Genomic DNA, 110,747 nt, shown 5'->3' with positions numbered 1-110,747 from the left:
TCGCCACGGCGCTGGTCGCCATGCTCTGGCGCGCCACGCAGGGAGTGGTCGACGGGCGCCTGACGCTGGGCGACCTGGTTATGGTCAACGCCTTCATGATCCAGCTCTACATCCCGCTCAACTTCCTGGGCGTGATCTACCGCGAGATCAAGCAGAGCCTGACCGACCTGGACCGCATGTTCACCCTGATGGACCGCGAGCGCGAGGTGGCCGACGCGCCCGGCGCCCAACCCCTGGCGCTGGACGGGCAGCCTGCGGTGCGCTTCGAGGACGTGCATTTCGCCTACGAGCCCAGCCGCCCCATCCTGCACGGCGTGAGCTTCGAGATCCCGGCGGGCAAGACCGTGGCCGTGGTCGGCCCTTCGGGCGCGGGCAAGAGCACCCTCTCGCGCCTGCTGTTCCGCTTCTACGACATCCAGCAGGGCCGCATCACTATCGCGGGACAGGACATCCGCGCCGTCACCCAGGCCAGCGTGCGCCAGGCGATCGGCATCGTGCCGCAGGACACGGTGCTGTTCAACGACACGGTGGAATACAACATCGCCTACGGCCGCCCCGGCGCCAGCCGTGCGGAGGTGGAGGCCGCCGCCCGCGGGGCGCACATCCACGGCTTCATCGCCGCCACGCCCAAGGGCTACGACACCATGGTGGGTGAGCGCGGCCTGAAGCTCTCGGGCGGCGAGAAGCAGCGCGTGGCCATCGCCCGCACGCTGCTCAAGAACCCGCCCATCCTGATCTTCGACGAAGCGACCAGCGCCCTGGATTCGGCCAACGAGCGCGCCATCCAGGCCGAGCTGCGCAGCGCCGCGCAGAACAAGACCGCGCTGGTGATCGCGCACCGCCTGTCCACGGTGGTGGATGCGCACGAGATCCTGGTGATGGACGCGGGCCGCATCGTGGAGCGCGGTACGCACGCGGCGCTGCTGGCCCAGGGCGGACGGTATGCCCGCATGTGGGCCATGCAGCAGACCAGTGGCGAAAATGGCCGCTAGCGTTTGGTGGTAAAGCGCCAGCAGCTATCAATAAGAGAGCTTCCGCCCCTTACTTCCCCTGCAGCCGCCGCGCGGCCTGCACGATCTGCGCCTCGCCGATGCGCGATTCGGCCTCCAGCGTCTGCGCGTAGCCCACGGGGATGCGCGGCGCGCCCAGGCGGGCGACGCGGGCGCCGGTGTGCTCGGCCACGGTGGCGGCCACCTCTGCGCCGAAGCCCGCGGCCTGCACGGCTTCGTGCACCACCAGCAGGCGGCCGGTGCGGGCGCTGCTGGCCAGCACCGCCTCGCGGTCCCAGGGCCAGATGGTGCGCAGGTCGAGCACCTCGGCGTGGATGCCCTGCGCGGCCAGCTGGCGCGCGGCGTCCACGCAGGCGTGCACCTGGCGCGACCAGGAGACGATGGTGAGGTCGCCCGCCGCGGCGCTCTGGTGGGCGACGCGGCATTGGCCGAGTTCCACCGGCGCGCCGTCCACCTCGCCCTGCAGGCCCCACAGCTCCTTGTGCTCCATGTAGACCACGGGGTCGCCGCAGGCGAGAGCGGCCTTGAGCAGCCCGTAGTTGTCGGCGGGCGTGGAGGGCGCGACGACGACCAGGCCCGGCACGTGGGCGAACCACGATTCGAACGACTGCGAGTGCTGCGCGGCCGATGCCGTCCAGATGCCGATGGGCAGACGCGCGACCAGCGGCACGCGGCCCTGGCCGCCGAACATGTAGCGGTTCTTGGCGGCCTGGTTGACCAGCTCGTCGATGGCGCACAGCGCGAAGTCGGCCACGCGCATCTCGACCACGGGCTGCAGGCCCGCGAGCGCCATGCCGACGCCGGCGCCCATGATGGTGGCTTCGGAGATGGGCGTGTCGATCACGCGGTCGGTGCCGAACACGTCGGCCAGGGTGCGGCCTTCGGGCGTGCGGTACTGGCCGAAGACGCCGCCGCGCCCCAGGTCTTCGCCCATGGCGATCACGTGGGGGCTGGCCTGCATGGCTTCCTGCAGGGCGAGAGCTGCGGCCTGCGCGTAGGTGAGGGTGCGTGGTTGCATGGCGGTGGCGGTCATTTCCAGGCCCCTTCGCCGATGGTCACCACGTCGGTGTAGGCGTCGGCGGCTTGCGGCACGGGGGCGGCGGCGGCGGCGGCCAGGGCGGCCTCGATCTCCTGGCGGGCCTCGGCCTCGATGCGCTCGGCCTGCTCGGTCAGGCCGCGCGCGTGCAGGCATTCGCGGGCGCGGGCGATGGGGTCGTCCTTGAGCGCCTCGGCCACCTCCTGCGGGTCGCGGTAGGTGGCGGGGTCGACGGAGACGTGGCCCTTCTGGCGGTAGGTGAGGGCGTGCAGCAGGCGCGGGCCGCCGCCGGCGCGGATCTCCGCGATGAGGCGGCGCGCGGCGCTGCTCACGGCCTCCACGTCGTTGCCGTCCACGCGCGTGGCGGGGATGCCCAGGCTCTCTGCGCGCGCGCTCGCGGCCTGCGTGCCGGCGGTCATGGGCGCGGAGCGGGTGGTGGCGGAGATGCGGTTGTCCTCGCAGACGAAGAGCACGGGCAGGTGGTAGACCTGGGCCCAGTTCAGCGCTTCGAGGAAGGGGCCGCGGTTGATGGCGCCGTCGCCAAAGAAGCTGACGGCGATGGCCTCCTGGTCCTGGAGCTTGAGCGCATGGGCCGCGCCCACGGCGATGGGCAGCCCGGCGGTGACGACGCCGTTGGCGCCCAGCATGCCCACGGAGAAGTCGGCGATGTGCATGGAGCCGCCCTTGCCGCCGTTGTAGCCGCTGGCGCGGCCGAACAGCTCGCACATCATGCGCGTGGCGTCCGCGCCCTTGGCCAGCGTGTGGCCGTGGCCGCGGTGGGTGGAGGTGAGCAGGTCGCGCGGCCCCAGGTGCTGGCACACGCCCGCGGCGACGGCCTCCTGACCGGTGGACAGGTGCAGCGGGCCCTTGACGCGCACCTCCGACGCCTTGCCCGTGGCCGCGCCGCCCCAGGTCACGCCGCCCTGGCTGGCGGCCTCCGCGGCGTCTTCGAACGCGCGGATGCGCACCATGGTGCGGTAGAGATCCAGCAGTTCAGTCATGAAAGAAGAAAGGGAGCTATGAAAAAGGAGCTGCCGGCGCTTGATGCCAGCCGATTTCAAAGTCTTTTGCCTTGAAACCGGCCCGCAGCAAGCGCGGGCAGCTATCGTTTTGGTAGTTGCGTTTTATTGCTTGCGCGCGGCGATGGCCTTTTCCGCCATGTCCACGAGGTTGGTGCCGATGGTGGGCTTCCACTTGTCGTAGACGGGGCGGGTGGCCTTCACGAAGACTTCGCGCTGCGCGGGCGTGAGCTGCGTGACGGTTACGCCCATGCCGGCGATGTCCTTGAGCAGGGGCTTGCCGGCTTCCACCAGGCCCTTGCGCGCCAGCACGATCTCCTGCTTGCCCGCGTCCACGGCGGCCTGGCGAACGATGTCGCGGTCGGCCGGCGTCCAGCTGTTCCAGATGTCCTTGTTGACCACGAACACCAGCGGGTCGGCCATGTAGCCCCAGGTGGTCACGAACTTCTGGCCGACGGTGTGCATCTTCAGCACGGTGAAGAGGAACAGCGGGTTCTCCTGCCCGTCCACCGCGCCGCTGGACAGGGCCGGCTGCGCGTCGGCCCAGCTCATCTGCGTGGGGTTGGCGCCCAGGGCGGTGAACATGTCGGCGAAGATGGGCGAGCCCACCACGCGGATCTTCATGCCCTTCAAGTCCTCGGGCTTCTCGATGGCGCGCTTGGAGTTGGTGATCTCGCGGTAGCCGTTCTCGCCCCAGGCCAGCGGCACGACGCCGGCCTTGTCCAGCGTCTTGAAGATCTCCTTGCCCACCTCGCCCTGCGTGAGCGCGTCCACGGCGGCGTAGTCGGGCATCAGGAAGGGCAGCGAGAACAGGTTGAGCTGCTTGACCTGCGGCGACCAGTTGATGGTCGAGCCCACGGCCATGTCGATCACGCCCTGGCGCAGCGCGGAGAACTCGCGCGTCTGGTCGCCCTGGATCAGCGACACGCCGGGGTAGAGCTTGATGTTGATGCGGCCCTGCGTGCGCTCCTTGACCAGGTCGGCCCAGATCTGGCCGGCCATGCCCCAGGGCGTGGGCGGGCCCAGCACCAGCGACAGGCGGTATTCGCTCTTGTAGTTGCTTTGCGCTATCGCCGGTGCGGCGACGGTGAGGGCAGCGGCCGCAGCCACGGCGGATGCGAGGAAAGTACGCAGTTTCATGGGTTGGTCTCCTTGGAAAATTTTCAATAGCCCAGGTAATGGGGCAGCCACAGGGCCAGTTGCGGGAAAGCGATCACGGCCACCATCACCAGGAACATGGCCAGCAGCATGGGGCCGACCCAGCGCACGGTGGATTCCATGCGCACGCCGGCGATGCGGCACGACACCATCAGGTTCACGGCCAGCGGCGGAGTGAACTGGCCCAGCGCCACCTTCAGCGTGAGGATCACGCCGAACCACACCGGGTCCCAGCCGTAGTGGTTCATGATGGGCAGCAGCAGCGGCACGAAGATCAGGAAGATGGAGATGCCGTCCAGGAACATGCCCACGGTGATGAGCAGCAGGATCAGCAGCGACAGCACGCCGTATTCGCCCAGGCCCGAGTTCACGATGGCCTTGGCCACCGGGTCGATCACGCCCAGCGTGGACAGCGAGAACGCGAAAATGCCCGCCAGCGACACCACCAGCAGGATCACGGCCGACAGCTCGCCGGCCTCGCGCAGGATCACGTACAGGTCGCGCACCCCGATGGTGCGGTAGACCACCATGCCCACGAACAGGCCGTAGAACACGGCCACCACGGCCGCCTCGGTGGGCGTGAACCAGCCCGCGCGCATGCCGCCCAGGATCAGCACCGGCGCAGCCAGGCCCCAGGAGGCTTCCTTGAGGCTCTTCCAGAACGGCGGGCGCGGCATGGACGATTCGAGCGCGCCCATCTTGTGCTTGCGGGCCATCCACACGGCCGGGGCGATCAGTGCCACGCCCGCCAGCACGCCCGGCACCATGCCGGCCGCGAACAGCGCCGGCACCGACGCCGTGGGCACCAGCACCGAGTAGATGATGAAGGCCACCGAGGGCGGGATCAGGATGTCCGTGGCCGCAGCCGCGCCCACCACGCTGGCCGAGAAGCTGCCGGGGTAGCCCGCGCGGCTCATGGCCGCGATCATCACGCCGCCCACGGCCGCCGCGTTGGCCGGCCCCGAGCCCGAGATGCCGCCCAGGAACATGGCCACGGCGATCGCCACCAGCGGCAGCATGCCGGGGCCGCGCCCCACGATGGCCACGGCGAAGTTGACCAGGCGCAGCGCCACGCCCGAGCGGTCGAAGATCGAGCCCACGAGCACGAACATGGGGATGGCCAGCAGCGGGTACTTGCCCAGCCCGGCGTAGAAGTTCTGCGGCACGGCCAGCAGGCCGAACCACTGCGCGTCGGCATTGGCCAGCGCGATGCAGGCCGCGCCCGCCAGGCCCAGCGCCGCGCCGATGGGCACGCCCACGAACATCAGCACCAGGAAGGCGACGAAGAGCAGCGTGGCGATCATGGCTGGCGCTCCTGGCTGTCATCGCCCAGGAACTCGACGTCGCTCTGGCGCGAGCGGCGGATGAACAGGCCCACGGCACGCCAGGTGATGAGCAGCGACAGCACGGGCAGCCACACCGAGTACCACCATTGCGGCACGCCGATGCCGGGCGAGGTCTCCTCGTAGCGGAAATCGTCCCACACCACGCGCACCGACAGCGCCGCGATCAGCGCGAAGAGCAGCGCCACCATCAGCGCGCCCAGCTGCGCCAGGAAGCGCCGGCGTGCGGCGGAGCCGCTTTCGCAGAAGAACTCGATGCGGATGTGGCGGTCGCGCGCCACGGCGGCCGAGCCGGCCACCAAGGCCAGCACGATCATCAGGAAGATGGAGATCTCCTCCGTCCAGGCGAAGGAGGAACTGGTGAAGTAGCGCACGAGCACGTTGGCGAACGTGATGAGCGCCAGCAGCGCCATGACGATGACGGTGAGCCAGTCCTCGATGCGCAGGGAGCGGGGTTCGTCGCTAGAGGAGGGGGACGTGGGCGCGCCATCCGGGGCTGCGGCATCGTCGGCCGGCCCGGGAGAGGGGTGGGAGGACATGGGGGCAGGAAGCAGAAAAGTCGAACATGGAAGACAAACCACTGCAGCCCGCCAGCGTTGTGCACCGGGAGCCTTGACGGGGGAGCCGTGCTTGGGGCGCGGCAGCACTCCATTTTGCATGCAGATCCCGGCGGCTCCGGGCAAGGGTGTTCCCTGAGTCTTCCCTCTGTGCAGGGGGCCGGGGCGGCATTCCCGGCACGATAATGCGGCTCCATGGAAACCAAATGGCTTGAGGATTTCGTCAGCCTGGCCGAGACGCGCAGCTTCAGCCGCTCCGCGCAACTGCGCCACGTGACGCAGCCGGCGTTTTCGCGCCGCATCCAGGCGCTGGAAGCCTGGGCCGGCACCGATCTGGTGGACCGCAGTTCCTACCCCACGCGGCTCACCGCCGCTGGCAACACGCTGTACGACCAGGCACTGGAAGTGCTGCAGGCCCTGCAGAACACCCGCGCCATGCTGCGCGCGCACACCAGCGCGGGCACCGACATGGTGGAGTTCGCGGTGCCGCACACGCTGGCGTTCACCTTCTTCCCGGCCTGGGTGTCCAGCCTGCGCGAGGACTTCGGCCCGCTCAAGAGCCGGCTCATCGCGCTGAACGTGCACGACGCGGTGATGCGCCTCGTCGAAGGCGGCTGCGACCTGCTCATCGCCTACCACCACCCGTCGCAGCCGTTCCAGCTCGATTCGGAGCGCTACGAGATGGTCAGCCTGGGCCAGGAGTCGCTGGCGCCCTATGCCAAGGCCGATGCCGACGGGCAGCCGATCCACTGCCTGCCCGGGCGCCCTGGCCAGCCGCTGCCGTACCTGGGCTATGCGCCTGGCGCCTATCTGGGCCGGGTGACGGAGCTGATTCTCAAGCAGGCGGGCACGGCCATCCACCTGGAGCGCGTGTACGAGACCGACATGGCCGAGGGGCTGAAGGCCATGGCGCTCGAAGGCCACGGCGTGGCCTTCCTGCCGCACAGCGCGGTGAAGAAGGAACTGCGCTCGCGCAAGCTGGTGAGTGCCGTGCCGCCCGGCGTGGACAGCCTGCAAATGGTGATGGATGTGCGCGTCTACCGGGAAAAACCCTCGCGCAAGGAGCCGGCCAAGGGTTTGGCGCAGTCGCTGTGGGCGTATCTGCAGGCGCGCGACAGCGGGCACAAGCCCATCTGACAGTACATGCGGGATGCGCATATGAAGTCCCATCATCGGCATTGGATGGCGGCGGAGCGCGCCATTACAGTCGCACCCCATTCCAAACGATTCAAAGGCGAGTTGCCCGCATGGGCGCATCGTCCTGGCCTCGGAGACATTTCCCCATGAGATTCGGGTACCTGCTGGCCCTGCTGGCCGCCTCGGCGTGCAGCACCCTCGCGCAAGCCGAGGGCGTGCTGGACCGCGTGCGTGGGGGCGGGCCGCTGGTCATCGCGCACCGCGAGTCGTCGGTGCCGTTCTCCTATGTCCACGAAGGCCGGGCCGTCGGCTATGCGGTGGACCTGTGCCTGCGCATCGCCGAGGTGGTGCGCCAGAAGACGGGCCGCAAGGACATGCCCGTGCAGATGCTGCAGGTGACGCCCTCCAACCGCATCGAGGCGGTGAAGTCCGGCAAGGCCGACATGGAATGCGGCTCCACCACCAACAACGCCGAGCGCCGCAAGGACGTGGCGTTCACCATCCCGCACTTCATCACCGGCGCGCGGCTGCTGGTGCCGGCAGCGAGCAAGGTGGAGCGTATGGAGGACCTGGAAGGCAGGAAGCTCGTGTCCACCCAGGGCACGACGCCCCTGAAGGCCGCCGAGCAGGCCAACCGCGAGCGGCTCATGCGCATCCAGATGGTGGAGGCGCCCGACCACGAGGCCGCGGTACGCATGGTCGAGAAGGGCGAGGCCGACGCGTTCGTGATGGACGACGTGCTGCTCTACGGCCTGGCCTCCAACCGCGCCGATCCCCAGGCGCTGAAGGTGGTGGGGCGCTTCGTGACCACGGAGCCGCTGGCCATCATGCTGCCCAAGGGCGACGACGAATTCAAGAAGCTGGTGGACGCCGAGATGCGGCGCCTGATCTCCAGCCGCGAGATCTATGCGATCTACGACCGGTGGTTCATGCGCCCCATCCCGCCCACGCAGCGTGCGCTGAACCTGCCCGTGAGCTATTTGCTGCGGGACTTCTGGAAATACCCTAGCGACGAGGTCCCCTTCTAAGGCCCGGAACACGCACAATAGGAACCGCTTCGACCCGCTGGCTTGGGCTTGCCGTCCAGGCCCGGGTGCCCGATTCACTACACTTCGTCACCCGCTTCACCCACAAGGAGATTTCACATGAAGAAGCATTTGCTGGCCGCCGCCATTACCGTCCTGGCTGCAGGCAGCGCGTTCGCGCAGGCCAACGACACGCTGGCCAAGATCAAGTCCAGCGGCGCCGTCACGCTGGGCGTGCGCGAGTCCTCCGGCCTGGGCTACACCCTGGGCAACGGCAAGTACGTGGGCTTCCACACCGAAATGGGCGAGCGCATCCTGGACGACATCCAGAAGCAGCTCGGCCTGTCCAAGATGGAAGTCAAGTACCAGCCCGTGACCTCGCAGAACCGCATCCCGCTGGTGACCAACGGCACGGTGGACATGGAGTGCGGCTCCACCACCAACAGCGCGGCCCGCCAGAAGGAAGTGGCCTTCGCCGTGACCACCTACGTGGAGGAAGTGCGCATCGCCGTGAACGCCAAGTCCGGCATCACCGGCATCAAGGACCTGAACGGCAAGACCATCGTGACCACCACCGGCACGACCTCGGTGCAGACCCTGCGCAAGAACAAGCGCGCCGACGGCCTGACTTTCAAGGAAGTCATGGGCAAGGACCACGCCGACAGCTTCCTGATGCTGGAGACCGGCCGCGCCGACGCCTTCATCATGGACGGCTCCATCCTGGCCGCCAACATCTCCAAGTCCAAGAGCCCTGCCGACTACAAGATCGTCGGCGAAGTGCTGTCGGTCGAGCCCATCGCCTGCATGATCCGCAAGGACGACCCCGCCTTCAAGAAGGCCGTGGACGACTCCATCAAGCGCCAGATCGCCGACGGCTCACTGGCCAAGCTGTACGACAAGTGGTTCATGCAGCCCATCCCGCCGGCCAACGTGAAGATCGGCCTGCCGCTGTCCGAAGCCACCAAGGACGCCTGGGCCCATCCGAACGACAAGCCCATGGAGTCCTACGAAGTCAAGTAAGAGGCTTTCCGCCCGGATCGCCCCTTCTGCCAAACGGCCGGAAGGGGCGTTTTTTGTTGCCGCCGCAGCCAGCGCATGCCTGCGGCGGCGGCATGGTCAGATGAATTGAAAGGGTGCTCCTATGAACTGGGAATGGCAGGTGTTCTGCCAAGACACCATTACCCAAGAGGTCGGACAGAGCTGCTTCGGCAAGGGCGGCGACGTGACCTACCTCGACTGGATGCTGTCGGCCTGGGGCTGGACGGTGTCCGTCTCCTTGCTGTCGCTGGTCATCGCGCTGGTGGTCGGCTCGCTCGTCGGCACGCTGCGCACGCTCGAGGGCCGGCCCTGGGTCGTACGCCTGGGCAATGCCTGGGTCGAGCTGTTCCGCAACATCCCGCTGCTGGTGCACATCTTCGTGTGGTACCACGTGGTGCCTGCCATGTTTCCCGCGATGAAGTCGTTGCCGGGCTTCGTGCTGGTGGTGTTCGCGCTGGGTTTCTTCACCTCGGCGCGTATCGCCGAGCAGGTGCGCTCGGGCATCCAGGCGCTGCCGCGCGGCCAGCGCTATGCGGGCATGGCGCTGGGCTTCACCACGTTCCAGTATTACCGCTATGTGCTGCTGCCCATGGCCTTCCGCATCATCATCCCGCCGCTCACCAGCGAGACCATGAACGTGTTCAAGAACTCGTCCGTGGCGTTCGCCGTCTCGGTGGCCGAACTGACTATGTTCGCCATGCAGGCACAGGAAGAGACAGCGCGCGGCGTGGAGATCTACCTGGCCGTCACGGCGCTGTATGTGATCTCGGCCTTCGCCATCAACCGCATCATGGCCTTCATCGAGAAGCGCACGCGCGTGCCGGGGCTGATTGCCGCAGGCGGGGGAGGACACTGACATGAACCTCAACATCGACTGGTCCTTCTTCACCTGGGAGCTGTTCTCCAGCTTCGTGCTCAAGGGCCTTTACTTCAGCGTCACCCTCACCGTGATCGCCACGCTGGGCGGCATCGCGCTGGGCACGGTGCTGGCGCTCATGCGCCTGTCGGGCAAGAAATGGCTGGACGTGCCCGCGACCATCTACGTCAACGGCATGCGTTCCATTCCGCTGGTCATGGTGATCCTGTGGTTCTTCCTGCTCGTGCCCATGATCATCGGCCGGCCCATCGGCGCGGAGATCTCGGCCGTCATCACCTTCATCGCGTTCGAGGCCGCCTACTTCAGCGAGATCATGCGCGCCGGCATCCAGTCCATCCCACGCGGCCAGGTCTTCGCGGGCCAGGCACTGGGCATGACCTACGGGCAGAACATGAAGCTCGTCGTGCTGCCGCAGGCGTTCCGCAACATGCTGCCCGTGCTGCTCACGCAGACCATCATCCTGTTCCAGGACACCTCGCTGGTCTACGCCATCGGCGCCTACGACATGCTCAAGGGCTTCGAGATCGCGGGCAAGAACTTCGGCCGGCCCATCGAGGCCTACCTCGCCGCCGCCGTGGTCTATTTCGTCATCTGCTACGCGCTGTCCTGGACCGTGAAGCGCCTGCACAAGAAGATCGCCATCATCCGCTGATGCGGACTGGAGAGAAACATGAGCCAAATGATCGAGTTGAAGAACGTCTCCAAGTGGTACGGCACCTTCCAGGTGCTCAACGACTGCTCCACCAGCATCGGCAAGGGCGAGGTGGTCGTGGTCTGTGGGCCCTCGGGCTCGGGCAAGTCCACGCTCATCAAGACCATCAACGCGCTGGAGCCCGTCCAGAAGGGCGAGATCTGGGTGGATGGCACGGCCATCCACGACCCCAAGACCAACCTGCCCAAGCTGCGCAGCCGCGTGGGCATGGTGTTCCAGCATTTCGAGCTGTTCCCGCACCTGTCGGTCACCGAGAACCTCACCATCGCCCAGGTCAAGGTGCTTGGCCGCAGCCAGGACGACGCGAAGAAGCGCGGCCTGAAGATGCTCGACCGCGTGGGGCTGTCGGCGCACAAGGACAAGTTCCCCGGCCAGCTCTCGGGTGGCCAGCAGCAGCGCGTGGCCATCGCGCGTGCGTTGTCGATGGACCCCATCGTGATGCTGTTCGATGAACCCACCTCGGCGCTCGACCCTGAGATGGTCGGCGAAGTGCTCGACGTGATGGTGGGCCTTGCTAACGAAGGCATGACCATGATGTGCGTGACCCACGAAATGGGCTTTGCCAAGAAGGTCAGCAACCGCGTGATCTTCATGGACGTGGGCGGCAAGATCCTCGAGGATTGCTCCAGGGACGAATTCTTCGGCCACCCCGAGAACCGCCAGCCGCGCACCAAGGACTTCCTCAACAAGATCCTGCAGCATTGACTGCCGATCCCCTTAAAGCAAAGGCGCCCGCGGGCGCCTTTTCTTTTTTGATAGCTACCTGCGCTTGATTGGTGGGCGCTAGAGCCTGTTTTGATTCAAAATCGCGCGGGCCAACTCTGTGAACCCTGCGCCGCGCTCGCCCTGCGTCACGTAGCGTGGCAGGTGTGCAAGCTGCGGCACGAAACGCGCGATGTTTGCCACGCCCACGCTGTACGGAAAGTGCTCGAACATGCGCTGGTCGTTGGTCGAATCGCCGATGTAGACCCAGCGGCCCAGCTCCTCATCGAGGTCGCGCCCAAGCAGTTGCCGCACGATCCAGCGTGCGCCCTCCAGCTTGTCGTGTGCGCCATACCAGCCGTTGATGTGGATGCTGCTCACTGTCGCGTTCATGCCCGCCGCGCGCATGATCGCCACGCACTGGTCGATAGCCTCTTGCGGCAGGTGTGTGAACTCGCTGTGATCGATGGCGATGTCGCACTCGCGCCCCTTTGAATCAGTGGCGCGTCGCGCGCCGGGCACGGTGGCCTCGATCTCGGCCAGCACCTGCTGCATGCGGGAGAAGTTGGCGGTGCGGGTGGGGGCGTCCTGTTGATACAGTTTTGATAGCTGCTCGCGCTTGCCAGGCAATCGCTGGAGCGCTACAGCACCATTTTCCGCGACGATGGCATCCACGGGCCACGCGGCGGCGAACGGCTCGCTCCAGCCCACGGGGCGGCCGGTGATAGGGATGACGTGCAGGCCCGCCGCCTTCAGGTCGGCCAGCGCCTGCAGCGCATCGGGCGTGATGGCGCCCTCGGTGGTCAGCGTGTCGTCGATGTCGGTCAGCACGCCCGCCAGGAGTGGCGGCTGCGGCAATTGCCCAGAGGCCAGGGGCTGCATCAGCTCGCGCTCAGCGCCAGCCCGGCATGCTCGCGCAGCGGGTGGAAGTGGATCTTGGGGAAGCGCTCCTGCGCCAGCCGCACGTCGTAGGGGCTGGTGCAGAGGTAGGCCAGCGTGTACGCCGCATCGCGCGCCATGCGCAGCGGGTAGGCGTTCTCGAACTCGCGCAGCTCGGCGGGCGTGTCGGCTGTGATCCAGCGCGCGCCGGTGTACTGGCAGCCTTCCAGCCGCACATCGCAGTCGTACTCGGTATTCAGGCGGTGCTGCACCACTTCGAACTGCAGCTGGCCTACGGCGCCCAGCAGCATGTTGCCGCCGGCCTCGGGCTTGAAGACCTGGATGGCGCCTTCCTCGCCCAGTTGCATCAGCCCCTGCTGCAGCTGCTTGGTGCGCAGCGGGTTCTTCAGCACCACGGTCATGAACATCTCGGGCGCGAAGAAGGGCAGGCCGGTGAACTGCAGGCTGGGCCCGTCGGTGATGGTGTCGCCGAGCTGCACGCCGCCGTGGATGGTGAAGCCGATGATGTCCCCTGCGTAGGCTTCATCGACCGCTTCGCGGCGCTGGCTCATGAAGGTGACGACGCTGGTGGGGCGCAGCTCCTTGGCCGTGCGCTGCACCTTCATCTTCATGCCCGGCGTGTACTTGCCCGAGGCCACGCGCACGAAGGCGATGCGGTCGCGGTGGTTGGCGTCCATGTTGGCCTGCACCTTGAAGACCACGCCGGAGAAGCCCTCGTCCTCGGGTTGGATGACTTTCTCGACGGGCTGCTTGTTGACGACGAGCGTGCTCTTGCGCGGGCCGGGCGGGGGGGACATGTCCACCACCGCGTCCAGCACTTCCATCACGCCGAAGTTGTTGACGCCGGAGCCGAAGAACACGGGTGTGAGCTTGCCCGCCAGGAAAGCTTCATGATCCCATTCGGCGGATGCGCCCACGGCCAGCTCCATGCTCTCCATCGCGTCGTCGAAGGCCTGGCCGAAGCGCGCGCGCAGCGTGGCGGCGTCGGAGAGCGGGATCACCTCGAAATCCTGCGGGCGCTTTTCGCTGCCGGGCGAGAACACGGTCATGCTCTGCGTGCGCAGGTTGATGATGCCGCCAAAGGTCTTGCCCTGGCCCACGGGCCAGGTGATGGGGCAGCAGGGCATGCCCAGCTCGCGCTCCACCTCGTCCAGGATGTCCAGCGGGTCGCGCACCTCGCGGTCCATCTTGTTGACGAAGGTGATGATGGGCGTGTCGCGCTGGCGGCAGACCTCGATCAGGCGGCGGGTCTGCGATTCCACGCCGTTGGCCGCGTCGATCACCATCAGCGCCGAATCGACGGCGGTGAGCACGCGGTAGGTGTCTTCCGAAAAGTCCTTGTGGCCGGGCGTGTCGAGCAGGTTCACCACGTGGTCGCGGTAGCTCATCTGCATCACGCTGGATGCGACCGAGATGCCGCGCTGCTTCTCGATCTCCATCCAGTCCGACGTGGCGTGGCGGCTGGCCTTGCGGCCCTTGACGGCCCCGGCGATCTGGATCGCGCCCGAGAACAGCAGCAGCTTCTCCGTCAGCGTGGTCTTGCCCGCGTCGGGGTGGGAGATGATGGCGAAGGTGCGGCGGCGGCGGGTTTCAGGGGCGAAGGACACGGCTGGAGCGGGCTGGGGCAAAGGGCGTGATTTTACCGGCGGCTCTATAATCGCAGGCTTTTCCGAGGAGCGTTGCAGCGTCCCCAGCACGGCGGGGCGTGAGGCTCGGAACGATTCACTTGCAACGACGCTCACCCACGCTTGGCCTGTGCGGTGAGTTCCATCCCCCGAGAGCGTGGTTTTTTCACCATTGGAGAAACCCATGAACGCTGCAGCCCGCGAATCCGCGATCGCCGACATCACCCTGGCCGATTGGGGCCGCAAGGAAATCCGCATCGCCGAGACGGAGATGCCCGGCCTGATGGCCATCCGCGACGAATACGCCAAGAGCCAGCCGCTCAAGGGCGCACGCATCACCGGCTCGCTGCACATGACGATCCAGACCGCCGTGCTGATCGAGACGCTGCAGGCGCTGGGCGCCGAGGTGCGCTGGGCCTCGTGCAACATCTTCTCGACGCAGGACCACGCGGCCGCGGCCATCGCGGCGGGTGGCACGCCGGTGTTCGCCATCAAGGGTGAGTCGCTGGAGGACTACTGGGACTACACGCACCGCATCTTCGAGTTCGCAGGCAAGGGCCCGAACATGATCCTGGACGACGGCGGCGATGCCACGCTGCTGATGCACCTGGGCCAGCGCGCCGAGAAGGACGCATCGCTGGTCGCCGGCAACGGCAGCAGCGAGGAAGAGCGCATCCTGTTCGCCGCCATCCGCAAGAAGCTGGCCGAAGACGCCACGTGGTACTCGCGCATGAGCGCCGAGATCATCGGCGTGACCGAGGAGACGACCACGGGCGTGCACCGCCTGAATGAAATGTCCGCCAAGGGCACGCTGCTGTTCCGCGCGATCAACGTGAACGACTCGGTCACCAAGAGCAAGTTCGACAACCTCTACGGCTGCCGCGAGTCGCTGGTGGACGGCATCAAGCGCGCCACCGACGTGATGATCGCCGGCAAGGTGGCCGTGGTGGCGGGCTACGGCGACGTGGGCAAGGGCTCGGCGCAGGCGCTGCGCGCATTGAGCGCCCAGGTGTGGGTGACCGAGATCGACCCGATCAACGCGCTGCAGGCCTCGATGGAAGGCTATCGCGTGGTGACGATGGAATATGCCGCCGACAAGGCCGACATCTTCGTGACCACCACAGGCAACAAGGACGTGATCCGCCACGAGCATATGGTCGCGATGAAGGACCAGGCCATCGTCTGCAACATCGGCCATTTCGACAACGAGATCGAAGTCGCCTCGCTGGAAAAATACCAGTGGGAGGAGATCAAGCCGCAGGTGGACCACATCATCTTCCCCGACGGCAAGCGCATCATCCTGCTGGCCAAGGGCCGCCTGGTGAACCTGGGCTGTGCCACGGGCCACCCGAGCTACGTGATGTCGTCCTCGTTCGCCAACCAGACCATCGCCCAGATCGAGCTGTTCACCAAGCCCGACGCCTACCAGGCCGGCAAGGTCTACGTGCTGCCCAAGATCCTGGACGAGAAGGTGGCGCGGCTGCAGCTGTCCAAGCTCGGCGCGCAGCTCACGGTGCTGACCGACGAGCAGGCCGCCTACATCGGCGTGGACAAGAACGGCCCCTACAAGCCCGACACCTATCGCTACTGATTTGGTAGCTTTCAGCGCTTTTCCAGTAAGCGCTGGAGACCTATTTGACTCATAAAGGATGAGCGCGATGCGCGCAGACGTATTCCTGGTCGAAGGCGGCCATGCAGCCACCCGCTCGCAGGCCCAGCGGCTGATCGCCGCGGGCGTGCAGTGGCGGCTGGCAGCCACGCTGCCCTGGCAGAAGGTGGCCAAGAACGGCGACGACATTCCGGCCGGTGCCGAGGTGCAGCTGCTCGACGCGGCCGAGGCCAAGTTCATCTCGCGTGGCGGCCTCAAGCTCGAGGGCGCGCTTGCGGCCGCGGGACTGGCCGTCTCCGGCCTGCGTTGCCTCGACGTGGGTCAGAGCACGGGCGGCTTCACCGACTGCCTGCTGCGCGCGGGCGCGGCGCAGGTCATCGGCGTGGACGTGGGCCACGACCAGCTCCACGAGCGGCTCAGGGACGACCCGCGCGTGGTCTGCGTCGAGGGCGTGAATGCCCGCGCGCTCACGCCCGAAGGACTGCGCGAAGCGTGCGACGAGGCGCTGTCCGAGCACATCGAGGAGGCCGAGGACAACGACACCCAGCCCCAGTCGCCCTATGCGTGGATGCGCAACGGCGGCATGGTCGACGACGCGTACGACGACAGCGACGACGCCAAGGAGCACGACATCGAAGCCTTCAAGGCCGAGCGCGCCTCCAAGGCCCGCGCGCGCGCCGAAGGCACCGTGCCCACCCGGCGGCGCCGCAGGGCGGGGCGCGAGGACGTGGACATCACGCCCGCGTTCGGCCTGGTGACGGGCGATCTGTCGTTCATCTCGCTCACGCTGGTGCTGCCCGCGCTCGTGCCGCTGCTCCAGGACGGAGGCCACCTGCTCATGCTGGTCAAGCCGCAGTTCGAGCTGCAGCCGGGACAGGTGGGCAAGGGCGGCATCGTGCGCGACGCGGCGCTGTACGCGCAGGTCGAACAGCGTATCCGCGACTGCTGCGCGGCCCTGCCGCTGCGGGAGCTGCGCTGGTTCGACAGCCCCATCGAAGGCGGCGACGGCAACCGCGAATTCTTCATCCATGCAAGGAGAGGGGCATGAGCCTCCCGGTCAGTTTCGAATTCTTCCCGCCCAAGACGCCCGAGGGTGCGGCCAAGCTGCGCACCGTGCGCCAGCAGCTCTATGCGCGCGCGCCGCAGTTCTGCTCCGTCACCTATGGCGCGGGCGGCTCCACGCACGAAGGCACTTTTTCTACCGTGCGCGAAATCCTCGCCGAGGGCGTGGATGCGGCATCGCATTTCTCGTGCATCGGCGCCACGCGGGACAGCGTGCGTGCGCAGCTCGCAGAGCTGCAGGGCATGGGCGTCAAGCGCCTCGTCGCGCTGCGCGGCGACTTGCCCAGCGGCTACGGCATCGGCGGTGAATTTCAGTACGCGAGCGACCTCGTGGCCTTCATCCGAGCTGAGACGGGCAGCGCCTTTCACATCGAGGTGGCGGCCTATCCCGAGGTGCATCCGCAGGCACGCTCGGCCGACGCCGACCTGCAGGCCTTCGCCGCCAAGGTGCGCGCGGGCGCGGACTCGGCCATCACGCAGTATTTTTTCAATGCCGATGCGTACCTGCGCTTCGTGGACGATGCGCGACGCCTGGGTCTCGATGTGCCGGTAGTGCCCGGCATCATGCCCATCATGGGCGCCACCCAGCTCATGCGCTTCTCCGACGCCTGCGGCGCCGAGATTCCGCGCTGGATTCGCCTGCGCCTGCAGGGCTTCGGCGACGACGCGGCCAGCATCCGCGCCTTCGGCCTGGATGTGGTGGCCCAGTTGTGCGAGCAGCTGCGCCGCGCGGGTGCGCCGGGGCTGCACTTCTACACGATGAACCAGAGTGCGGCCACGTTGGAAATCTGCCAACGCCTCGGGCTGTAGCGGCGAGGCTGCCGGTAACATTTACAGGTCTTTACTTTTTGGCCTCCCACCGTGGTGCCTGGCATGAAAGCCCTTCCTTCCTCCCTGCTGTTCGTCGCGATGTCCTTCCTCGGGGCTGAGCCAGTCTTGGCCCAGACACGCTACACCTGCCGCGACGAGGGCGGCGCCGTCTACACGCTGTCCCGTCCCTGCCCGAAAGGCATGGTCACCACGGCCGTATCGGCGGGGCCGGTGGAGCAGCGCAGCTACCGGCAGGAGTCCTCCACGCCCCAGCGCAGCCGGGTGATGCGCGACGAGCCCGATTACATGGACTACATGAGCGGCCGCTGCCGCACGCTGCGCAGCAGCATCCGTGCGGCCTCGGCCAATGGGTCGAAGTACGAGGTGATCGCCGGCATGCAGCGCGAATACCGCCGCGACTGCAGCGACGAGGAGACGGAGGCCTCCTCGCGCTACTACAAGGAGCAGCGCGAAAGCCGCCGCCAGCGGCGCGACGACGAGCGCCAGCAGCAGGAGGCGCTGCAGGCCGGGCAGGAGCAGGATGCCCGGCGGGCTCAGCAATGCGCGGAGTCGCGGCGTATCCTTGCGGCCAAGAAAGCCCGTACCGACCTGACCCCCGGCGAACGCAATGACCTGCGCCGTTTCGAAGACAACATCACTGCGCGCTGCGCCAAATCCTGACCGATCGCTGGTTCGCGGCAGGCGGGGCGTCTGCGCGGCCTTGCTCGCCCTGCTGACGGGCTGCGCGGCCGTGCCGCCCGCCGATCAGCCGCAGGTGCCGCCCTCTGCCGAAGCGCCGGCCGTGCGGGCACCGCAGGTGCGCCCTCCGCGTGCCCCGGCTCCTCCTTCCAAACCCGGACCGGCGCCTGCGCCCGCCGAGGCGGAGATGCCGCCCGCGCTGGCGGAGCCGGCGGACAGCGAACCCGGTGTGCTGCTCGGGCGCGGCCTGGCGTCGTGGTATGGCGGGCGCTTCCATGGGCGGCGCACGGCCAGCGGCGAGCGTTTCGACCGCGAGGACTTCACCGCCGCCCACCCCACCTTGCCCTTTGGTGCGCGCCTGTGTGTGCGCAGCATGGTCAATGGCAAGGCGGTGGTGGTGCGCGTCAACGACCGCGGGCCCTTCACGCCGGGCCGCGTGATCGACCTGAGCCAGGCCGCCGCCGAGGAACTGGGCATGACGGGCCTGGGACTCAAGCAGGTGGAGCTGTGGCACATCGGGGAGGACGCGGCCGACTGCCCCGAGGACTTGCCCGGCGTGGGCGATGCCGTGGTGCCGCCGAAGCCGCCGCGTGCCACGGCCCCGGCCGCCCGCACCAAAAGCAAGAGCCGGCCTCGCCGGCGTTGAGCAGGGTTAGCCGCCGGTTTCCAGCGTGTGGGCGGCGTTCCGGTCCTGCCCCAGCAATTCCACCATCTGCGGCAGGCAGGCCTTCAGCGCAGCCTGCAGCGGATAGGGCGGGTTGACCAGGAACATGCCGCTCGCGGGCAGCCCCGGCCGCCGGCCCTCGCTGGCGGCGGAAGGGATCTTGCTCGACTTGACGGTCAGCGTGGCGTGCAGCCATGGCTTGCCCGCCTTGTGGGCCAGCGCCTTGAGGCGGCGAGGCAGGTCGTGGGCTTCGGGCCGGGGGATGATGGGGTACCAGATCGCGTAGACCCCCGTGGCGAAGCGCCGCAGGCCCTCGTCCAGCAGGTCTTGCACACGCCCATAATCGCTCTTGATTTCATAGCTGGGATCGCAGAGCAGGAGCGCGCGCCGGGCCGGTGGGGGCAAGAATTTCCTGGTGCCTTCGAAACCGTCCTCGTGCAGCACGGCCACTTGGCGGCCTGCGTCGAGCTGGGCCACGTTCGCCGCGAGGGAGCGCGTGTCGGTGGGGTGCAGCTCGAACAGCTTGAGCTTGTCGTGCTCCCGCAGCAGCCGCTGCACGATGAACGGGGAGCCGGGATAGACCCGCAGGCTGTTTCCCTGGTTGAAGGCGCGCACCATGTCCAGGTAGTCCTGCAAGGCCGGTGCGAGCGTGGCGGCGGCGGCCGCCAGACGCAGGACGCCGTCCGTGGATTCGGCGCTGGTGGTGGCGTAGTCGCCGTCGAGGCGGTACAGGCCGGCGCCGGCATGGGTGTCCACCACGGTCAGGGCTGCGTCTTTTTGCAGCAAGTGTTGCAAGGCCGCGATGAGCACGGTGTGCTTGAGCACGTCCGCGTGGTTGCCTGCATGGAAGGCGTGGCGATAACTGAACATCCGCCGATGGTAACCAGTGGGGACGCCTTCGGCGCCCGCGGCGCAATGCGGCACCTGCGCGGCCGCGAAGTGATGTTTTTGGCAGACAGGATGCGCTTTGTTGCCAGCCGGGGCAGCGCATGGCGCATCATGGCGGCCGTTCACGCCTCAGGGCCCCAAGCCGCCGTACGATCCCGCCACCATGTCCACGCCATCCCTCCGCACCACGCCAGCGAGCATCGCGCATCACGTCGATGCCCTGCCGCCGGGCACACGGCTGGGGGAGTTCGAGGTGGTGACGTTGCTGGGCGTGGGCGGCTTCGGAATGGTGTACCAGGCATTCGACCATTCCCTGCTGCGCTTCGTGGCCATCAAGGAATACATGCCCGCCGCGCTGGCCGGGCGGGCGGATGGGCAGTCGCTGTGGGTGCGCTCCTCCTCGGACGAGCAGTCTTTCCAGGCGGGCTTGGCTTCATTTGTGGAGGAGGCGCGCCTGCTGGCGCAGTTCGACCATCCTTCGCTGGTCAAGGTGTTCCGCTTCTGGGAGGCGAACCAGACGGCCTACATGGTCATGCCGCTCTACAGCGGCATGACGCTCAAGCAGGCACGCGCCCACATGCGCACGCCGCCGCCCGAGGCATGGCTGCGCAAGGTGCTGTGGTCCGTGACCAGCGCGCTGCGCGTGCTGCACGAGGGCTATACGCTGCACCGGGACATCTCGCCCGACAACATCTTCCTGCAGGACAACGGTCCCCCGGTGCTGCTGGACCTGGGCGCGGCGCGCCATGCGATCAGCGACCGCGAGCGCAGGCACACGGCCGTGCTCAAGGTCAACTACGCTCCCATAGAGCAGTACACGGACGCGGCCAGCCATCTGCGGCAGGGGCCATGGAGCGACCTGTATGCGCTGGGCGCCGTGGTGCACGGATGCCTGTGCAACGACACGCCGCTGCCCGCGACCCTGCGGGCCATACGCGACCGCATGGTGTCCTTCTCCCGCGTGGCGCGCACCGTGCGCAAGCAGTTCGGTGTGGAGTATTCGCGCCCGTTCATCGAAGCCATCTCGCAGGCGCTGGCGCTGCAGCCCGAAGACCGGCCGCAGTCCATCGACGCGTTCCTGCAGCGCATGGAAATGACATCCGCTCCCGCGGGGCTGGAGCATTTCGATTTCCGGGCGGACCTGGGCGATATCTGGGTCGAGCCGTCGGACAAGGATGACCAGGGCGTGGCGACCGCGGTGATCGACATCACGGCGCTGTCGCAGCCCCTGGTCTCGCAGCCCCTGGCCGATGTATTGGCCCAGCGCGCGGCCGTACGGACGGTGCAGCAGGCGGACCGCAGCACGGCGGCGCGGGACGAGGAGCCACCGCCGGCTTTCCAGGAAACCGTGGCGCAGGACCCTGCCGCCTTCGCGGACACCCGGGATGCGTCGTGGGCGCCGACACAACAGCCGCAAGAGCAGCCTGTGCGCCGGCGCCATGCCCGCAAGGACACCCGCGGGCCGCATGAACCCACAGGGCCGCACTCCGGCAAGCCGCCGCGCGCCCGTGGGCGTTCGCTGGCCTTGTGGTCCTTGGCGGGCCTGCTGGCCATGACCGCCGCAGGGGCTGGCCTGTGGTGGGAGGCAGGTTCGGCGCCGCGCCCCCGGTACACGCCGGACAGCGAAATCATCACCGAGTGGGCCGAGCCGGCGCCCGCGTCTGCGGCCGCAGGGGAACTGATCCCTGTGGTGCATGACACGACACTGCTGGAGGCGCCTATGGCGCAGGCATCTGCCGTGCAAGAGCGATCCATGGCGTCCCAACGGGGCCGGCCGCAGCGCAAGGCGGATCCCGAGCCCGTCGCTGCGGCGCCGGCCCAGGAGGTGCGCACAGCGGTGCCGGAACCTGCGGTGCCCGCGCCTCCGCCGCCCCGGCCGGCGCCCGCGCGGCAGCCGGGGCCTGACGAGGTTTGCGCTTCCGCAGGCTTTTTCGCCCGGCCCATGTGCATCCACCAGGAGTGCCAGAAGGCCGGCATGGCCGGCCATCCCGTGTGCGTGGAGAACCGCCGCAAGCAGGAGGAAGAGGCCCGCCGGCGGCAGGACTACGCGCAGTAGCGGCCGGAGGTGGTCTGGCGCGGGCTTTTTTGTATAATGCGCGGCTTCGCAGCGATTTACTGGTCCCGCGGCGAAGACTTCATCTGCCACCTAAGAGGCCTCCAGAAGAGAGGCACCGACCGTGGAAAAGGACCGCCAAACCCCCTCTTGCAAAGAGAAACTCATGTCCACATTCAGCGCAAAGCCCGCTGAGGTCGTGCACGAGTGGTTTGTGATTGACGCCACCGACAAGGTGCTCGGCCGGGTAGCCAGCGAAGTTGCCCTCCGTCTGCGCGGCAAACACAAAGCCATTTACACGCCTCACGTCGATACTGGCGATTACATCGTCATCATCAACGCCTCCAAGCTCAAGGTCACCGGCACCAAGTCCCTGGACAAGGTGTACTACCGCCATTCCGGCTATCCCGGCGGCATCACGGCCACCAACTTCCGCGACCTGCAGGCCAAGCACCCCGGCCGCGCGCTGGAGAAGGCTGTCAAGGGCATGCTGCCCAAGGGCCCCCTGGGCTACGCCATGATCAAGAAGCTCAAGGTCTACGGCGGCGCGGAGCATCCGCACACCGCCCAGCAGCCCAAGGCTCTGGAAATCTAAGGAGCTGAAATGATTGGTGAATGGAACAATGGCACCGGCCGTCGCAAGTCCAGCGTCGCCCGCGTGTTTCTGAAGAAGGGTTCCGGCAAGATCACTGTGAATGGCAAGGACATTCAGCAGTATTTCGGCCGCGAAACCTCCATCATGATCGCCAAGCAGCCGCTGGTGCTCACCAACCATGTCGAGACCTTCGACATCCAGGTGAACGTGCACGGCGGCGGTGAGTCCGGCCAGGCCGGCGCCACCCGCCACGGCATCACCCGCGCTCTGATCGACTACGACGCGACGCTCAAGCCCCAGCTCAGCGCTGCCGGCTTCGTGACCCGCGATGCCCGTGAGGTCGAGCGTAAGAAGGTCGGCCTGCACTCCGCACGCCGCGCCAAGCAGTTCTCGAAGCGCTAAGTTTCGAGCCCTGTCGAAAAAACCGCCTGCGTGGCGGTTTTTTCTTTTTCGCCACGCTCTGGAGGCTCCCCCATGCGCTTTCGCCTGTTGCGCCGCCGCCTGACCATCAGCGCCCCGCGGGTCGCTATCCGCAGCGCCATGCCCTGGCCGCTGCGCTGGCTGAGCGCCGCCGTGGTGCTCGGGCTGTGTGGTGCCGTGGCGCTGTGGGCGTTCGAGTTCGGCAAGAGCATTGCGGGCCTGGATTCAGGCGCGCGAGAGGAATTGCAGCGCCTGCGTGCCGAGGTGGCGCAGCTGCGCGAGGAAAACCACCGGTTCCAGGACCAGGGCATTGCTGCCAAGAGCCTGCGCACGGCCGAGGGTGTGGCGATGGATCGGTTGTCCGAGCAGGTCCGGCAACTGGAGGCCGACAACCGCAGCCTGCGCGACGACCTGGGCTTCTTCGAGAAGCTCATTCCCGCCACCAAGGTCGGCAAGGCGTTGAGCATCCGCGGCCTGCATGCGGAGGTGCTGGGCGATGGAGCGCAGCTGCGCTGGCAGGTGCTGGCCATCCAGCCCATGCGCAATGCGCCCGAATTCAAGGGGCGGCTGGAACTGGTGCTGGCCGGCTCGCTGGACGGCGCGCCCTGGGCATCGCAGTCGCCAGCGGTCGACCAGCCCGTGCAGTTCCAGCAATACCGCCGGATGCAGGGCGTGGTGAACCTGCCTGCGCGGGCCATGGTAAAAACCGTGACGGCACGCTTGCTGGAGGGCTCCTCCGTGCGTGCCATCCAGACCTTCACCCTCGAATGAGCCTGCACGGGCCCGGCTGCGGACCCGCTGGCACCCCTTCCCCAGGAGATCCTGCATGTTTTCTCGCAAGAAGCAGCCGCCCATCAAAAGCCTGATCGCCCAGGGGACGCACGTGCAGGGCGATCTGTCGTTCACCGACGGGTTGCGGATCGACGGCGAGGTCGTGGGGGATGTGCGTTCCACCGTGGAGCCCAGCATCCTCGTGGTGTCCGAATTGGGGCGGGTCCAGGGAGCGCTGCATGCCTCGCACGTCATCGTCAACGGCACGGTCGAGGGGCCGGTGCACGCGGCCGAGCTGCTGGAAGTGCAGCCCAAGGCGCGCATCATGGGCAATGTGCATTACAAGGCCCTTGAAATGCACCAGGGTGCCGTGATCTCTGGGCAGATGTGCCCCGCAAGCACGCTGTTGCTGGAGGAAAAGCCCACACTGAAGCTGGCGTCAAACGCCACTTGAGCGCACGCCATGCGGCATTGCCTTACCATCGTGCACAAGATTGCCCCAAGGAGCCTCATATGAGCGCCGTTGCCGAAAATACCCCCACCGACATGCCCGCCCCCATCGTCTTCACCGACAGCGCTGCCGCCAAGGTGGCCGATCTGATTGCTGAGGAGGGCAACCCCGACCTGAAGCTGCGCGTCTTCGTGCAAGGCGGCGGCTGCTCGGGCTTCCAATACGGCTTCACCTTCGATGAGATCACCAACGAAGATGACACCACCATGACCAAGAACGGTGTGTCGCTGCTGATCGATGCGATGAGCTACCAGTACCTGGTGGGCGCGGAAATCGACTACAAGGAAGATCTGCAGGGTGCGCAGTTCGTCATCAAGAACCCGAACGCCCAGACCACCTGCGGCTGCGGGTCCAGCTTCTCCGCCTGAAAGCTGAAGCTTCTCGCACCCACGAAAGCCGCCTCCGGGCGGCTTTTTCATGCGCGGTAGAGCGCGCCCAGGATGCGGGGGCCGCGCGCGCCCGTGACGCCGGGGCTGCTGGCGGGCTGGCCTTCCAGGCACTGGCGCGCCAGCCAGGCGAAAGCGGCGGCCTCGACCTGCTGGGGCGGCAGCCCATGGCGGCTGGAGGGTTCGATGGATATGCGGGGCAGCAGGGCCTGCAGGCGTTCCATCAGGTAACGGTTCAGCGCACCGCCACCGCAGACGATGAGCAAATCACTGCCGGGGGCATGCCGCGCAAAGTCCTGCGCGCAGGCGCGGGCGGTGAATTCGGTCAGCGTGGCCTGGACATCCTGGGGGCGGTGTGCCTGCGTGGCGGATACATGCCGTTCGAGCCACGGCGTATTGAAGAGGTCGCGCCCCGTGCTCTTCGGAGGAGCGAGCGCGAGGAAGGGCTCGGACAGCATGGCTTCCAGCAGGGCGGGGAGGACCTGCCCACTGCGGCCCCAGGCGCCGGCGTCGTCGAAAAGCTGGCCCGTGTGCTGCTGGCACCACTGGTCCATGAGCGCATTACCGGGCCCGCAGTCGAACCCGAACGTGGCGCCATCTGCGCGCAAGACGCTCAGGTTGGAAATGCCTCCGACGTTCAGCACGCCCACGGTGCGCCCCACCTGGCCGAAGACGCTCCGGTGGAAGGCGGGGACGAGGGGCGCGCCTTGGCCGCCTGCCGCCACATCGCGGCTGCGGAAGTCGGCCGCGACGGTGATGCCGCAGCATTCGGCCAGCAGGGCGGGGTTGTTGATCTGCAGCGTGTACCCGGTGCCATCGAAGGCCTGGGGACGGTGGCGCACCGTCTGGCCGTGGGCGCCAACAGCCAGCACCTGGTGCGGCTGCATTCCCGCCCGGTCCAGCAATTGGCGAACGACGTCGGCATAGGCGCGGGCCAGCGCATTGGCGGCCAGCGCTGCACGGTGCAGCTCGTCGGGGCCGCTGGTGTTCAGGGCGAGCAGCTCTGCTCTTAAATCAGGAGCTAGCGGCGCAGATACATGCTGCGCCACGCGGCAATTCGAGTCCGAAAGATCGGCCAGCACGCCGTCGATGCCATCGAGCGAGGTGCCCGACATCAGCCCGATGAACCACCGCGCCTGGCTGTGCATGGGCGCAGGGAGATCAGTCCGCGCTGGCGAGCTGGAACTGGGCCGCCGAGGCGAGCTGCACGCGCATGTTGGCTGCCAGGCGGTTGAAGGCGGCGCGCGAGGCGCCCGACACGGGCTGCGCGGCTTCGCTCTGCTGGGCGATGGTCATCGGGTCCTGGTGCACGCCGTTCACCCGGAACTCGAAGTGCAGGTGCGGCCCCGTGGCCCAGCCCGTGGAGCCCACGGCGCCGAGTTTCTGGCCCTGCTCCACGGCCTGGCCTTTGGATACGTCGATGCGGCTCAGGTGCGCGTAGACGGTGACGTGCTGGTTGCGGTGCTTGACGTAGACCACGTTGCCATAGCCGTTCTGCACACCGGCGAAATCGACCACGCCGTCGCCGACCGTGCGCACGGATGTGCCCGTGGGCGCGGCGAAGTCCGTGCCCAGGTGGGCGCGCCAGGTCTTGTGGATGGGGTGCATGCGCATGGAGAAGCCGCTGGAGATGCGGGAGAACTCCACCGGCGAGGTGAGGTAGGCGCGGCGCATGCTCTCGCCATCCAGCGTGTAGTATGAGCCCTTGGCCGCGCCGCTTTCCTGGAACCAGAGGGCATCGTGGGTCTTGCCGTTGTTGTGGAACTCGGCGCTCAGCACGCGGCCGCTGCGCAGCGGCTCGCCGTCGGCCTCCAGGGTTTCGTAGACGACGGAGAACCGGTCTTCCTTGCGCAGCGCGCGGTGGAAGTCGATGTTGCTGGAGAAGATCTCGGCCATCTGCACGGCCACGCCGTCGGGGATGTTGGAGGCATCGGTGGCGGCGAACAGCGAGGTACGGATGACGCCGCCCGCCAGCCGGCTGCCCACGGTGAGCGGCGCCGTCTCGATGCGCGAGGCGAAGCCGCCGTCTTCCTTGCGCTCGACCACGAGGCGTTTGAAATAGCCACTGTCGTCCGGCGCCCAGCGCGCGGACAGGCGCAGCAGGCGATGGTCGTCCGAGGTTTCGGCGGAGACGGAGCGGCCCGCACGGCCCAGCAGGTTCTGGCGCACCAGCCCGTCGCCGCGCAGGAACGCCGAGGCGGCCGGATCGGCGATTCCCAGGCGCTGCAGCAGGCTTTCGGCCGTGTCGGCGCTGCGCGTGGTGTCGGAGCGGTAGAGCGAATAGCCCGGCATGTCCACCAGGGCCGACAGGGGGCGTCGCCCGCCAGCGATTCCACGGCGTGGGTGACGGTGGTCACGGGCAGGTCGGCCGGGTCCGGAGCGAGGGACGCCACGGCAAAAGCACCGCCACCGCCTGTGAGCAGCACGGACGCCACGGCGGCGGTAATGCGCTTCGGATGCTTCTGAACGGATTGCTTCAAATGGCCCAGCAGAACCAGGCAGGCGGTGGTCAAGCCGTTGTTCAAGAGTCTTACCCCAAACAAATGTGCTTCCTGGCCCTCCGCGAAGGCGGAAGTCTCAGGGCGGGAAGCATCAGGAATCGGTGTGCGGCAGAGGAGGCAAGAGCCTGGGCAGGTGGGCGGGCCCACTAGAATCCACCGCTGGAAAAGTGGCCGGAAGTATAGTCCCGGCAGCGGCCATTACACCCCAGAAAACCCTTATGAATCAATCTGCTGTTACAACATTCCCGGTAACCGAAGGTGTAGGACGAGCGCTCGAAGTCTCGCTGCGCGGCGCTGACGAGCTGCTGCCCAAGGACGAGTGGACGCGCAAGCTGGCGCGCTCGGAGGCGACCGGCCAGCCGCTGCGCATCAAGCTGGGGCTGGACCCGACGGCGCCCGACATCCACCTGGGCCACACGGTGGTGCTCAACAAGATGCGCCAGCTGCAGGACCTGGGCCACCAGGTGATCTTCCTGATCGGCGACTTCACCAGCCTGATCGGCGATCCCTCGGGCCGCAACTCCACCCGCCCGCCGCTCACGGCCGAGCAGATCAAGCTGAACGCCGAGACCTACTACACCCAGGCGGCGCGGGTGCTCGACCCGCAGCGCACCGAGATCCGCTACAACAGCGAATGGAGCGACGCCCTGGGCGCGCGCGGCATGATCCAGCTCGCGGCCCGCTACACCGTGGCGCGCATGATGGAGCGCGACGACTTCCACAAGCGCTTCAGCGCGGGGCAGTCCATCAGCGTGCACGAATTCCTCTACCCGCTCATGCAGGGCTACGACTCGGTGGCGCTCAAGAGCGACCTGGAGCTGGGCGGCACGGACCAGAAGTTCAACCTGCTCATGGGCCGCCATCTACAGCAGGAATATGACCAGGAGCCGCAGTGCGTGCTCACCATGCCCCTGCTCGTGGGGCTGGACGGGGTGGACAAGATGTCCAAGTCCAAGCACAACTACATCGGCATCACCGAGGAGGCCAACACCATGTTCGCCAAGGTGCTGTCGATCTCCGACGACCTGATGTGGGACTGGTACACGCTGCTGTCGTTCAAGAGCCTGGCCGAGATCGCCGCGCTGAAAGCGGAGGTGGCAGGCGGGCGCAATCCCAAGGATGCCAAGGTGATGCTGGCCAGGGAGATCACCACGCGCTTCCACAGCGCGCAGGCGGCCGACGCAGCGGAGCAGGACTTCGCCAACCGCAGCAAGGGCGGCGTGCCCGATGAGATCCCCGAGGTGCAGCTGGCCGGCGCCCCGCTGGGTATCGGCGCCCTGCTCAAGCAGGCCAACCTCGTGCCCTCGACCAGCGAGGCCAACCGCCTGATCGACGGCGGCGGCGTGCGCGTGGACGGCTCCGTGGTCGGCGACAAGGCCCTGAAGCTGGGCGCGGGCAGCTACGTGGTGCAGGTGGGCAAGCGCAAGTTCGCGCGCGTGACGTTGGCTTGATATAGAACCAAATTGGCCTCCAGCGCTTGACTGGTAAGCGCTGGCAGCTATGAAAATGGAAGCGATCAGTCCAGGTTGTCGTTGAGGTCCGGGTCCGGCACCTCGCCGATGGCCTGGCGCGTGGCCTGCGCCTGCAGCAGCAGCCAGGCGCAGAAGGCCTGGATCTCGGGCCGCTGGCTGCTGCGCGGGCCCACCACCAGCCAGTAGACCAGGGGCGAGTCCAGCCGGTGCCCTGGCAGCACCTCCACGAGATCGCCCGAGGCCAGGCTTTCCGCGATGAGCGGCATCCGCGCCAGCGCCAGGCCCTGGCCGGCCAGAGCGGCCTGCACGATCTGCTGCGCATAGTTGAAGTACAGCCAGCGCTTGGGCTGCAGCCGGCCCAGGCCGTTGAGGTCGAACCACCGGCGCCAGGTGATCCACTCGAAGTACGGCATGCGGTAGGCGTCGCCCGCCTCGATGAGGGTGAACTGCGCCACGTCCTCGGGAGCACGGATCGGCGCCGCGCTCTTGAGCAGCCAGGGGCTGGCCACCACCGCGAGCTGCTCGCCGAACAGGCGCTGCGCGCCCGGCGCCACGCTGGCGGGCACGCTGGAGCGCAGGGCCAGGTCGACGTCGGAGGTGTCGAGGTCGACGATGGTGTCGCTGGCGTCGATGCGGATGTCGATGTCCGGGTTGTCGCGCTGGAACTCCTCCATGCGCGGGATCAGCCACATGGAGGCGAAGCTCGCCCAGGTGGTGATGGCCACGCTCCTGCGCCCCGCCGTCTGGCGCACCAGCCGCACGGCGGAGTCCATGCGCTCCAGCGCAGGGCCCACGGCGCGCTGCAGCTGCCCGCCCGCGCTGGTGAGCTCCACCGCGCGCGTGTGGCGCAGGAAAAGCGGCACGCCCACCTCCTCCTCCAGGGCCTGGATCTGCCGGCTCACGGCCGACTGGGTGAGCGACAGTTCTTCCGCCGCCGCGCGGAAGTTCAGGTGCCGGGCCACGGCCAGGAAGGCGCGCCAGTGCCCCACGGCCACGGGGCGGGTGCGCAGATGGGCGATGGGAGGCGGGAGCGAGGGCATGGCGTATTAATGAGGAAAGGGAATCAAAATCCTAGCGTGGTTTCATCGATCGCGGTAGTGCTCTGCAGGTTAGGCACTTGGCGGTGAAGGCCAGGCGTCGAAGGCGCTCCGCAATTGATGCGATTCATGAATCGATAAGGTGGCCCGTTTTCATTGGACTGGCTGGCCTCTCGCGGCGCACACTGGCAGCCATTCAAGGGTTTACCTGGAGACCGCCATGACCGCATCGCACGTTCTGAATTCGCAACATTCCGCCTCCGTGGGTACCGCCGGCCCCGAGGCCTGCACGCTGGCCGTGGGCGCGGCGCACAGCCTGCACCCCAAGGCCGCCATGGTGCTGCGCGTGGTCAGCGGCCAGGCCTGGGTCACGCTGAACGACGGGCCCCATGGCTGGTGCGAGGAGTCTGGCGACGTGGTGCTGCACCCGGGCCAGGGCGTGGGCGTGGCGCCGGGCCAGCATGCGGTGGTCGAGCCCATGGGGCCGCAGCCGCTGCAGTACCAGTGGCGCCGCGCGGGCGCAGCGCAGGCCCAGCCCGCGGCGCCCCGGCGGCAGGCTGCGGCGGCGGACCGCGACACCTGCTGCGCCTGACGCGGCGGCGGCTGCGGCCGCGATAGGGCCTCGATGGCTGCCAGTGCCCGTAGGAGGGCGCTGGCAGCTATTTTTTTGTGAGCGCCAGGCGCGGAGGGTGCCTCGCAACTTTTATTGACATGCCTGCCCCCGCTCCCGCGGGATGGCGCCGGATAATGCGCGGAGCATCGCGCGGGCCCCGCGCCCCTGTTCTCTCCACCCATCCACATGACGACAGCACTGGACATCATCATCATGGCCGCGGGCAAGGGCACGCGCATGAAAAGCCGCCTTCCCAAGGTCCTGCAGCGCCTGGCAGGCCGGCCGCTGCTGCACCACGTGCTGGACCAGGCCGCCAGCCTGCGGGCGCGCCGCGTGGTGGTGGTGACGGGCCATGGTGCTATCGAAGTGGAAGCTGCTTGCGCAGGCGGGGCAAGCGCTGGAGGCACATTTGACTTGCAATGCGTGCGCCAGGAGCCGCAGCTCGGCACCGGCCACGCAGTGCAGCAGGCCATGCCGCGGCTGGCGGGCGACGGCACGGTGGTCGTGCTGTCGGGCGACGTGCCGCTCACGCGCGCGGACACGCTGGCCGCGCTGGTGCAGGCGAGCGCGGGCGGGCGGCTGGCCCTGCTCACGGTGACGCTGCCCGACCCCACGGGCTACGGCCGCATCGTGCGCGGCGACGGCGGCACCGTGCGCCGCATCGTCGAGCACAAGGACGCCAGCGCGGACGAACGCGCCATCACCGAGGTCTACAGCGGCATCATGGCCGTGCCCGCGCGCCTGCTGGCGCCGTGGCTGGCGCGGCTGACCAACGACAATGCCCAGGGCGAGTACTACCTGACCGACATCGTCGCCCGGGCCGTGGCCGATGGCGTGCCCGTGGTGGCGCACCGCATCGACGATGCGCTGCAGGTGGCGGGCGTGAACAGCCCGCTGCAGCTCGCCGAACTGGAGCGCGCCCACCAGGCCGCCCAGGCCCGCGCGCTCATGGAGCAGGGCGTGCGCCTGGCCGATCCGGCGCGCTTCGACCTGCGTGACGACGCGCGCACCGGCGTGCGCGGCGTGCTGGACTGCGGGCAGGACGTGGAGATCGACGTGGGCTGCATCTTCACCGGCCGCGTGGAGATCGGCGAGGGCGCGCGCATCGGCGCCTACTGCTGCATCGCCAACGCGACCATCGCGGCCGGCGCGGTCGTCCATCCCTTCACCCACATCGACGGCGAGAAGGCCGGCGCCCACGTGGGAGAGGGTGCGCTGATCGGCCCCTTCGCACGGCTGCGCCCCGGCGCACGCCTGGGGCGCGAAGTGCACATCGGCAACTTCGTCGAGGTGAAGAACTCCACTCTGGCCGACGGCGCCAAGGCCAACCACCTGGCCTACCTGGGCGACGCCACGGTGGGCGAGCGCGTGAACTACGGCGCGGGCAGCATCACCGCCAACTATGACGGCGCGAACAAGCACCGCACCGTGATCGAGGCCGACGTGCACGTGGGCAGCAACTGCGTGCTTGTGGCGCCCGTGACCATCGGCGCGGGAGGCACCGTGGGTGGGGGCTCCACCGTCACCGAGAGCACGGCACCAGGCGCGCTTACCGTTGCGCGTGGCAAACAGGTGAGCATCGCTGGCTGGAAACGGCCTGCCAAGCCATGACGGAAACCGAGCGGCTGCGCGCGGAGCTGGCCGAGGCGCGCCAGCGCATCGACGACATGGCCGCCGCGCACGAATCCTTTCTGCGCGGCGTGTCGCACGACCTGCGCGCGCCGCTGCGCCACGTCACCTCCTACGGCACGCTGGTGCGCGAGGTGCTGCAGGAGCTGCCCGGCCAGTACCCGCAGGTGGGCGAGGCGCTGGGCTTCCTGGCCACCATGGAGCAGTCCGCGCGCCGCATGGGGCTGATGCTCGACGGCCTGCAGGCCATCGCCCGGGCCGGCCGCGCGCCGCTGCGCCTGGAGGCGGTGGACCTGGATGCAGCCGTGCGCGAGGCGCGCACGGAGCTGGCGGCCATCGAGGCCGGTCGCGCCGCGGGCGATGTGCAGTGGGATATTGCCCCGCACCTGCCCGCCGTGTGGGCCGACGCGAGGCTGCTGCGCCAGTTGCTGCTGCAGGTGCTGGGCAATGCGCTCAAGTTTACGCACGGACAGCCGGACGCGCGCCTGGCGGTGCAGGCCGCGCCTGGCGATGTGGCGGGCCGCGTGGCGGTCATGGTGCAGGACAACGGCGTGGGTTTCGACGGCGCGCGCGCGCAGCACCTGTTCGGCGTGTTCCAGCGCATGCACCGCGAGTCGGAATTCGACGGCGTGGGCGCAGGCCTGGCGTTGTGCCAGGCCATTGCGCAGCGCCATGGCGCCAGCATCAGTGCACAGGCTGCGCCGGGCGCGGGCTGCACCGTGCGCCTCGACTGGCCGGCGCCGCCGTTAGCGGCCCAGTAGCGCTTCCAGCTGGCGAAGGCGCTGGCGCAGCGCCGTGACTTCCTCGATCAGGTCGGTCGTGAGCCCGGCCAGCTGCGGGTCGGCGTCGAAGGTGGATTCCAGGCGCGCCAGGCGCCGGGCGCGCACCACGGTGGTGGCGCTGAACTGCCAGCGGCCTTCGGCGTGCTCGCCGTGCAGCAGGCCGGCCTCCAGCCGTTCTGTCACCCAGCCGGGCTCCATGCAGCAGGCGCGGGCCAGGTCGTCCAGCGTGAGGCGGGTCTGCTCGTCCAGCAGCTCGGCCAGGGCGCTGCGGGGGGAAGGGGCGTGCGTTGCCATGTTCAGGCTCCTTGCGTGGTGCGGGGCTGGAAGTGCGGGAAGGCCTGCTCCAGCGCGCGGTAGGCCTCGCGCTGGGCGTCGGTGGCGGCGGGCGGCAGGGCCACGTGCAGCTCCAGATACAGGTCGCCCGGCGTGGCGGCAGGGATGCCGCGCCCTTTCAGGCGCAGCTTGCGCCCCGGTTTCCAGCGGGCGGGCACGGTGACCTCCACCGTGCTGCCGCCGGGCGTTTCCACCTCCACGGGGCCGCCCAGCTCCGCCTCCCAGGGCGCGAGGGTGACGGACTGGTACACGTCGCGGTCCTCGGCGCGCCAGCGGGTGTCGGGCTTGAACTGCACCTCCAGGAACAGGTCGCCTGCGGGCGCGCCGCCCAGGCCCGGGCCGCCCTGGCCGCCCAGGCGGATGAGCTGGCCCTCGCGCACGCCCTTCGGGATGCTGACCTGCAACTGCCGCTCCTCGTTCACCAGGCGGCCGCCGTCGTCCAGCCGCGCGCCGTGCAGCGTCAGCATGCGCTCGGCGCCGTGGTAGGCGTCGCGCAGGTCCAGTTCGATGCGGGCGTGGTGGTCGCGGCCGCGCTGCGCACCGCCGCTCTGGGCGCTGGCGGCGCCCGGGCGCCGCGCGCGCGCGGACTGGCCGAAGAGCTGCTCGAAGAAGTCGCTGAACTCGGCGCCGTCCATGCCCTGGCCGCCGCCCGGCGCGCCGGTGAACTCGAAGCCCGCATCCCAGTGCGGCGGCGGGCGGAAGTCCTGGCCCGCCTGGTGTGGCGCCGCGCGGCCCAGCGCGTCGTAGGCGGCGCGTTTTTCCGGGTCCGAGAGCACGGTGTTGGCCTCGTTCACTTCGGCCATGCGTGCGGCGGCGTCGGTCTCCTTGCTCACGTCGGGGTGGTAGCGGCGCGCGAGCTTGCGGTAGGCCTTCTTGATGTCGGCGGCCGTGGCGTCGCGTTCCACGCCCAGGATCTGGTAGTAATCCTTGAACTCCATGCGTCCTCCATGCGGGGCACCAGGCCCGGTGCCCACTATAAAGAGGAGAGATGGAGTCGACCCGGCCGCAGCGCAAGGCCTGTGGCAGGAGTGCTTCTTCTTTGATAGCTGCTTGCGCTTGTCAGCCAAGCGCCAGAGGCAGTTTTGTCTCGAATTTTGCGCGGTGGGTGGCGAAGAAGGCGCGGACGTTGCGCACGTTGGCGTCCTGCGTGAAAAGGCGCTGCGACAGCGCCAGGTAGCCCGGCATGTCGCGCGTGTGCACCACCAGCACGAAGTCCGGCCCGGGCGATACGCGCCAGCATTGCTGCACCCCGTCGTCCTGCACGGCACGGGCCTCGAACGCGGCCAGGTGCTCGGCGCCCTGCTGGTCCAGCGAGACTTCGACGATGGCCGTGAGGCCATGGCCCTGCAGTGCGGCGAGCCGGTCGGGCTGCAGCAGTGCCACCTGCCGCTCGATCAGTCCCGACTCCTGCAGCCGCCGCACGCGCCGCAGACAGGTCGGGGGAGAGACGTGCACGCGCTCGGCCAGCGCCTGGTTGCTCAGCGTGGCGTCGCGCTGCAGCTGGTCCAGCAACTGCAGGTCGATGGCGTCAAGGGAAATTTCCATTGATGGGAATTTATGGAATAAAATTTCACATATAAGTCGATGGGAAATTTTATTTCAAAATCAAAGAAAAAAGATCTGTAATTTCCTCGATGCCTCTCTAGCATCCGCCCAATCCCATCTGACCGGAGCCATCCATGTGCGGCATCGTCGGCGCGGTTTCCACGCGCAACATCGTTCCCCTTCTCGTCCAGGGCCTGCAGCGGCTCGAATACCGCGGCTACGATTCCTGCGGCGTCGCCGTGCACGAGGCCAGCCTGGGCGACCGGCCTACCGGCGGCCTGCAGCGTACGCGCAGCACCGCGCGCGTGGCGGAACTGCTGGAGCAGGTGGCCAGCGGCGGCCTGCAGGGCGCGACCGGCATCGCGCACACGCGCTGGGCGACGCACGGCGCGCCGGCGGTGCACAACGCGCATCCGCATTTCAGCCACGGCCCCGGCGTGGCCCCCGCCGAGGCGGTGCGCGCCGGGCGCGTGGCGCTGGTGCACAACGGCATCATCGAGAACCATGAGGAACTGTACGCGCAGCTCCAGGCGCGCGGCTACGTCTTCTCCAGCCAGACCGACACGGAAGTCATCGCCCACCTCGTGGACAGCCTGTACGAGGGCGACCTGTTCCAGGCCGTGCGCGCCGCCGTGGCGCAGTTGCAGGGCAGCTTCGCCATCGCCGTGATGCACAAGGACGAGCCGCACCGCGTGGTGGGTGCGCGCGCGGGCTCGCCGCTGGTGCTGGGCGTGGGGGAGGGCGAGAACTTCCTGGCCAGCGACGCCATGGCGCTCGCCGGGGTGACCGACCAGATCGTCTACCTGGAAGAAGGCGATCTGGTGGACCTGCAGCTGGGCCGCTACTGGATCACGGACGCCGCCGGCCAGCCCCTGGGCCCGGCGCAGCGCCCCGTGCGCACGGTGCAGGCCCACAGCGGCGCGGCCGAGCTGGGGCCTTACCGCCACTACATGCAAAAGGAAATCTTCGAACAGCCGCGCGCCATCGCCGACACGCTGGAGGGGCTGCAGGGCATCGTGCCCGAGCTGTTCGACGGCGCCGACGGCACCGCCGCCTGGCGCGTGTTCAAGGAGATCGATTCGGTGCTCATCCTGGCCTGCGGCACCAGCTACTACAGCGGCTGCGTCGCCAAGTACTGGCTCGAAGCCATCGCAGGCATTCCCACGCAGGTGGAAGTGGCCAGCGAATACCGCTACCGCACCAGCGTGCCCAACCCGCGCGCGCTGGTGGTCACCATCAGCCAGTCCGGCGAAACCGCGGACACGCTGGCCGCGCTGCGCCATGCGCAGGGGCTGGGCATGCGCCACACGCTGACCATCTGCAACGTGGCCACCAGCGCCATGGTGCGCGAGTGCGCGCTGGCCTACATCACGCGCGCCGGGGTGGAGATCGGGGTGGCCTCCACCAAGGCCTTCACCACACAGCTCGCGGGCCTGTTCCTGCTCACGCTGGCCCTGGCGCAAGCCAAGGGCCGCCTCACCGAGGAAGAGGAAGGCCAGCACCTCAAGGCGATGCGCCACCTGCCGGTCTCGCTGCAGGCCGTGCTGGCCCTGGAGCCCCAGCTCATCAGCTGGGCCGAGGACTTCGCCAAGCGCGAGAACGCCCTGTTCCTGGGCCGCGGGCTGCATTACCCGATCGCGCTGGAGGGCGCGCTCAAGCTCAAGGAAATCAGCTACATCCACGCCGAGGCCTACCCGGCGGGCGAACTCAAGCACGGGCCCCTGGCGCTGGTGACCAGCAGCATGCCCGTGGTGACCGTGGCGCCCAACGACGCGCTGCTTGAAAAGCTCAAGAGCAACATGCAGGAAGTGCGTGCGCGCGGCGGCGTGCTCTATGTGCTGGCGGACGCCGACACCCGCATCGACAGCAGCGAGGGCATCCACGTCATCCGCATGCCCGAGCACTACGGCCAGCTCTCGCCGCTGCTGCACGTGGTGCCGCTGCAATTGCTGGCCTACCACACGGCCTGCGCCCGGGGCACGGACGTGGACAAGCCGCGCAACCTAGCCAAGAGCGTGACGGTCGAATAACTGGAGCGCTTTTGGGGCAGCGCAGCTGCCGTGCGCGGCGCCTCGGCCTATTGCGGCTCCATGCCAGCGATCCGCGAATATTCAGCCCATACGCTGAGCTGCGCCTTCACGAAGTCGCCGAACGCGGCGGGGTCGGCGACCGCGGGCTCCGTGCCTAGCGCCAGCAGCCGCGCCTTGATGTCCGGAGCTTCCATGATCTTGCCGAGTTCGCAGTGAAGGCGGCTGGTGATCGGCCCGGGCAGGTTGGCAGGTCCGAAGAGGCCGATCCAGGCGACGAGATCGAAATTCTTCAGGTGCGTTGCCTCGGATATGGCGGGCAGTTCCGGTGCGAGGCTGGTGCGCTCTTTTGGGGTGACGGCCAGCGGGCGCAAGCGCCCTGCGCTGACGGCGCCCTTGGTGGTTGCGAAGTCCAGGATGGTGAACAGTACCTGCCCGCCCAGCGTACTGGTAACCGCCTCGGGGGCCGACTTGTACGCGACGCCCACGGCCTTCATATCCGTGTAGTTGCTCAGCGCAGCGGCCGCGATCTGCCCAGTGCTGCTGGTGTAGGCGTAGTTCGCCTTCGCGGGGTTTGCCTTGGCGTAGGCCACCAACTCCTGCAAGGTTTTTACGGGAGTCTGGGAGTTGACCAGCAGCAGGAATGGCAGGTAGCCGATGCGCGAGACAGGCGTGAAGTCTTTCACGGGGTCGTAGCGCAGGTGCTTGTACAGGTAGGGGTTGGCTGAGTGCGTCGTGTTGGTGGTCAGAAATAACGTGTAGCCGTCAGCGGGCGAGCCTGCCACGTGCTCCGCGGCTATCTGGCCCGCAGCGCCGGGCTTGGCATCGACGATTACGCTTTGCCCGAGCGCCCTGCTCAGTCGTTCGCCCAGCAGGCGCGCAATGATGTCGCTCGCCGAGCCCGGGCCGAACGCGATCACGATGCGGATGGGCTTGGCCGCAGGCCAGCTCTGGGCGGCTGCGAGCGGGCTGAAGGCCAGCGCGCTCAAGGCCAGCGCGCCCGTCAGAAGCAAACGTTTCGTAGTCTTCGTGTTCATGATGCGTGCTTTCTCCATGGGTCAGGGTTTCAGACGATGGGGGCGGTGTTGCCAATGTCGGCGGTGACGATGGTCTTGTCCGCATGCAGTGCGGCGATCTCATCCGGCGACACGCCCATCTCGCGCAAGAGGTCCCGGGTGTGCTGCCCCAGCACGGGGGCTGGTGCCGTGACCTCGCTGCGCTTTCCATTGAGCCGCAGGGGCTGGGCCACGGTCTTGGTTTCACCGAAAACCGGATGCTCGTAGCTCCCCACCATGCCCGAGGCTGCGGTGTGGGGGTGTTCCAGCATCTCGCTCGGGGTATGGACCGGCGAACACGGCACGCCGCCCGCCTGGAACACGGCTAGCCACTCGTCGCGGGTCTTCGATTTCAGGATCGCGGCGACGCTCTCCACTGTCTGCTCGCGGTGCGCCACACGGGAGGCGTTGGTGGCCAGGCGCCCGTCGTCCAGCAGGGCGTGCGCTCCCGTGACCACGCAGAATTTCTGCCATAGCGAATCGTTGGCGACGCCGAGGAGCACCGGCTTGTCGGCCGTGTCGAACACTTCGTAGGGACACAGCGAATCGTGGGAGGAACCTGGCTTTTGCGGCTCTTCGCCGGTTTGCCACACGCCTTGCAGGATGTAGCCGAGGAATGCGAGCGAAGTGTCGAACAGGCTGGCTTCGATGCGCATGCCCTTGCCTGTGTTCTGGCGCTCGATGACCGCTGCCAGGATGCCGCTCAATGCGTGCATGCCCGTGGCCTGGTCCACGGGTGAAAACGGGCTGCGCACGGGCTTGCCGCCACGCTCGCCGGTGATGGCCATCATGCCGGTGAAGGCTTGCAGAACGGCGTCGTAGCCCTTGCCGCCCCTCAGCTCTCCCACGCTGCCGTAGCCGGAGATGCTGCAGTGGATCAGGCGCGGGTTGATGGCGGAGAGCGTCTCGCCGTCCACCCCCAGGCGCCGAGCGACGCCAGGGCCGAAGCTCTCGACCACGATGTCGGAGCGTTCCACCAGGCGGTGCACCAGCGCACGGCCTTCGGCGCGCTTGAGGTCCACGCCGATGCTGCGCTTGTTGCGGTTGGCGCTGAGGAAGATCGTGCCGTCGGCATAACCGTCCTTGCTCGCGAACGGCGGGAAGGCACGCGTGTCGTCGCCGCCGCCGACGGGCTCGACCTTGATGACGTCCGCGCCCATATCGGCGAGGTATTGGGTACAGGTCGGCCCGGCAAGCACCTTGGAAAAATCCAGCACCCGCATGCCGGCAAGAATTTTTGGATAACTCATACGTGCACCATTCCTTCCACAATCAATTCGCCTTGCCCGTTGCTGGCCCAGACGCGGTACTGGAGCCCGTCCTGCGCAGCATCGCCCGGGCGAATGGGGTCGATGTGCAGGTGCAGCGGCTCGGCGCAATAAGCCAGCCCCAAGTTGCGCAGGCTGAGCCGCCGTGGCGCCCGGCCTACTGCGGTCTCGAAGAACTTCATCAGCAGCAGGCAGGAGGCCGAGCCGTTCACGACCAGGGCGCGGTAACCTTCCTGTTCGCGGCAATAGCGCTCGTCGTAATGGATTCGATGCGGGTTGAACATGACCGCCGAAACACGGAACAGGAAGACTTCGTCGGGGGTGACGACAGCGTGGTATGCCGCCTTCGGCGGTGGCCGCATGGAGGGCGTCCCCGCAGTGGGCGCTGCCGTGGCAGTGGTCTTGCCCGTGGCCGCCGGGCGCAGGATGTAGTCGTGTCGCTCGGTCAGGCAGACCGCGGGTTCGCTAGTGACGGAGATCGCGTGTTCGATCGAGACCACGGCGAAACGGCCTGTGCGCCCTTGCTTGACCTCGACGTCCGCCAGCCGGCTCGTTCGCTCAAGGTGCGCCCCGATGGGAATGTCGTGGTGAAAATGGATCTCCCGCCCGCCGAAAACGATGCGCGGCAGCCCCAGGTCTGGCAGGGGGAAACCGAAGCCTGCCATGCCGTCGTGGCGCAGCGCGGATGCGGGCGTGTCGGTGGAGAACAAGGCGAGATGCCATCCGCGCGGCAGCGGATCACCCTCGCGCCAGCGTGCGGGATCCAGATCGAGCGTGGCTGCCACGCGCCGCACGAGCGGCAGGGCGCAAGTGTCGGTGGCGACGATGGCATCGTGGGGGTGGGGCATGGGGGAGGCATTGGTCATCGGTATTGGCTCTCTCGGTTCATTGCGCCAAGCGGAATCGGTCGTCGGCCAGCAGCACCGGCGCGCCGACGCATTCGGAGGATTGCAGGGCGGCCAGCAGGCTTTCTTCCGTTGACGTTGCTACCGCACGGCGGCCATCCGGCAGGTCCACGATGGCGATACCCGTGGCGGGGCGGCCTTTGCTGCCCAGCACCGTGTAGCCCGCGATCCGTGCGGGCCCCTCTATGCCCTGCACGACTTCGCGTACGGCGACTGCCGCAGCCGCGCGCGCGGTCACGTCCGCCCAATGGAAGGGCTTGCCGGGCTCTTGGCTGGACCAGATGCCGAAGCCTTGTTTGGTGACGATGCCCGAGACTGATGACACCAGTCCGGTACCTCCACGCTTGCGCAGCAGTTGCGCCATGCGTGCAGTGGATTGCAGGACGTAGTTGTTGTACGGTCCGCCTGCAAGGGGCATGCCACCGGTGACCGAGAGGTCGCGTCCCTGCGGCAGTCCCAGGGCCTGCGCATAGAGCAGCAGCGCCACCGGAAAGCAGGAGTAGAGGTCGACGAAGTCCAGCGCCTGCGCATCCACGCCGGCGCCCTCCAAAGCTTCGCGCCCGGCGATTTCCGCTCCGGGACATGCGCCGAGGTCGGCGCGTGCCGAAACGGGAACCATGTGGTTGGCTTCGGTGCTCGCCAGCGGAAAGACCCATCGTTCGCGCGGAATGCCCAATGCCTGGGCTTTGCGCTGCGACATGAACAGTAGCGCCGAGGCCTGGTCCACGCTCCAGTTGCTGCAATGCGACCTGGTGTAGGGAAACGCATGCATCGGGTTGCTGGCGGATGACGCGAACGCCTGCGCATCGCGCGGCTGGCGACTCCAGGCGTGCGGGTTCGCATTGGCAATTTCCGACAGGCGTGCGTAGAGGCGGTCAATGTCGTGGCGGTGCGCATCCAACGCTCGGTGCGTGCGGTGGCGAAATGCGCTGTCCACCATCGCGTAGAGCCCAACGGGCATCTGCAGGCCCGCGCGCAGCTCGGCTGGGGGCGCAGCTCCTGCTGAGGGCTCAGCGTCACATGCGGCTCGTCGTCGTCCTGGCTCTCCGGGGCGGCCAGCCCAGCCGCCGCATAGCGCTGCAGCCTGTAGCCGGCTTCGCCGCCCAGCACCAGCGTGATGTCGGCCCTTCCCTCGGCGATGCGCCGGCAGGCTTCGCCCAGCAGGGTTTGCTGCAAGACGCCAACGTGGGCCAACAGGGTCTCGGCGTTGTTCGCTCCTATAGCCCGAGCAATGCGGCCCGCCGGGTTTCGATAGGACCAGCGTCCGCGCGGTACCGCAATCCATTGCGTGCCTGACAGCGCCGCCGGGTGGCCGCAATCGGCGCCAGCGGCATGCACGGCGTCAAGCATCAAGTCCACCGGCTCGCGGGCCAACGCCGGGTCTTCCGCCCGTTGCGTTGCCATACCCACTCCGACCAGTACAGGAATTTCTTGGGTCGCCAAACCTTGTCTCCTCGCCTCAGCCCGTGTGCGCGGCAGGCGCACCTCTTTTGCCGGGACTATTGGCGGGAAATGTAGGGTTGCTTTTTATGGTGGTCCAATTAATCGTATGAAAGAATTGATCGATGAATTCGATAAATCTCCAGCCAAGGCTGCTGCACTTGTTCCTGACGCTGGCCCATTGCAGAAACTTCACGGTGGCCTCCGATCGCGTGCATATGTCGCAGTCCGCGTTCAGCCAAGCCATTTCGCGTCTGGAAGATTTGGTGGGCGTGCGTCTTTTCGAGCGCAGCACGCGCAACGTCACGCTCACGCCCGAAGGGGAAATGCTTTGCCCGTGGCACAGCGCCTCATGCAGGACATGGCCGACGTCCTGCAGATGCTGCGCGAGCATTCCCAGGGCCAACGAGGCAAGCTGTCCATTGCGGCACTGCCCGGGGCGGCCGCCGACTGGATTCCCAAAATCCTCGCTAAGTTCAGGAAGAGCTATCCGGGCATCCGGGTTCGTCTGTACGACACGGTTTCTGACGAGGTGCTCGATTTGATCCGGGCGGGTGTGGTGGATTTTGGTATTAACCGCGAACTGGGGCAGGAGGGCGAATTCGACTATGAACGGCTGTTTCACGACCCTCACTACCTCGTCTGCCGGCCCGATCACCCGCTGGCGAAACGCAAGCGTATCAAGCTGGCACAGTTGGCTGGGTACGATTTCATCCATTCGGCGCCGTCGAGCAGCCTCGCCCAGCGCCTGTATCCGCATCTGAACCGCATCGCCATACGCGAGACAGGCCATATCTTCTCGAACATGAGCACCGGCGCCGGCCTGGTTCTGCACGGAATGGGAATCACCGTGGTTGCTGGCCAATCTTTGTTCAATTTCGAGCGCTTGGGACTGGTGGCCATTCCAGTGACCGATGCGGGGCTTAAAAGTGCGGTTTACTTGCTCAAACGCAGAGGACATCCACTATCGTTCGCAGCCAACGCGCTACGAGATGCCATTAAGGCCAATCTGCCGTGATGCGGATGATCGGCCGCGTGCCTCTCAAGTTTGGGCATGCAGAGTGAGGTGCCATGGGACGCATGCGCGGCCCTCCGTCCTACAGCAGCGGCTGCGGCGCCTTTCTACGATGCACTCACCTGACGGGCGTGGCATGCGGATTGGCTGCTTTCCATGCCCGGCATGGCAAGAGGAGTCGTTCATGGCCGCAACCGATGCATTCACCAGCGGCGCCCATTGCGGGCGCGAAGCGGTACGGGCGCCGTCGCGCGCCGGCCGCTGCGAGGCATCGGCCTATCGGCGCGCCGTAGCGTTGCTGCCCTGCGCGTGCTGTGGCGTCATGGGCTACAGCGAATGCGTGGACACGCGCTACAGCGACGGCGGCTCCCCGCTTCATACCATTCCCCTGTGCGCCGACCGGCTGGGCCAGCGGGGATGCCGCACCCTGCTGGCTTCGGGCGTTCTGCAAAGCGAAGTGATGGGCTGCGAGATCATTCCCCAATGGATCGCGGACACGCGCAGCAAGCTGCTGTCCACGCGCCTGTGGAATGGCACGGTGCCCGAGGACATGGCTATGCCATAGCCCGTTCTTGCACGTGGCGCACAGGGGGAAAATCGCCCTGGATGGCCGCGTCCTACATGCAGTGGCCTGTAGGTGCCCCTATCATCGCGCGGCATCATTTACCTTGGGTCACGAATGGTTCCCTCCGCACCAGACACCTCGGGCCCGCGCGCCCTTGCTAGCATGCCCGCACGCCAGCTCCTCGGCTTCGTGCTGGCTGCGACCGCCGCCTTGCTGATCGCCGTGCTCGCCTACCGCTCCAGCGACGAGCGCGCCACGATGGTGGACAGCATGAATTCCACGGTGGATGGTCTGCTGCAGGTGCAACTGGTATGGGCGTATCTGAAGAACGCCGAGTCGAGCCAGCGCGGCTATATGCTGACCGGGGATGAGCAGCGCCTGGACCTGTACACCGCGGCGCAGGCGGCGTTGCCGGTGGAACTGGAGAAGCTCCAGCGCTTTGCGGGGAACGACCCGATGCAGCGCAGGCGCCTGGACCAACTGCAGGGGCTGGCCAGGCAGAAGATGGCCGAGCTGAACCGCATGATCGCCCTGCAGCGCGAAGGGCGGCGGGACGAGGCGCTGTCGGTACTGCGCGGCGAAGGGAACGCCACCATGGACACCATGCGCGGCCTCGTGCGCGAAATGCAGAACGCCGAGCGCCAGGAACTGGCCGACCGCCGCCGCGCGTGGGAGGATGCCTTTGGCCTGTCGGCCTATATCACCTGGGGCAGCACGGCCGTGCTGTTGCTGCTGATCTGCGCCTCGGCCGTGATGGCCTACGCCGAGCACCGTTCGCGCGAGGTGGAGAACTGGATCAAGGGCAGCCTTGTCGGATTGGGGCTGCGGCTGCAAGGGGAGCAGCGCGTGCACGAGCTGGCCGCCGCCGTGGTGGAGTTCCTGGCCGCGCGGCTGGATGCGAAGGTGGGCGCCATGTATGTGACGCAAGGCCACGGCGTCTTCGAGCGCATGGCGGGCTACGCCCTGGCGCCGGATGCCGCGCCCGCTTCCATCCGCGCGGGCGAGGGGCTGGCGGGGCAGGCGCTCCAGGCCCGCGCCCTGCAGCACGTGCGCAATGTGCCCGCGGGCTACCTGCCCGTGACGTCCGGCACGGGGCGGGCCAGCCCGGCGGAGCTGGTGGTGGTGCCGGTGGTGCTGAGCGGCGTGACGCTGGCGGTGGTGGAGCTGGGGCTTTTCCGCCAGCTGCGTGCGGAGGAGCTGGATTTCCTGCACCGCACGGGCGAGCAACTGGCGCAGGCCGTGCGCGGTGCACTGGACCGCACGCGGCTCGAAGCGCTGCTCGACGAAACCCAGCGGCAGGCCGAGGAGCTACAGGCGCAGCAGGAAGAGCTGCGCGTGAGCAACGAGGAGCTGGAGCAGCAAAGCCGCATGCTGCAGGAATCGCAGACGCTGATGCAGTCGCAGCAGGCGGAGCTGGAACACAGCAACACGCAGCTGGAAGAGCAGACCCAGCAGCTCGAATACCAGAAGCAGCAGCTGCTGCGCGCCCAGGACGCGCTGTCCGCCAAGGCCAACGACCTGGCGCAGGCCAACCAGTACAAGAGCGAGTTCCTGGCCAACATGAGCCACGAGTTGCGCACGCCGCTCAACTCCAGCCTGATCCTGGCCAAGCTGCTCGCGGACAACAAGCCGGGCAACCTGACGCCCGAGCAGGTGCGCTATGCGCAGACCATCCACAGCGCGGGCAGCGACCTGCTCACGCTGATCAACGACATCCTGGACCTGGCCAAGATCGAGGCCGGGCAGGCCAACGTCACCATCGAGGAGGTGTCCATCCCCCGGGTGGTCGCGGCCGCGGCCGAACCGCTGCGCCCGGTGGCCGGGGAGCGCGGTCTGGCGCTGCGGGTGGAGGTGGAGCCCGGCGTGCCCGAGCGCCTGGCTTCCGATGCGCAGCGCCTGGGGCAGATCCTGCGCAACCTGCTGTCCAACGCCGTCAAGTTCACCGAGCAGGGCGAAGTGGTGCTGCGCGTGTTCGCGGGTGCCGAGGACACCGTGTGCTTCGCCGTGCGCGACACGGGCATCGGCATCCCCGAGCACCAGCAGGAACTGATCTTCGAGGCCTTCCGCCAGGCGGACGGCAGCACCCACCGCAAGTACGGCGGCACCGGCCTGGGGCTGTCGATCTCGCGCGACCTGGCGCGGCTGCTGGGCGGCGGCATCGCCGTGCAGAGCGCGCCGGGCGAAGGCAGCGTCTTCACCCTGACCCTGCCGCTCGCCGGGCCGCCATCCACGCCTGCCGCTGCACCTGCACCCGCGGCGCCAGTCCCTGCGCCGGTGCAAGCGCAGGCTCCAGCGCCTGCCGTGGCGGCCGCGGGCTCGGCCGGCGTGCGCCGGCTCCCGCGCGGCGTGGAGGACGACCGGGACCGCATCGAGGCCGGGCGCCGGCTGATCCTGGTGATCGAGGACGACCTGCGCTTCGCGCAGATCCTCTACGAGCTGGCGCACGAGATGGGCTTCCAGTGCGTGATCGCCCCTACGGGTGGCGAGGGCCTGGCGGCGGCGCTCGAATACGCGCCCAGCGCCGTGGTGCTCGACATGAACCTGCCCGACTTCTCTGGCCTGGGCGTGCTCGACCAGCTCAAGCGCGACCCGGCCACGCGCCATGTGCCGGTGCATGTGGTCTCCGTGGCCGACTACACGCAGGAAGCGCTGGAGCGCGGTGCCATGGGCTATGCGCTCAAGCCCGTCAAGCGCGAGGAGCTGGTGCAGGCCATGCACCGCATGGAGGCCAAGTTCACCCAGGGCATGCGCCGCGTGCTGGTGGTGGAGGACGACGAGCGCCAGCGCGAGAGCGTGCGCGAGCTGCTGGACGCCGACGGGGTGGACATCGTGGGTGCGGAAAGCGCTCAGCAGGCCCTGGGTCTGCTGCGCCAGAACACCTTCGACTGCATGGTGATGGACCTGAACCTGCCGGACCTCAGCGGCTACGAGCTGCTGCAGCAGATGTCCGAGCAGGAGGACGTGGCGTTCCCGCCCGTCATCGTCTACACCGGCCGCACCCTCTCGCGCGACGAGGAGCAGCAGCTGAGGCGCTTCTCCAAGTCCATCATCATCAAGGACGCGCGCTCGCCTGAGCGCCTGCTCGACGAGGTCATGCTGTTCCTGCACCAGGTCGAATCCACCCTGCCTGCCGACCGGCGCCGCATGCTGCAGCTGGCGCGCGACCGCGAATCGACCTTCGAGGGCCGCACCATCCTGGTGGTGGAAGACGACGTGCGCAACGTGTTCGCGCTCTCCAGCGTGCTGGAGCCCACGGGAGCGAAGGTGGAGATCGCCCGCAACGGCCGTGAGGCCGTCGAAGCCCTGGAGCGTGCCGCGCAGCCCGGCGGGCAGCCGGTGGACCTGGTGCTCATGGACATCATGATGCCGGAGATGGACGGCTTCGCCGCCATGGCCGAGATCCGCAAGCGCGCCGAATGGCGCCGGCTGCCCATCATCGCGCTCACCGCCAAGGCCATGAAGGACGACCAGGAGAAATGCCTGGCCGCCGGTGCCAACGACTACATCGCCAAGCCGCTGGACGTGGAGAAACTGCTCTCGCTGGTGCGAGTGTGGATGCCCAAGTAGCCCGATGTCCCACACGCGCAAGACCTTCGAGATCGAGCAGCACCTGCTGGTGGAGGCGATCTACCGCCGCTACCACTACGACTTTCGGGGGTACGCGCAGGCATCGCTCAAGCGCCGGCTGCAGGCCGCGCTGGTGCGCTTCGGCTGCGGCTCGCTGTCGCAGCTGCAGCACCTGGTGCTGCACGACGCGGCGGTGTTCCCGGCACTGCTCGAATACCTCACCGTGCAGGTCAGCGAGATGTTCCGCGACCCGGACTACTTCCGCTCGCTGCGCGAGAAGGTGGTGCCGCTGCTGCGCACCTACCCCTCGCTCAAGATCTGGGTGGCGGGCTGCAGCACCGGCGAGGAGGTCTATTCGCTGGCCATCCTGCTGCGCGAGGAAGGGCTGCTGGAGCGCTCGCTCATCTACGCGACCGACATCAACGCCGGCGCGCTGCAGAAGGCCGAGGCCGGCGTGTACGACATCGAGCGCGTGCCCGGCTTCACCGAGAACCATGCCCGCTCGGGCGGGCGCTCGTCGCTTTCGGACCACTACAGCGCCGCCTACGGCCGCGTGGTCTTCGACAAGAGCCTGCGCCGCCACATCGTGTTCTCCGACCACAGCCTGGCCACCGACAGCGTGTTCGCCGAGGTGCAGCTCGTCTCCTGCCGCAACGTGCTGATCTACTTCGACCGTGCGCTGCAGGACCGTGCGCTGGGCCTCTTCAGCGAGGCGCTGTGCCGCAAGGGCTTCCTGGGCCTGGGGTCCAAGGAGTCGCTGCGGTTCTCGGCGCACGCGGCGCAGTTCGACGAATTCGTGGCGCAGGACCGCATCTACCAGAAGCGGGGGGAGGTATGAGCGCGCAGCCCTTCGGTGCGGTAGTCATCGGCGGATCGGCCGGCAGCATCGAGGCGCTGGGCGAAGTGCTGCCCGTGCTGCCGCCCACGCTGCAAGCCGCGGTGCTGGTCGTGCTCCACCTGCCGCGCGAGCGGCCCAGCCTGCTGTGCAGCATCTTCCGCCACCGCTGCGCCCTGCCCGTGTGCGAGCCGCAGGACAAGGAGCCGGTGGCTCCGGGCACGGTGTACTTCGCGCCGCCCGACTACCATCTGCTGGTGGACGCGGGGCCGCAGCTGGCCCTGTCGATCGACCCGCCGGTGCACTTCTCGCGCCCCTCGATCGACGTGCTGTTCGAATCCGCCGCGGATTGGTATGGTCCGCGGCTCATGGCGGTGCTGCTGTCGGGCGCCAACGGCGACGGCGCGCACGGCCTGCTGGCCGTGCAGCGCGCGGGCGGCGCCACCGTGGTGCAATCGCCCGAGTCGGCGGTCGCGCCGGCCATGCCGCAGGCGGCGATGGCCCTGCTGCAGCCGCAGCACGTGCTGCCGCCGCCGCGCATCGCTTCGTTGTTGACCACCCTGCATTCCCGGAGGCTGTTGTGATATTTGCCGCTTCGGCGCAGGAGCCCCCGGCGGCGGGCGCTCCAGAGCGCGTCAAGTGCCTGATCGTCGATGACGTGCCCGAGAACCTCGTCGCGCTCGAGGCCCTGCTGCAGGGCGACGACGTGGAGATTCTCAAGGCCGAATCCGGGCCGCAGGCGCTGGAGTTGCTGCTGGCGCATTCCGACGTGGCGCTGGCCCTGCTCGACGTGCAGATGCCCGAGATGAACGGCTTCGAGCTGGCCGAGCTGCTGCGCGGCAGCGAGCGCACGCGCCACGTGCCGCTGATCTTCATGACGGCCGGCTCGCGCGACCAGCAGTGGCAGTTCAAGGGCTACGAGACGGGCGCGGTGGACTTCCTCTACAAGCCCATCGACCCGCACATGCTGGTGAACAAGGCCAAGGTGTTCTTCGACCTGCAGCGCCAGAAGCACGCGCTGGCGCGCGAGCTGCGCGAGCGCACCGAGGCGCTCTACATCAACGAGATGTTCATGGCCGTGCTCAGCCACGACCTGCGCGGCCCCCTGAGCGCCATCATGGCGTGCGCCGCGCTGCTGCAGCGCCCGCAGGAGCAGGACAAGGTGCAGTCCCTGGCGGACCGGATGCAGATCGCGGGCCGGCGCATGGGCCGCATGATCGAGGACCTGCTGGACGTGACCCGCGCGCGTCAGCATGGCGGCCTGGTCATGGCGCCGGGCGAGGTGGACCTGGGTGCGCAGGCGCAGCGCGCGCTGCAGGAAGTGCATGCGGCCCATCCGCAGCGGCAGGTGCGCATGCGGCAGGAGGGCGATCTGTGCGGGCTGTGGGACGGCGAGCGCCTCGGCCAGGTGCTGGCCAACCTGCTGGGCAACGCCATGCACCACGGCGCGCCGCAGCATCCCGTGGAACTGCACTTGGATGGCACCGACACTTGCGTGGTCAGGATCCGCGTCACCAACGGCGGGGAAATTCCCGCCGAACTGCAGCCCCGGCTGTTCGAGCCGTTCCGCGGCCGCCAGAGCACTCCCGACCAGCACCAGGGGCTGGGCCTGGGCCTGTTCATCGTGCAGCAGATCGTGCTGGCCCACGGCGGGCAGGTGCAGGCTTGTTCGAAGGACGGAAGCACCTGCTTCCAGGTGACGCTGCCGCGCCGCGCTTGCAATCAGGCCTGAAGGGCGGCCTGAATGGAGTCCAGCAGTTCCTCCAGCTCCTCGATCTCGAAAGGCTTGAGCAGGGCCCGCACGCAGGGGCCCAGGCTGTCCAGCGGCTGGGAGAACTCGTACCCCGAGCACAGCACCACCCAGCGCTGCGGATCGTCGGCCAGCAGGCGGCGGCACAGGTCGGTGCCGGACAGGCCGGGCAGGCTCACGTCGGTGACCACCAGGTCGAAGGGTTGCGCCGCGTCGTGCTGCAGCGCTTCCTCGGCGGTGGCGCAGGTGGTGACGGTGCGGCCATCGCCTTCCATCAGCAGGGCGATGGTGTCTCGCAGCTCGTGGCTGTCTTCGACGTACAGAATGCGCAAATGTGTTCCCTTGAACGAAAAGAGGGGGCAGCGGGCCATTGTGCAGGCATGCGGCCTACCCCGACGTAGGACAGCGTGCCGTCCGCCGCCTGCATTTTGGGTCAAAAAATGGCTCTGGCGCTTTCTAAGAAAGCGCAGGCAGCTCCTCTTTCAATAGCGCCTTGCGCAGCGTGAGATTGATGCGCCAGGGCCCGGTGGCCGGGTGCTCGCCCGCCTCGACCGGCAGCACGCCGTGGAAGCGCAGGCGGTCCACGCCGCCCCATACGACCACGTCGCCGTGGTGCAGCAGCACGCGCTCGGGGCGTTCGGCGCGCGTGGCGCCGCCCCAGAGGAACACGGCCGGCAGGCCCAGCGAGACGGAGACGATGGGGGCGTCCATGTCCTGCTCGTCGCGGTCCTGGTGCAGCGACAGGCGGGTGCCGGGCGCGTAGCGGTTGACTAGGCAGGCGTCCGGCATGAAGTGCGCGAAGCCGGCTTGCAGTGCCCCCGCCTGCGCCACGGCCAGGAAGGCCGGCGGCAGCGCGGGCCACGGCCGGCCGGTGAGCGGGTCGTGCGCCTCGTAGCGGTAGCCCCGCCGGTCGCTCACCCACGACAGAGACCCGCAGCCCGTGGTGGCCACCGACAGCGCGCGGCCGCCCGGCGTGGCCATGCGGCGCCAGGGCGCCTGCTGCGTGACCGCGTGCACGCCCTCCAGCAGCGCCGCCGCCTGCGCGAGCGCGAAGCCGCGCAGCAGCACGGCCTGCGGCCCCAGGGGGAGGGCGGCGGGCCGGGCGGGGTCGTCGGCGAACAGGTCCGGTGCGGTGTGCATGCCGTGAGTTTGAAGCAAAAAAGGGCCTGCAGCGCTTATCCACCGAGCGCAAGCAGCTATTGTTATGAGAGCGGACGACCGTGCCGCCGCCTGCTTATAGTGCAGGGCAGGAGACGACGACAGCGATGAACATTTCCCACCTGCTGCGGCGCAGCGCCCAGGTTTTCCCAGCCGACCAGCGCTGCTGGCCGGCGAGCGCGTGCTGCACGACTACCGCCGGCTTGCCGCCCGCGTGGCGGCCCTGGCCGGCCACCTGCGCACGCGCTGCGCCGTGGCGCCGGGCGACCGCGTGGCCATCTTCTCGGCCAACTGCCCGCAGTACCTGGAGGCGCTGCATGCCATCCACTGGGCCGGTGCGGTGTCGGTGCCCGTCAACTACAAGCTGCATGCGCGCGAGCTGGCCTACGTGCTGGAGCACAGCGGCGCGCGCGCCGTGTGCGTGTCCGGCGCGCTGCGCGATGCGGCGCTGGCCGCCGGCGCCGCGCCCGCCACGCTGCAGGAGCTGGGCAGCGACGCCTGGGAGCAGGCCGCGCAGGGCCCGGCGCTGGAGATACACGCCTGCGCGCCGCAGGACGTGGCCTCGCTCTTCTACACCTCCGGCACCACGGGCCGGCCCAAGGGCGTGATGCAGACCCACCGCAACCTGCTGGCCATGACCATGGCCTATTTCACCGACGTGGACGACGTCCACCCGGATGACGCCATGGTCTACGCCGCCCCCATGTCGCACGGCGCGGGCCTGTACAACTACGCCCACGTGCTGCGCGGCGCGCGCCACGTGGTGCCCGAATCCGGCGGTTTCGACCCGGCCGAGCTGGTGCGGCTCGCCGCCAGCGTGGGGCGGCTGTCGCTCTTCGCTGCGCCCACCATGGTGCATCGCCTGGTGGAGCACGTGCGGCGCGCGGGCGCCGCCGCGGACGGCTTCAAGACCATCGTCTACGGCGGCGGCCCCATGTACGTGGAGGACCTGCGCCGCGCACTGGACACCCTGGGCCAGAAGTTCGTGCAGATCTACGGCCAGGGCGAGAGCCCCATGACCATCACCGCCTTGGCGCGCGCGCATTTGGCCGACACCGCCCACCCGCGATGGGCCGAGCGCATCGCCTCGGTGGGCGTGGCGCATGCCTGCGTGGAAGTGCGCGTGGTGGATGCCGAGGACCGGCCCGTGCCCGCCGGGGAACCGGGCGAGGTGGTGGTGCGTGGCGAAACGGTGATGGCGGGCTACTGGGCCAACGAAGAGGCCACCGCCGCCACGCTGCGCGGCGGCTGGCTGCATACGGGCGATGTGGGCAGCCTGGACGCGGACGGCTTCCTCACCCTGCGCGACCGCTCCAAGGACGTGATCATCTCCGGCGGCTCCAACATCTACCCGCGCGAGGTGGAAGAGGTGCTGCTGCTACACCCGCGCGTGAGCGAGGCCGCCGTGGTCGGCCAGCGCGACACGGAATGGGGCGAGGTGGTGGTTGCCTTCCTCGTCGCGGGCGAGGGCGGTGCGGTGGACGACGCGGCGCTGGACGCGCTGTGCCTGGACCACATCGCGCGCTTCAAGCGCCCCAAGGAATACCGGTGGGTCCCGGCGCTGCCCAAGAACAGCTATGGCAAGGTGCTCAAGACCGAGCTGCGCGCATGGCTGCAGGCCGAAGGCTAGGATGGGCGCTTTGCGCGCAGGAGCCTTGCGATGACCGCCAACACGCCCATCCCCCTCCGGATCGATTTCGTCTCCGACGTGTCCTGCCCCTGGTGCGCCATCGGCCTGCACGCGCTGGAGCAGGCGGCCGCGCGGCTGGCGCAGGAGGTGGCGCTGGACGTGCATTTCCAGCCCTTCGAGCTGAACCCGGACATGGGCCCCGAAGGGCAGGACATCGGCGAGCACCTGATGCAGAAGTACGGAGCCACGCCCGAGCAGTCGCAGCAGACCCGGGAGGCGATTGCGGCACGCGGGGCGCAGCTCGGCTTCACCTTCCGCATGGACAGGCGCGGCCGCATCTACAACACCTTCGATGCCCACCGCCTGCTGCACTGGCTGGAGGCGGAGGGCACCCCGGCGCAGCAGAGCGCGCTGAAGCATGCGCTGTTCAAGGCCTATTTCACCGACGGCGAGAACCCCGGCGACCGGGCCGTGCTGCTGCGCCTGGTGCGCGAACTGGGGCTGGACGAGGCACGCGCCGGCGCGGTGCTGGCGTCGGACACCTACGCCCATGAGGTGCGCGAGCGCGAGGCGTACTACCAGAGCCATGGCATCCACTCGGTGCCGGCGGTCATCGTGAACCAGCGCCACCTGATCCAGGGCGGCCAGCCGGTCGAGGTGTTCGAGCAGGCCCTGCGCCGCATCGCGGCGCAGGATTGACCGTGTATCAGGCTATGCCTTTATTTCCATCGCAGCGGGTGCCAGCCCTTGGCAGTAGCGCTCGTGCATGGCGATGTAGGCTGACTCCATATGCCGTGTGAACTGTACGCCGTCGAACAGCGGGCTGCGGAGCCGCTGATGATCCAGCTTGTCGCGGATGGCGCGTAGTGCGCCGGGGTCGTGTGCCAGTGCGATGGCCTTGGCTTCAAAGTCGGCCGGGGTGTGGGTAATCAATTCGGGCAGGCCAATGGCGGTCAGAAGGCTCGCGGCGACCCTGCTGGCGAAAGACTGCCCCGTGCGGGTCAGCACGGGAAGACCTGCCCACAACGCATCGCTGGCGGTCGTATGGGCGTTGTAGGGGAAGGTGTCGATGAACAGGTCGGCCAGACGGTAGCGGGCCAGATGCTCCTCCAAGGGCATGTATTCGGCAAAGACCAGCCGCATGCCATCCACGCCACGGGCTTCGGCCTCTTTGCGCAGGTTTTGCATGGCCGGCGTGTTGCTCTGCAGCAGCCATAGAACGCTGCCATCGACGTTGCGCAGCAGACGCATCCAGGCGTCGAAAGTCGCGGGAAGGATCTTGTTGCTGCTGTTGAAGCAACAGAAGACGAAGGCCTGCTGCGGCAGGCCCAACTCCTGCCGCTCGAAAACGCGGCTGGAAATGGCGCGCTGGCTGTCGTTGACCTGGTAGCTGTGGGGTAGATAGATGACTTTTTCGGTGTAGTGGGCCTGCTGGCTCTCGGGGATGACGGTCTTGTCCGCGATGACGTAGTCGATGAAGTCTGCCCCGGTTGTGCCTGGATACCCCAGGTAGCTCACCTGCAGTGGCGCGCAACGTGCGGCGAAAATGCCGAAGCGGGCATCCGTGGTGAACCCCTTGAGGTCCACGGCAACGTCGATGCCCAGTGACTGGGACAGTGCGGCTATCTCCTCGTCGCTCTTGCCATGTACTTCGATGAAATGGTCGAGCTTGCGCGTGATGCGCTCTAGCATCCGGCTAGCAGCCTGCGCGGGGCCGAAGGAAAAAGCGTAAATTTCGAACCTCTCGGTGTCGTGGCTCTCGAAGAGTTCCGCCATCAGGAAGGTCGTTGCATGGTCGTGGAAATCGGCGGAGTAATACCCGATCTTGATCTTGCCTGTGCCATGGGGTTTTGGAGAGAGCGTGGCCGCTGGCTTCCATTTGCTGGCGAAATTGCTCGCTGCGATCAAGTGCAGTGCAGGATCGTCAATGAGGCTGAGCAAGGCAAACGCGAGTTCTGCAGGCTTGCCTGGCTGGATTTCTTCGCAGATGCGTTGAACACTCCCATCGAAATCCGTCCAGTCACACACCATCATCCGGCAATACTGCCGGGCAAGCATCGTATCGAAACGACCGCTTTCCGTGCAGCGCTGCATGCTCTGGAGCGCATCAGCATAGCGTTTCAGCGCCATTTCTGATGTGGCCTTGAAGAAATAGGCGGACTCCAGTAACGGATTGATCTGGAGGGCGTGGTCGTAGTTCGCAAGGGCGTCCTCATGCCGCCACTGGCATGCCAGCAGGTGGCCGCCGGCTACATAGGCATCGGCCAGTTGCGGGTCGGCCGATAGCGCCGCTTCGATGGTCCTGTGCGCGGCTTCGTATTCGCGGAGATCAACCAAGCAGTTGGCATAGCTGAGCAGGATCTGTGCGGCGTGGGGCTTGAGCGCCGCCGCGCGTTCGTGCCAGGGCTTGGCCTCCCCGGGATTGCCGAGCCCATGCAGGGCCTGTCCTTTGGCGCTGAAGGCTTCCGCATAGTTCGGATGGGATGAGATGGCGCGATCAAGGGCTTGCAGGGCATCGCCATAGTTTCTGGTTTCTATCAGGGCGGTTCCCATGTTGTAGTGCGCCTTGGGAAAAGCAGGCGCGATGGACAATGCCTTGCGGTAGCTCTCCAGCGCATCCGGGTAGTGACGTAGTTGCGCCAGTGCGATGCCTCGATTGGTCCAGACCTCGGCGGTGCCATGTCCCGTGGAGATCAGACGGTCGAGCTGATCGACCGCCTCTTGGGACCGCTTGGCTTGGACAAGGATGGCCCCACGATTGACCTGCGCCTCCACCAGATCGGGTTGGAGGGCCAGCGCCTTTGCGATGCTGTCCAGGGCGTTGTCGTACTTGTGCTGGCCCGACTGTGCGAGGGCCAGGTTGATATAGGGGGTAGCTGTGTTCGGCTGTGCCCCGATGGCCCGGGAAATCAGCCGCTCGGCATCGCCGTGCCTGCCGCCCTGCAGCATCAGGACGCCGAGCAGATGGAGGCAGGAAAAGTTGCCAGGCTGCAGGGCCAATATCCGTTCATAGGCGGCGCCGGCCTGTGCCCATTGGCCAGCGCGGTGCAGAGCGACTGCACGCTGCAATTCGGCGGCCAGGTCTGCTGGCCGGGCGGACTGGGTGAAAAGCTGGGATGCCTGCGTTTTCTTGGAGGAGGCCATGGGGCTGGATTCTGCGGTTTCGGAAGAATCCGGCGATTGTGTCAAACGGGGGCTATTTGACCGGAATCGGTGTGCCGCGCCCCACGGGCACGGCCGTCACGCTGTTCTGCGGCGAGCCTTCGATCACGCGGTCGGAATACGTCATGTAGACGAGCGCGTTGCGCTTCGCGTCGACCATGCGCACCACGCGCAGGCGCTTGAAGAGCAGCGAGGTGCGCTCGGTGAACACTTCTTCCTGCTGCGGCAGCGGCTGCGGTATCTGGATGGCGCCGGTCTGCACGCAGGCGATCGAGGCCTCGGACTTGTCTTCCGCCAGCCCGAGCCCGCCCTTGATGCCGCCGGTCTTGGCGCGCGAGACGTAGCAGGTCACGCCCTGCACCTTGGGATCGTCGTAGGCATCGACCACGATCTTGTGGTCGGGGCCGATGAACTTGAACACCGTGTCCACGGCGCCCACCTGCTCGGCGCGCGCGCCGCAGGCGGCCAGCAGCAGGGCGCAGGTGGCGCCGGCGATGCCTTCAAGCCGCCGCATGCTGCTCTCCGCTCACGTGGCGGTGCAGGTGCGCGAGCGCCTCCTCCACCTGGTCCACCAGCACCAGGCACAGGTCGCCGGGCGCCAGGCGCGCCAGCGCGTGGTCGATGGCGGCGAACTCGCCGTGGATCTCGGTCACGTAGCTGGTGCGCGGCGCGCCCTGCAGGCCCTTTTGCAGCAGGGCCAGCACCTCGCCGTCGGCGCGGCCGCGCTGGCACGCGTCCTGGTAGAGGATCACGTCGTCGAAGGCGCGGCCCAGGATCAGGGTCTGTTCGGTGATGTCCTGGTCGCGGCGGTCGCCCGCGCCACTGATGACCACGCTGCGGCGCTGGCCGGGCATGGCGTCCACGGCCTGCACCAGGGCGCGGATGGCGTCGGGGTTGTGGCCGTAGTCGGCGATCAGCGTGGCGCCGCGGTAGTCCATGACGTTGAAGCGGCCGGGCGCGTTGTCGCTGTCGTTCACGAAGCCGGCCAGTCCGCGGCGGATGGTCTGCCACGGCAGGCCCACGCCCCAGGCGGCGGCGATGGAGGCCATGGCGTTCTCGACCTGGAAGCCGATGGTGCCGCCCCGCGTCAGGGGAATGTCGCGCAGCGGGATGCTCTCGCGCCACGAGCCTTCGGCGGCGACGATATGGCCCTCGTCCACGTAGACCACGCGGGCGCCTTGCGCGCGGTGCGTGGCCATGACGGGGTGGTGGCGGTCGGCGGCGAAGAAAATCACCTTGCCGGGGCAGCTCGCCGCCATGGCGGCCACGTGCGGGTCGGCGGCGTTGAGCACGGCGTAGCCGTCCTGCGCGACGTTCTGCACGATGACGCGCTTGAGCACGGCCACGTCCTCCACGGTGTGGATGAAGTTCAGCCCCAGGTGGTCGCCCTCGCCCACGTTGGTGACCACGGCCACCTGCGCGCGGTCGAAGCCCAGGCCCTCGCGCAGCAGGCCGCCGCGTGCGCATTCGAGCACGGCGGCATCGGTCTCGGGGTGGGCCAGCGCGTTGCGTGCGCTCTTGGGGCCGGAGCAGTCGCCGCTGTCGATCTGGCGGCCGTTGACGTACACGCCGTCGGTGTTGGTCATGGCCGTGCGCCAGCCGTGCGCGGTGAACAGGTGCGCGATCAGGCGCGTGGTGGTGGTCTTGCCGTTGGTGCCGGTGACGGCCACGAGCGGGATGCGCCCGTCCTGCCCCGGCGGGAACAGCGCGTCCACCATGGGCACGCCCACATTGCGCGGGCGGCCGAACGAGGGCGCGAGGTGCATGCGCAGGCCGGGCGCGGCGTTCACCTCGACGATGCCGCCGCTTTGTTCCTCCAGCGGGCGCAGCATGGTCTCGCAGACCACGTCCACGCCGCAGATGTGCAGGCCGATGGTCTGCGCGGCCTCCACGGCGCGCGCGGCGATCTCGGGGTGCACGTCGTCGGTCACGTCGGTGGCGCTGCCGCCGGTGGAGAGGTTGGCGTTGTTGCGCAGCACCACGCGCTGGCCCTGGGCGGGCACGGATTCGGGCGTGAGGCCGTCGGCGGCGATGCGCGCGACGGCGATGTCGTCCAGCCGCACCTTGGTGAGCGCCGTGCCGTGGCCGCTGCCGCGGCGCGGATCCTGGTTGACGATGTCCACCAGCTGCGAAATAGTGTGCAGGCCATCGCCCAGCACCTGCGGCGGCTCGCGTCGCGCGGCGGCCACGAGCTGGTTGCCCACCACGAGCAGGCGGAAGTCGTGGCCGGGCAGGAAGCGCTCCACCATGATCTCGTCGCCGAATTCGCTGGCGGTCTTGTAGGCGGCCTCGAGCTGTTCGCGCGTGGTGATGTTGACCACCACGCCCTTGCCCTGGTTGCCGTCCTGCGGCTTCACGACCACGGGCAGGCCGACTTCCTCGGCCACCTTCCAGGCGTCTTCCACGTCCGTGACGGGGCGGCCCAGCGGCACGGGTACGCCGGCGGCATGCAGCAGGCGCTTGGTCAGGTCCTTGTCCTGCGCGATGGATTCGGCCACGGCGCTGGTCGCGTCCAGCTCGGCAGCCTGGATGCGGCGGGCCTTTGAGCCCCAGCCGAGCTGCACCAGCGAGCCGCTCGTCAGCCGCCGGAACGGAATGCCGCGCGCCACGGCCGCGTCGACGATGGCGCCGGTGGACGGACCGATGCGCTCGTCCTCGTCCAGCTCGCGCAGCTGGGCGACCACGGCGTCGGCGTCGAAGGGCGTATCGGCCAGCGCGGCCTGCACCAGCTTCTCGGCTTGTTCCATGGCCTGGTGGCCCACGGCCTCCTCGGTGTATTCGACCACCACCTGGTAGGTGCCCGCCTCCACGGTTTCGTGCGTGCGGCTGAAGGTGACCGGGCAGCCGGCCTGCGCCTGCAGTGCCAGGGCCGCCACTTCCAGCACGTGGGCCAGCGTCAGGCGCTGGTCGGCGCCGTGGGGCTGCAGCGCGCCGATCTGCGGGAAGCGCGCGCGCAGGCGGTCCTCGAAGCCGGGCAGGGCGGCGTAGTCGCACTCGCCAGGCGCGCAGTGCACCACGGCCTCGATGGCGGTGCTGCGGGTCCAGAGGTTGGGGCCGCGCAGGGCGCGGATGCGGGTGATCTGCATGGGGTTCTCTTTATGAGTCAAATAGGCCTCTAGCGCTTATCCATCAAGCGGTGGCAGCTATGTTTTTGAATCAGGCGCCCGTGTACTCGAAGGTCTTGATGCCCGCGGCGATCAGGTCGGGGGCGATGTCCATGGACCAGGCGGCCGCGATCGCCGCGAGCAGTGCCGGCGTGTCAGGCTGCCGGCCGGCGGGCTGCAGCGCGGCCAGCGTGCCCAGCACGCGCTCGCTGGCACCGGTGGCCAGCACCACCTGCTCGCCGCGCACGAACACCGCGCGGCCTTCGCCCTCGCCCCGGTGGGTGGCGATGGCGGGGTTGTCGGCCTGGGCGGAATACAGCAGCACCTCGCCGTCGCACAGGCGTGCGAGGTCGGCCACCTGCGCGATGTCGGCGTTGAGCACGCCCGCGCCTTCGTCCAGCACCACGTCGATCTGGGTACGCAGCACGCGCGTCATCTGCGCCTGCTCGCGCACGTCGTGGTCGGCCAGGGGCTCCCAGCCGTCCATGTCGGTCACCACGCCGACCAGGCAGCGGTCGTAGGCCAGCCCTTCCTCGAGGATGGAGCGGGCCGTGGTCTGGATCACGGCGGCCTGGGCCAGGCGGTTGGTGAGCAGGCGGTGGGCGCCGGCCCAGTTGGCGGTGTCGTGCTTCTGGGTCTGGCGGTTGGCCAGGAACATGCCTTCGCTGCTGGCCACGCCGGTGAGCTTGCCCGACAGCTGCAGCAGCCAGCCCACCAGCCGGGCGGTGAAGGCGTTGCCGCGTGTGCCGGCGATGCCCACCAGGTGGATGCGGCCCGCGCCGGCGGCGTCGTCGGTGCGCGGGAACAGGTGGTCCACGATAGCCATGCCCACGGGGCGCGGCGCGCCGCTGGTGGGCTTGAGGTGCATGAGCAGGCCGGGGCCGGCGTTTACTTCGAGGATGGCGCCGCCCTGTTCCTTCATGGGCCTGGAGACGTCCTGCAGGATCATGTCCATGCCCGCGATGTCCAGGCCGACTATTTTTGCGGCGAGCTGGGCGTAGTAGGCCACGTCGGGGTGCACCTCGTCCGTGCAGTCGATGGCCATGTTGCCGTTGCGCTGCAGCAGGATGCTGCGGCCCTGCGGGATCACCGAGTCGGGTGTGACGCCCTGGCGGCGCAGCTCCAGCGTGACGGCGCCGGACTCCAGCTTGATCCAGTCCAGCGGGTATTCCTGCTCGGGGCCGCGGCGCGGGTCCTGGTTGAGCACCTCCACCAGCTCGCGCAGCGTGGAGCGGCCGTTGCCGTGCACGCTCACCGTCTCGCCCTTGGTGGCGGCCACCACCTTGCCGCCCACCACCAGGATGCGGTGCTCCACGCCGTCGATGAACTTCTCGACGATCACGTCCGAGCCCTCGGGCGCGGCCAGGGCGAAGGCGGCCTTGATGTCGGCCTCCTTGGAGAGCTCCAGCGTCACGCCGCGCGCGTGGTTGCCGTCCGAGGGCTTCACCGTGACGGGGAAGCCGATATCCTGCGCCACCTCCCAGGCCTCCTCGGGCGATGCCACGATCTGCCCCTCGGGCACGGGCACGCCGCAGGCGGTCAGCAGGCGCTTGGTGAAATCCTTGTCCTGCGCGATGCCCTCGGCGATGGCGCTGGTCTGGTCGCTCTCGGCCGTCCAGATGCGGCGCTGCGCGGCGCCGTAGCCGAGCTGCACCAGGTTGCCGTCGTTCAGGCGGATGTGCGGGATGCGGCGCTCGCCGGCCGCGTCCACGATGCAGCCGGTGCTCGGGCCCAGGTAGCGGTCGTTGATCTCGGTCTTGATGGCCTGGATGGCGGGCTTCAGGTCGAACGGCTCGTCGTTGATGGCCGCCATGATGAGCTGGTGGCCCCAGGCCAGGGCGGTGCGCGCCACGGTTTCCTCGGGGCAGCGGAACACCATGCGGTAGACGCCGCGCTGGGAGATCTCGCGCGTCTGGCCGAATTCGGCGGGCATGCCGGCGAGGTTCAGCAACTCGATGATGATGTGTTCCAGCACGTGGCCCATCCAGGTGCCGCCCTCCAGCCGCTGGATGAAGCCGCCGCGCTCGCCCACGCCGCAGTGGTGCTCAATCAGGTTGGGCAGCCAGGCCGTCAGGCGCTGGTTGAAGCCGGGCAGCTTGTTCGACGGGTAGTCCTCCAGCTCGCCCAGGTCCAGCCAGACCTCCAGGATGGGGCGGTAGGTCCATACGCTGGGGCCGCGCAGGTAGGTGGCGCGCAGGAGTTGGATGTCTTTGAATTTCGCCATGGAATGCAGCGTGGAGAGTCGGAAGGCCGGGCGCCGCGCGCCGCTGGCCGGGGGTGACGGAGATTGTGCGCTCAGATGGAAGGCTGCGCAGTGTCAGCGGAGGGTGGCATGCGCGCGTTACAAGGCGATGCGCAGGCGGCGGGACGGAGGCTGGAGGTGTCCATCACAATCGGCCCGTGCGCGCGGGCGCCGCCGGGCAGGGCCGGGCGGCGCATATGACCCAAACAACATGCAACATCACCATTCCGTGGACGCCTCAGGTGTCTTGTCCGGCCCCCTGGGGGCCGGCCTGCGAGCGGCGCTCGCTTCCGACGAAAACGTGCAGGCCGCCTTCGAGGTTGACCTGACCCCCGACCTGCGCTTCGCCCCCGGCCTGCTGGCCGTCACCGACCGCCGCCTCATCGCCTGGGGCGCCGAGGGCGCGCAGGGCGAATGGCCGGCCGCCCCCGGCATGCAGCTGCGCATGGCCGACCACGGCGGCGTAGGCACGCTGGCGCTGCACGACGCCGACCGGCGCCTGGCGCTGTGGCGCTTCACGCTGGGGCACCACCCCCAGGCGCTGCTGCTGGCGCAGGCGTTCGAGCGCCAGGTCGAGCGTCTGGACAGCCCCCACGCCCTGGCCGCGCCCGCCGAGGACGACACGCCGCGCTGCGCCGCCTGCCAAACGCCCCTGCCACCCGACAGCGACGAATGCCCGGCCTGCGCGCGCCAGCAGGCGCCGCACACCTCCACCTGGGTGCTGCTGCGCTTGTGGCGGTTCGCGCGGCCGTACAAGAAGCAGCTCGCGGCGGGCTTCGGGCTCACGCTGGCCTCCACGGCCGCCTCGCTGGTGCCGCCGTACATGACGATCCCGCTCATGGACGAGATCCTCATCCCCTACCAGAGCGGCACGCCCATCCCCACAGAGCGGGCGGCCATGTACCTGGGCGGCCTGCTGCTCGCGGCGCTGCTGGCCTGGGGACTGGGGTGGGCGCGCACTTACATCCTGGCATTGGTGTCCGAGCGCATCGGCGCCGACCTGCGCACGACCACCTACGAGCACCTGATGCGCCTGTCGCTGGACTATTTCGGCAGCAAGCGCACGGGCGACTTGATGGCGCGCATCGGCTCCGAAACGGACCGCATCAACGTCTTTCTCTCGCTCAACGCGCTCGATTTCGCCACCGACGTGCTCATGATCGTGATGACGTCGGTGATCCTGTTCTCCATCAACCCGTGGCTGGCGCTGGTCACGCTGGTGCCGCTGCCTTTCATCGCGTGGCTGATCCACACCGTGCGCGACAAGCTGCGCACCGGTTTCGAGAAGATCGACCGCGTCTGGAGCGAAGTGACCAACGTGCTGGCCGATACCATCCCCGGCATCCGCGTGGTGAAGGCCTTCGCGCAGGAAAAGCGCGAGGCCGACCGCTTCCGCGCCGCCAACCAGCACAACCTGGAGGTGAACGACCGGCTCAACAAGACCTGGAGCCTGTTCGCCCCCACCGTCTCGCTGATGACCGAGGTCGGCCTGCTCGTCGTCTGGGGCTTCGGCATCTGGCTCGTGGCCCAGAACCAGATCACCGTGGGCGTGCTCGCGGCGTTCATCGCCTACATCGGCCGGTTCTACACGCGGCTCGATTCCATGAGCCGCATCGTCTCCGTCACGCAGAAGGCGGCGGCGGGAGCCAAGCGCATCTTCGACATCCTGGACCACGTGAGCAACGTGCCCGATCCGGTGAACCCGGTGAAGGTGGAGCGCGTGCAGGGCGCCATCGAGATGCGGGCGTTAAGTTTCCGCTACGGCAGCCGCACGGTGATCCGCAACCTGTCGCTCGACATACGCCCGGGCGAGATGATCGGCCTCGTGGGCCACAGCGGCTCGGGCAAGAGCACGCTGGTCAACCTCATCAGCCGCTTCTACGACGTAAGCGACGGCGCCATCCTGGTGGACGGCGTGGACATCCGCCGCATGGCCGTGGCGGACTTTCGCCGCCACATCGGCCTGGTGCTGCAGGAGCCCTTCCTGTTCTTCGGCACCATCGCCGAGAACATCGCCTACGGCAAACCCGACGCCACGCGCGAGGAAATCGTGGCCGCCGCGCGCGCCGCGCACGCGCACGAGTTCATCCTGCGCCTGCCGCACGGCTACGACAGCTTGGTGGGCGAGCGCGGCCAGGGCCTGTCGGGCGGCGAGCGCCAGCGCATCAGCATTGCGCGTGCGCTGCTCATCGATCCGCGCATCCTGATCCTCGACGAGGCCACCTCGGCCGTGGACACGGAGACCGAGAAGGAAATCCAGAAGGCGCTGGACAACCTCGTCAAGGGCCGCACCACCATCGCCATCGCCCACCGCCTGTCCACGCTGCGCAAGGCCGATCGCCTCGTCGTCATGGACCGCGGCGAGATCGTCGAGGTCGGACCGCACGACGCCCTCATGGAACAGCAGGGCGCCTACTGGCGCCTCTATGAAGCCCAGGCCCGCCGCGCCGAAGAGGAGGCCCACCTGTGACCGATACCTTGAACCTTTCGCGCAATCCGCACGGCCGCCTGGTGCTGCGCCTGGAAGACGGCACCGAGCATGTGGGCGTGACTCCCGTGCGCGCCTTTCCCATCGCCGCGCCAACTGAGGGCCTGTCGCTCGTCGGCGCCGACGGCCACGAACTGGCCTGGGTGCCGCACCTGGACCGGCTCGGAGCCGCAACGCGCACCCTGGTCGAGGAGGAACTGGCCGCACGTGAGTTCGTGCCCACCATCGCGTGCATCCGCTCCGTATCGAGCTTCTCCACGCCCAGCACGTGGCAGGTGGACACCGACCGCGGCCCGGCGCAGCTCGTGCTCAAGGGCGAGGAGGACATCCGGCGCCTGGGCGGACGCACCCACCTGCTCATCGCCGCCACCGACGGCCTGCAGTTCCGCGTGCCCGACGTGACCGCGCTGGACCGCCATTCGCGCAAGCTGCTGGAGCGGTTTCTATAGCGCCTGGCGCAGGCGTGGCGGGCGCTGAAGGGGAAATGGAAGGTAAGGCACAAACTAGGTGAAAACCCTTAATTTGTGACAATCGGTTGATCTGGCCTCAATTCACCCTTCTTTTTGCCGTAATGAATGTACGACGAGGCGGTAGCTGTAGCTGCCGCATTGGGCATTCACCGAGGACCATTGCCATGCAACTGCCACCTGTAGACCGTTCGCCATCCTTCCAGTGGCGTCCCCAGGGCGCTGACTTGTATTCCACTGGTGCCTCGGGCGCCGTGCCGGTGCGGCCCGTGCACGCGTCCAACCCCGTCGAGTCGGTGGACCGGCTGGGCGAGGGCGCCGCCCTGCGCGGGCAGGACAAGCCCCGCGAGCCGGACAAACCTTCCGCGCCGGACGAGGAAAACCGCGACTGGACCCTGGCCGAGGCCAAGAAGGAAGCGCCCAAGGAGCCCGAGGAGCCGCCCAAGGAGCCCATCTCCAAGCAGTTGCTGGAGTTCATCCAGTCCATGTGGCGCGCCAGTGGCAGCGCGGTGGAACTGGCCCAGGACATCAACAAGACCACGCTGCAGGAACGCCTGGCCCAGCAGGTGCGCAACGACCAGCCGCTGACCTACTCCGATCCCAAGGTCAAGCGCACGGGCGGGCTCTGAAGCGAATGCTTCTGTTTCGATAGCTGCTTGCGCTTGCCTGGTAAGCTCTGAAGCCAATTTTCACTAGAAATAATCAGGGAGGCGAGCTACTCTCCCGCGCCTTCGCCTCGGCCCGGGCGCGGTCCCGCTCGGCGCGGTACTTGACCGCGAAGGCGCGCACCTCGTCCAGCGTCACGTAGCCGTCGCGGTTGGTATCGGCGTCGTCGAAAGCCGCCGCGAGCCGGGGCACGATGGCCACCTCGGCACGGCTGAGCTTGCCGTCGCCATTGAAATCCAGCATGTGGAATTCGCGGATCGCCTTGGCCTCGCCCTTGGAGACCGGCGCGTTCGCGGCGGCCGTCTGGGCGTGCAGGGGCGCCGCGGCCAGCAGGGCCAGGAGCAGGGAAATGGGTGCTTTCATCATGAACAGACTCTAAGGTTCACGCCGCCGGGTTGGCGATGCCGCTGCTCACGTGGCCCGCGGGCACATGACGCGCGGCGGAGGTGACGTGGCCTGTCTGGTCGTCGAAGAAGAAGTCGGGCTCGAACTCGCGCAGGAACGGGCCTTTTTCCAGCCCGCCGAGGAACATGGCTTCGTCCACCGCGATGTTCCAGCTCATCAGCGTCTGGATCGCGCGCTCGTGCGCGGGCGCGCTGCGCGCCGTGACCAGTGCGGTGCGGATGCGCATGCCCGCCGCGCCCGCCCGCTGCAGCCGGTGCAGGGCGGCCAGCAGGGGCTTGAACGGCCCGTCGGGCAGCGGCTGGGCGGCCTTGTCGGTCTCGTGCCGAAGGAACGAGGCCAGCCCCTCGGCCTGGTAGACGCGCTCGGCCTCGTCGGAGAACAGCACGGCGTCGCCGTCGAAGGCGATGCGCAACTCGCCGGGGTTCGCGTCGCTGGCCTGGGCGGACTCGGTGAACACGTGCGCGGCGGGGTAGCCCAGGCGCAGCGCTTGCGCCACGTCCTTGTCGTTGGCGGACAGGAACAGGTGCGCGCCCAGCGGCCTCAGGTAGGCGAATGGCGCTCGGCCCTGCGTGAACACGCCGCGCTCCAGCGCCACCTGCGCCGCGCGCGTGGAGCGGAACACGCGCATGCCGCTGACCGGGTCGTTGCGCGAGAGCATCACCACTTCCACCCGCTGGTGTCCCGGCTCGTTGAAGGCCAGCAGCTTCTTGACCAGCGAGAAGGCCACGCCGGGGCGCGCGGGCACGTCCAGGCGCTCCAACTGCAATTGCATGTACGCCTGCGGGTCGCCCGGGTCGAACAGGCGGTTCTCTTCCTCGAAGTCGAACAGCGCGCGCGAGGAGATCGCGACGACGAGCTTGTCCTGAAGGGTGAGAGCCATTTACTTCACGAATTGGTTGAGCTGGATGATGGGCTGGAGCACGGCGAGCACGATGAGCATGACGATGAGCCCCATGCCCACGATGAGCAGCGGCTCCAGGATGGTGGCCATCTGCATGGCGCGGCGCTGCACCTCGTTGCCGAGCTGGGTGGCGGCGCGCTCCAGCATCTGCGGCAGGCGCCCGGTCTGCTCGCCCAGGCGGGCGAACATGGCGACCAGGCCGGGGAAGCGCTTCTTCTGCGCCAGGGCCGAGGCCAGCGGTGCGCCCTCGCGCACCAGGGCCAGCGCTTCCAGCGCGTCGGCGCGCAGGGCGCGGTTGTTCAGCGTCTCGGCCGCGGCCTGCAGCGCCTTGAGGATGGGAACGCCCGCGCCCGCCAGCATGGCCAGCGTGCCGGCGAAGCGCGCCGCGTTGTAGCCGCGCGCGAGCTTGCCCACCAGCGGCAGGCGCAGCCACCAGCCGTCGAATTTTTCACGGAAGGCGGGGCGGGCCAGCGCCACCCGGACGCCGGCGGCGGCCACGGCCAGCGCGCCCAGCACCGCCCAGCCATAGCTGCGCACGAAGTCGCTGATCGCCAGCATGGCCACTGTGAGGAAGGGCAGCGCGCGCTTGGTGCCCGCGAACACGCTGGCCACCTGCGGCACCACGTAGCCCACGAGGAACAGCACGATGACGATGGCCACCACGGTGACGATGGCCGGGTAGAGCGCCGCGCCGATGACCTTGGCGCGCAGCGCCTGGCGCGCTTCCAGGTCGTCCGCCAGGCTCTCGAGCACCTGGTCCAGGCCGCCGCTGGCCTCGCCCGCGCCGACCACGGCCACGTAGATGGAGGAGAACTCGCGCGGGTGCTGCGCCAGCGCGCGCGCGAAGCTGGCGCCGCCGTTGACCTCGGCGCGCAGCGCGGCCACCAGGTGGCGCTGTGCGTCGCCCTCGGCCTCCTCGGCCAGCGCGGTGAGCGCGCGCTCCAGCGGCAGGCCCGAGCCCACCAGGCCCGCGAGCTGGCGCGTCCAGACCGCCAGGCCCGTGGCGTTGAACGCGGGGCGCGTGAACAGCCGTTGCGCCAGCGTGGGCGCAGCGCCGCCTTCCGCGCCAGGCGACAGCGCCTCCACGTCCAGCGGCACCAGCGCCTGCGCGCGCAGCAGGCTGCGCGCGGCCTTGGGGCTGTCGGCATCCAGCGTGCCGCGGCGCACGTGGCCCTCGGCGTCCAGGGCTTCGAAGGAAAAGGCGGGCATGGGTGTGGGCGGTGGCGCGAAACCGCTGATTATGTGGCGGCCTGCGCGGCGATCTCCAGCGAGCGCAGGCGCAGGTCCGGGTCGAACACGTCGCTGACCAGCATGAACTCGTCCGCGCGCGTGGCCTCGGCCAGCGCGGCCAGGTCGTCGCGCACCGCCTGCGGGCCGCCGACCACGCCCACGGCCAGGAAGTCGGCAATGGCTGCGCGCTCCTGGTAGGCCAGGCCCTCCAGGTAATGCTCCACGGGCGGGCGCAGCAGCCCGCGCTGGCCGGTGACGATGCCCAGCACGCGCTGGTAGGTGCTGCTGGCCAGGTACTCGGCCTCGGCATCGGTGGGGGCGGCGATCAGCGGCACGCCGATCATCACGTAGGGCTTGGCCAGCGCTGCCGAGGGGCGGAACAGCCGGCGGTACAAATCGATGGCCGCGTGCAGCATGCGTGGCGCGAAGTGCGAGGCGAACGCGTAGGGCAGCCCGCGCTCGGCCGCGAGCTGGGCGGAAAACAGGCTGGAGCCCAGCAGCCAGATGGGCACCTGCGTGCCCGCGCCGGGCATGGCGACGAGGCGCTGGCCCGGCTGCACCGGGCCCAGCAGGTGCTGCAGTTCGGCCACGTCGCGGGGAAAGTCGGCCTCGGTCTCCACGCGGTCGCGGCGCAGCGCACGCATGGTGGGGCCGTCGGTGCCGGGCGCGCGGCCCAGGCCCAGGTCGATGCGGCCGGGGTAGAGCTCGGCCAGGGTGCCGAAGGCCTCGGCCACCACCAGCGGCGCGTGGTTGGGCAGCATGACGCCGCCCGAGCCCACGCGGATGGTGCGCGTGGCGCCGGCGATGTGGCCCACGAGCACGGCGGTGGCCGAGCTGGCGATGCCCGGCATGTTGTGGTGCTCCGCCAGCCAGTAGCGCTGGAAGCCCAGCGCTTCCACGTGCTGGGCCGTGCGCGCGGCGATCTGGAGGGCCTGGGCGACCGTGCCGCCTTCGCGGACGGCCACCAGATCGAGCATCGAGAGCGGGGGCAGGGAATGTGCGGTCATGGCCGGATTGTGGGCGGCGCGCCGTGACCCGTGCAGGCGGGCGGGTATGAATTGTTGACAGTACCGCCCATGCTGGATAGTTCGATCTAATCAATAATCGTTTTTCCATTGAAATTACAGTAAGAAACATGATGTTGCCTGTGTCACGCTCTCGTTCGGTGAATCCAGGCATTCAGGGAAGAGGGGTGCGTATGGGCTTTTTCAGCCGTTTGTTTCAGCCCCGGGCCGACGGAGCACCGCCGCCCGAGGACTGGACGTCCCTGCCCGAAGGCCAGGCCAGCGAACTGGTGCTCTTCGATGAAGAAGCCCACCGGCTCGTGGCGCAATTCGACATCGACGCCGCCATCGTGACCCACGAGCGCTGGCTGCCCTGGCTGGGCGAGGTGCTGCACGGCGCGCGCGACGAGCGCCTGCGCCCCGAGGTGGTCGCCGAAGACACCTGCTCCGAACTGGGCCAGTGGCTGCACGGCAGCGGCCGCGCGGCGCTGGGGCATTTCCCCGCGTTCGACATGCTCATGCGGCGCCACCGCTATTTCCACCAGCAGGCCGCGGCGCTCATCGCGCACGCCGAGGCAGGCGAGAACCCGCAGGCCGAGCAGGCCTTCAAGAGCTGCCAGCACGCATCGCGCCAAGTGGTGCTGCTGCTCAAGGAACTGCAGCGCGGGCTGGTGCGCAAGCAGCGCGCGGCCGGCCGACTGCAGTAGCCGCTCGACATTCGGCGGCGCCCGGCGGGCGCACCATGGCGGGCATGCAAGCCAGCCCCGAAACCCTGCCCACGGTCACGTTCGACGATTTCCTGAAGGTGGAGATGCGCGTGGGCCGCATCGTGGCCGCCGAGGTGTTCGCCCAGGCGCGCAAGCCGGCCTACCTGCTGCAGGTGGACTTCGGCCCCGCGCTCGGGCTGCGCAAGTCCAGCGCGCAGATCACCGCCCTGTACCGGCCCGAGGAACTGGTGGGCCGGCTGGTGGTGGCGGTGGTGAATTTCCCCAAGAAGCAGATCGGCCCCATCCGCTCGGAATGCCTGGTGATGGGCTTTGCCGATGCGAACGGCGACGTGGCGCTGTGCGTGCCCGACCGCGAGGTGCCGCTGGGTGCACGCCTGTTCTGATGCAAGAACAGGAGCTGCCAGCGCTTGCCAATTCAGGTTTTCAGATGGTTTTCATGCTGAAACTGAGGAGCAGCAAGCGCAGGCAGCTCTCTTTTTCGATCAATCCCGCGTGACGCGCAGCACTTCCTCGCGGCTGGTGATGCCCTGCGCGATCAGCCGCTCGCCATCGTCGCGCATCAGCGTCATGCCGCCGGCCAGGGCTTGGGCGCGTACGTCGGCCTCGGCCGCCTGGTTGTGGATCTGGGCGCGGATGGCATCCTGGACCACCAGCAACTCGAACACGCCGGTGCGGCCCGCATAGCCCGTGTGGCCGCAGTGCTCGCAGCCCGCGCCGTGGCACTGGGTGCAGAACTTGCGCACCAGCCGCTGGGCCAGCACGCCGAGCAGCGAGGAGGACAGCAGGAACGGCTCCACCCCCATGTCGGTCAGGCGCGTGATGGCGCTGGCCGCGTCGTTGGTGTGCAGCGTGGCGAGCACGAGGTGGCCGGTGAGCGAGGCCTGGATGGCGATCTGCGCGGTCTCGAAGTCGCGGATCTCGCCGATCATGATCACGTCCGGGTCCTGGCGCAGGATGGCGCGCAGCGCCTTCGCGAAGGTCAGGTCGATCTTGCCGTTGACCTGTGTCTGGCCCACGCCGGGCAGCTCGTATTCGATGGGGTCTTCCACCGTCATGATGTTGCTGCGCGCGGCGTCGAGCCGCGCCAGCGCCGCGTAGAGCGTGGTGGTCTTGCCCGAGCCCGTGGGCCCGGTCACGAGGATGATGCCGTGCGGCTGGGCGATGAGCTGCTCGAAGCGCGCCAGCGCGCCGCCCTGCATGCCCACCGACTCCAGGCTCAGCTTGCTCTCGCTCTTGTCGAGCAGGCGCAGCACCGCGCGTTCGCCGTGCGCGTTGGGCAGGGTGGAGACGCGCACATCGATGGCTCTTGTCCCCAGGCGCAGGCTGATGCGGCCGTCCTGCGGCAGGCGCTTCTCGGAGATGTCGAGGTCGGCCATGATCTTCAGGCGCGAGATCAGGGCCGCGTGCAGCGCGCGGTTGGGCTGCACCACCTCGCGCAGCGTGCCGTCCACGCGGAAACGCACGCTCGAATGGCGCTCGTAGGGCTCGATGTGGATGTCGCTCGCGCCGTCGCGCACGGCCTGCGTGAGCAGGGCGTTGAGCATGCGGATGATGGGCGCGTCGCCCGCCGATTCCAGCAGGTCTTCCACGGCGGGCAGCTCCTGCATCATGCGCGAGAGGTCGGCACCTTCCTCGACCTCGCTCACCACCGTGGCCGCGCTCGATTCGCTCTGCGAGTAGGCGGCGCTGATGCGCTGCGCCAGCTGCGGCGCATCGAGCGGCACGAAGCGCTGCACGGCGTGCTTGCGCAGCACCTCGGACAGGGCGGCCGCGTCGGGTGCGGGGCCGTGCCACAGCACGAGCTGCTGGCCGTCGTCCTCCAGCAGCAGCTGGCTCGACCGCGCGAAGGCGTAGGGCAGCGGGTGGCGCATCACTGCAGCCCGCCCGCTTCGCCGCCCACCAGGGGCTGGGCGGCGGGGCGGGGCGGGGCGGGCGGGGGCGCGGGCACCACGGGGGCCAGCGGCGCGGGTCCGGCGCCCGGGCGCAGCGGCGGCAGCACGGGCGCATCGGACACCGCGCGCATGACGGCGCTGGGCGCCGGCTGGGTGCCTTGCTGCAGCGCGCGGATGGCCTCGTAGCGGTCCATCACCAGCGCCTCGCTGGTGGCGGCGTCGCGGATCACCATGGGGCGCAGGAAGACCATCAGGTTGGTCTTCTTGCGCGAGCGGTTCTCGTTGCGGAACAGCGCGCCCACCACCGGCAGGTCGCCCATCACGGGCACCTTGTCCTGGCCCAGGGCGTAGCTGTCTTCCAACAGGCCGCCGAGCACGATGACGTTGCCGTCGTCCACCATCACCGTGGACTCGATGGAGCGCTTGCTGGTGGTGGGGCCGTTGGTGTCCTTGAGCGTGCCCTCGTTGACCTTGGAGACTTCCTGGTACAGCGTGAGCTTGACGGTGCCGTTCTCGTTGATCGTGGGGCGCACGCGCAGCATCAGGCCCACGTCCTTGCGCTCCACGGTGGTGAAGGGGTTCACCGCGCCGTTGTTGCCGCCGGTGTTGGCGTAGGAGCCCGTGGGGAAGGGCACGTTGTTGCCGATGATGATCTGCGCTTCCTCGTTGTCCAGCGTCAGCAGGTTGGGCGTGGACAGCACGTTGGCGTCGCCCGTGTTCTCCAGGAAGTTGGCCAGCGCGCCCAGGTAGTACTTGCCGTTGATGCGCGGGGCGATGGCCACGTTCATGCCGTTGCCGAGCGTCTGGCTGGAAATCCCCGCGGCGTTGCCCGTGGCGGCGGCCACCGCCAGGTCGATGATGTTGCCGCCGGTGACGCTGGAGTTGGTGCCGATCACGCCCACGGCGCCGCTGCCGTAGTTGCCGAAGGCGGTCTGCCACTGGATGCCGAACTCGGCCACCTTGTTGGCGCTCACCTCCACGATCAGGCTCTCTATGAGCACCTGCGCGCGGCGGCCGTCGAGCTTGTCGATCACCGCGCGGATCTGGCGGTACTGCGGCTCGGGCGCGGTGATGATGAGCGAGTTGGTGGTCGGGTCCGCCTGGATCATGCCGCCCGTGGAGGGCTGGTTGGCGTTGCCGCCGTTCAGGCCGCCGCTGCCGGTGCCCGTGCCCAGGCCGCCGCTGGTGCTGCCCGCGCCCAGGCCGCCGCTTTGCCCCAGCGTGGAGCCGCCGCCGGTCTGCGTGAGCCCCCGGACAGGCCGGTGCCCAGCCCGCCGCCCACGCCCGTGGTGCCGCCGGCGGTGGCGGCGCCGCCCGAGGCGGCCGCCAGGGCGGCGCGCAGCGTGGTGGCGAGCTTCACCGCGTCGGCGTTCTTCAGGTAGACCACGTGGATGTTGCCGCTGGCCGCGCTGCTGCCCGGCAGGGCCGGCTGGTCCAGCTTGGCCACCAGCGAGCGCACCAGCGCCACGCGCGCCGGGTTGGCCGCGCGCACGATCAGCGCGTTGCTGCGTGGCTCGGCCAGCAGGGTGGTCTTGAACGCGGTGTCCGCCTGGCCCTGCGCACCGGCCGGCGGCACGCCGGCGGTGGCGGCTGTGCCGGCGCCTTCGACCAGGCGGGAGACCAGCGGCGCCAGGTCGGCGGCGACGGCATGCTGCAGCGGGATCACCTCCACGTCGCTCGCGTTGGAAACGTCCATCGCCGCCACGATGCGCGCCAGGCGCTGCAGGTTGTCGGCGTAGTCGGTGATCACCAGCGAGTTGTTGCCGGGGTTCACGTTGATGGTGTTGTTCGGGCTGATGAGCGGGCGCAGCACGGGCACGAGGTTGGCCGCGTTCTCGAAGTTCAGCTTGAAGATCTGCGTGACGATCTGCCCGCCCGAGGGCGTGCCGCCCACGCCGCCCTGCGACACGCTCACGCTGCCGGTCTGCAGCTTGGCGTCGGCCTCGGGCACCACCTTGTACAGGCCCGCCGACTCCACCACCGTGAAGCCCTGCAGCCGCAGCGCCGCCAGGAACTGCTGGAACGCCGCCTGGGGCGGCACGGCCTTTTCCGTCACCAGCGAGAGCTGGCCCTTCACGCGCGGGTCCACCACCACGTTCTTGCCGGTGATGGTGGCCATGGTGCGCGCCACGGCCTCGATGTCGGCGCCGGCGAAGTTGAGCGTCACCGGCTCGCCCGGCTGCACACTGCCAGTTTGCGCATGAATTGTGCCGCTAGCGCTTACCAGGCAAGCGCAAGCAGCTATGAGATTGAGAGCGAACCGCAGGGAATGGGGGCGGGGTGGAAGATGCATAGGGGTCAGCCCACGGTGATGACGGAGCGCGCGCCGCTGCGCCGCCCGATGATGTTCAGAAGATTGGCGAGCGCGGCCTCGCGCCCCGGCGCGGCGCTGGCCTCGCCGGTGAAGCGCAGGCGCTGCCCCACCCATTGGCCGCTGCCCGACAGCAGCAGCGCGCCGTCCAGCGTCGAGAGCTGCAGCGTGGGCGCTTCACCGCCCGCGAGCTGCAGCCGGTAGCTGCCCATGGGGCGCAGCGTGGACAGGCGCGAGGACATGTCCAGCGCATCCAGCCGCACCTGCCCCTGCAGGCGCATGCGGCCGGCCGACCACTCCAGCGCCAGGCCCTGTGTGCCCAGCTGCAGGCGGCCCTGGGGCTGCACCGTGTTCCAGGGCGTGCCCAGGCCGCTGAGCACCGCCGCCGGCCAGCGGCTGTCGCCGTCCGCCACGGCCAGGTGCAGCCGGCCCCAGCCGGGCGTGGCGCGCAGGTGCAGCGGCGCGGGGGTGCAGCAGTCGGCCGACAGCTGCGCCTGCGCGCCGGTCCAGGCCGGGCGCAGCCGCCAGTGCAGCCGCCCGGGCAGGGCCGTGTGGTCGCGGCTGTCGGCGCCGCCGGTCAGCACCAACTGGGCGGAGCCGTTCCACACCGTGCCGCGCGCCTGCTGCAGCAGCACCTGCCCGCCGCTGGCGCGCGCGACGCCCGCGGCCAGCCAGTGCGCGGGCGCGCACAGCAGCAGCGTGGCCAGCGCGCCCAGGCCCAGCCCGGCCACGGCCCAGGGCCACGGGGCGCGTGGCGGGGCGGAGGAGGGGGCGGAGCGGCGGAACATGATGGTCGTGGCTATTCGGCGGGCAGGGCCAGCACCAGCGTGCCGTCCCAGCGCGCGGGCGTGTCCGGCGCGCCGGCGGTGCGCACCAGGCGTGCCTCCAGCGGCACGGCGCGCGCGCCGGCGCGCGCCTGGGCCAGCCAGTGCGCCAGCGCCTCGGCGGGCACGCCCTTGAGCGTGATGGTGGCGCGGTCGCCGGCCACGGACAGCTGCGCCGCCGCGCCGAGCTGCTGGGTGAGCGTGCCGCGCAGCGTGCGCAGCGCCTCGCCGCCCTGGGCACGGGGCGCATCCTTGAGCTGCAGCGCCTCGGCCTGCAGCGCGTGCATGCGCTGCAGTTGCGCGTCCAGCGCGGCATGGCGGGCGGGGGCTTCGCGCAGCGTGTGCAGCGCGGGCGCCAGCAGCAGCCACCACAGCACGGCCAGGCCGACGACGGTGGTGGCGGCCAGCACCAGCGCCTGCTCGCGCGGTGCGAGCGTGGCCCAGTGCGTGCGCAGCCGCGCGGTCAGCGGAGATGTCATGGCTGTCCCTCCGCGCGCACCAGCAGCGCTTCGTCCTGCATGCGGGCCGAGAAGCCCTGGGCGGCCAAGGCCTGGTTCAGGGCCGTGAGTTCTTCGGGCGCCAGCGCCATGCCGCGCAGGCGCAGCTCGCCGCTGGCGTATTCGATCTGCGCGGGCATGCGCGATGCGGGCAGGGCGCCGGCCGCGGCGGCCATCAGCGGCTCCAGGTCGCGTGGCGCCATGCTGCCGGCGGCCTGGCGCAGTTGGGCCAGCTCGCGCTCCATCTGCACCGGCGCGTCCACCACCACCTTCACGTGCGCAAAGGTCTGGGTGAGCGCGCCGCGCACGCCGGCCTGCTTGGCCGCGAGCGCCTGGCGCTCCTGCCAGGCCCAGGCGTTGAGGCCCACCACCTGCACCGCCACGGCCAGGCCCAGGGCCCAGCGCGCGGCGCGCCACTGCGGCGCGCGCAGGAAGGTGTTGGCGGCGCTGCCCAGCTTGCGCAGCGCGCGGGTGCGGCCGCTGCTGGCCAGGTCGAACTGGGCCAGGTCCCAGTCGCCGCGCGCCGCATCGAGCATGCGCTGGCTGGCCGTCTGGATCTGCACGGGGCGGCCCAGCACGCGCTCGGCCAGCGCGGCCACGGCGGGCTCGGCGCGCACGGGCGCAGGATCGGCATCGCCGCCAGCGGGCGGCAGCAGCGCGGGGGCCGAGGCGAGCGGCAGCACGGCCACGGCCTGGTGCGGACCGTGGCCGCAGAGCACGGCCAGCGCGTCCTCGGGCGTGCCGAGCACGGTGCATTCCACTTGGCCGCTGGCCGTGGGGCCGGGGGCCACCTCGGGCACCACGCGGTCCACGGGGCGACCGGCCGCCTCCAGCGCCTGCAGCGCGCCGCGCAGCCAGGCGCGGTCGCACACGGCGACCCAGGCCGGCGTGCCGCTGACGGCGCCGGGCTGCAGCGCGAAGTGCAGCAGCGCGGGATCGTCGAGCAGGTGCTCTTCCAGCAGTCCTTCGAGGATGGCGCGCAGGCGCGGCGCCTGGGATAGCGCGCCCTGGGGCAGCGTCACGCGCTGCCACGACAGCGCGCGCGCAGGCACCACGGCCACGGTCTCGCCGGCCCGGCCCGGGTCGGGCAGCAGGGCCGCGGGGGCGCTGGCATGGCGGGTGGCGGTGTGGCCGTCGGCCGTGAGCGTGTAGCCGTACTCGGCGGCGGGCTCCGGCGAGCCCAGGGGCAGGGTGAGGACGAGGGTGCTCATGGATGGATTTCGCGGGGCATTGTAGGGGGCCGGGGTGACGCCTCAGCGCGCCGGCGCCGTGGCGGCCTGCAGCAGGCTGCCGCGCTCGCGCCACAGCGTGAGCACCTCCCCGCGCTGCTTGAGGACGAGCGAGCGCTCCTCCACCACGGCCGAGTCCAGCCGCAGGCGCCCGCGCACCTCGAAATAGCTGGACGCCACGGTGTGCGTGGCGGTGCCGATGCGCGCGCCGTCGCCGCCGCTGCCCTCGCCGATGAGGCGCGCTGCGTCCGATTCGCTGCGGAAGTGCTGCGCGTCGCGCGCCTGCACGAGGCGCTGCGCGTCGGCCATGTCCAGCCCGTCGGCGCTGGCCCACAGCACGATGGCGCTGGCGGTGTTCAGGTTGACCTTGGTGGCCACGGGCAGCAGCGTGACGTGGGGGGCCAGGGCGGCCACGGTTTCCTGCGGCAGGCCCAGCCAGCCGAGCTGTTCCACGTTCTGCGGCAGCAGCGGCGCGGCGCGCGCGTCGCCGCCCTCGGCCAGCGCGCGCTGCAGCTGCACGGCCAGGGCGACGAGCTGCTGCTGAGGCAGGCCCAGATAGTCGAACAGGCGCGCGAACTGGCGCCGCGCCACGGCGTTGACCTGGCCGCCGCCGGCCGCGCCGGTGTCCACCAGGTTGCGCAGGTTCAGCCGGGCCTGCATGTCGGCGATGCTGCCGGCCAGGAAGGCGTTGGTCGTGTCGGTGCTCGCGTCCTGCACCTGGGCCACGCCGCGCTCGGCGGCCAGGAAGGTGGACAGGCGCGCTTCCTCCAGCGGCACGGACCAGGGCTCGGTGAGGTTGTCGGTGCCGTCGCCGCCGCGCGCGAGCGAGTCCTCGCGCAGGATCAGGCGCGCCCAGTCCAGCGCGCCCACGAGGATCCAGGCCGACTGCACGCGCGCGCGCTCGGCTGTCTCCACCTCGATGGCACGCCACTGCCGCCACATGGCGGACGCGGCGAAGGCGGCCACCAGCGTCACCGTCAGCATGGCCGCGAGCAGTGCGGCGCCGCGCTGCCTCATGACTTGCCTCCGCCCTGCAGCGGGCTGACCCAGTCGCGCGTGACCACGCCCGCCACCGCGCCGCCCGGCGGCAGCGTGAGCTGCACGCGCACGCCTTCGGGAATGCTCGCGGCCGCCTCGGTGAGCCCGCCCGCCGTGCGCGGCGTGCCGGCGCTGGCCGCGCTGGACAGGGCGTTGGCCCAGGCGCCGCCACGGTAGTAGAAAAGCTGCCAGTTCTGCAGCGGCATCAGCACGGTTTCCAGGCGGCGCTCGGCTTCGCCCGGGGTGCGCGCCCACTGGGCGGCGCGCTGCCAGGCCTCCTGCCATTCGGCGCGGGTACGCACGGGCAGCGACTGCCAGCGCAGCCATTGGCCCGAGCGCAAGGCCCAGGCGACGACGACGGCGCCCTCCTGCGGCGCGCGCGTGCCGCGGCGCGTGAGGCGCAGCGCCTGCCCGTCCCAGGCGAGCGGCTCCGTGTGGTCGATGGCCTGCAGCGCGTCCAGGTCGGCGGCCCACTGCGCCAGCACGGTCTGCAGCGCCAGCACCTGGTCGGCATGCGCGCGCGTGCGCTCCTGCGAGCGCACCATGCCGTCCAGGCCGCGCCAGCTCACCAGGGCCAGCAGCGCCATGACGGAGATGGCCACGAGCAGCTCGACGAGCGTGAAGCCGCGTGGGTGGGTGCTGCTGCGCATGTCAGTAGCGGCCCACGATGGTGGAGAGTTTCAGCACCGGGAGCTGCTGCGCGTCGAACACCTGCGCGTCCACGCGGCGGAACTGCGGGTTGGGCGTGGGCGAGACGGTCACCGCCACCTGGTAGGCCTGCCCGGCCTGCTCGCAGCCCAGGCGGGCATCGCCGATGGAGGGCATCTGGCTGGACAGGCGCACCTTGGCCAGCTCGTTCTCGGCGCACAGGTGGGCCAGCACCACGTCGGTCTGGCGCACGGCGTTGCGCGTGAGCGCCGACGTGGCCTGCAGCCCTGCCATGAGCGCGATGGCGACGATGGCCAGCGCCACCAGCACCTCCACCAACGTGAAGCCGGCCTGCCGCCGCGTGCGCATTTCTCCACGATGCTGCGTATCACCCGCGCCCCATGAAACCGGCGCGTCCCAAGCCAGGGCAGCCGAGCAAGGGCCGCCCCGCAGCGAGGGCTGCGTCCCCCTGCCCGGCGAAGCCGAGAGCGGGGAAGGCGCGAAGCGCCACAGGGGGTGTTTCACTGCAGCGCCTCCGCCGCGAAGGGGTGCAGCCCGTCGGTGGCCACGCGCACGGCGCGCTGCGGGTAGGACGGGCTCACGATCACGACTTGCTGCGGGCCGATCAGCGGCTCGGGCCCCAGCCACAGCACGCCCGGGCCGCGCACACCCGTGGCGCTGTCGAGCCAGCGGCTGGGCAGGGCCAGGGAGGGCAGCCCTTCGAAGCGGAAGCCCTGCGCATCGGCGCGCCAGCGCACAGCAGCGCCGGAGGCGCGCGACTGGGCGCGGGCCGACTCCAGCAGCGCGGCCAGGCGTTCGCCCTCGCGCTGCAGCTGGGTGGCACCGCTGTCGCGCAGGGCCAAGCCCACGCCGGCGGTGGCGAGGGCCATGATGGCGATGACGACCAGCAGCTCCAGCAGCGTGAAGCCGCCGGCCCTACTGCCAGCTGCCGATGTCGGCATCCTTGCCCTCGCCCCCCGACTGGCCGTCCGCGCCGAAGGACATCACGTCCACCTCGCCCTTGATACCGGGGCTCAGGTACTGGTAGGGGCGGCCCCAGGGGTCGTTGGGCAGCTTTTCCAGGTAGGGGCGCCAGTTGCCGGGCACGGGGCCGGAAGAGGGCTTGGCGATGAGCGCCTGCAGGCCCTGCTCGGCCGTGGGGTAGCGCTGGTTGTCCAGCCGGTAGAGCTTGAGCGCCTGCATGATGTTGGTGACGTCCGTGCGTGCGGCAGTGCTGCGCGCGTCGTCGGCGCGGTCCAGCACGTTGGGCACGATGAGCGCGGCCAGCACGCCGATGATGACCAGCACCACCATCAGCTCGATCAGGGTGAAGCCGGCGGCGGCGCGGCGCATGAGGGGGTGAAGCGGCTCTGGATGGACATAGCCGGTCAATGATAATCGCGCGATGGTGACGAATACACACAGCCCATGGGGTCTGCGCCTGGCGACGCTGGCGCTCTGGGCGCTGGCCGGTGCCAGCGCGGTCTATTGGGGGCTGCGGCTGTCGGCGTCCGCCGCCGGCCCGGCCTTCGCCCCGCCGGCGTCCGCGCCCGTGGCGGCCGATCCGCAGGCCCTGGCGCGGCTGCTGGGCGCGAACCCCGTGGTGGCCGCGGCCAGCGCGGCGCCCGCGGCGGCCAGCCGTTTCGTGCTGCTGGGCGTGCTGTCCGGCACGGCCAGCGGCGGCGGCGCGGCCCTGATCGCCGTGGACGGCAAGCCTGCCAAGCCCTACCGCGTGGGCGCCACGGTGGAGCCGGGCCTGGTGCTGCAGTCGCTGGGCCGGCGCGAGGCGCGGCTGGGCGCCTCCATGGACGGTGCGGCCACGCTGGCGCTGGAAGTGGCGCGCAAGAAGTAGTTTTCAGACAAGCGGCACGGTGGTCCAGGCGCCGAAGGTGGGCGCTTCCCGCGGCCATTCGTGGGACAGGGGCATGCGCCGCGTGCCATGTGCCTGGAGCCACTGCACGCAGCGCGCCACGCCGGCGTGCGTGATCCAGACCACGTCGCGCTCCAGCGCGGCGGCGTCCCGCAGCGCGGCGTCCACGCGAGCCAGCATGGCGGCCAGCGGCTCGCCGCCGCCCGGGGCGTGCGCGCAGAACCGGGCGGTCCAGGCGTCGATGTCGGTGCGGGCGATGGCGCTCCAGGCGCGCCCCTCCCAGGAGCCGAAGTCCATCTCGGCGATGCGCGGCTCCGGATTCAGTGCCAAATCGGGCCGTAGCGCATACAGGGAAAGCGCAAGTAGCTCACATCTTTGTAGCGGAGAGTGCTGCACCCGCGCACCGATGGGCAGGGCGCGGGCCAGCGCGGCGGCGGCATCGCGCGTGGCCTGGGCGTCGGCGGACACGTCCAGCCGGCCGTAGCAGATGCCGCCCTCGACCAGCGGGCGCGCATGGCGCACCAGCCACAGCGTGCTCATTGGGCCAGGGCAAGAGCCGCGCCCAGGTAGAAGCCGATCTCCCCCACCTGCTGCGCCGCGCCCAGGCAGTCGCCCGTGAAGCCCTGCAGCCGCCGCGCGAAGCGCCAGCCCATCCAGGCCGCGCCCAGCGCGCTGCAGGCCGCGGCTGCTATCAGTGCAGGAGCGCCCAGCGCTTTCTGGGAAAGCGCCAGGGGCACAAAACACCACAAGGCCGCCACGGCCAGCGCGCGGGCGGATATCTGGTCGGCCAGCGGCTTGCTCTTGGACGTGGCGGTGTCGCCCACGTGGGGCAGCGTACGTACGATGCACAGCGGCCACAGGCGCGAGAGCACGTGCGCGCCCACGATCGCGCCCAGCGCGGCGGCCAGCCCGTGGCTGCCCAGGTGTGCGAGCAGCGCCACCTTGGCCAACAGCGCCAGCACCAGCGCCATCGCGCCGAAGGCGCCGATGCGCGAGTCCTTCATGATCTCCAGCGCGCGCTCGCGCTGGTAGGCGCCGCCCAGGCCGTCGGCCACGTCGGCGAGGCCGTCTTCATGGAAGCCGCCGGTCATGAGCACGGTGGCGGCGGTGGAGAGCACGGCCGCCACGGCCGGGGCGAACGGGTCCGGCCCCAGCGCCAGCAGCAACGCGCCGTACACCAGCGCCGCCAGCGCCGCCGCGAGCCAGCCCACGCCGGGAAAATGCGCGCTGGCCGCGCGCAGCATGGCGGGGCTGTAGCCCACCCAGGCGGCCAGCCGCCCGGTGACGGGGATGCGCGTGAAGAACTGCACGGCCAGCAGGTAGTGGCGCAGGGCTTGCATCGGATGCTGCTTAAATAATAGCTGCTTGCGCTTGATGGACGGGCGCTGGAGGCCGATTTCGCTTGAAGTCAGCCGCCGCCCGCCTGCAGGAACAGGCGGTACGCGGGGTTCTGCGTTTCCTCGACGTAGGGGTAGTCCAGCGCCTGCAGGAAGGCGTCGAATGCAGCCGTGTCGTCCGGCGGCACCTGCATGCCCACGAGGATGCGGCCGTAGTCCGCGCCCTGGTTGCGGTAGTGGAACAGCGAGATGTTCCAGGTGGGCCGCATCAGGCTCAGGAACTTGAACAGCGCGCCGGGCCGCTCGGGGAAGGTGAAGCGCATCAGGCGCTCGTCCTGCGCCAGGGCCGAGTGGCCGCCCACGAGGTGGCGCAGGTGTTCCTTGGCGAGTTCGTCGTGCGTGAGGTCCAGCGACTCGAAGCCGTTCTTCTGGAAGTTCCTGGCGATCTTCTCCGACTCGCCCCGCCCATGGGTGGACAGGCCCACGAAGACGTGGGCGCGGCGCGCGTCGCTGATGCGGTAGTTGAACTCGGTCACGTTGCGCGGGCCGCCGGGCAGGGCACCCACCACCTCGCAGAAGCGCCGGAACGAGCCGCGCTCCTCGGGGATGGTGACGGCGAACAGCGCCTCGCGCTCCTCGCCCACCTCGGCGCGCTCGGCCACGAAGCGCAGGCGGTCGAAGTTCATGTTGGCGCCGCAGAGGATGGCGGCGTAGGTCTCGCCCTTGGTCTTGTGTTTGGCGGCGTACTGCTTGATGGCGGCCACGGCCAGCGCGCCCGCGGGTTCGACGATGCTGCGGGTGTCCACGAAGATGTCCTTGATCGCGGCGCAGACGGCGTCGGTGTCGACGATCACGAAATCGTCCACCAGGCCGCTGGCGACGCGGAAGGTTTCCTCGCCCACCAGCTTGACGGCCGTGCCGTCGGAGAACAGGCCCACGTCGGGCAGCTGCACGCGCCCCTGCGCGCGCACCGACTGGGCCATGGCGTCGGAGTCGTTCATCTGCACGCCGATGACCTTGATCTCCGGCCGCACGGCCTTGATGTAGTTCGCCACGCCGGAAATCAGCCCGCCGCCGCCGATGGCGACGAACACCGCGTCGAGCCGGTTGCTGCCCAGCGCCTGGAGCTGGCGCAGCATCTCCATGGCGATAGTGCCCTGGCCGGCGATCACGTCCGGGTCGTCGAAGGGGTGCACGAAAGTCAGGCCCTCGTCCTGCTGCAGGCGGGCGGCGTGCTCGTAGGCGTCGGAATAGCTCTCGCCGGCCAGCACGACCTCGCCGCCGAGGGTCTTCACCGCGTCGATCTTGAGCTGCGGCGTGGTCGTGGGCATCACGATCACGGCGCGCGTGCCCAGCTTGCTGGCGCTCATCGCCACGCCCTGCGCGTGGTTGCCGGCCGAGGCGCAGATCACCCCGCGCGCGAGCTGCTCGGACGAGAGCTGCGCCATCTTGTTGTAGGCGCCGCGCAGCTTGAAGCTGAACACCGGCTGCTGGTCCTCGCGCTTGAGCAGCACCTTGTTGTGCAGGCGGCGCGAGAGCGCCTTGGCAGGCTGCAACTCGGACTCCACCGCCACGTCGTAGACGCGGGCCGTGAGGATCTTCTTCAGGTAGTCGAAGGGGGTGAGGGGCTGGGTCATGGGGCGCACATCATAGAACCGACCCACCGGGGGCTGTTCGGGCGAAAAAAAGCCCCGGGCCGGAGGCCTGGGGCTTAATCCATCCTTTTGAGGAGATGGAGGAGACAATCGGTGCGAAGCATCAAGCAACGCATGGCCGCATTGTAGCGCGTTGGTTGCTGCGTTGCAGCAAAATCGCACATTCGTTCTATTCTTTGGAGAAAAAACAACATGGAATGCACCGTCACCTGGACCGGCGCCGCCGGCACGCGCTCCGGCATGGGCTTTATCGCCGAAACCGGCAGCGGCCACGTGCTGGCCATGGATGGCGCGCCGGATGCCGTGCGCCCCGAGAACGGCGGCCAGAACCTGGCGCCGCGCCCCATGGAGACCGTGCTCGCGGGCACGGGCGGCTGCACCGCCTACGACGTGGTGCTGATCCTCAAGCGCGGCCGGCACGACGTGCGCGGCTGCAGCGTGCGGCTCACCTCCGAGCGTGCCGAGACCGATCCCAAGGTCTTCACCCAGATCCACATGCACTTCACGGTGACCGGCCGGGGCCTGCCGGCCGAGGCCGTGGAGCGCGCCATCGCCATGAGCCACGACAAATACTGCTCTGCCAGCATCATGCTGGGCAAGACGGCGCAGATCACCACGGGGTTCGAGATCGTCGAGGGCTGAGCCCCCTATATGTAGTGCGCCGTCGTCGTCATGACTTTGGCGGCAGCCCGCATCAGCCACTGCGCCGGTGCGGGCAGCGGCGCGGCCCCGGCGGCCAGCGCCTGAGTGGCGTGGCGCTCCTCGTCCTCCTGCATGCGCGCGACGATGGCGCGCGAGGGTGCATCCTCCTCGGGCAGGCGGTGCAGGTGGCTTTGCAGGTGTGCAGACACCTGCTTTTCCGTCTCCACGACGAAACCCAGGCTGGCGCGGTCGCTCACGCCGGCTGCCGCCAGGCCGATGCAGAAGGCGCCGGTGAACCAGAGCGGGTTCAGCAGGCTGGGGCGGCTGTGCAGGATGTCGAGGCGCTCGCGGGTCCAGGCGAGATGGTCCGTCTCCTCCTTGGCCGCCACCAGCAGGTCCTGGCGCAGAGCTTCATCGCGCGTCACGCAGGCCTGGGCCATGTACAGGGCCTGGGCACACACTTCGCCGACATGGTTGACGCGCATCAGCGCGCCTGACAGGCGCGCCTGCGGTGCAGCGAGCTGGACAGGGGGTAGGGCGGCGGCAGGCGACGGCTGCGAGGCCTGCGGCGTTGCGAACAGGGTTCTCAAGGCGCTGTCGGCAGCGATCAGGAAGCGGTCCATAAAAGCACAATGTTGGTCAAAACGCACAAAGTGCGGCGTACTGGCGCAAAAAAACAGCGCATCGCTGCCTGCGCGGAGCAACAATAAGCCAGTTTTGCCGCGCCTCAGGGCATGTTGCGGTACAGCAACGAAAACCCGCTTTTCGCCCGATTGTGCGGGAATTCCTTTGCGAAACCCGGCGGCGTCTGTTGCAATAGGAGTAACTTCCCCACCAGGAGGTTGGCCCGGGGAACCGGCGGGGCTGTGCGTGAGCTGCACCCCATAGTCCTCTCGATCCGGGGCCCTCTGTTTAACCTTGGAGTAACTCGCAATGAAAAAATCCCTGATTGCCCTGGCAGTGCTGGCCGCTTCTGGCGCCGCAATGGCCCAGTCCTCCGTGACCCTGTACGGCGTGGCTGACGCCGGCGTGACCTTCATCAACGGCAAGGACAACTGGTCTGGCCTGACCTCCGGCAACAACCTGACCAGCCGTATCGGTTTCCGCGGCGTGGAAGATCTGGGTGGCGGCCTGAAGGCCAACTTCCGCCTGGAAGGCGGCGTGAACCTGGACAGCGGCGACGGCGCTTCCGGCTATGCAGGTGCCAAGGCTGGCGAAGGCTTCGTGTTCAAGCGTAACGCGACCGTGGGCCTGGAAGGTGGTTTCGGTGAAGTGCGTCTGGGTCGCGAACTGACCGCAGCCTACAACGCCACCGCTCGTTACGACGTGTTCGGCAGCGTGGGTCTGGCACAGTCCCGCCTGTGGGCTGACGGTGGTGTGGTCGACGCAACGGGCAACCCCGCTGCTGTGACGACGAACCAGCGCGTGAGCAACGCCATCACCTACGTGTCCCCCAACATCGCTGGCTTCAAGGCCGCCGTGAACTACGGCTTCGGCGAAGTGGCTGGCAAGAACGGCGACAGCCGTTACCTGGGCGCTGGCCTGACCTATGACAACGGCCCCCTGAGCCTGGGTCTGGGTCTGGAGCGTCTGAGCAAGGGCGTGAACTCCTCCGTGAACGGCGACATCGACGCCTGGAGCCTGGGCGGTTCGTTCGACCTCGGCGTGGCCAAGCTGCTGGGTGGCTATCGTCAGTCCACCTCCGACAACTACGCCGCTTCCGGCAACGACAACAAGCGCAAGGGCTACATGCTGGCTGTGACCGCCCCCGTGGGCCCCGGCCTGGTGCGTGCTGCCTACGACCGTTACGAAAACAACTTCAACGGCAACAAGGCCAAGGCTGACCAGTTCGGCATCGGCTATGTGTACAGCCTGTCCAAGCGCACTTCCGTGTACGGCACCTACGCCTACCTGAAGAACAAGGACGGCGCCAACCTGTACACCCTGGGTTCCGGTGGCCTGAAGGACAACGGTTCGCAGCAAGGTCTGCAAGTCGGCATCAGCCACACGTTCTAATGCCCGGCTGGCGTATGCCAGCTTTGCATGAACGGCAAAACCGCTGCCTTCGGGCAGCGGTTTTTTTTCGTCTGTCCCATGGAACCCGCGGGCCAGCGTCACGCATGCAACAAAGAACTAGGGAAAACGCCTGTGGCTGGGAGGTGATACGGGCTTGTCCCCCAAGGGGCTATTTCTAAGAATGCAAGTTCCATCATCCTTAGAAGAGAGAGAGCACCTATGCGTCTGTTTGCAAAGAAAAATATCGTCCTGGCTGCCATGGCCGTGTGTAGCGCGGGTGCTTCCATGGCCCAGACTGCCAATACCAGCAAGGTCCAGCTGTGGGGCATCGTGGACGTCGCCGTGCGCCACACCAACAACGAAGGTGCGGCGAAGGGAAGCAAGACGCAAATGATCGGCGGCGGCATGTCGCAAAGCCGCTGGGGCATCAAGGTCGAGGAAGACCTGGGCGGAGGCAGCAAGGCGCTGGTGGAGCTGGAAAACCGCTTCGACGCCGATGCGGGCAATGCCGCAGTCAACGCGCCGTTCTTCCAGTTGGCCAACGTCGGTCTGCAGGGTGCCTATGGCCGCCTGACGGCGGGTCGCCAGTGGAACGTGCTGTTCGACGTGGTGACCAGCACCTACGCCTCGTTCCCCTATTCGCCGTACATGGAAGCCTACAAGCCCGAGCTGGGCATGGCCGTGGGCGCACGCAACAGCAATTCGCTGAAGTACATGTTCGCCACGCCGGACCGCAGCTTCGTCGGCGGGCTGCAGTATTCCTTTGACGAGAACAACGATACCAGGGCCATTGAAGCAGGCTTCCCCGGCAATGCCGCCAGCCTGCCGGCCCTCGTGGGAGCGCAGGCGCTTAGCACGATCAATGGCGGTGCATGGAAAACCCTCGGTGGCTATCTGCGCTACTCCACCGGAGGCCTCGCAGTCGGCGGTGGCTTCCTGCGCACCGAACTGCCCGGCGGCACCGACGTGGATGCCTGGACGGTGGGCGGCTCCTACCGTACCGGCCCCTGGTATTTCATGACGGGCTATGCACAGAACAAGGCCAAGTTCGCCACGCCGGGCAGCGCCCTCGATCCAGTGAATATCCGCAATGCGGTGGACAAGGCGATCCTGGGCGCGTTCTGGGCCGGCCAGACCAATGGCGGCTTCCAGCCGGGCGATGCCAACAAGCGCCAGCTGGTAAAGCTGGGCGTGGGCTACCAGCTCACCTCCCAGTTGAACCTGGGCATGCACTACTACCGCGGCAAGCAGTCCGGCTCGGCCTCGGGCCTGTCCAACGGCAATTCCGACTTCCTGGTGGCCGTGGCGGACTACGCCTTCAGCAAGCGCACCGACGCCTACTTCGGCGTGGACCACACCAAGATCAGCGGCGGCAGCGCTGTGGTGCTGGATGCGGCCAGCGGTGCACGCAAGCGCACGGGCATCACCGTCGGCCTGCGCCACCGCTTCTGACACCTTTTGCGCCGGCTTCGCAAGAACCTCCCTCGGGAGGTTTTTGTGTTTTGGGCCGGGCGCTTCCTGCTAGCATGGCCCGACTATTGCGTGGTTTATCCGAATGCTTGCCTTCATCCTGCGCCGACTCCTCCAGGCCGTGATCGTGATGGTCACCGTGGCCTTCATCGCGTTCATGCTGTTCCAGTTCGTGGGCGACCCGGTGGCCATCCTGCTGGGGCAGGATGCGACGCCCGAGCAGATCGCGGAGATGCGTGCCGCGCTGGGGCTGGACAAGCCATTCTTCGTGCAGTTCTGGCACTTCCTCGTGAATGCCGCGCAGGGCGAGTTCGGCCTCTCCCTGCGCCAGGGCGCGAAGGTGTCGCGGCTGATCGCGGAACGCTTTCCCGCCACGCTGGAGCTGGCGCTGGTGGCCGCCGTCATCGCGCTGGTCGTCGGTGTGCCCATGGGCGTGTATGCGGCTCTGCGGCGCGGCACCTTCACCAGCCAGGTGTTCATGACGCTGTCGCTGCTGGGCGTGTCGCTGCCCACGTTCCTCATCGGCATCCTGCTGATTCTGGTGTTCTCGGTCACGCTGGGCTGGTTTCCCAGCTTCGGCCGCGGCGAGGTGGTGCAACTGGGCTGGTGGAGCACGGGGCTGCTCACGGCCAAGGGCTGGCACCACATGGTGCTGCCGGCGGTGACGCTGGCGATCTTCCAGCTCACGCTCATCATGCGCCTGGTGCGCGCCGAGATGCTGGAGGTGCTGCGCACCGACTACATCAAGTTCGCCCGCGCGCGCGGCCTGACGGACCGGGCCATCCACTTCGGCCATGCGCTCAAGAACACGCTGGTGCCGGTGATGACCATCACCGGCCTGCAGCTCGGCGGCCTGATCGCCTTCGCCATCATCACGGAGACGGTGTTCCAGTGGCCCGGCATGGGCCTGCTGTTCATTCAGGCCGTCACCTTCGCCGACATTCCCGTGATGGCCGCCTACCTGTGCCTGATCGCGCTGATCTTCGTGGTCATCAACCTGGTGGTGGACCTGCTCTATTTCGCCGTCGACCCGCGCCTGCGCATCGGCGGCAAGGCCGGAGGGCATTGACCATGCAGCCCCCGCGGTTCAAGGCGGGCGGGCGAGCCTTCGCGCACATCGCCCAGTACCACCCGGAACTCACGGCGCTGCGGCGCGACCTGCACGCGCACCCCGAGCTGGGCTTCGAGGAGGTCTACACCGCCGCCCGCGTGCGCGAGGCGCTGCGCGCCTGCGGCGTGGACGAGGTGCACGAGGGCATCGGCCGTACCGGCGTCGTGGGCGTGATCCATGGGCAGGGGCGCGGCAGCGGCGCCATGGTCGGCCTGCGCGCCGATATGGACGCGCTGCCCATGGCCGAGCACAACGACTTCGCCTGGAAGTCCTGCAAGAGCGGCCTCATGCACGGCTGCGGCCACGACGGGCACACCGCCATGCTGGTGGGCGCGGCGCGCTACCTGGCGGCCACGCGCCACTTCGACGGCACGGCGGTGCTGATCTTCCAGCCGGGCGAAGAAGGCCTGGGCGGCGCGCGTGTGATGATCGAGGACGGCCTGTTCGAGCGCTTCCCGGTCCAGTCGGTCTACGCCATGCACAACTGGCCGGCCATGAAGCCGGGCACGGTGGGCATCAACGACGGCGCCATGATGGCCGCGGCCGACCGCGTGACCATCGAGATCACCGGCCGCGGCGGCCATGGCGCGCACGCCTACCAGACGGTGGACGTGGTGCTGGTGGCCGCGCACATCATCACGGCGGTGCAGGGCATCGTCTCGCGCAACGTGCGGCCGCTGGACAGCGCCGTCCTCAGCCTGTGCGCCGTGCAGGCGGGCGACCTGGGCGCGTTCAGCGTGCTGCCGGGCACGGCCACGCTGGTGGGCACGGTGCGCGCGTTCGACCCCTCCGTGCAGGACATGGTCGAGCGCCGCATCCAGGAGCTGTGCAACGCCGTCGCCCTGGGTTTCGGCGCCACGGCCAACGTGCGCTACGAGCGCATCTACCCCGCCACCATCAACACCGAGGCCGAGGCCCGCTTCGCCGGCGACGTGGCCGAGGCGCTGGTGGGCGCCGAGAACCTGGTGCGCGACCTGGAACCGAGCATGGGCGCGGAGGATTTCTCCTTCATGCTGCAGGCCAAGCCGGGCGCCTACCTGCGCCTGGGGCAGGGCATGGGTGCGGGCAACAGCACGTTGCACAACAGCCGCTACGACTTCAACGACGACATCCTGCCCCTGGGGGCGGCGCTGCATGCCGGTCTGGTCGAGCAGGCGATGCCGCTGGCGGCGGCGCAATGAGGCCGTGAAGATGCCGTCGCTGAGATTCAAGCAAAAAGTGGCTCTGGCGCTTGCCGGGCAAGCGCTGGCAGCTATTTTTACGGTAGCAAGCGCGCAGACCATCCGCGTGGCCAACCAGGGCGATGCGCCGTCGATGGACCCGCACGTGCTCAACGAATCGCTGCAGCTCAGCCTCACGGGCAACCTGTACGAGCCCCTGGTGGGCCGCAACAAGGACCTGCGCCTGGCGCCGGCGCTGGCCGTGGCCTGGCGCATGCAGGCGCCCACCGTCTGGCGCTTCGAGCTGCGCCGGGGCGTGCGCTTCCACGACGGCACGTCTTTCAGCGCCGACGACGCGGTGTTCTCCCTGCGCCGCGCGCAGGGCGAGGGCTCGGGCCTGAAGAACTACCTGAGCGACGTGCGGCAGGTGCGCAAGATCGACACGCACACCATCGAGGTGGAAACCCGCGCGCCCTCCCTGCTGCTGCCCGATGCGCTGTCGCACGTCTACATGGTGAGTCGGCGCTGGAGCGAATCCCTCGGCGCCGCCCGGCCCGACGCGGCCCTGCAGCGCGCCAACGGCACCGGCCCCTTCCGCCTGCAGGAGCGCCAGCCCAACCAGCGCACCGTGTTCGCGCGCCATGACGGCTACTGGGGGCGCATGGAAAGCAACGCGCAGCAGATCGTCTTCACGCCCCTGCCCGACGACGCCGAGCGCGTGCAGGCCCTGCTCGACGGGCGCGTGGACGTGGCCGAGCCCGTTCCCGTGCAGGAGATCGACCGCGTGAACGCCGCGGGCGGCGCGCGCGTGGTGACCGGGGCGGAGCTGCGCACGCTGTTCCTGGGCATGGACCAGCGCAGCGACGAGTTGCCGTATTCCAGCGTCCGGGGCGCCAACCCTTTCAAGGACAAGCGCGTGCGCCAGGCCTTCTATCAGGCCATCGACATCGACGCGATCCGCAAGGACGTGATGGGCGGCGCATCCACGCCCGCGGCCCTGATCGTGGGACCCGGCATCAACGGCTTCCAGCCCGACGCCAAGCGCCTGCCCTTTGATGCGGCCGCTGCGCGCGCCCTCATGGCGCAGGCGGGCTATGCCGACGGCTTCGACCTCACCCTGCACTGCCCCGCGGGCCGCTACGTGCGGGACGCTGCCGTCTGCGCCGCGGTGGCCGAGCAGCTCGCCGCCATCCAGGTGCGCGTGACGGTGCAGGCCGAGCCCAAGGAAGCCTATTTCCCGCGCATCCTGCGGCGCGACACGGCCTTCTACCTGCTCGGCTGGACGCCCTCCACCTACGATGCGCAGAGCGCCTTGCACGCGCTCGCCGCCTGCCCGGACGGGCAAGGCGCCGGCCAGTTCAACCTGGGGGGCTATTGCAACCCGGCGCTGGACGCGCTGGTGCACAAGGCCCAGATGGAAACCGACCGGACCCGCCGCAATGCGCTGATGCGCGAGGCCGTACTGCTGCTGGCCGCCGACATCGCCTACCTCCCGCTGCACCAGCAGGCGCTGGCCTGGGGCGTGTCCCGCAGGGTCCGGCTGGTGCAACTGCCCGACAACTCCATGCCCTTCAAATGGATGGGCGTGGCACCCTGACGACAAGAACCACAGCCCCATGAAACAAATGCTCTTGCGTTGGTACGACAGCGACGTGGCCCACAGCTTCCGCACCTCGCCGGTGGCCGTCATCGCGGCGGTGATCGCCGCCGTGTGCGTGTTCTGCGCGGTGTTCGCCGGCTGGGTCGCGCCGCACAACCCATTCGACCTCTCCACGCTCGAGTTGTCGGATTCGCGCCTGCCGCCCGCATGGAGCGCGGAGGGCACCTCCAAATACCTGCTGGGCACCGACGACCAGGGGCGCGACATCCTCTCCGCGCTGATCTACGGCACCCGCATCTCGCTGATCGTGGGGCTGGCCGCCGTGGCGCTGTCGCTGCTGATCGGCGTGGGGCTGGGCCTGCTGGCCGGGGCCACCGGCGGCTGGGTGGACGGCCTGCTGATGCGCGTGTGCGACGTGGTGTCGTCCTTCCCCGCCATCCTGGTGGCGCTGCTCATCGCCGGCGTGGCGCGCGCCATGTACCCGGACGCCTCCGAAGGCATGGCCTTCGGCGTGCTCATCTTGGCCATCGCCTTCGCAGGCAGCAACGGCTGGGTGCAGTACGCGCGCACCGTGCGCGCCAGCACCATGGTGGAGCGCAGCAAGGAATACGTGCAGGCTGCCCGGGTGACGGGCGTGCCGCCCGCGCGCATCATGGTCAAGCACATCCTGCCCAACGTCACCGGCCCGGTCACGGTGCTGGCCACCATCCAGGTCGCCACGGCCATCATCACCGAGGCCACGCTCTCCTTCCTCGGCGTGGGCGCGCCGCCCACCTCGCCGTCGCTGGGCACGCTGATCCGCGTGGGCAACGACTACCTGTTCTCGGGCGAATGGTGGATCACCGTCTTCCCCGGCATCATGCTGGTGCTGATCGCGCTGTCGGTGAACCTGCTGGGCGACTGGCTGCGCGATGCGCTGAACCCACGACTGCGCTGATATGTCATTACTAGAAGTCCAAAACCTCGTCGTCGAATTCCCCGGCCGCCGCGGCACGCTGCGCGCTTTGGACGACGTGTCCTTCTCCATCGCGCCGGGCGAGATACTCGGCGTGGTGGGCGAGTCGGGCGCGGGCAAGTCGCTCACGGGCGCGTCCATCATCGGCCTGCTGGAGCCGCCGGGGCGCGTGGCGTCCGGCCGCATCCTGCTGGAAGGCCAGCGCATCGACAACCTGCCGCACGAGCAGATGCGCCATATTCGGGGCCGGCGCATCGGCGCCATCTTCCAGGACCCGCTCACCTCGCTGAACCCGCTGTACACCGTGGGCCAGCAGCTAGTCGAGACCATCCGCACGCACCTGCCCGTGTCGGCTGCCGAGGCACGCCAGCGTGCTATTCAGCTTCTCAAGGACACGGGCATCCCGGCCGCCGAGCAGCGTGTGGACCACTACCCGCACCAGTTCTCCGGCGGCATGCGCCAGCGCGTGGTGATCGCCCTGGCGCTGGCGGCCGAGCCGCAGCTCATCGTGGCCGACGAGCCCACCACGGCGCTGGACGTGTCCATCCAGGCGCAGATCATTCAGCTGCTCAAGCACATCTGCAAAACGCGCGGCGCGGCCGTCATGCTCATCACGCACGACATGGGCGTGATCGCTGAGACCTGCGACCGCGTGGCCGTCATGTACGCGGGCCGCGTGGCCGAGATCGGCCCCGTGCACGAGGTCATCAACCATCCCGCGCACCCCTACACCGCCGGCCTCATGGCCTCCATCCCGGACATGGAGCACGACCGCGAGCGCCTGAACCAGATCGACGGAGCCATGCCGCGCCTGACCGCCATCCCCGAGGGCTGCGCCTTCAACCCGCGCTGCCCGCGCGCCTTCGCCCGCTGCCGCGTGGCGCGGCCCGACCTGATGCCCGCCGGCCCAACCCAGGCCGCCTGCTGGCTGCATGCGGAGGTGGCGGCATGAGCGCACCGCTGGTACAGGCGCACGACCTCGCCAAGACCTTCGACGTCTCCGCCCCCTGGCTCAACCGCGTCATCGAGCGCAAGCCGCGCGCGCTGCTGCATGCCGTGGACGGCGTGAGCTTCGAGATCGAGAAGGGCCGCACACTGGCCCTGGTGGGAGAATCGGGCTGCGGCAAGAGCACCGTGGCGCGCCTGCTCGTGGGCCTGTACGAGCCCACGCGCGGCGGCTTCGACTTCGACGGGCAGGACGCGCATGCCGCCTTCCAGGGCAAGGATGCGCGCGCCATGCGCCGCCGCATCCAGATGATCTTCCAGGACCCGTATGCCAGCCTGAACCCGCGCTGGCTGGTGGAGGACATCGTCGGCGAGCCGCTGCGCGAGCATGGCCTCATCACCGGCAAGGCCGAACTCAAGACCCGCGTGGGCGAGCTGCTGCAGTCGGTGGGCCTGTCCGCGCAGGACATGGCCAAGTACCCGCACCAGTTCTCGGGCGGGCAGCGCCAGCGCATCTCCATCGCCCGCGCGCTCGCCACCGAGCCAGAGTTCCTCGTGTGCGACGAGCCCACCAGCGCGCTCGACGTATCGGTGCAGGCCCAGGTGCTCAACATCATGAAGGACCTGCAGCGCCAGCGGCACCTGACGTACCTCTTCATCAGCCACAACCTCGCCGTGGTGCGCCACGTGAGCGACCAGGTCGGCGTGATGTACCTGGGCCGCCTGGTGGAGCTGGCCGACAAGCAGGAGCTGTTCAGCCGCCCGCGCCACCCCTACACGCGCATGCTGCTCGATGCCATCCCCAAGATGCACGACACCGGCCGCGCGCGCACGCCCGTGCAGGGCGAGGTGCCCAACCCGCTCAACCCGCCGCCCGGCTGCGCATTCAACCCGCGCTGCCCGCACGCCAACGACCGCTGCCGCACCGAGCGGCCGCAGATGCTGGAGGCGGGCGGCGCCCGCGTGGCCTGCCATGCCGTGCAGGAAGGCCGCCTGTAAACCCGAAAGGAGAACGCCATGACCTTCACCCTCACCAGCCCCGACATCGCCGACGGCAGCACCATTGCCCAGAGCTTCGAGTTCGACTCCTTCGGCTGCACCGGCGCCAACCAGTCGCCCGTGCTGCGCTGGAGCGGCGCACCCGAGGGCACCAAGAGCTTCGCCGTGAACGTCTACGACCCCGACGCGCCCACGGGCTCGGGTTTCTGGCACTGGTACGTGATCGACATTCCCGCCAGCGTGACCGAACTGGGTGGCAACGCCGGCGCCAAGGGCGGTGCTCACCTGCCCGCGGGTGCGCGCCAGATCCGCAACGACTACGGCATCTATGCCTGGGGAGGCATGTGCCCGCCGCCCGGCGACAAGCCGCACCGCTACATCTTCACGGTGCATGCGCTGTCGGTGGAGCGCATCGACGTGCCCGACGACGCGCCTGCCGCGCTCACGGGCTTCATGGTCAACGCCAACACGATCGCCAAGGCAAGCTTCACCGCTACCTACGGACGTTGAGGGTCAAATCGGGCTCCAGCGCTTATCCATCAAGCGCTGGAAGCTATCATTTTCAAGTGTAGCGCTTGGCCCGCAGGTTGTTCTTCATCTGCTGCAGCACCGGCTGCAGTGGCTCGCCGATGCGCAGCGCCACGCAGGTGGCCAGCACGTCGATGACCAGCAGGTGCAGCAGGCGCGAGACCATGGGGCTGTAGCGGTCGTAGCCCTCGGGGTGGTCGGCGGCCAGGTGGATCTGGCAGGTGTGGGCCAGGGGCGAGCCGCTGGCGGTGATCGCGATGGTCGTGGCGCCGTTCTTGCGCGCGATGTCGGCTGCGTCCATCAGGTCGCGCGTACGGCCCGAGTTGCTGATGATGACCGCGCAGTCGCCGGGCCCGAGCAGCGTGGCGCTCATCACCTGCATATGGCCGTCGCTGGTGCTGATGCTGGTGATGCCGAGGCGGAAGAACTTGTGCTGCCCGTCCTGCGCCACGATGCCGGAATTGCCAGCGCCGTAGAACTCGATGCGCCGCCCCGTCTGCCACGTGGCGGCGATGGCGCTCGCCGCCTGCTCCAGCGCGGCGGTGCTGGCGGCGTTGCGGTACTGCAGGAAGGCGGCGACGGCGTTGTCCACCACCTTCACCAGCACGTCGCCGGTCTTGTCGTCGGCGTCCACGCTGCGGTGGATGAAGGGCACGCCCTCGCTCACGCTGCCCATGAGCTTGAGCTTGAAGTCCGCCAGCCCGTCGTAGCCCATGCTGCGGCAAAAGCGCACCACGGTGGGCTTGCTCACGTGCGCGCGCGCGGCCAGTTCGCGCACGGGCAGGTGCGCGAAGGCGCGCGCGTCCTGCAGCACGAGCTGGGCGACGCGCTGCTCGGCGGGCGCGAGCGAAGGCAGCGATGCAGTGATGCGGTCTAGCATTCTTCGATCCAGGTGTTGCCGTCGCGGGCCACCAGGGTGCTGGCGGCGCTCGGCCCCCAGCTTCCGGCGGCATAGGGGCGCGGGCCTTCGCCACGCTCGTCCTGCTCGCGCCAGGTTTGCATGATGGGCTCCACCCAGCGCCAGGCGGCCTCCTGCTCGTCGGCGCGCACGAAGAGATTCAGCCGTCCGGCGATCACGTCGAGCAGCAGCCGTTCGTAGGCGCCCACGCGCTCGGCGCCGAAGCGCTGCTCGAAGTCCAGGTCGAGCTGCACCGGCGCCAGCGCCTGCACGGCCGCCGCGCCGCGCTTTTCCTGCGCGGCGAACAGGTGCAGCGCCACGCCGTCGCGCGGCTGCAGGCGGATCACCAGGCGGTTGGCTGCGCCCAGCGGCGTGCGGTAGATGGGATGTGGCGTCGGGCGGAAATTGATGGCGATGTGCGCCTCGCGCGCCGCCAGGCGCTTGCCGGTGCGGATGTAGAAGGGCACGCCGGCCCAGCGCCAGTTGGCGATCCCGGTGCGCAGGGCGACAAAGGTCTCGGTGGTGCTGCCGGGGGCGACCCCGTCCTCCTCGCCGTAGGCGCGCACCTGGCCGCCCGCGAGCTGGCCGGCCGTGTACTGGCCGCGCACCACGCCCTGGGCCAGCGTGGCGGGCGTCCAGGGCGAGAGCGAGCGCAGCACCTTGAGCTTCTCGTCTCGGATCGCGTCGGCATGGGCGTTGATGGGCGGCTCCATGGCGATCGCGCACAGCAGTTGCAGCGCGTGGTTCTGCACCATGTCGCGCAGCGCACCCGTGCCGTCGTAGAAGGCGCCGCGCTTTTCCACGCCGAGCTGCTCGGCCATGGTGATCTCGATGCTGGCGACCGTCTCGCGGCGCCACAGCGGCTCGAACAGCGCGTTGCCGAAGCGCAGCGCCAGCAGGTTCTGCACCGAGGGCTTGCCGAGGTAGTGGTCGATGCGGAACACCTGCCGCTCGTCGAACACGCCGCGCACGGCGGCGTTGATGGCGCGGTTGGATGCCAGGTCGTGCCCCAGCGGCTTTTCCAGCACCACGCGCGTGGCGGGCGTGGCCAGGCCCGCGGCGCCGATCTGCTCGCAGGCGGTGGTGAACAGGCCTGGCGCGGTGGCGAGGTACATCACCACCGTCTCGGCACCGCGCGCCTCCAGCTTGTCCTTGAGCAGCTGGTAGTCGGCGGGCGCCGAGAGATCCATGCGCTGGTATTCGAGCAGCGCGGCGAAGCGCTCGAACTCCTGCGCGCTCGGGCGTTTCTCGCCCTCCACGACGGCCAGGCGGCTGCCGATGAGCGCGCGGTAGTCGGCATCGGTCAGCGCGTCGCGCGCCACGCCGACGATGCGTCCGCCTGGCGGCAGCGAGCCGTGGCGCCAGGCCTGGAACAGGGCGGGAAGCAGCTTGCGCCAGGCCAGGTCGCCCGTGCCGCCGAAAAGTACGAGGTCGAAGCTCATGGCGAACAATGTTACCGAGTTTCATCCGCGGCCCCGGCCGACAGGGACCATGCTGCTCCCGCGCATACACTCCGGCTATTGGCCTGCATTTTGAGAGGACTTTTCCTTGAACCAACTCGACGCGCTCAAACAGTTCACCACCGTAGTGGCCGATACCGGCGACTTCAAGCAGCTGGCCCAGTTCCAGCCGCAGGACGCGACCACCAATCCGTCGCTGATTCTCAAGGCCGTGCAGAAGCCTGAATACGCGCCGCTGCTCCAGGACTGCGTGACGCGCTTCCACGGCCGCGACATCGGCGAGCTGATGGACCGGCTCATCGTGCGCTTCGGCTGCGAGATCCTCTCCATCATCCCGGGCCGCGTGTCCACCGAGGTCGACGCGCGCCTGTCGTTCGACACCGCCGCCACCGTGGCGCGCGCCGAGCGCATCGTGGAGCTGTACCAGGCCGAGGGCATCCATATCGACCGCGTGCTCATCAAGATCGCCTCCACCTGGGAGGGCATCGAGGCCGCGCGGCTGCTGGAGGCCAGGGGCATCCACACCAACCTCACGCTGCTGTTCTCGTTCGCCCAGGCCGTGGCCTGCGGGCAGGCCAAGGTGCAGCTCATCTCGCCCTTCGTCGGCCGCATCTACGACTGGTACAAGAAGCAGGCCGGCAGCAGCTGGGACGACGCCGCGATGGCCGGCGCCAACGACCCCGGCGTGCAGTCCGTGCGGGCCATCTACAACCACTACAAGCACTTCGGCATCGCCACGGAGGTGATGGGCGCGAGCTTCCGCAACACGGGCCAGATCGTGGCGCTGGCGGGCTGCGACCTGCTGACCATCGCGCCCGAGTTGCTGACCCAGCTCGCCGCCAGCGAGGCGCCCGTCGCGCGCGTGCTCGACCCCGAGGCCGCGCGCCGCGTGGCCATCGAGCCCGTGCAGTACGACGAGGCGGGCTTCCGCTACGCGCTCAACGCAGACGCCATGGCCACGGAAAAGCTCGCCGAGGGCATCCGCGCCTTCGCGGCCGACGCGGCCAAGCTCGAACAGCTGATGCAAGCCGCCGCATGAGCTACACGGACCCGCGCACGCGCTGCGACCGCACGGATGCCTGGGGCCAACTGCGCACGCACTACGAGCGCGCAGGCCGGGACTTCGACGTGCGCGACGCCTTCGCCGAAGACCCGCAGCGCGTGGAGCGCTTCAGCCAGCAGGCGCCCCACGTGTTCGCGGACCTGTCCAAGAACCGCATCGACGCGCCCACCGAGGCGCTGCTGGTGCAGCTGGCGCGCGAATGCGGCCTGCCGGCCTACCGCGACGCCATGTTCGCGGGCGCGCCCATCAACAACACCGAGCAGCGCGCGGTGATGCACTGGTTGTTGCGAAAACCGGCTCCAGCGCAGGCAGGACAAGCGCAGGCAGCTACGAATGTAGTAGCGGAGGGCCTGCGCGACGTGCACGCCACGCTGGACGCCATGCTGCGCATCGCCGAGCAGGTGCGCCAGGACGACGCCATCACCGACATCGTGAACATCGGCATCGGCGGCTCCGACCTCGGGCCCGCGATGGCGGTGAAGGCGCTCGACGACCTGCGCCCCCCGGCCAAGCGCCTGCACTTCATCTCCAACGTGGACGGCATGGAGCTGGGCAGCCTGCTGCGCACGCTGCGTCCCGAGAGCACGCTGTTCCTCATCGCCTCCAAGACCTTCACCACGCTGGAGACGATGACCAACGCGCAGGCCGCGCGCGACTGGTTCACGTCCCAGGGCGGCACCGACGTGGCGCGGCACTTCTACGCGCTCACCACCCACCTGGAGGCGGCGGCGCAGTTCGGCATCACCACCACGCTGGGTTTCTGGGACTGGGTGGGCGGGCGCTACTCGCTGTGGTCGGCCATCGGCCTGCCGATCGCCATCGCCATCGGCGCGCCGGCCTTCCGCGAGCTGCTGGCGGGCGCGCACGCGATGGACGAGCACTTCCGCACCGCGCCGCTCGAAGCCAACCTGCCCGTGCGCCTGGGCCTGCTGGACGTGTGGTACCGCAACTTCCACGGCTTCACCAGCCGCAGCGTGGCGCCCTACAGCCATGGCCTGCGCCGCCTGCCCGCGTACCTGCAGCAGCTGGAGATGGAGAGCAACGGCAAGGGCGTGGACGCGCAGGGCGCCGCGCTGCCCTATGCCACCGCGCCCGCCATCTGGGGCGAGCCGGGCACCAACGGGCAGCACGCGTTCTTCCAGATGATCCACCAGGGGCCGGACGTGATCCCCGTGGAGTTCATCGCGCTGCGCGAGCCTGGGCGCGATCTGCCCGGCCAGCACCCGCGCCTGGTGGCCAACGCGCTCGCGCAGGCGCGCGCGCTCATGGTGGGCCGCGCCGACGCGGGCGGCCACCGCGCGTTCTCCGGCAACCGGCCTAGTACCTTCCTGGTGCTGGAGCGGCTGGATCCGGCCAGCCTGGGGGCGCTGATCGCGCTGTACGAGCACCGTGTGTTCGTGGCCGGCGCCCTCTGGGGCATCAACAGCTTCGACCAGTGGGGCGTGGAACTGGGCAAGGTGGTGGCCAAGGACATCGAGCCGCGCCTGGGCCATGGCGGCGTGGAGGGGCTGGACCCGTCCACCGCCGCGCTGGTGCAGAAACTGCAAGCCAAATAGGCCTCTAGCGATTGCTGGTAAAGCGCTGGCAGCTATCGATACAGAAGCAAAAAGGCCGGTCGCAAGACCGGCCCTTTTTTTGCAGTGCCGCAGGTCAGAACGACACAGTGGCCGACAGCTTGAAGGTGCGCGGCGCGCCGGGCATCACGAAGCCGTCGCCGAAGGTGCCGATCCAGTACTTTTTGTCGGACACGTTTTCCACGCTGGCGTTGAAGCGCACGGGCGTGGCGCCGAGCTGGGTGGCGTAGCTGGCGTTCAGGTCCAGGCGGTTCCAGGACGGCATGCGCAGGCGGTTGCCCGAGTCGGACCACTGCGAGCCGGTGTGGATCACGCGGCCGCCTACCTTCAGGCCCTGCACGGGCGTCTGCCAGTCCATGCCGATGCGCACGCGCCATTCGGGTGTGCCGAAGGTGTCCTTGCCGGTGTTGCGCTGCTCGGACTTGATGTGGGTGATGCCGCCCAGCAGCGACACGGTTTGCGCCACCTGTCCGTACATGCTCCACTCCAGGCCGCGCAGGCGCTGCTCGCCGTCGTCCACCAGGGTGGGCAGGGGGGCCCCGTTGTTGCTGATGAACGAGGGCCGCTTGATCTCGAAGGCGCTGACGGTGTGCGTGAGCGCGCCGGTCTGCACCTTCACGCCCAGCTCCATCTGCTTGGTCTGCTTCGGCGGCAGGGCCTCGCCCGTGTTGGTGTAGCCCACGCCCACGATCTGGCCCGGCTCCAGCCCTTCGGTGTAGTTGCCGAACAGCGAGAGGTCGTCGCCCCAGGGGCGCACGACGGCGGCGATCATCGGCGAGAAGCGGCTTTCGCTGTAGTTCGACAGCGGCATCTTCACGGTCTGGTGGCGGCCGCCCACGGTCAGCAGCACCTTCTCGTCGGCGAAGCCCATGGTGTCGGCCACGGCCAGCGAACGGTATTCATTCTGGGTGGTGTAGTCCTTCCAGACGGGCGCGGAGGGGAAGTTGGGAACCACCGGGTCGTACATGTTGGTGGTGTAGCAGTAGTTGCAGGCCGTGTTCACGGTCCCTTCCTTGTGCTTGAGGATGTTGGCCGACACCTGCAGGCGGTGGCGGACAGCGCCCGTGTCGAACTTGCCGATCATGCCGGCCTCGGCCGTGCGGCGCTCGGACTTGGTGTGCACGTTGTAGATGGCGCCGCGCGTGGTGCCGTCCGCGCCGGTGACGAAGGCGCGGGTGCCAAACAGCAGGCCCTGGCCCTCGGCCTCGGAGCCGCCCACCGCGAAGTAGCCCTGCCAGTCCTGCGTGAAGTCGAACTCGGCGCGGGCCAGTGCGCCGCTGTTCTCGTACTCGCCGTGCGTGCCGCGGAACATGTTGGTGTCGCCCTCGGGCGGGGCCAGCAGGCGGCCCACGCCGGGGATGGCCGCGTTGCCCAGGAAGTTGAACATGCCAGGGCTGCCGTTGTCGATCTTGTTGACGCTGTTGTACAGGTCGAGCGAGAAGCGGGCGCGGTCGCCCACGTAGTCCAGCGCCAGCGCGCCGACACGGCGGGACTGCTCCTCGTCCTTGGCGCCCATGTCGCCGGAGCCGTAGACGCCGTTGAAGCGGATGCCCAGGCGCTTTTCCTCACCGAAGCGCTTGCCCACGTCGGCATGGGCCTGGAAGTAGGACTTCGACCCGTAGGTCACGGTCAGGTCGGCGATGGGCTGCGCCAGGGCGCGCTTGGTCACCATGTTGACGGTGCCCGCCACGCTGGACAGGGGCGGCATGCCCGAGAGCAGCACGTTGGGGCCGCGCAGCACCTCGATGCGCTCGAACATCTCGACCGGCACCGAGTTGGCCGGGGCGATGCCGTACAGGCCGTTGGTGGCGATGTCCATCGCCGTCATGTCCAGGCCGCGCAGGTTGAAGTTCTGCAGCAGGTGATTCTTGTTGGTGGTGAAGACGACGGCGGAGTCGTTCTCCAGCACGTCCTGCAGCGTGAGGGCCGACCAGTCCTCGGCCAGCTCGCGCGTGTAGGCGTTGACGTGCACCGGCGCTTCCATGATGGACGTGGCGCCCAGGATGCCCAGGCGCGCACCCGATGCAGCCTTGTTGCCGGGTGCGCGCACGGGCAGGTCTTCGCGCTCGTACTTGCTGCGCACGGTGACCGTGGGCAGCGTGGTCTCGCCTTGCGCGGGGGCGGTCTGGGCGGCGGCGCCGGCGCTGATGGCGATTAGCGCCAGGGCAATCGGAGTGCGCCGCAGCGTGCGGCAGGTGATGGCGGGCATGGATGCTTCCTGTTGTGAATGATGGTGTTGCAAATGAAAATAGCTCGCATTCTAATGGTGTTGCAACAGGTAACCGCTACCGTTGCCGCCAGCCCACCCATGCGAAGAACAGCGCCAGCAGCGCGCACACCGCGCCCAGCAATACGCCGTCGGGCCCGGGGCGCAGCACGGCGGCCAGCGGCACCAGCGCGTTGCACAGCGCCGTGAACCACAGCAGGCCACGCGCAGCCTGCGCAGTGCCGCGCCAGAGGGCCCAGGCGATGCAGGCGGCGAACAGACCGTAGAACGCGCCCTGGTGCAGCGTGTCCAGGTCGCTGACCACGGGCGCCAGCCAGTGCGCCAGCGCCAGCGTGGCGGGCAGGGCGGCGGCGCAACCCAAGCTCACGCCCAGCGTGAGGGCGGAGACGACGCGCACGTGGCGCGGGCGTTCCATGGCCGGCCCATCCTGCGGCTTGCGCGCGCGCTTGGTGCGCGTCTCGATCCACAGCAGGTTGCCGGTGTAGAACAGCAGCGCGCCCGACAGGCCCAGCAGCACGTAGAGGATGCGCACCGTGTCCCCGCCGTAGCTGCCGAAGTGCAGCGAGAACAGGCTGCTGAGCAGCGCGCTCGACGCGTGGCCGCTTTCGCCCGGCACGTAGGTGCGGTCGTAGATCTCGCCCGTGCGCAGGTTCACGAAGGCCAGGCCGTAGCGCGAAGCGCGCTGGAAGTTCCGCTCGTCGATACCGCCCACGGCGGCCACGGCCCCGCCGGGCTGGACCACGTAGTCCAGACCCAGGGGCTGGAAGTGCGGGGCCTGCTCCTGCACGCGGCGCTTGATCTCGCTGGGCGGCAGCCAGTCGGCGCGGGCCGCCAGCGGCCGGGGCACGCTGTCGCGCGCCACCGTGGCGCTCAGGCCGTCCCGGTAGATGAACTTGTCCTGCGCGAGGTAGACCATGTCGTGCAGGCCGAACACGGCGGCGCTGAAAGCGATGACCAGGTGGAACGGCAGGCTGGCCACGCCCAGCAGGTTGTGCACGTCCAGCCACATGCGCTTGAGGTTGGCGCCCAGGCGCAGGTAGAACAGGTCCTTCACCAGCGACGGCAGCAGCACCACGATGCCCGACACCAGCGCCAGCCCGTAGGCCAGCGAGACGAGGCCGATGACCGGCTCGGCCACCTCCAGCGGAATCGGCAGGCCGCCCTTGCGGTGCAGGTAGTCGACGAAGTTGCCGCTGGTGTCGTCCTCGCGCGGCGCATCCATGCGGCGCAGCTGGCCGTCGCTGCCCAGCTGCCACCACACCGCGTCCTGGCCGCGCTCGAGCTGCGCCAGCGCGGGCTGGGCGTTGTCGGGGCCGGGAAAGCGCAGGCGCACGCGGCCTTTCACGTCGGGGTGGGCATCGAAGAAGGTGGCGGCCAGCGCGTCGCCGTCGTTGCTCACCGCGCTGGATGCGGGCGCGGGCGGCTGCGTCCAGCGGGTGATCTCGGCCTCCAGCATGGAGAAGGCGCCCGCGTAGAAGGCGATGTACAGCACCAGCCCGCAGAGAATGCCGACCCAGGTGTGGACGGCCAGGTAGTCCTTGACGGTCTGCGCCTTCATTGCAGCACCTTCCAGGCGGCGAAGGCCGCCACGTTGGCCAGCAGGAAAGCGGCCGCGCACTGCTTGCGGCTTTGTGCCAGGAAGGCCACGCACGGCGCGGCGCACCACAGCAGCACCGCCAGCCACATGGCGATCTGGTCGCGCACCGGCAGATAGGCGGGCAGCAGGCCACCGTACATCAGCAGCCAGCTCAGCCACAGCGCCAGCGGAAAGCCGAGGAGAAAGCCCGTAAAACCCTTGAACAGCAGGTGGCGCGGCGCGGCTTTGTCGTGGGCGCCGCGGCTCATCGGGCGGCCGCCTTGGCGGTGCGGCGGCGCGCGGCCTGCCACCAGCTCAGGCAGGGCAGGACCAACATGGCCACGCCCAGCACCAGGGCAGTGGAGGTCGCCAGGCCCAGGCCGCCGGCCTGCGTCTGCCACACGGCCAACAGCAGCACCATCAGCCCCAGCACCGTGCCGCGCCAGCCCTGGAGCGGCCCCTCAACGCGGGGCGTGGCGCACAGAAACAGCCCGCCGCAGACGGCGGCCAGCAAGATACCGATCCACATGGAAGCAATCCAGAACAATAATGAGAATGGATATCAATTTTACATACAAATCATTACTGGCCGATGTGGAGGTCGTGGGCGAAAAGAGCCATCAGCGCTTGTCCATCAAGCGCTGGCAGCTATCAAAACCATAGAAAAAGCCCCGCAGGCTTGCGCACTGCGGGGCTGGTTTGCCCGGGCGAGCGGGAGGCTTACATGCCCATGCCGCCCATGCCGCCCATGTCGGGCATGCCGCCGGCAGCGGGGGCTTCGTCCTTCGGAGCCTCAGCCACCATGGCTTCGGTCGTCAGCAGCAGCGAGGCCACGGAAGCGGCGTTCTGCAGGGCCGTGCGGGTCACCTTGGTCGGGTCCAGGATACCCATTTCCAGCATGTCGCCGTAGGTGTCGTTGGCGGCGTTGAAGCCGTAGTTGCCCTTGCCGTTCAGCACGGCATTGACCACCACCGAGGGCTCGCCACCGGCGTTGGCCACGATCTCGCGCAGGGGCGCTTCGATGGCCTTGAGCACCAGCTTGATGCCGGCGTCCTGCTCGGCGTTGTCGCCCTTCAGCTCGCCGATGGCTTGCTTGGCGCGCAGGAAGGCCACGCCGCCGCCGGCCACGATGCCTTCTTCCACCGCAGCGCGGGTGGCGTGCAGGGCGTCTTCCACGCGGGCCTTCTTTTCCTTCATCTCGACTTCGGTGGCAGCGCCTACCTTGATGACGGCCACGCCGCCGGCCAGCTTGGCCACGCGCTCTTGCAGCTTCTCGCGGTCGTAGTCGCTGGTGGCTTCCTCGATCTGGATGCGGATCTGCTTGACGCGCGCCTCGATGTCAGCGGCAGCGCCGGCGCCGTCGATGATCGTGGTGTTTTCCTTGCCGATCTCGATCGTCTTCGCCTGGCCCAGGTCGGCCAGCGTCACTTTCTCCAGCGACAGGCCCACTTCCTCGGCGATCACCTTGCCGCCCGTCAGGATGGCGATGTCTTCCAGCATGGCCTTGCGGCGGTCGCCGAAGCCAGGCGCCTTCACGGCCACGACCTTCAGGATGCCGCGGATCGTGTTCACCACCAGCGTCGCCAGGGCTTCGCCTTCGACTTCTTCAGCGATGATCAGCAGCGGGCGGCCGGCCTTGGCGACTTGCTCCAGCGTGGGCAGCAGGTCGCGGATGTTGGACACCTTCTTGTCGTACAGCAGCACGAAGGGGTTGTCCAGGACGGCGGACTGCTTCTCGGGCTGGTTGATGAAGTAGGGCGAGAGGTAGCCGCGGTCGAACTGCATGCCTTCCACGACGTCCAGCTCGTTGTCCAGCGACTTGCCGTCTTCGACGGTGATCACGCCTTCCTTGCCCACCTTGTCCATCGCGTCGGCGATGATCTTGCCCACGGACTCGTCGGAGTTCGCGGAGATGGATCCGACCTGGGCGATTTCCTTGGAGGTGGTCGTGGCCTTGGAAGCCTTCTTCAGCTCTTCCACCAGGGCCACCACGGCCTTGTCGATGCCGCGCTTGAGGTCCATGGGGTTCAGGCCGGCGGCCACGTACTTGGAGCCTTCGCGCACGATGGCCTGGGCCAGCACGGTGGCGGTGGTGGTGCCGTCACCGGCGATATCATTGGTCTTGGAGGCCACTTCCTTCACGAGCTGGGCGCCCATGTTCTGCAGCTTGTCCTTCAGTTCGATTTCCTTGGCCACGGACACGCCGTCCTTGGTCACCGTGGGGGCGCCGAACGAGCGCTCCAGCACCACGTTGCGGCCCTTGGGGCCCAGGGTCACCTTGACCGCATTGGCCAGGATGTTCACGCCTTCGACCATGCGAGCGCGGGCTTCGCCGCCGAAAACTACGTCTTTTGCTGCCATTTCAATTCTCCAGATTCAGTAAACAGGGAAGGGATGAAGAAGTGCCGAAGGCTTACTTCTCGACGACCGCGAACAGGTCGTCTTCCTTCATGACCAGCAGTTCGTCACCATCGACCTTCACGGTCTGGCCGCTGTACTTGCCGAACAGCACGCGGTCGCCGACCTTCACGTTCAGGGCGATCAGGTCGCCCTTGTCGTTCTTGCGGCCGGGGCCCACGGCCAGCACTTCGCCTTGATCGGGCTTCTCGGCAGCGTTGTCGGGGATCACGATGCCCGAGGCGGTCTTGGTTTCGTTTTCCAGGCGCTTGACGATCACGCGATCGTGCAGGGGGCGAAGGTTCATTGCATCTCTCCTAGAGGACAAAAGGTTTACGACTATCGACAACGCGCCCGCGGGGGCGGGCGCTTCGGAACCCGGCAGAGAGGTGTTAGCACTCATCTGCAGCGAGTGCTAATGATACGGGCGTTCTGGGTGTTTTCAAGGCCCGGACGCCCGAAATCTGTGCGCAACGCACCGCATTTACAATCCTGGAGCCTCGGGAAACCGTGCCGAGGCACACTTGAGATCGGGGGCGCTTGGGTGGTCAGGGTTCCTTCCCGCCACTCCTCCATCCCCGCAAGGCGATCGAGGGACCAATGGCATCCATGCAACTTACGACAGCTCTTTTAGGGATCGGCCTGGCGGTACTGATTCTGTACCTCGTGCGCCGAGACCACTTGTATTTGATGCATGGCCTGTTCTGGGTCATGCTGGCAGCCGTAGCCGCAGTGCTGGGTGCCTGGCCCGGGCTCATCGACCGGCTGGCCGGGTGGACGGGCTTCAGTTATCCGCCAGCGCTGCTACTGCTGCTGGCTTCCATCGTGCTGGTGCTCAAGGCCCTGCATGCCGACATGCTCAACACCCGCATCGAGCGTGACGTGCGCCGGCTGAATCAGCGCCTGGCGATGCTGGAGGCCGACCTCGAAAACCTCCAGCAGGCATCCCACTCTTCCCCTGATTCTTCATCAACATGACTTCTCCCCTGCTTCCCGTCATCTTGTGCGGGGGCTCAGGCACCCGCCTGTGGCCGCTGTCGCGCGAAACCTACCCCAAGCAGTTCCTGGCACTGGGTGGCGACGGCGTCTCCATGCTGCAAGACACCGCCAAGCGGCTGGACGGCGTGGCGCCGCACATACCCCAGGCCGCACCCATCGTGGTGTGCAACAGCGAGCATCGCTTTCTGGCCGCCCAGCAACTGCAGGAGGCCGGTATCTCCGGCGCCAGGCTGGTGCTGGAGCCTGTCGGGCGCAACACTGCACCCGCCTTGACCCTGGCCGCCCTGGTCGCGGATCCGCATGCCGTACTGCTGGCCATGCCCGCCGACCACGTCATGACCGACGTGGCCCAACTGCACGGCGCCGTGCAGACCGCGTGGGAGTTGGCGAAAGGCGGAGCCATGGTCACTTTCGGTATCGTGGCCAATCGTCCCGAAACGGGGTATGGCTACATCCAGAAGGCGCAAGCCATCGACGGCTGCAACGCCTTCGCCATCCAGAGCTTTGCCGAAAAGCCCAGTCTGGAACTGGCCCAGGCCTACGTGGAAAGCGGCAACTATTTCTGGAACAGCGGCCTGTTCATGGTGCGCGCGGACCAGTGGCTCAAGGCCATGGCCGCACTGCAGCCGCAGATGCTGCAAGCCTGTCGGGCCGCCATCGAGCAAAGCAGCCGTGACCTGGACTTCATCCGGCCCCACGGCGACACCTTCGCTGCTTGCCCTTCCGACTCCATCGACTACGCCGTCATGGAACACCTACCCGGCAACAAGGCTCTGGGCATCCCCGCCCGCGTCGTGCCGCTGGACGCCGGCTGGTCCGACCTGGGCGCCTGGGACGCCCTGTGGGACGTGCTGCCCCACGATGCGCAGGGTAACGCCCACACCGGCCAGACCCTCGCTATCGACACCCGCGACAGCCTGCTGTTCTCCGAAACCTGCCTCGTCGCCGCCGTGGGTGTGGACAACCTCGTTATTGTCGAAACGCCCGACGCCATCCTGGTTGCCGACAAGCGCAAGACCCAGGACGTCAAGAAGATCGTGGCGGAACTGAAGGTGCAGAAGCGCAGCCTGGCCTCCACCCACCGCAAGGTGCACCGGCCCTGGGGCTGGTACGACAGCATCGACAGCGGCGAGCGCTTCCAGGTCAAGCGCATCGTGGTCAATCCCGGCGCGCAGTTGAGCCTGCAAATGCATCACCACCGGGCCGAGCACTGGATCGTCGTCAAGGGCACGGCCCAAGTCACCAATGGCGACAAGACATTTTTGCTGGCCGAGAACGAGTCGACCTTCATTTCGCTTGGGTACACGCACCGGTTGGCCAATCCGGGCAAGGTGCCGCTGGAGATCATCGAGGTGCAGTCCGGCAGCTATCTGGGAGAAGACGACATCGTCCGTTTCGAGGACACCTACGGCCGCGCCCCCCAACCGGTGGCCAGCCCATGATCGCCATGCCTGGCATGCCCATGCTGCGGGCGTTGTGGTCGTACCGTGGGTTCGTCTGGAGCAGCGTCCTGCGCGAATTCCAGGGCAAATACCGCGAATCCCTGCTGGGCGCCTTCTGGTCCGTGGCCAACCCGCTGACCATGATCGTCATCTACACCGTGGTGTTCGGGCGCCTCATGGGCAACACGCTGCAAGGGCACGAGCAGACCCCGTTCGCCTTCAGCATCTATCTGTGCGCGGGCGTCATCCACTGGAGCCTGTTCGCCGAAATGCTCGGGCGGCTGAACAACGTGTTCCTGGAGCATGGCAACCTCATCAAGAAATCGAACTTCCCGCGCATCTGTCTGCCCGCCATCGTCACGCTGTCGGCGCTCATCAACTTCGGCATCGTCTTCACGCTGTACCTGGTGTTCCTCGCGCTCATCGGCCACTGGCCGGGGCAGGCGCTGCTGGCAGCCGTGCCGCTGCTGGCGCTGCAAATCCTGTTCACACTGGGCTTGGGCATCTTCCTGGGCACGCTCAACGTGTTCTTTCGCGACGTGGGGCAACTGACCGGCGTGGTCTTGCAGTTTTGGTTCTGGCTCACGCCCATCGTCTACACCCTGCCCGCGCTGCCTGAAAAAGTGCGCAGCCTGATGGCGCTGAACCCGATGGCCCCGCTGATGGCCGGCTACCAGCAGATCTATCTGGACAAAGCCGTACCCTCCGCTGGGCCGCTGTTGCCGCTGGCAGGGCTAGCCGTGGTCTTTCTGCTGCTGGGTGCGGGCTTCTTCCTAGCCCGCGTGGGTGAAATGGTGGACGAGCTGTGATGCCCGGCACCCCCTCGCCCCCGCAGGCGGCCGATTATCCCCAATGGCTGGCACAACTCAAGACAAGCTTTTGGCAAGTGCAGCTCAAGGCAGCCGTGGCCGTGAATGTCGAACTGCTGCAGTTCTACTGGCAGCTGGGCGCCGACATTGCCGCGCAGCAGGCCGAGCAGCGCTGGGGCACCGGCTTCTTGCAGCGCCTGAGCCAGGACTTGATGCAGGAGTTTCCGCAGGTCAAGGGGTTCTCCAAGCGCAATCTGGAGCAAATCCGCCGCTGGCACCGCTTTTGGAGCAGCGATTCGGCAATTGCGAAGCAGGCTGCTACGCAATTGTTCAGCACCCCCTGGTGGCACAACGTGCTGATTGCCAGCAAGTGCGCCAGCCACGCCGAAGCCCTGTACTACCTGCGCCAAACCCAGGCCCACGGCTGGAGCCGCGCCGTACTCACGCACCACATCGAAAGCGGCCTGTGGCAGCGCGAAGGCAAGGCCATCAGCAACTTTGCCAACACCCGGTCCGCGCCCCAATCAGACTTGGCGGCCCAGGTACTCAAAGACCCGTATGTGTTCGACTTTCTCTCGCTGACACCCGAACACCACGAGCGCGAGCTGGAAAAAGCGCTCATCGACCACATCACCCAGTTCTTGCTGGAACTGGGCGCAGGCTTTGCCTACATGGGGCGACAAGTGCCCCTGCAAGTGGGCGAGCGCGAATTCTTTCTCGACCTGCTCTTCTACCATGCCCGCCTGCACTGCTATGTGGTGGTGGAACTGAAGACGGGCGACTTCGAACCCGAATTCGCAGGCAAGCTCAACTTCTACCTCAAGGTTGTGGACGAGCGGCTTCGCTGCGAAAGCGACGCCCCCAGCATCGGCCTGCTGCTGTGCAAAAGCAAAGACCGCCTGGTGGCCGAATATGCGCTGTCAGACATCCACAAGCCGCTGGGCCTGGCCAGCTACACCCTGTCGCACACCTTGCCCCCGGACTTGCTGAACCAATTGCCCAGCATCGAGGCGCTGGAAGAAGCTCTGCACAACGATAAAAAAAGCACCCGCCAGCCATGAGTGCAGCCCTCACCGTCACCAACATCGGCAAAGCCTACAAGCGCTACCCCAGCAAGTGGGCGCGCGCGTGGGAATGGATCAGCCGCCGCACCATGCATGAGAAAACCTGGGTGCTGCGCGATATCGCCTTTACGGTAAAGCCCGGCGAGGCCGTGGGCATCATTGGTGTGAATGGCGCTGGCAAAAGCACACTGCTCAAGATCATCACCGGCACCACCCAGCCCACGCAGGGCAGCGTCACCCGGCATGGCCGCGTCGCCGCATTGCTGGAACTAGGCATGGGCTTTCATCCCGACTTCACGGGCCGACAAAACGTCTTCATGGCCGGGCAACTGCTGGGCCTGACGCAAGGCGAAATCACCGCCTGCATGCCCGCCATCGAAGCCTTTGCAGAAATAGGCGACTACATCGACCGCCCCGTGCGCCTGTATTCCAGTGGCATGCAGATGCGCCTGGCCTTCAGCGTGGCCACGGCGGTGCGGCCAGATTTGTTGATCGTCGATGAGGCGCTGTCGGTGGGGGATGCCTATTTTCAGCACAAGAGCTTCGACAAAATCCGCGAATTCCGCGAAAAAGGCACGTCGCTGCTTATCGTGTCGCATGACCGCAGCGCCATCCAAAGCCTGTGCGACCGCGCCATCCTGCTTGAACACGGCTTTGTTATCAGAGACGGGTCACCTGCGGAGGTCATGGACTTCTACAACGCGCTTATTGCCGAGCGTGAAAATGCCACCATAGAGGTTAAGCGCCTAGAGGGTGGTCGTATGCAAACGACCTCGGGCACTGGCGAGGCACGGGTCGAATCCATTGAACTGCGCAACTCAGAAGACGAGGTTGTCGAATACGTCAATGTGGGCGAGCCGGTGTGTCTGCAGGTACGGATTCGTCTGCATGCCGACTTGCCCGATCTGGTATTTGGCTACGTAATCAAGGACCGGTTGGGGCAGCCGATATTTGGCACTAATACATATCATCTCAAGGTGGCTATGGTGCAATTGAAGCGAGGTGAGGTGGTCAGTCTGGGGTTTTCTTTCCCGGCCAACATCGGCGTGGGCTCGTATTCCTTGTCCACAGCGCTACATGTGGTGGACACCCACCTGGCTACCAATTACGAGTGGCGCGATAGGGCGCTGATGTTCAATGTGGTCAATGTCAACCGAAACCCGTTTGTGGGGGTAAGTTGGCTTGTACCTCAAGTCGAATACAAAAAGTGAAATCTACCGGCTTTTACCGTGCCTTTGAAGAACGTTATCGAGGTTCGCGCGAGTTGATCTCTCAGCGTCTCGAAACTTATCTTCCTTTCATCCAGCCGCTACTGAGTATTTATCAGCCAGCCAATGCTATCGATCTAGGTTGTGGCCGAGGCGAGTGGATAGAACTGGTGCAGGACGCGGGCTTCTTGCCTCAGGGTGTTGATTTTGACGTCGATATGCTTGCAGCCTGCACAGAGCGCGGGCTGCCAGCGGTTGAAGGAGACGCAATTGCCTACCTGAAATCATTGGGAGATAGGACACAATGCATTGTGTCGGGATTCCACGTCGCAGAGCACATTTCGTTCAGTGACCTTGAAACTCTGGTGGCTCATGCACTAAGGGTGTTGAAACCGGGCGGTTTGCTCATTCTTGAAACACCTAACCCAGAAAACCTGGTAGTGGGGACTAGTAGCTTCTTTCTCGACCCCACCCATCTGCGGCCTCTCCCTCCCCCACTGCTTTCGTTTTTACCTGAGCATTACGGTTTTGCTCGAGTACGCACCTTGAGGTTGCAGGAGTCGGCTGAACTGCGCTCACGCACCGACATCCGTATGATGGATGTATTAGGTGGTGTCAGTCCCGACTATGCCGTGGTGGCGCAGAAAGCGGCTTCCCCTGACGTAATGGCATCCTTCGATGCTGCTTTTGCGGCCCCTTTCGGAATAGAGCTACGAGAAATTGCTGATCGGTATGACAGTACGCTGGCGCGACGCATGGCCGAGATGCACCAGCGCATTGCCAACGTTGAAGATGGCGTGGTGGCCGCCATAGGCCATCTTGATGAATGGCAGAGCCGACGGGACATAGGAACTCAGGTTGTACGCGCGCAAGCCGATGGTGTGCAGCGCGAGACAGAAACTGCATTCACCTGGCAGCGTGCTACCGAAGTAGACGTACTCGCACGGTTGCATGAGGGGCGTGTCGCCGAAGCTGAGGGTGTCCTTCAGGTGATCCAGTCCAGATTGACGCAGATGGAGCGGGAGATGGCGACGGCCCAGATGCAGTTGAATGCACTGAATCAATCGAATCGCCATTATTGGCACCTGGCGGACGACCGCCATCAAAAGCTCTTGTCCGTATACCGAAGCCTATCGTGGCGTCTGACTTCTCCTTTGCGCTTTGTCGGTGGG

The 110,747-nt window shown here is 68.3% G+C and carries 103 protein-coding genes, 4 pseudogenes and 1 riboswitch (2 of these 108 running past the window's edge); of the genes and pseudogenes, 56 read left to right on the top strand and 51 right to left on the bottom strand.

Features of this window, described 5'->3' with window-relative positions:
• Positions 1-992, top strand: partial view of an ABCB family ABC transporter ATP-binding protein/permease gene (locus tag AAG689_RS18195; RefSeq protein ID WP_406626371.1) — the 3' portion only. It extends 850 nt beyond the left edge of the window; the window shows 992 of its 1,842 coding nt (coding positions 851-1,842); the start codon falls outside the window, past its left edge; the stop codon is at positions 990-992.
• A 49-nt stretch (positions 993-1,041) separates the two neighbouring features.
• Here the strand turns inward: AAG689_RS18195 and AAG689_RS18190 are convergent, their stop codons facing one another.
• The 5 genes from AAG689_RS18190 to AAG689_RS18170 form a co-directional block, all read right to left on the bottom strand.
• On the bottom strand, positions 1,042-2,028 hold the full coding sequence (locus AAG689_RS18190; RefSeq protein ID WP_406623174.1) for an alpha-ketoacid dehydrogenase subunit beta: 987 nt from the start codon (positions 2,026-2,028) through the stop codon (positions 1,042-1,044).
• Positions 2,029-2,039: 11 nt separating this feature from the next.
• The gene (locus AAG689_RS18185) at positions 2,040-3,047 is read right to left on the bottom strand and encodes a thiamine pyrophosphate-dependent dehydrogenase E1 component subunit alpha (RefSeq protein ID WP_406623173.1); all 1,008 of its coding nucleotides are present in this window, start codon (positions 3,045-3,047) and stop codon (positions 2,040-2,042) included.
• Between the two features lie 123 nt (positions 3,048-3,170).
• Positions 3,171-4,205: a DctP family TRAP transporter solute-binding subunit gene (locus AAG689_RS18180; RefSeq protein ID WP_406623172.1), complete on the bottom strand. Its 1,035-nt coding sequence runs from the start codon at positions 4,203-4,205 to the stop codon at positions 3,171-3,173.
• A 23-nt stretch (positions 4,206-4,228) separates the two neighbouring features.
• Positions 4,229-5,527, bottom strand: a complete 1,299-nt coding sequence (locus tag AAG689_RS18175; protein WP_406623171.1) for a TRAP transporter large permease — start codon at positions 5,525-5,527, stop codon at positions 4,229-4,231.
• Positions 5,524-6,105 carry a TRAP transporter small permease gene (locus AAG689_RS18170; protein WP_406623170.1) on the bottom strand — a complete coding sequence of 194 codons (582 nt, stop codon included), beginning with the start codon at positions 6,103-6,105 and terminating at the stop codon, positions 5,524-5,526. Before AAG689_RS18170 ends, AAG689_RS18175 begins: the two co-directional genes overlap by 4 nt.
• Positions 6,106-6,318: 213 nt before the next feature.
• On the opposite strand from AAG689_RS18170, the gene AAG689_RS18165 reads away from it, so the two are divergent.
• The 6 genes from AAG689_RS18165 (at position 6,319) to AAG689_RS18140 (ending at position 11,617) form a co-directional block, all read left to right on the top strand.
• Complete coding sequence (locus tag AAG689_RS18165; RefSeq protein ID WP_406623169.1) at positions 6,319-7,260, top strand: LysR substrate-binding domain-containing protein; 942 nt, start codon at positions 6,319-6,321, stop codon at positions 7,258-7,260.
• A gap of 146 nt (positions 7,261-7,406) precedes the next feature.
• Positions 7,407-8,288, top strand: a complete 882-nt coding sequence (locus AAG689_RS18160; protein WP_406623168.1) for an amino acid ABC transporter substrate-binding protein — start codon at positions 7,407-7,409, stop codon at positions 8,286-8,288.
• A gap of 117 nt (positions 8,289-8,405) precedes the next feature.
• Complete coding sequence (locus AAG689_RS18155; protein ID WP_020226535.1) at positions 8,406-9,305, top strand: amino acid ABC transporter substrate-binding protein; 900 nt, start codon at positions 8,406-8,408, stop codon at positions 9,303-9,305.
• A gap of 121 nt (positions 9,306-9,426) precedes the next feature.
• On the top strand, positions 9,427-10,179 hold the full coding sequence (locus AAG689_RS18150) for an amino acid ABC transporter permease (RefSeq protein WP_020226536.1): 753 nt from the start codon (positions 9,427-9,429) through the stop codon (positions 10,177-10,179).
• 1 nt (position 10,180) lies between these two features.
• Positions 10,181-10,852 (top strand): amino acid ABC transporter permease, encoded by a 672-nt coding sequence (locus AAG689_RS18145; protein WP_020226537.1) that lies wholly within the window; start codon positions 10,181-10,183, stop codon positions 10,850-10,852.
• A gap of 27 nt (positions 10,853-10,879) precedes the next feature.
• Entirely contained in the window at positions 10,880-11,617 is a 738-nt protein-coding gene (locus AAG689_RS18140; protein WP_020226538.1) for an amino acid ABC transporter ATP-binding protein, read from the top strand.
• A 78-nt stretch (positions 11,618-11,695) separates the two neighbouring features.
• On the opposite strand, the gene AAG689_RS18135 is transcribed toward AAG689_RS18140, so the two are convergent.
• Both AAG689_RS18135 and AAG689_RS18130 read right to left on the bottom strand, forming a co-directional pair.
• On the bottom strand, positions 11,696-12,496 hold the full coding sequence (locus tag AAG689_RS18135) for an HAD-IIB family hydrolase (RefSeq protein ID WP_406623167.1): 801 nt from the start codon (positions 12,494-12,496) through the stop codon (positions 11,696-11,698).
• Entirely contained in the window at positions 12,496-14,121 is a 1,626-nt protein-coding gene (locus AAG689_RS18130; protein ID WP_406623166.1) for a peptide chain release factor 3, read from the bottom strand. The genes AAG689_RS18135 and AAG689_RS18130 overlap by 1 nt, the downstream gene beginning before the upstream one ends.
• Positions 14,122-14,179: 58 nt before the next feature.
• Positions 14,180-14,261: riboswitch (S-adenosyl-L-homocysteine riboswitch) on the top strand.
• A gap of 62 nt (positions 14,262-14,323) precedes the next feature.
• Between AAG689_RS18130 and ahcY the strand changes: the two genes are divergently transcribed.
• From ahcY to AAG689_RS18105, 5 genes are all read left to right on the top strand, one after another.
• A complete protein-coding gene (ahcY, locus tag AAG689_RS18125; protein WP_020226541.1) occupies positions 14,324-15,730 on the top strand; it encodes an adenosylhomocysteinase in 1,407 nt (468 codons plus the stop codon).
• 67 nt (positions 15,731-15,797) lie between these two features.
• Positions 15,798-16,796: a TlyA family RNA methyltransferase gene (locus AAG689_RS18120; RefSeq protein ID WP_406623165.1), complete on the top strand. Its 999-nt coding sequence runs from the start codon at positions 15,798-15,800 to the stop codon at positions 16,794-16,796.
• Positions 16,793-17,620 (top strand): methylenetetrahydrofolate reductase [NAD(P)H], encoded by an 828-nt coding sequence (gene metF, locus AAG689_RS18115; protein ID WP_406623164.1) that lies wholly within the window; start codon positions 16,793-16,795, stop codon positions 17,618-17,620. The genes AAG689_RS18120 and metF overlap by 4 nt, the downstream gene beginning before the upstream one ends.
• A gap of 63 nt (positions 17,621-17,683) precedes the next feature.
• A complete protein-coding gene (locus tag AAG689_RS18110; RefSeq protein WP_406623163.1) occupies positions 17,684-18,301 on the top strand; it encodes a hypothetical protein in 618 nt (205 codons plus the stop codon).
• A gap of 40 nt (positions 18,302-18,341) precedes the next feature.
• Positions 18,342-18,965: a septal ring lytic transglycosylase RlpA family protein gene (locus AAG689_RS18105; RefSeq protein ID WP_406623162.1), complete on the top strand. Its 624-nt coding sequence runs from the start codon at positions 18,342-18,344 to the stop codon at positions 18,963-18,965.
• A gap of 6 nt (positions 18,966-18,971) precedes the next feature.
• On the opposite strand, the gene AAG689_RS18100 is transcribed toward AAG689_RS18105, so the two are convergent.
• On the bottom strand, positions 18,972-19,853 hold the full coding sequence (locus AAG689_RS18100) for a 23S rRNA (adenine(2030)-N(6))-methyltransferase RlmJ (RefSeq protein WP_406623161.1): 882 nt from the start codon (positions 19,851-19,853) through the stop codon (positions 18,972-18,974).
• Positions 19,854-20,034: 181 nt separating this feature from the next.
• Here AAG689_RS18100 and AAG689_RS18095 point away from each other — a divergent pair, with 181 nt between their 5' ends.
• The 6 genes from AAG689_RS18095 to erpA all read left to right on the top strand — a co-directional run bounded on the left by AAG689_RS18095 (position 20,035) and on the right by erpA (position 24,589).
• Positions 20,035-21,927: a serine/threonine protein kinase gene (locus tag AAG689_RS18095; RefSeq protein ID WP_406623160.1), complete on the top strand. Its 1,893-nt coding sequence runs from the start codon at positions 20,035-20,037 to the stop codon at positions 21,925-21,927.
• A 163-nt stretch (positions 21,928-22,090) separates the two neighbouring features.
• Positions 22,091-22,519 carry a 50S ribosomal protein L13 gene (gene rplM / locus AAG689_RS18090; protein ID WP_011804079.1) on the top strand — a complete coding sequence of 143 codons (429 nt, stop codon included), beginning with the start codon at positions 22,091-22,093 and terminating at the stop codon, positions 22,517-22,519.
• A gap of 9 nt (positions 22,520-22,528) precedes the next feature.
• The gene (gene rpsI / locus AAG689_RS18085) at positions 22,529-22,921 is read left to right on the top strand and encodes a 30S ribosomal protein S9 (RefSeq protein WP_020226549.1); all 393 of its coding nucleotides are present in this window, start codon (positions 22,529-22,531) and stop codon (positions 22,919-22,921) included.
• A 72-nt stretch (positions 22,922-22,993) separates the two neighbouring features.
• On the top strand, positions 22,994-23,710 hold the full coding sequence (locus tag AAG689_RS18080) for a DUF6776 family protein (protein WP_406623159.1): 717 nt from the start codon (positions 22,994-22,996) through the stop codon (positions 23,708-23,710).
• A 55-nt stretch (positions 23,711-23,765) separates the two neighbouring features.
• Entirely contained in the window at positions 23,766-24,164 is a 399-nt protein-coding gene (locus AAG689_RS18075) for a polymer-forming cytoskeletal protein (protein ID WP_020226551.1), read from the top strand.
• Positions 24,165-24,223: 59 nt separating this feature from the next.
• Positions 24,224-24,589: an iron-sulfur cluster insertion protein ErpA gene (erpA, locus tag AAG689_RS18070; protein WP_020226552.1), complete on the top strand. Its 366-nt coding sequence runs from the start codon at positions 24,224-24,226 to the stop codon at positions 24,587-24,589.
• Positions 24,590-24,636: 47 nt separating this feature from the next.
• Here erpA and AAG689_RS18065 read toward each other — a convergent pair whose 3' ends face one another.
• Both AAG689_RS18065 and AAG689_RS18060 read right to left on the bottom strand, forming a co-directional pair.
• Entirely contained in the window at positions 24,637-25,755 is a 1,119-nt protein-coding gene (locus AAG689_RS18065; protein ID WP_406623158.1) for an anhydro-N-acetylmuramic acid kinase, read from the bottom strand.
• A gap of 13 nt (positions 25,756-25,768) precedes the next feature.
• A pseudogene (locus AAG689_RS18060) lies at positions 25,769-27,132 on the bottom strand (peptidoglycan DD-metalloendopeptidase family protein).
• A gap of 194 nt (positions 27,133-27,326) precedes the next feature.
• Between AAG689_RS18060 and tyrS the strand changes: the two are divergent.
• Positions 27,327-28,559 (top strand): tyrosine--tRNA ligase, encoded by a 1,233-nt coding sequence (gene tyrS, locus AAG689_RS18055; RefSeq protein WP_406623157.1) that lies wholly within the window; start codon positions 27,327-27,329, stop codon positions 28,557-28,559.
• A gap of 65 nt (positions 28,560-28,624) precedes the next feature.
• Here the strand turns inward: tyrS and AAG689_RS18050 are convergent, their stop codons facing one another.
• Positions 28,625-29,620 (bottom strand): LysR substrate-binding domain-containing protein, encoded by a 996-nt coding sequence (locus AAG689_RS18050; RefSeq protein ID WP_406623156.1) that lies wholly within the window; start codon positions 29,618-29,620, stop codon positions 28,625-28,627.
• Positions 29,621-29,837: 217 nt separating this feature from the next.
• Here AAG689_RS18050 and AAG689_RS18045 point away from each other — a divergent pair, with 217 nt between their 5' ends.
• The 3 genes from AAG689_RS18045 (at position 29,838) to AAG689_RS18035 (ending at position 32,620) form a co-directional block, all read left to right on the top strand.
• On the top strand, positions 29,838-30,209 hold the full coding sequence (locus AAG689_RS18045) for a DUF2917 domain-containing protein (protein WP_406623155.1): 372 nt from the start codon (positions 29,838-29,840) through the stop codon (positions 30,207-30,209).
• A 207-nt stretch (positions 30,210-30,416) separates the two neighbouring features.
• Positions 30,417-31,841 (top strand): bifunctional UDP-N-acetylglucosamine diphosphorylase/glucosamine-1-phosphate N-acetyltransferase GlmU, encoded by a 1,425-nt coding sequence (gene glmU / locus AAG689_RS18040; protein ID WP_406623154.1) that lies wholly within the window; start codon positions 30,417-30,419, stop codon positions 31,839-31,841.
• The gene (locus AAG689_RS18035; RefSeq protein WP_406623153.1) at positions 31,838-32,620 is read left to right on the top strand and encodes an ATP-binding protein; all 783 of its coding nucleotides are present in this window, start codon (positions 31,838-31,840) and stop codon (positions 32,618-32,620) included. The genes glmU and AAG689_RS18035 overlap by 4 nt, the downstream gene beginning before the upstream one ends.
• Here AAG689_RS18035 and AAG689_RS18030 read toward each other — a convergent pair.
• The 3 genes from AAG689_RS18030 to AAG689_RS18020 form a co-directional block, all read right to left on the bottom strand.
• Positions 32,606-32,935, bottom strand: coding sequence for a chaperone modulator CbpM (locus AAG689_RS18030; protein ID WP_406623152.1), 330 nt, complete (start codon positions 32,933-32,935; stop codon positions 32,606-32,608). The genes AAG689_RS18035 and AAG689_RS18030 overlap by 15 nt on opposite strands.
• Positions 32,936-32,937: 2 nt before the next feature.
• Entirely contained in the window at positions 32,938-33,912 is a 975-nt protein-coding gene (locus AAG689_RS18025; protein ID WP_406623151.1) for a DnaJ C-terminal domain-containing protein, read from the bottom strand.
• 121 nt (positions 33,913-34,033) lie between these two features.
• Complete coding sequence (locus AAG689_RS18020; protein WP_406623150.1) at positions 34,034-34,519, bottom strand: Lrp/AsnC family transcriptional regulator; 486 nt, start codon at positions 34,517-34,519, stop codon at positions 34,034-34,036.
• 134 nt (positions 34,520-34,653) lie between these two features.
• On the opposite strand from AAG689_RS18020, the gene glmS reads away from it, so the two are divergent.
• A complete protein-coding gene (gene glmS / locus AAG689_RS18015) occupies positions 34,654-36,549 on the top strand; it encodes a glutamine--fructose-6-phosphate transaminase (isomerizing) (protein ID WP_406623149.1) in 1,896 nt (631 codons plus the stop codon).
• Positions 36,550-36,596: 47 nt separating this feature from the next.
• Here the strand turns inward: glmS and AAG689_RS18010 are convergent, their stop codons facing one another.
• The 4 genes from AAG689_RS18010 to AAG689_RS17995 are packed head-to-tail and all read right to left on the bottom strand — an operon-like array spanning position 36,597 to position 40,735.
• On the bottom strand, positions 36,597-37,583 hold the full coding sequence (locus AAG689_RS18010) for a Bug family tripartite tricarboxylate transporter substrate binding protein (protein WP_406623148.1): 987 nt from the start codon (positions 37,581-37,583) through the stop codon (positions 36,597-36,599).
• Positions 37,584-37,612: 29 nt separating this feature from the next.
• Positions 37,613-38,824 (bottom strand): CaiB/BaiF CoA transferase family protein, encoded by a 1,212-nt coding sequence (locus tag AAG689_RS18005; RefSeq protein WP_406626370.1) that lies wholly within the window; start codon positions 38,822-38,824, stop codon positions 37,613-37,615.
• Positions 38,825-38,847: 23 nt separating this feature from the next.
• Complete coding sequence (locus AAG689_RS18000) at positions 38,848-39,717, bottom strand: MaoC family dehydratase N-terminal domain-containing protein (RefSeq protein WP_406623147.1); 870 nt, start codon at positions 39,715-39,717, stop codon at positions 38,848-38,850.
• A 37-nt stretch (positions 39,718-39,754) separates the two neighbouring features.
• Positions 39,755-40,735 carry a hypothetical protein gene (locus tag AAG689_RS17995; RefSeq protein WP_406623146.1) on the bottom strand — a complete coding sequence of 327 codons (981 nt, stop codon included), beginning with the start codon at positions 40,733-40,735 and terminating at the stop codon, positions 39,755-39,757.
• A 604-nt stretch (positions 40,736-41,339) separates the two neighbouring features.
• Between AAG689_RS17995 and AAG689_RS17990 the strand changes: the two are divergent.
• From AAG689_RS17990 to AAG689_RS17960, 7 genes and pseudogenes are all read left to right on the top strand, one after another.
• Positions 41,340-41,528: pseudogene (locus AAG689_RS17990) on the top strand (LysR family transcriptional regulator); the annotation flags it as partial.
• 47 nt (positions 41,529-41,575) lie between these two features.
• Entirely contained in the window at positions 41,576-42,232 is a 657-nt protein-coding gene (locus tag AAG689_RS17985) for a LysR substrate-binding domain-containing protein (protein WP_406623145.1), read from the top strand.
• A 181-nt stretch (positions 42,233-42,413) separates the two neighbouring features.
• Positions 42,414-42,794 (top strand): hypothetical protein, encoded by a 381-nt coding sequence (locus tag AAG689_RS17980; protein ID WP_024001697.1) that lies wholly within the window; start codon positions 42,414-42,416, stop codon positions 42,792-42,794.
• A gap of 162 nt (positions 42,795-42,956) precedes the next feature.
• Positions 42,957-46,361 (top strand): response regulator, encoded by a 3,405-nt coding sequence (locus AAG689_RS17975; RefSeq protein ID WP_406623144.1) that lies wholly within the window; start codon positions 42,957-42,959, stop codon positions 46,359-46,361.
• 4 nt (positions 46,362-46,365) lie between these two features.
• Positions 46,366-47,199, top strand: coding sequence for a CheR family methyltransferase (locus AAG689_RS17970; RefSeq protein ID WP_406623143.1), 834 nt, complete (start codon positions 46,366-46,368; stop codon positions 47,197-47,199).
• Positions 47,196-47,780 (top strand): chemotaxis protein CheB, encoded by a 585-nt coding sequence (locus AAG689_RS17965; protein ID WP_406623142.1) that lies wholly within the window; start codon positions 47,196-47,198, stop codon positions 47,778-47,780. Before AAG689_RS17970 ends, AAG689_RS17965 begins: the two co-directional genes overlap by 4 nt.
• Positions 47,777-48,928, top strand: a complete 1,152-nt coding sequence (locus AAG689_RS17960) for an ATP-binding protein (protein ID WP_406623141.1) — start codon at positions 47,777-47,779, stop codon at positions 48,926-48,928. The genes AAG689_RS17965 and AAG689_RS17960 overlap by 4 nt, the downstream gene beginning before the upstream one ends.
• Here the strand turns inward: AAG689_RS17960 and AAG689_RS17955 are convergent.
• Entirely contained in the window at positions 48,919-49,278 is a 360-nt protein-coding gene (locus AAG689_RS17955; RefSeq protein WP_020229379.1) for a response regulator, read from the bottom strand. The genes AAG689_RS17960 and AAG689_RS17955 overlap by 10 nt on opposite strands.
• 124 nt (positions 49,279-49,402) lie before the next feature.
• Positions 49,403-50,086, bottom strand: a complete 684-nt coding sequence (gene alkB, locus AAG689_RS17950; protein WP_406623140.1) for a DNA oxidative demethylase AlkB — start codon at positions 50,084-50,086, stop codon at positions 49,403-49,405.
• A gap of 125 nt (positions 50,087-50,211) precedes the next feature.
• On the opposite strand from alkB, the pseudogene AAG689_RS17945 reads away from it, so the two are divergent.
• Together AAG689_RS17945 and AAG689_RS17940 are read left to right on the top strand one after the other, a co-directional pair.
• Positions 50,212-51,734 (top strand): annotated as a pseudogene (locus tag AAG689_RS17945) (class I adenylate-forming enzyme family protein).
• 30 nt (positions 51,735-51,764) lie between these two features.
• Positions 51,765-52,433 (top strand): DsbA family oxidoreductase, encoded by a 669-nt coding sequence (locus AAG689_RS17940; RefSeq protein ID WP_406623139.1) that lies wholly within the window; start codon positions 51,765-51,767, stop codon positions 52,431-52,433.
• A gap of 12 nt (positions 52,434-52,445) precedes the next feature.
• On the opposite strand, the gene AAG689_RS17935 is transcribed toward AAG689_RS17940, so the two are convergent.
• From AAG689_RS17935 to cphA (AAG689_RS17920), 4 genes are all read right to left on the bottom strand, one after another.
• Positions 52,446-54,878, bottom strand: a complete 2,433-nt coding sequence (locus tag AAG689_RS17935) for a tetratricopeptide repeat protein (RefSeq protein ID WP_406623138.1) — start codon at positions 54,876-54,878, stop codon at positions 52,446-52,448.
• Between the two features lie 52 nt (positions 54,879-54,930).
• Complete coding sequence (locus AAG689_RS17930; RefSeq protein WP_406623137.1) at positions 54,931-55,410, bottom strand: CreA family protein; 480 nt, start codon at positions 55,408-55,410, stop codon at positions 54,931-54,933.
• Positions 55,397-57,982 carry a cyanophycin synthetase gene (gene cphA, locus AAG689_RS17925; RefSeq protein ID WP_406623136.1) on the bottom strand — a complete coding sequence of 862 codons (2,586 nt, stop codon included), beginning with the start codon at positions 57,980-57,982 and terminating at the stop codon, positions 55,397-55,399. Before cphA (AAG689_RS17925) ends, AAG689_RS17930 begins: the two co-directional genes overlap by 14 nt.
• Positions 57,983-58,052: 70 nt before the next feature.
• The gene (gene cphA, locus AAG689_RS17920; RefSeq protein ID WP_406623135.1) at positions 58,053-60,224 is read right to left on the bottom strand and encodes a cyanophycin synthetase; all 2,172 of its coding nucleotides are present in this window, start codon (positions 60,222-60,224) and stop codon (positions 58,053-58,055) included.
• A gap of 229 nt (positions 60,225-60,453) precedes the next feature.
• Between cphA (AAG689_RS17920) and AAG689_RS17915 the strand changes: the two genes are divergently transcribed.
• From AAG689_RS17915 to AAG689_RS17905, 3 genes are all read left to right on the top strand, one after another.
• A complete protein-coding gene (locus AAG689_RS17915; RefSeq protein WP_406623134.1) occupies positions 60,454-62,712 on the top strand; it encodes an ABC transporter ATP-binding protein in 2,259 nt (752 codons plus the stop codon).
• A complete protein-coding gene (locus tag AAG689_RS17910; protein WP_406623133.1) occupies positions 62,709-63,179 on the top strand; it encodes a DUF1854 domain-containing protein in 471 nt (156 codons plus the stop codon). The genes AAG689_RS17915 and AAG689_RS17910 overlap by 4 nt, the downstream gene beginning before the upstream one ends.
• 185 nt (positions 63,180-63,364) lie before the next feature.
• Positions 63,365-63,826: a hypothetical protein gene (locus AAG689_RS17905; protein ID WP_034691109.1), complete on the top strand. Its 462-nt coding sequence runs from the start codon at positions 63,365-63,367 to the stop codon at positions 63,824-63,826.
• A 73-nt stretch (positions 63,827-63,899) separates the two neighbouring features.
• On the opposite strand, the pseudogene AAG689_RS17900 reads toward AAG689_RS17905, so the two are convergent.
• The 4 genes and pseudogenes from AAG689_RS17900 to AAG689_RS17885 form a co-directional block, all read right to left on the bottom strand.
• Positions 63,900-64,160, bottom strand: a pseudogene (locus AAG689_RS17900) (EF-hand domain-containing protein); the annotation flags it as partial.
• Positions 64,161-64,245: 85 nt separating this feature from the next.
• Entirely contained in the window at positions 64,246-65,148 is a 903-nt protein-coding gene (locus AAG689_RS17895; protein WP_406623132.1) for a 5'-nucleotidase, read from the bottom strand.
• Positions 65,149-66,378, bottom strand: coding sequence for a type II secretion system inner membrane protein GspF (gene gspF, locus AAG689_RS17890; RefSeq protein WP_406623131.1), 1,230 nt, complete (start codon positions 66,376-66,378; stop codon positions 65,149-65,151). It abuts the gene before it with no gap.
• A gap of 29 nt (positions 66,379-66,407) precedes the next feature.
• Positions 66,408-67,406: an LLM class flavin-dependent oxidoreductase gene (locus tag AAG689_RS17885; protein WP_406623130.1), complete on the bottom strand. Its 999-nt coding sequence runs from the start codon at positions 67,404-67,406 to the stop codon at positions 66,408-66,410.
• Between the two features lie 191 nt (positions 67,407-67,597).
• On the opposite strand from AAG689_RS17885, the gene AAG689_RS17880 reads away from it, so the two are divergent.
• On the top strand, positions 67,598-68,110 hold the full coding sequence (locus tag AAG689_RS17880; RefSeq protein ID WP_406623129.1) for a CZB domain-containing protein: 513 nt from the start codon (positions 67,598-67,600) through the stop codon (positions 68,108-68,110).
• Positions 68,111-68,145: 35 nt separating this feature from the next.
• Complete coding sequence (locus AAG689_RS17875) at positions 68,146-68,514, top strand: tRNA-binding protein (RefSeq protein WP_020229363.1); 369 nt, start codon at positions 68,146-68,148, stop codon at positions 68,512-68,514.
• Positions 68,515-68,613: 99 nt separating this feature from the next.
• On the opposite strand, the gene AAG689_RS17870 is transcribed toward AAG689_RS17875, so the two are convergent.
• From AAG689_RS17870 to gspG, 11 genes are all read right to left on the bottom strand, one after another.
• On the bottom strand, positions 68,614-70,002 hold the full coding sequence (locus AAG689_RS17870) for a GspE/PulE family protein (RefSeq protein WP_406623128.1): 1,389 nt from the start codon (positions 70,000-70,002) through the stop codon (positions 68,614-68,616).
• Positions 70,002-71,198 (bottom strand): type II secretion system secretin GspD, encoded by a 1,197-nt coding sequence (gspD, locus tag AAG689_RS17865; protein ID WP_406626369.1) that lies wholly within the window; start codon positions 71,196-71,198, stop codon positions 70,002-70,004. The genes AAG689_RS17870 and gspD overlap by 1 nt, the downstream gene beginning before the upstream one ends.
• Positions 71,168-72,190: a secretin N-terminal domain-containing protein gene (locus tag AAG689_RS17860; protein ID WP_406623127.1), complete on the bottom strand. Its 1,023-nt coding sequence runs from the start codon at positions 72,188-72,190 to the stop codon at positions 71,168-71,170. Before AAG689_RS17860 ends, gspD begins: the two co-directional genes overlap by 31 nt.
• A gap of 131 nt (positions 72,191-72,321) precedes the next feature.
• Positions 72,322-73,122, bottom strand: coding sequence for a type II secretion system protein N (locus tag AAG689_RS17855; RefSeq protein WP_020226845.1), 801 nt, complete (start codon positions 73,120-73,122; stop codon positions 72,322-72,324).
• An 11-nt stretch (positions 73,123-73,133) separates the two neighbouring features.
• The gene (gene gspM / locus AAG689_RS17850; protein ID WP_406623126.1) at positions 73,134-73,637 is read right to left on the bottom strand and encodes a type II secretion system protein GspM; all 504 of its coding nucleotides are present in this window, start codon (positions 73,635-73,637) and stop codon (positions 73,134-73,136) included.
• Positions 73,634-74,866 (bottom strand): type II secretion system protein GspL, encoded by a 1,233-nt coding sequence (gene gspL / locus AAG689_RS17845; RefSeq protein WP_406623125.1) that lies wholly within the window; start codon positions 74,864-74,866, stop codon positions 73,634-73,636. Before gspL ends, gspM begins: the two co-directional genes overlap by 4 nt.
• 42 nt (positions 74,867-74,908) lie before the next feature.
• Positions 74,909-75,901 carry a type II secretion system minor pseudopilin GspK gene (gene gspK, locus AAG689_RS17840; RefSeq protein WP_406623124.1) on the bottom strand — a complete coding sequence of 331 codons (993 nt, stop codon included), beginning with the start codon at positions 75,899-75,901 and terminating at the stop codon, positions 74,909-74,911.
• On the bottom strand, positions 75,898-76,572 hold the full coding sequence (locus tag AAG689_RS17835; protein WP_406623123.1) for a type II secretion system protein J: 675 nt from the start codon (positions 76,570-76,572) through the stop codon (positions 75,898-75,900). Before AAG689_RS17835 ends, gspK begins: the two co-directional genes overlap by 4 nt.
• Position 76,573: 1 nt before the next feature.
• On the bottom strand, positions 76,574-76,939 hold the full coding sequence (gene gspI / locus AAG689_RS17830; protein ID WP_406623122.1) for a type II secretion system minor pseudopilin GspI: 366 nt from the start codon (positions 76,937-76,939) through the stop codon (positions 76,574-76,576).
• Positions 76,940-77,091: 152 nt separating this feature from the next.
• Positions 77,092-77,532 (bottom strand): prepilin-type N-terminal cleavage/methylation domain-containing protein, encoded by a 441-nt coding sequence (locus AAG689_RS17825; RefSeq protein ID WP_020226851.1) that lies wholly within the window; start codon positions 77,530-77,532, stop codon positions 77,092-77,094.
• Entirely contained in the window at positions 77,507-77,923 is a 417-nt protein-coding gene (gene gspG, locus AAG689_RS17820) for a type II secretion system major pseudopilin GspG (RefSeq protein ID WP_406623121.1), read from the bottom strand. The genes AAG689_RS17825 and gspG overlap by 26 nt, the downstream gene beginning before the upstream one ends.
• A gap of 52 nt (positions 77,924-77,975) precedes the next feature.
• Between gspG and AAG689_RS17815 the strand changes: the two genes are divergently transcribed.
• Positions 77,976-78,422 carry a type II secretion system protein N gene (locus AAG689_RS17815; protein ID WP_406623120.1) on the top strand — a complete coding sequence of 149 codons (447 nt, stop codon included), beginning with the start codon at positions 77,976-77,978 and terminating at the stop codon, positions 78,420-78,422.
• Between the two features lie 3 nt (positions 78,423-78,425).
• On the opposite strand, the gene AAG689_RS17810 is transcribed toward AAG689_RS17815, so the two are convergent.
• The 3 genes from AAG689_RS17810 to ilvA form a co-directional block, all read right to left on the bottom strand.
• Positions 78,426-78,980: a histidine phosphatase family protein gene (locus AAG689_RS17810; protein ID WP_406623119.1), complete on the bottom strand. Its 555-nt coding sequence runs from the start codon at positions 78,978-78,980 to the stop codon at positions 78,426-78,428.
• On the bottom strand, positions 78,977-79,780 hold the full coding sequence (locus AAG689_RS17805; protein ID WP_406623118.1) for an adenosylcobinamide-GDP ribazoletransferase: 804 nt from the start codon (positions 79,778-79,780) through the stop codon (positions 78,977-78,979). Before AAG689_RS17805 ends, AAG689_RS17810 begins: the two co-directional genes overlap by 4 nt.
• Positions 79,781-79,848: 68 nt before the next feature.
• Positions 79,849-81,414 carry a threonine ammonia-lyase, biosynthetic gene (ilvA, locus tag AAG689_RS17800; protein ID WP_406623117.1) on the bottom strand — a complete coding sequence of 522 codons (1,566 nt, stop codon included), beginning with the start codon at positions 81,412-81,414 and terminating at the stop codon, positions 79,849-79,851.
• A 210-nt stretch (positions 81,415-81,624) separates the two neighbouring features.
• On the opposite strand from ilvA, the gene AAG689_RS17795 reads away from it, so the two are divergent.
• Positions 81,625-82,074 (top strand): OsmC family protein, encoded by a 450-nt coding sequence (locus AAG689_RS17795; protein WP_020226857.1) that lies wholly within the window; start codon positions 81,625-81,627, stop codon positions 82,072-82,074.
• Between the two features lie 5 nt (positions 82,075-82,079).
• Here AAG689_RS17795 and coq7 read toward each other — a convergent pair whose 3' ends face one another.
• Entirely contained in the window at positions 82,080-82,697 is a 618-nt protein-coding gene (gene coq7, locus AAG689_RS17790) for a 2-polyprenyl-3-methyl-6-methoxy-1,4-benzoquinone monooxygenase (protein ID WP_406623116.1), read from the bottom strand.
• Between the two features lie 310 nt (positions 82,698-83,007).
• On the opposite strand from coq7, the gene AAG689_RS17785 reads away from it, so the two are divergent.
• From AAG689_RS17785 to AAG689_RS17745, 9 genes are all read left to right on the top strand, one after another.
• Positions 83,008-84,090 carry a porin gene (locus tag AAG689_RS17785; protein ID WP_024000805.1) on the top strand — a complete coding sequence of 361 codons (1,083 nt, stop codon included), beginning with the start codon at positions 83,008-83,010 and terminating at the stop codon, positions 84,088-84,090.
• A 219-nt stretch (positions 84,091-84,309) separates the two neighbouring features.
• Positions 84,310-85,542 (top strand): porin, encoded by a 1,233-nt coding sequence (locus AAG689_RS17780; RefSeq protein WP_406623115.1) that lies wholly within the window; start codon positions 84,310-84,312, stop codon positions 85,540-85,542.
• 103 nt (positions 85,543-85,645) lie between these two features.
• On the top strand, positions 85,646-86,629 hold the full coding sequence (locus AAG689_RS17775) for an ABC transporter permease (RefSeq protein ID WP_020226861.1): 984 nt from the start codon (positions 85,646-85,648) through the stop codon (positions 86,627-86,629).
• A 2-nt stretch (positions 86,630-86,631) separates the two neighbouring features.
• The gene (locus tag AAG689_RS17770) at positions 86,632-87,852 is read left to right on the top strand and encodes a M20 aminoacylase family protein (protein WP_406623114.1); all 1,221 of its coding nucleotides are present in this window, start codon (positions 86,632-86,634) and stop codon (positions 87,850-87,852) included.
• Between the two features lie 10 nt (positions 87,853-87,862).
• A complete protein-coding gene (locus tag AAG689_RS17765; protein ID WP_406623113.1) occupies positions 87,863-89,428 on the top strand; it encodes an ABC transporter substrate-binding protein in 1,566 nt (521 codons plus the stop codon).
• Between the two features lie 19 nt (positions 89,429-89,447).
• Positions 89,448-90,368, top strand: coding sequence for an ABC transporter permease (locus AAG689_RS17760; RefSeq protein ID WP_034689756.1), 921 nt, complete (start codon positions 89,448-89,450; stop codon positions 90,366-90,368).
• A gap of 1 nt (position 90,369) precedes the next feature.
• Positions 90,370-91,338, top strand: a complete 969-nt coding sequence (locus AAG689_RS17755; RefSeq protein WP_406623112.1) for an ABC transporter ATP-binding protein — start codon at positions 90,370-90,372, stop codon at positions 91,336-91,338.
• Positions 91,335-92,330 (top strand): ABC transporter ATP-binding protein, encoded by a 996-nt coding sequence (locus AAG689_RS17750; protein WP_406623111.1) that lies wholly within the window; start codon positions 91,335-91,337, stop codon positions 92,328-92,330. The genes AAG689_RS17755 and AAG689_RS17750 overlap by 4 nt, the downstream gene beginning before the upstream one ends.
• Positions 92,331-92,348: 18 nt before the next feature.
• Positions 92,349-92,840 carry a YbhB/YbcL family Raf kinase inhibitor-like protein gene (locus tag AAG689_RS17745; protein ID WP_406623110.1) on the top strand — a complete coding sequence of 164 codons (492 nt, stop codon included), beginning with the start codon at positions 92,349-92,351 and terminating at the stop codon, positions 92,838-92,840.
• A gap of 52 nt (positions 92,841-92,892) precedes the next feature.
• Here AAG689_RS17745 and AAG689_RS17740 read toward each other — a convergent pair whose 3' ends face one another.
• A complete protein-coding gene (locus AAG689_RS17740; RefSeq protein WP_406623109.1) occupies positions 92,893-93,738 on the bottom strand; it encodes a MurR/RpiR family transcriptional regulator in 846 nt (281 codons plus the stop codon).
• On the bottom strand, positions 93,732-95,198 hold the full coding sequence (gene zwf / locus AAG689_RS17735) for a glucose-6-phosphate dehydrogenase (RefSeq protein ID WP_406623108.1): 1,467 nt from the start codon (positions 95,196-95,198) through the stop codon (positions 93,732-93,734). The genes AAG689_RS17740 and zwf overlap by 7 nt, the downstream gene beginning before the upstream one ends.
• Before the next feature lie 106 nt (positions 95,199-95,304).
• On the opposite strand from zwf, the gene tal reads away from it, so the two are divergent.
• Together tal and pgi are read left to right on the top strand one after the other, a co-directional pair.
• Entirely contained in the window at positions 95,305-96,255 is a 951-nt protein-coding gene (tal, locus tag AAG689_RS17730) for a transaldolase (RefSeq protein ID WP_406623107.1), read from the top strand.
• Positions 96,252-97,835 (top strand): glucose-6-phosphate isomerase, encoded by a 1,584-nt coding sequence (gene pgi, locus AAG689_RS17725; protein WP_406623106.1) that lies wholly within the window; start codon positions 96,252-96,254, stop codon positions 97,833-97,835. Before tal ends, pgi begins: the two co-directional genes overlap by 4 nt.
• 94 nt (positions 97,836-97,929) lie before the next feature.
• Here pgi and AAG689_RS17720 read toward each other — a convergent pair whose 3' ends face one another.
• From AAG689_RS17720 to groES, 6 genes are all read right to left on the bottom strand, one after another.
• Positions 97,930-100,062: a TonB-dependent receptor gene (locus AAG689_RS17720; protein WP_406623105.1), complete on the bottom strand. Its 2,133-nt coding sequence runs from the start codon at positions 100,060-100,062 to the stop codon at positions 97,930-97,932.
• Between the two features lie 76 nt (positions 100,063-100,138).
• On the bottom strand, positions 100,139-101,638 hold the full coding sequence (locus tag AAG689_RS17715) for a PepSY-associated TM helix domain-containing protein (protein WP_406623104.1): 1,500 nt from the start codon (positions 101,636-101,638) through the stop codon (positions 100,139-100,141).
• The gene (locus tag AAG689_RS17710) at positions 101,635-101,925 is read right to left on the bottom strand and encodes a hypothetical protein (protein ID WP_406623103.1); all 291 of its coding nucleotides are present in this window, start codon (positions 101,923-101,925) and stop codon (positions 101,635-101,637) included. The genes AAG689_RS17715 and AAG689_RS17710 overlap by 4 nt, the downstream gene beginning before the upstream one ends.
• On the bottom strand, positions 101,922-102,185 hold the full coding sequence (locus AAG689_RS17705) for a hypothetical protein (RefSeq protein ID WP_020226875.1): 264 nt from the start codon (positions 102,183-102,185) through the stop codon (positions 101,922-101,924). The genes AAG689_RS17710 and AAG689_RS17705 overlap by 4 nt, the downstream gene beginning before the upstream one ends.
• A gap of 191 nt (positions 102,186-102,376) precedes the next feature.
• On the bottom strand, positions 102,377-104,017 hold the full coding sequence (gene groL / locus AAG689_RS17700) for a chaperonin GroEL (protein WP_406623102.1): 1,641 nt from the start codon (positions 104,015-104,017) through the stop codon (positions 102,377-102,379).
• A gap of 52 nt (positions 104,018-104,069) precedes the next feature.
• A complete protein-coding gene (groES, locus tag AAG689_RS17695) occupies positions 104,070-104,360 on the bottom strand; it encodes a co-chaperone GroES (protein ID WP_406623101.1) in 291 nt (96 codons plus the stop codon).
• A gap of 293 nt (positions 104,361-104,653) precedes the next feature.
• On the opposite strand from groES, the gene AAG689_RS17690 reads away from it, so the two are divergent.
• The 6 genes in view from AAG689_RS17690 to AAG689_RS17665 are tightly spaced (at most 5 nt apart) and all read left to right on the top strand, a layout consistent with a single transcriptional unit that may run on beyond the window.
• On the top strand, positions 104,654-105,031 hold the full coding sequence (locus tag AAG689_RS17690) for a DUF2304 domain-containing protein (RefSeq protein WP_406623100.1): 378 nt from the start codon (positions 104,654-104,656) through the stop codon (positions 105,029-105,031).
• A complete protein-coding gene (locus AAG689_RS17685; protein ID WP_406623099.1) occupies positions 105,028-106,494 on the top strand; it encodes a mannose-1-phosphate guanylyltransferase/mannose-6-phosphate isomerase in 1,467 nt (488 codons plus the stop codon). Before AAG689_RS17690 ends, AAG689_RS17685 begins: the two co-directional genes overlap by 4 nt.
• A 5-nt stretch (positions 106,495-106,499) precedes the next feature.
• Positions 106,500-107,303, top strand: a complete 804-nt coding sequence (locus AAG689_RS17680; protein WP_406626368.1) for an ABC transporter permease — start codon at positions 106,500-106,502, stop codon at positions 107,301-107,303.
• A complete protein-coding gene (locus AAG689_RS17675; RefSeq protein WP_406623098.1) occupies positions 107,303-108,364 on the top strand; it encodes a YhcG family protein in 1,062 nt (353 codons plus the stop codon). Before AAG689_RS17680 ends, AAG689_RS17675 begins: the two co-directional genes overlap by 1 nt.
• Positions 108,361-109,578, top strand: coding sequence for an ABC transporter ATP-binding protein (locus tag AAG689_RS17670; RefSeq protein ID WP_406623097.1), 1,218 nt, complete (start codon positions 108,361-108,363; stop codon positions 109,576-109,578). Before AAG689_RS17675 ends, AAG689_RS17670 begins: the two co-directional genes overlap by 4 nt.
• Positions 109,575-110,747 carry the 5' portion of a class I SAM-dependent methyltransferase gene (locus tag AAG689_RS17665; RefSeq protein ID WP_406623096.1) on the top strand. It continues 1,074 nt past the right edge of the window, so the window shows 1,173 of its 2,247 coding nt (coding positions 1-1,173); the start codon lies at positions 109,575-109,577; its stop codon lies off the right edge, out of view. Before AAG689_RS17670 ends, AAG689_RS17665 begins: the two co-directional genes overlap by 4 nt.

The organism is Acidovorax sp. SDU_ACID1 (assembly GCF_045291395.1).
GTDB lineage: Bacteria > Pseudomonadota > Gammaproteobacteria > Burkholderiales > Burkholderiaceae_C > MR-S7.
This window is presented reverse-complemented; position numbering and strand designations above follow the sequence as displayed.

What these genes read in the sequence shown, in the direction of transcription:
- AAG689_RS18190 (WP_406623174.1), bottom strand. Translation starts at nt 2,028, where the DNA reads ATGCAACCACGCACCCTCACCTACGCGCAGGCCGCAGCTCTCGCCCTG.
- AAG689_RS18185 (WP_406623173.1), bottom strand. Translation starts at nt 3,047, where the DNA reads ATGACTGAACTGCTGGATCTCTACCGCACCATGGTGCGCATCCGCGCG.
- AAG689_RS18180 (WP_406623172.1), bottom strand. Translation starts at nt 4,205, where the DNA reads ATGAAACTGCGTACTTTCCTCGCATCCGCCGTGGCTGCGGCCGCTGCC.
- AAG689_RS18175 (WP_406623171.1), bottom strand. Translation starts at nt 5,527, where the DNA reads ATGATCGCCACGCTGCTCTTCGTCGCCTTCCTGGTGCTGATGTTCGTG.
- AAG689_RS18170 (WP_406623170.1), bottom strand. Translation starts at nt 6,105, where the DNA reads ATGTCCTCCCACCCCTCTCCCGGGCCGGCCGACGATGCCGCAGCCCCG.
- AAG689_RS18165 (WP_406623169.1), top strand. Translation starts at nt 6,319, where the DNA reads ATGGAAACCAAATGGCTTGAGGATTTCGTCAGCCTGGCCGAGACGCGC.
- AAG689_RS18160 (WP_406623168.1), top strand. Translation starts at nt 7,407, where the DNA reads ATGAGATTCGGGTACCTGCTGGCCCTGCTGGCCGCCTCGGCGTGCAGC.
- AAG689_RS18155 (WP_020226535.1), top strand. Translation starts at nt 8,406, where the DNA reads ATGAAGAAGCATTTGCTGGCCGCCGCCATTACCGTCCTGGCTGCAGGC.
- AAG689_RS18150 (WP_020226536.1), top strand. Translation starts at nt 9,427, where the DNA reads ATGAACTGGGAATGGCAGGTGTTCTGCCAAGACACCATTACCCAAGAG.
- AAG689_RS18145 (WP_020226537.1), top strand. Translation starts at nt 10,181, where the DNA reads ATGAACCTCAACATCGACTGGTCCTTCTTCACCTGGGAGCTGTTCTCC.
- AAG689_RS18140 (WP_020226538.1), top strand. Translation starts at nt 10,880, where the DNA reads ATGATCGAGTTGAAGAACGTCTCCAAGTGGTACGGCACCTTCCAGGTG.
- AAG689_RS18135 (WP_406623167.1), bottom strand. Translation starts at nt 12,496, where the DNA reads ATGCAGCCCCTGGCCTCTGGGCAATTGCCGCAGCCGCCACTCCTGGCG.
- ahcY (WP_020226541.1), top strand. Translation starts at nt 14,324, where the DNA reads ATGAACGCTGCAGCCCGCGAATCCGCGATCGCCGACATCACCCTGGCC.
- AAG689_RS18120 (WP_406623165.1), top strand. Translation starts at nt 15,798, where the DNA reads ATGCGCGCAGACGTATTCCTGGTCGAAGGCGGCCATGCAGCCACCCGC.
- metF (WP_406623164.1), top strand. Translation starts at nt 16,793, where the DNA reads ATGAGCCTCCCGGTCAGTTTCGAATTCTTCCCGCCCAAGACGCCCGAG.
- AAG689_RS18110 (WP_406623163.1), top strand. Translation starts at nt 17,684, where the DNA reads ATGAAAGCCCTTCCTTCCTCCCTGCTGTTCGTCGCGATGTCCTTCCTC.
- AAG689_RS18100 (WP_406623161.1), bottom strand. Translation starts at nt 19,853, where the DNA reads ATGTTCAGTTATCGCCACGCCTTCCATGCAGGCAACCACGCGGACGTG.
- AAG689_RS18095 (WP_406623160.1), top strand. Translation starts at nt 20,035, where the DNA reads ATGTCCACGCCATCCCTCCGCACCACGCCAGCGAGCATCGCGCATCAC.
- rplM (WP_011804079.1), top strand. Translation starts at nt 22,091, where the DNA reads ATGTCCACATTCAGCGCAAAGCCCGCTGAGGTCGTGCACGAGTGGTTT.
- rpsI (WP_020226549.1), top strand. Translation starts at nt 22,529, where the DNA reads ATGATTGGTGAATGGAACAATGGCACCGGCCGTCGCAAGTCCAGCGTC.
- AAG689_RS18080 (WP_406623159.1), top strand. Translation starts at nt 22,994, where the DNA reads ATGCGCTTTCGCCTGTTGCGCCGCCGCCTGACCATCAGCGCCCCGCGG.
- AAG689_RS18075 (WP_020226551.1), top strand. Translation starts at nt 23,766, where the DNA reads ATGTTTTCTCGCAAGAAGCAGCCGCCCATCAAAAGCCTGATCGCCCAG.
- erpA (WP_020226552.1), top strand. Translation starts at nt 24,224, where the DNA reads ATGAGCGCCGTTGCCGAAAATACCCCCACCGACATGCCCGCCCCCATC.
- AAG689_RS18065 (WP_406623158.1), bottom strand. Translation starts at nt 25,755, where the DNA reads ATGCACAGCCAGGCGCGGTGGTTCATCGGGCTGATGTCGGGCACCTCG.
- tyrS (WP_406623157.1), top strand. Translation starts at nt 27,327, where the DNA reads ATGAATCAATCTGCTGTTACAACATTCCCGGTAACCGAAGGTGTAGGA.
- AAG689_RS18050 (WP_406623156.1), bottom strand. Translation starts at nt 29,620, where the DNA reads ATGCCCTCGCTCCCGCCTCCCATCGCCCATCTGCGCACCCGCCCCGTG.
- AAG689_RS18045 (WP_406623155.1), top strand. Translation starts at nt 29,838, where the DNA reads ATGACCGCATCGCACGTTCTGAATTCGCAACATTCCGCCTCCGTGGGT.
- glmU (WP_406623154.1), top strand. Translation starts at nt 30,417, where the DNA reads ATGACGACAGCACTGGACATCATCATCATGGCCGCGGGCAAGGGCACG.
- AAG689_RS18035 (WP_406623153.1), top strand. Translation starts at nt 31,838, where the DNA reads ATGACGGAAACCGAGCGGCTGCGCGCGGAGCTGGCCGAGGCGCGCCAG.
- AAG689_RS18030 (WP_406623152.1), bottom strand. Translation starts at nt 32,935, where the DNA reads ATGGCAACGCACGCCCCTTCCCCCCGCAGCGCCCTGGCCGAGCTGCTG.
- AAG689_RS18025 (WP_406623151.1), bottom strand. Translation starts at nt 33,912, where the DNA reads ATGGAGTTCAAGGATTACTACCAGATCCTGGGCGTGGAACGCGACGCC.
- AAG689_RS18020 (WP_406623150.1), bottom strand. Translation starts at nt 34,519, where the DNA reads ATGGAAATTTCCCTTGACGCCATCGACCTGCAGTTGCTGGACCAGCTG.
- glmS (WP_406623149.1), top strand. Translation starts at nt 34,654, where the DNA reads ATGTGCGGCATCGTCGGCGCGGTTTCCACGCGCAACATCGTTCCCCTT.
- AAG689_RS18010 (WP_406623148.1), bottom strand. Translation starts at nt 37,583, where the DNA reads ATGAACACGAAGACTACGAAACGTTTGCTTCTGACGGGCGCGCTGGCC.
- AAG689_RS18005 (WP_406626370.1), bottom strand. Translation starts at nt 38,824, where the DNA reads ATGCGGGTGCTGGATTTTTCCAAGGTGCTTGCCGGGCCGACCTGTACC.
- AAG689_RS18000 (WP_406623147.1), bottom strand. Translation starts at nt 39,717, where the DNA reads ATGCCCCACCCCCACGATGCCATCGTCGCCACCGACACTTGCGCCCTG.
- AAG689_RS17995 (WP_406623146.1), bottom strand. Translation starts at nt 40,735, where the DNA reads ATGCCCGTTGGGCTCTACGCGATGGTGGACAGCGCATTTCGCCACCGC.
- AAG689_RS17985 (WP_406623145.1), top strand. Translation starts at nt 41,576, where the DNA reads ATGGCCGACGTCCTGCAGATGCTGCGCGAGCATTCCCAGGGCCAACGA.
- AAG689_RS17980 (WP_024001697.1), top strand. Translation starts at nt 42,414, where the DNA reads ATGGCCGCAACCGATGCATTCACCAGCGGCGCCCATTGCGGGCGCGAA.
- AAG689_RS17975 (WP_406623144.1), top strand. Translation starts at nt 42,957, where the DNA reads ATGCCCGCACGCCAGCTCCTCGGCTTCGTGCTGGCTGCGACCGCCGCC.
- AAG689_RS17970 (WP_406623143.1), top strand. Translation starts at nt 46,366, where the DNA reads ATGTCCCACACGCGCAAGACCTTCGAGATCGAGCAGCACCTGCTGGTG.
- AAG689_RS17965 (WP_406623142.1), top strand. Translation starts at nt 47,196, where the DNA reads ATGAGCGCGCAGCCCTTCGGTGCGGTAGTCATCGGCGGATCGGCCGGC.
- alkB (WP_406623140.1), bottom strand. Translation starts at nt 50,086, where the DNA reads ATGCACACCGCACCGGACCTGTTCGCCGACGACCCCGCCCGGCCCGCC.
- AAG689_RS17940 (WP_406623139.1), top strand. Translation starts at nt 51,765, where the DNA reads ATGACCGCCAACACGCCCATCCCCCTCCGGATCGATTTCGTCTCCGAC.
- AAG689_RS17935 (WP_406623138.1), bottom strand. Translation starts at nt 54,878, where the DNA reads ATGGCCTCCTCCAAGAAAACGCAGGCATCCCAGCTTTTCACCCAGTCC.
- AAG689_RS17930 (WP_406623137.1), bottom strand. Translation starts at nt 55,410, where the DNA reads ATGCGGCGGCTTGAAGGCATCGCCGGCGCCACCTGCGCCCTGCTGCTG.
- cphA (WP_406623136.1), bottom strand. Translation starts at nt 57,982, where the DNA reads ATGCAGATCACCCGCATCCGCGCCCTGCGCGGCCCCAACCTCTGGACC.
- cphA (WP_406623135.1), bottom strand. Translation starts at nt 60,224, where the DNA reads ATGGCGAAATTCAAAGACATCCAACTCCTGCGCGCCACCTACCTGCGC.
- AAG689_RS17915 (WP_406623134.1), top strand. Translation starts at nt 60,454, where the DNA reads ATGCAACATCACCATTCCGTGGACGCCTCAGGTGTCTTGTCCGGCCCC.
- AAG689_RS17905 (WP_034691109.1), top strand. Translation starts at nt 63,365, where the DNA reads ATGCAACTGCCACCTGTAGACCGTTCGCCATCCTTCCAGTGGCGTCCC.
- AAG689_RS17895 (WP_406623132.1), bottom strand. Translation starts at nt 65,148, where the DNA reads ATGGCTCTCACCCTTCAGGACAAGCTCGTCGTCGCGATCTCCTCGCGC.
- gspF (WP_406623131.1), bottom strand. Translation starts at nt 66,378, where the DNA reads ATGCCCGCCTTTTCCTTCGAAGCCCTGGACGCCGAGGGCCACGTGCGC.
- AAG689_RS17885 (WP_406623130.1), bottom strand. Translation starts at nt 67,406, where the DNA reads ATGACCGCACATTCCCTGCCCCCGCTCTCGATGCTCGATCTGGTGGCC.
- AAG689_RS17880 (WP_406623129.1), top strand. Translation starts at nt 67,598, where the DNA reads ATGGGCTTTTTCAGCCGTTTGTTTCAGCCCCGGGCCGACGGAGCACCG.
- AAG689_RS17875 (WP_020229363.1), top strand. Translation starts at nt 68,146, where the DNA reads ATGGCGGGCATGCAAGCCAGCCCCGAAACCCTGCCCACGGTCACGTTC.
- AAG689_RS17870 (WP_406623128.1), bottom strand. Translation starts at nt 70,002, where the DNA reads ATGCGCCACCCGCTGCCCTACGCCTTCGCGCGGTCGAGCCAGCTGCTG.
- AAG689_RS17855 (WP_020226845.1), bottom strand. Translation starts at nt 73,122, where the DNA reads ATGTTCCGCCGCTCCGCCCCCTCCTCCGCCCCGCCACGCGCCCCGTGG.
- gspM (WP_406623126.1), bottom strand. Translation starts at nt 73,637, where the DNA reads ATGACATCTCCGCTGACCGCGCGGCTGCGCACGCACTGGGCCACGCTC.
- gspL (WP_406623125.1), bottom strand. Translation starts at nt 74,866, where the DNA reads ATGAGCACCCTCGTCCTCACCCTGCCCCTGGGCTCGCCGGAGCCCGCC.
- gspK (WP_406623124.1), bottom strand. Translation starts at nt 75,901, where the DNA reads ATGAGGCAGCGCGGCGCCGCACTGCTCGCGGCCATGCTGACGGTGACG.
- AAG689_RS17835 (WP_406623123.1), bottom strand. Translation starts at nt 76,572, where the DNA reads ATGCGCAGCAGCACCCACCCACGCGGCTTCACGCTCGTCGAGCTGCTC.
- gspI (WP_406623122.1), bottom strand. Translation starts at nt 76,939, where the DNA reads ATGCGCACGCGGCGGCAGGCCGGCTTCACGTTGGTGGAGGTGCTGGTG.
- AAG689_RS17825 (WP_020226851.1), bottom strand. Translation starts at nt 77,532, where the DNA reads ATGCCGACATCGGCAGCTGGCAGTAGGGCCGGCGGCTTCACGCTGCTG.
- gspG (WP_406623121.1), bottom strand. Translation starts at nt 77,923, where the DNA reads ATGCGCCGCGCCGCCGCCGGCTTCACCCTGATCGAGCTGATGGTGGTG.
- AAG689_RS17815 (WP_406623120.1), top strand. Translation starts at nt 77,976, where the DNA reads ATGGTGACGAATACACACAGCCCATGGGGTCTGCGCCTGGCGACGCTG.
- AAG689_RS17810 (WP_406623119.1), bottom strand. Translation starts at nt 78,980, where the DNA reads ATGAGCACGCTGTGGCTGGTGCGCCATGCGCGCCCGCTGGTCGAGGGC.
- AAG689_RS17805 (WP_406623118.1), bottom strand. Translation starts at nt 79,780, where the DNA reads ATGCAAGCCCTGCGCCACTACCTGCTGGCCGTGCAGTTCTTCACGCGC.
- ilvA (WP_406623117.1), bottom strand. Translation starts at nt 81,414, where the DNA reads ATGACCCAGCCCCTCACCCCCTTCGACTACCTGAAGAAGATCCTCACG.
- AAG689_RS17795 (WP_020226857.1), top strand. Translation starts at nt 81,625, where the DNA reads ATGGAATGCACCGTCACCTGGACCGGCGCCGCCGGCACGCGCTCCGGC.
- coq7 (WP_406623116.1), bottom strand. Translation starts at nt 82,697, where the DNA reads ATGGACCGCTTCCTGATCGCTGCCGACAGCGCCTTGAGAACCCTGTTC.
- AAG689_RS17785 (WP_024000805.1), top strand. Translation starts at nt 83,008, where the DNA reads ATGAAAAAATCCCTGATTGCCCTGGCAGTGCTGGCCGCTTCTGGCGCC.
- AAG689_RS17780 (WP_406623115.1), top strand. Translation starts at nt 84,310, where the DNA reads ATGCGTCTGTTTGCAAAGAAAAATATCGTCCTGGCTGCCATGGCCGTG.
- AAG689_RS17775 (WP_020226861.1), top strand. Translation starts at nt 85,646, where the DNA reads ATGCTTGCCTTCATCCTGCGCCGACTCCTCCAGGCCGTGATCGTGATG.
- AAG689_RS17770 (WP_406623114.1), top strand. Translation starts at nt 86,632, where the DNA reads ATGCAGCCCCCGCGGTTCAAGGCGGGCGGGCGAGCCTTCGCGCACATC.
- AAG689_RS17765 (WP_406623113.1), top strand. Translation starts at nt 87,863, where the DNA reads ATGCCGTCGCTGAGATTCAAGCAAAAAGTGGCTCTGGCGCTTGCCGGG.
- AAG689_RS17760 (WP_034689756.1), top strand. Translation starts at nt 89,448, where the DNA reads ATGAAACAAATGCTCTTGCGTTGGTACGACAGCGACGTGGCCCACAGC.
- AAG689_RS17755 (WP_406623112.1), top strand. Translation starts at nt 90,370, where the DNA reads ATGTCATTACTAGAAGTCCAAAACCTCGTCGTCGAATTCCCCGGCCGC.
- AAG689_RS17750 (WP_406623111.1), top strand. Translation starts at nt 91,335, where the DNA reads ATGAGCGCACCGCTGGTACAGGCGCACGACCTCGCCAAGACCTTCGAC.
- AAG689_RS17745 (WP_406623110.1), top strand. Translation starts at nt 92,349, where the DNA reads ATGACCTTCACCCTCACCAGCCCCGACATCGCCGACGGCAGCACCATT.
- AAG689_RS17740 (WP_406623109.1), bottom strand. Translation starts at nt 93,738, where the DNA reads ATGCTAGACCGCATCACTGCATCGCTGCCTTCGCTCGCGCCCGCCGAG.
- zwf (WP_406623108.1), bottom strand. Translation starts at nt 95,198, where the DNA reads ATGAGCTTCGACCTCGTACTTTTCGGCGGCACGGGCGACCTGGCCTGG.
- pgi (WP_406623106.1), top strand. Translation starts at nt 96,252, where the DNA reads ATGAGCTACACGGACCCGCGCACGCGCTGCGACCGCACGGATGCCTGG.
- AAG689_RS17720 (WP_406623105.1), bottom strand. Translation starts at nt 100,062, where the DNA reads ATGCCCGCCATCACCTGCCGCACGCTGCGGCGCACTCCGATTGCCCTG.
- AAG689_RS17715 (WP_406623104.1), bottom strand. Translation starts at nt 101,638, where the DNA reads ATGAAGGCGCAGACCGTCAAGGACTACCTGGCCGTCCACACCTGGGTC.
- AAG689_RS17710 (WP_406623103.1), bottom strand. Translation starts at nt 101,925, where the DNA reads ATGAGCCGCGGCGCCCACGACAAAGCCGCGCCGCGCCACCTGCTGTTC.
- AAG689_RS17705 (WP_020226875.1), bottom strand. Translation starts at nt 102,185, where the DNA reads ATGTGGATCGGTATCTTGCTGGCCGCCGTCTGCGGCGGGCTGTTTCTG.
- groL (WP_406623102.1), bottom strand. Translation starts at nt 104,017, where the DNA reads ATGGCAGCAAAAGACGTAGTTTTCGGCGGCGAAGCCCGCGCTCGCATG.
- groES (WP_406623101.1), bottom strand. Translation starts at nt 104,360, where the DNA reads ATGAACCTTCGCCCCCTGCACGATCGCGTGATCGTCAAGCGCCTGGAA.
- AAG689_RS17690 (WP_406623100.1), top strand. Translation starts at nt 104,654, where the DNA reads ATGGCATCCATGCAACTTACGACAGCTCTTTTAGGGATCGGCCTGGCG.
- AAG689_RS17685 (WP_406623099.1), top strand. Translation starts at nt 105,028, where the DNA reads ATGACTTCTCCCCTGCTTCCCGTCATCTTGTGCGGGGGCTCAGGCACC.
- AAG689_RS17680 (WP_406626368.1), top strand. Translation starts at nt 106,500, where the DNA reads ATGCCTGGCATGCCCATGCTGCGGGCGTTGTGGTCGTACCGTGGGTTC.
- AAG689_RS17675 (WP_406623098.1), top strand. Translation starts at nt 107,303, where the DNA reads ATGCCCGGCACCCCCTCGCCCCCGCAGGCGGCCGATTATCCCCAATGG.
- AAG689_RS17670 (WP_406623097.1), top strand. Translation starts at nt 108,361, where the DNA reads ATGAGTGCAGCCCTCACCGTCACCAACATCGGCAAAGCCTACAAGCGC.